Raw genomic sequence first — 110,338 nt, forward strand, 5'->3', positions numbered from 1 at the left:
TCGGCAAGCAGGCCGGAGCGCTGCGCGGAGGCACGGAGGTCGTCGTGGCGACGCCCGGCCGATTGAAGGACCTCATCGACCGCGGCGACTGCCGGCTGAACCAGGTCGCGATCACCGTCCTCGACGAAGCCGACCAGATGGCCGACATGGGCTTCATGCCCCAGGTCACCGCCCTGCTCGACCAGGTGCGCCCCGAAGGTCAGCGGATGCTGTTCTCCGCCACCCTCGACCGCAACGTCGACCTGTTGGTCCGCCGCTACCTCACCGACCCTGTCGTCCACTCGGTAGACCCCTCGGCCGGTGCGGTGACGACGATGGAGCACCACGTGCTGCACGTCCACGGCCCCGACAAGCACCGGACGACGACGGAGATCGCGGCGCGCGAGGGCCGGGTGATGATGTTCCTGGACACCAAGCACGCCGTCGACCGGCTGACCCAGGACCTGCTGAACTGCGGTGTCCGGGCCGCCGCCCTGCACGGCGGGAAGTCGCAGCCCCAGCGCACTCGGACCCTCGCCCAGTTCAAGACCGGACACGTGACCGTACTGGTCGCGACGAACGTGGCGGCGCGCGGCATCCACGTCGACAACCTCGACCTCGTCGTCAACGTCGACCCGCCCACCGACCACAAGGACTACCTCCACCGCGGCGGCCGCACCGCCCGCGCCGGCGAGTCCGGCAGCGTCGTCACCCTCGTCACCCCCAACCAGCGCCGCGACATGACCCGCCTCATGCAGGCCGCCGGCATCACACCGCAGACCACCCAGGTCCGCTCCGGCGAAGAGGCCCTGACCAGGATCACCGGCGCCCAGGCCCCCTCCGGCATCCCCGTCACCATCACCGCGCCCGTCGTCGAACGCGCCAAGCGCAGCGCGGCCTCCCGCGGCAGGCGACGGCCCGCTTCGACGGTCCGGCGCGTGAGCGTGCGGCAGTCCGCCTTCGATGCGGCGGCCTGAGAACCACGTGATCAGGAAACTGACCCATCTCTGCAGGAGGCACGTTTTGACGCTGGTCCAGATGCAGCACCGCTCGACGAACGCCAACCCTGTGCACCGGACGGTGGACGACGCGATGGAGGCGGCCGGTCCACAGGTATGTGACGACATGACGGTCGAGGTGGCCCTGGCCGTCATGGCCGGCGCCCGCGCGGATCATCTGCTCGTCTGCGACGAGGACGGCCTGTGCACCGGGCTGGTCACGCAGGCCCAGCTCACCGCTGTCCACGACAGCGCGGCGTACACCGACCGGGTCCGTCTCCGCGACCTGCTGGGGGACCGCGGGCCGGTCGCCTCACCCGCAACCACGATGGCCGAAGCCGAACACGCGATGCGCTACCGCCGGCTCGATGCCCTGCCGGTCGTCGATGAGCAGGGCAGTGCTCTGGGCGTCCTCGCCCTTGCCCGCTGAACCGCCTCACCGCGGCACGGCCGTCCCCCCTTCTTCTTCCTGTGAGGCAACATGCGCTGTGTCATCGCCCGTTTCCCGTTCGACCTGACCAAGAGCGGTGTCCTGGAGTCGATGAAGGGCGTCAAGCCCGAGCAGGTCGTCGGCGAGTCCGTGATCATCGGGCGCCGTACCTACCCCGTCAAGCAGGTCGGCCAGGTCATCACCCGCCAGGACCGGCGTGACTTCAGCGCCGGTGAAGTCCTCCGGGCCATGACCCAGCTCGGGTTCACCTGCCGCGGCCTCCCCCTGGCTACCGTGCCCACGCGCATCCTCAGCCCGCTCCAGCAGGCTTCAGCGATGCTCGGCATCCCGGTGACCGTCTGACGGACAGGACCGGCACGAGCCGACACCCGAACACAGCGAGGAGGGCCCGACCGGCATACGCCGGTCGGGCCCTCCCGCGTACCCAGGGGTGTCCTACGCGATGTCGGGTCAGTGGTCGGAGTAGCTGAAGTCGCCCATGGTCCATGCGCTGACATCCGCGATCGAGACGCGATACATCCCACCCGTCTCCGGGATCCCGACCGTGCCCTGAAGGATGCGGGCTACGTGGAAGTGCAGGTGAGTGGGCGGTCCCTCGTGAGGTGTCGTGGCGGTGAAGATGGCGGCGAACTCGCCCAAGCGGGTGGAGTCAGTCAGGACCTCCGACACGCGCTGCCTCCACACCGCTTCCGGTGCCAGCCGACCGGTGATGACAGCGCCACCGGTGACCACGGTCAGGGACATCTGATTGCTCTGCCCGGACTCCACCAGGGTGGCAACGTCAACGAGCAGCTCGTCAGGGTTCGACATGAGAGCCGATTTTATGCACCAGTCGTCCCGTCCTCTCGGCCGGTAGCGCTACCGGCCGAGAAGTGCACTCACCGCCGTCCCGCCGGAGGCCCGACGGGTGACGACACCGGTTGCTCGGGCGATGCCGTGACCATGGGCCAGCCGAATCCACCGGTATGGCCACACAGGACACGGGCCCGAGCCCCTGACCTGCTGTGCAGGCTGCTCTGCGCATCCACTCCGACCGCGATGTCTAGCTCTCCTCGGCGGGCACGAAAATCTATTACGGCCGGAGTAGACATTGGGTGGTGGCGTGGCTATGGTTTCTCTCGTAGCCCAGAGAGACAGCAGGGCCTGGCAGAGACGAACTGCCAGGCAGCAGTACGTAGTTGCAGTGCGCAGGACGGTGCGGTGGTGGAGTTCCGAAGCCAGGGTTGTTGCACGACGGCGACGGGACTGACGACCGGACCGGGTGACCCGCAGTGATCAGGGGCCGCCGTGAGCAGTACCCAGCAGTGAAGTAGTGAGCAGCACCTCGGTGAAGGCGTCGGCTGCGGATGCGCGCACCGGGAAGTTCGGCAGTGGGGTTCTAAGCCAGAGCAGTCGCAGGATGGGCAACGGGGCTGGCTGCCGAAAAGTGGCGCTGCAGCAGGCCACCAGCAGTACGCAGTACCGCAGTAACCCGCAGTTGCAGTCTCTCCCGTTTGGTAAGCAGTTGATCGCCGAGGGAAGAACGGAGGAGTTGAGGCGCCATCAGGATCGCCCGGGCGGAAGTCTTGAGTCCGGGTACCGCAGGACATCGATAGTGAGGTGGTCTCCGGTCGAGCAACCGCGATCCCCGCACAGCCTGTCCCCGTTCGGACGGGTCGGCGGAGACAGTAGGCCGGCGCAGAACTAGGGCCGGCAGATGGTGTAGCAGTTCCTTCGGGGCCCCGGTGCTGAACGCACCGGGGCCCCTCCTTTCGTTCCGCCCCCTCTTGCTCTCCAGGCCTGTCTGATCACCCGCTCCGCTCGCCTGCGTCCTCCGCCACTACTTCCGCTACCCAGCTGCGCAGCGCCGCCCACGTCCGGGAGCTCGTCGGCCACGGCACTGTCGTGGAAGCGGCCCGGCTAGTCACGAACCAGGGCGATTACCCTCCGCGTTCCGCATGGAGTGGGAGGCCTCGCCGTGAAGGTTGATGCGGAGAAGGAGCCGGCTTCATCGCCCAGGACGGCAGCTGCCAGGACTAGGAGAGCACTTGCCAGACGCGATCAGGTGCGGATACGGCTGTTGGGGCCGTCGTGCTCGTCGGCGGTGTCGTCGTTGAACCAGTAGTCGTCGGCGGCCAGGTAGCGGAAGGAATGGTTGCTGCCGGTGGGCAGCTCAACGGTGACCGCGCGGTTGCCGTCCTTGCGGAGGGTAAGAGGGTGCACGCCGGGGCACCAGTCGTTGAAGTCGCCGACCACGCTCACCTCGGCCGCAGGCATGTCGGCGGGCAGAACGAAGGTGACCTTGGCGCTGTTCTTGCGCACGGCGCGTTCCAGCACGAGACACTCCTGACGGACAGGGGGAGGGACAATACGGGCCCATGGTCAGGGCAGAGCAGGAGCTGCGCACGCCGACGCCGCCGTACTGCCCACCAGGTCACCCACCCGCTGCACCCAGCAGGACGCGCAACCGGGCAAATGTGACAGTGCACGTGGGGTACGACGACGGGTTGCCCCACGCAAGCAGGACCCGGCCGGGGCCCCGTAGCCACACCGGCCGGGTCCTGCGCCATGCGGAGCAGACGTCCCGCGAGCACGCCACACTTCGGACCGCCTGGCGCCGAAGCAGTGTCACCCCCACTCCAGCCCACCCGCCCGGCTACGACCTCCTCTTCGGCCACCCCCAGCCCATCTGACCGGCGCCGATGGCCGGAACTCGAACTTTCGAAGAGAAGGGCAACCGCAGCACCATGTACGACCAGCCTCGACCGGACCGGCCCACCCCCGCCATGACGTTCGACCAGATGCTGGAACGCGTCCGCTACGAGGGCGCCTACCCCACCCGCGAACGCGCGGAAGAAGCCGTCCGCACCGTGCTTGCCGCGCTCGGCCGGCAGGTCACCGGTGACGAGCGCGTCGACCTCGCCCAGGCTTTGCCCGTCGAAGCCGCCCTCACCCTGACCGCCCAGATCCCCGACACCGAACACCTCACCGGCTGGGGCTTCGTCAAGGACCTGGCCGCACGAACCGGCGTGAGCCCGGCCATCGCCCGCTGGGACACCGGCGCCGTACTCGCCACCGTCACCGCGCTCGCCGGACCCGACCTCCTTGCCCGCGTCCTCCATCGACTCCCCGACGACTACGCACTCCTCTTCGGTCAGGCGCAACTGCACCGGCCTCAGCACGCCGCCGCCTGACCGGGGCCGATTGCGCGCGGACATGCAACGGGGCCGGGACCGCTCCTGCGGTCCCGGCCCCGTGCGCGCGAGGGGTCAGTGCTTGAAGGTGTCCTTGATCTTTTCCTTGGCCTCGCGGGCATCGCCCTTGGCCTGCTCCGCGCGGCCCTCGGCGGTCAGCCGCTCATTGCCCGTCAGGCGGCCAGCGGTCTCCTTGAGCTTGCCCTTGGCCTGCTCGCCCTTCGCCTCGGCCTTCTGCTCACCAGACACAGCTGATCACTCCCTGTTCGATGGAAAGGTCTTACAGAACCCCGTATGACCGGCGGGATCCCTCCTAAACAGACGGGCTGGCAATGGGGTGACGCTCGGGGCGAAGCGTTCGGCCATGGGCCAGCCGGCCTGGATGCCACAGCGGTCCGCGCGGCGCCTCATGAAGGTGACCGTGCCGGCGAGCCGGAGCGCGGTGTGACGAGCCGGGATCGTGTCAGGCCGGCTCGGTCAGGACGTGGCCGGCGTCGGGGAGCTCGTGGACGTGGGCGGCCGCGCCTTCCAGCGGCAGGAGAGGGCGCAGGGGACAGTCGGCCGGGGTGTGGTCGTGGTCGACTTCCCAGGTGGGCAAAGGTGCGGCGGGGGCGCAGTTGGTGGAGACGGCGTAGAGGTTGCCGAAGCACCCCCGGCACACCAGTGCAGCGTGGTTCACGTGAGTGTCTCCAGTTGAACCGACCCGGCTGCGCCGTCCACGGGGCGGGGATCCCCCGCCGGGCGGAGCTGGCGCAAGGTGCTTTCCGTCTCGCGCCTGAGGTGTTCGGAAGAGGCCAGACGCTGCCACAGCAGGTCGGGGAGGCCGGGGACGGTGGCGCCGCGGGCAGCCCACTCCTCGCAAGCTGCGTGTACAGGGGTGTGTGTGCCCTGGTCCGGGGGTTCTCCGGGAATCCGGCCACGGGCGCGTGCCGGGCTATGGGAAGGCCTTCGGCGCGCTTTTTCCGGAAGACGGCCAACCTCTCTGCGCTTGCCGCTGCCGGCCTGTGCGCCGCGGCTGGAGTCCGTCCAATGATCGTCCGTCACGTTCGTCAAAACGATTCTTCCATCCTCCAGGACACCGCTTCCGGTGTGCCGCGACGCTCTCGACCGTTGCTCCGGCCCTCGATGAGGCACACACCGTCGACCGCCCCCAGCTGCTCCCTGTGCTGCGCATCGACAGGAGCGACCGTGCGTTCGAGGTCGATTACCTCCTCACCCGCCACACGAAAATCTATGACGGCCGGAGTAGACATTGGGCTGTGGCGTGGTTATGGTTTCTCTCGTAGCCCAGAGAGACAGCAGGGCCTGGCAGAGACGAACTGCCGGGCAGCAGTACCCGTAGTTGCAGTGCGCAGGACGGTGCGGTGGTGGAGTTCCGAAGCCAGGGTTGTTGCAGGACGGCGACGGGACTGACGACCGGACCGGGTGGCCCGCAGTCATCAGGGGCCGCCGCGAGAAGTACCCGCAGTTAACGCAGTGGCATTACCTGTAAGTGCAGTTCGCAGTACCCAGCAGTGAAGTAGTGAGCAGCACCTCGGTGAAGGCGTCGGCTGCGGGCGCACGCACCGGGAAGTTCGGCAGTGGGGTTCTACGCCAGAGCAGACGCAGGATGGGCAACGGGGCTGGCTGCCGAAGAGTGGCGCTGACACAGGCCACTGAGCAGTACGAAGTCTGAGCAGTACAAGCAGTAAGCAGTTGATCACCGAGGGAAGAACGGAGGAGCCGAGCACCATCAGGATCGCCCGGGCGGAAGCCTAGAGCCCGGGTACCGCAGGACATCGATAGTGAGGTGGTCTCCGGTCAAGCAACCGCGATCCCCGCACTCCCGGCAGCGTGTCGGCCGGGTCGGCGGAAACACAGGGTCGGCGCAGTATCAGGGCCGACAGATGGTGTAGTAGTTCCTTCGGGGCCCTGGTGCCGTACGGCGCCAGGGCCCCTCCACGCGTTCCACGAGAGAGGTTCAATGACAGCAGACGACTCGTTCGGCCGGCTCGACGACGACGATTACCCCGCCTACACCATGGGCCGGGCCGCCGAAATGCTCGGCACCACCCAGGGCTTCCTCCGCGCCATCGGCGAAGCCCGCCTGATCACCCCGCTCCGCTCCGAGGGCGGCCACCGCCGCTACTCCCGCTACCAGCTGCGCATCGCCGCCCGCGCCCGGGAGCTCGTCGACCAGGGCACCCCCATCGAGGCCGCCTGCCGCATCATCATCCTCGAGGACCAGCTCGAGGAGGCGCAGCGCATCAACGCCGAGTACCGCCGCGCCGCCGAATCTTCCGCGTCGCCGTCCTCAACCTGACCCGAGTGTGCCCGTCGGGATCGGCGGGCCTCGGTCGTCGAAGGAGTGCTACTCGGGTGCGGACGCCTCCGCCAGGTCCGCCCCGGCGTCAGCGCTGCGTGTGACCTGGTGGGTACCGTGCCAGTCCAGGCACATGACCGTCGCGTCGTCCTGGAGACGGCCACCATGCGCGCGCAGAATCTCGGCGACCAGAGCGCGGGAGGCCTCGCGGGGGTGGAGATCGCCCGTGCGCACAACCAGGGAGGGCAGATCGACCTCCACAGCGCGGCGCTCCAGCATGCCATCGGTGAGCATCACGAGGCGGTCACCCGGCTGCAGGTCCAGCCGCTGCACCCGATAGTCGGTACGCGGCTGGACACCGAAGGGGAGATCGACCTCGGGGACCATCTGCTCGACCCTCTCCCGTCTGAGGCGCAGCGGCCAAGGATGCCCCGCGTTGACGAACTGAGTGGTCCCGTCGAGCAGGCTGATGCGCAGCAGCTGCCCGGTGACGAAGCCCCGCCTGCCGTGGTCGATGACGGCCCGGTTGGCCTCCGAGGCCTGTACTTCGAGCTCGGCGCCGGCACGCCTGGCCCTGCGAAGGGCGCCCACTGCGAGGGTGGCGAGTAGCGCGGCTTCCACGTCGTGGCCCATGGCATCGGTGACGGAGAGTTGCATGGTGTCGCGGTCGACGACGTAGTCGAAGGTGTCACCGCCGACGTGCGTGGCCGGTTCCAGCGCTCCGGCCACCGTGAACTGGGCTGCCTCACACGCCAGTGAGGTGGGCAGGAGTCGGTGCTGGATCTCGGCGGCCAGGTTCAGCGGCCGTGTACGGCGACCCCATTGGTAGACGTCGGTGAAGGACCGATTGGCGATCACGATGTAGGCCAGGGCGTGAGCGGTCGCGCCGATCTGCCTCATCGCGAAGTCGTCGGGGTGATCCGGCAGGAAGAGTTCGAGCAGGCCGATGGCGTCGCCGCGGTTGGTGACGGGCGCCACGACCCTGACCCGGCTGTTGCCCTCTCGCTGGAGGGCCGGCCGCTGTGTGCGCAACACGTCCGCGTAGAGGGTGCCGGGCAGAGCGACGCGTTCAGGGGGCTCGTCGGACTCGACGCTGTCCGCTGCCCCGAGCCGCACCACTGACGACCCGGTGAAGTCGACGATCAGGAACGAGACCACAGCAGCGTTCAGCCGGTCTCTGAGCATCCGTGCGACGACGTCCAGTGACTCCACAGGGGAGGCGGATTCCGCCGCCGCGAGCACGCCCGCAAGGTCCACCTCCGCCAGCTGCTCTCCGCCGGCGCGTCCCTGATGGGCGCCTGGATCTCGCTCCTCGGTTGGGGGCATGACCGCTCCTCTCCTCCTCCGACGCCGTGGGACCGGCCCTCCACGAGCACAGTTCCCTGACGCTCTTTCCGAGCGCACGAGGCCTTAGGGGCAGCCCCCTGTCTCGTCGAAGCCATCCCATCTGGGGTCGCAGCCTGTGACCACGGCCGGCACAGATCCGAGAAGCCCGCGGGGCCGACCGTCCTCAACCCTGCCCGAGGACCCGCACGTCAGGTGGCTGCTGCTGCCCGTGCAGTCCGCGCTGCCTGACTGGTTCACCCGAACAGCAGGCATCGGCCCTCTCGGGGACGCCGCCCGGCCACCGGTGTAGCGCACACGCCCGGAATCCTCAGAGGACCCGGTTGCGGGGCAAGCACCAGGGCATGGGGATGGACGAGTCAAGTCGGCGGTGTGGCTGTGGCCGTCGCCTTCGAGCCGAGCGTGAGGAGACGGGGTTGTGAGCGGTGTGTGGATGTACGCGCAGGACAGCGGCTACACGTCCCGGCAGTCACTGGTGGGGTTCACGGTTGAGGCGGCTGACGGAACCATCGGGCACGTGGACCGTCAGCAGGACCAGCCCGGCATGCAGCACCTGGTCGTCGACACCGGCGTGTGGGTGTTCGGCAAGAGCATTCTGATCCCGGCCGGCGCCGTCGCCGGCATCGACACCGAAACACGGACGGTAAGGGTGACAGGGACCCGAGACGAGATCAAAGCCGCTCCCCAGTTCACCACCGACAGCGAAACGGCTGACCACCGCTACCTGTCCGCCGTCGGCAACTACTACCTCTCCCTCCGCCGCCCCCTCGCACCCTGACCCGAAGCCAGCCGGCAACCCGCCCAGGGCGACAGCAGCCCCCGGGCAGAACATTGCCGTGCTCAGTAGACGGTGAAGGAGATGGCGATGTAGTGCGCGGTGAAGGCTGCCACGGTCAGGGCGTGGAAGACCTCGTGGAAGCCGAACCAGCGGGGCGAGGGGTCGGGGCGCTGAAGGGCGTAGACAACCGCGCCCGCACTGTAGAGAAGCCCGCCGGTCACGATCAAGGCGACTACGGGCGCCCCACCACTGTCCAGGAAGTCGGGCAGGTAACGCACCGGTGCCCAGCCCAGGGCCAGGTAGCAGGGGGTGTACAGCCAGCGGGGAGCCCCGACCCACAGGACACGGAAGGCGATGCCGGCCAGAGCGCCCGTCCACACGATCCACAGCAGGACGGACCGCTGGTCAGGGGGGAGGAGGAGCACGGCAAGCGGGGTACAGGTGCCGGCGATGATCAGGAAGATGTTGGCGTGGTCGAGGCGACGCAGAACGGCCTCACCGAGTGGTCCCCACGTGCCGAGGTGATAGACGGCGCTCGTCCCGAACAGCATCCAGGCGGTGACGGAGTACACGGTGCAGGCCAGGGTGGCGTGCGGTGTCCCCGCCAGGCAGATGAGGACGATGCCCGCGGCCAGCGATGCGGGGACCATTCCGGCGTGGAGCCAGCCTCGTAGCTTCGGCTTGATCGGCTCCACCAGATCGGCCGCTCGCTCGACCAGGTCGGCAATCGGGTGGGCGTCGGCGGCCTTGTCACGGTGCGATCCGGAGGGAGGGCCACTTGCCTCACAGCCTCCGACCGTCGGTGCGGAAGACACACCGCCGGTTTCGACGTCGTCGCGGGACACTGCTTCCCTTCCTGCCTCGGACTGCTGGGCGTCACTGGCAACCACGTGCTCATGTGAGGAGCCTGCCCGCAGGAGGATGGCCCGAGGCCTGCCTCGGACCACCGGGCCGGCACCGCCGGACATGGTCTTTTCAGCCGCCCATGGTTCCGGTCCTGGAGGCCTGCCGCCAACTGGGGCCGTGGAAGTCGTGTAAGTCGGCGGGCCACGGGAACGATCAGGGCTTCCGAACGGGCCTCTCCGCTCTCCTACGTTCAAGGACCGCCGATGCTTCCCGAGTTCCGCTCCCACGCATCCGCCCCCCTTTCCCACCAGCTGGAACAGCGACTGGGACTGGACCCACGCCTCGAAGCGGGCCGAATCGACGTCGAGCGCGTCGCCGACATCGCCGTCGTCGCATCCGCCCACTCCGATGGGTACGCGGCCACCGCGCACCTCCTCGGACTGCTGGCCGCGCTCCCCGCTCCCACCGAGGCCGGAGAACGCTTCTGGTCGGACCTGTGGAGGACCTCAGGCTCCCTCTACCTGCTGCCCGCCAACATCAAAACGTTCGTGCTGAGTTCGCTGGCCGGAGAAGGCACCGGTCTGGCCGGTCAGATCCTCTCGGCTGTCGACGAGATGACCCCACCCCAGCGCGTCGCAGCCGGAGAGGTGATCGGCCAGGCGCTCGCCGAATCCGACCACCTCCCCGACCTCAAGACGCAGGTCATCGGCGAGCTGTGGCTCCGGGATCTCGAACTCACCGCCTGGCGGGTCCTGCACGCGGACCACAAGTCAGCTGATCCGGCTGAGCGGAAAGCCTTCCTCGACGCATGGAGGCGTGCCTGAGCCCCAGGTTTCCTCTCGACACAGCACGGCCGTAGACGGGCCATCGACGAGCGCCGCCGCTGCTGTTCGGGTCCAACGGCACCCGGAGAGCCGGTGAGGGGAGGAAGGCGAGACGCCTCCCTCCCCTCACCCGCCGATCGTCAAGCGCCCTTCGCCTGCCTCTTCACCGCTCCCTTGACGCGGGCAGCGCGTACCCGGGCGTCGATGCCCCCGGCGACCTCCTGCTGGCGATCGTCGTCGGAGTGCTGGTAGATCATCGCGGCCTTCTCCGAGGACTGGCCGGCGCGGACCATCGTGTCCTTGAGGGTCGCGCCGGACTGGGTGGAGAGGGTGTGGCCGGTGTGGCGCAGGTCGTAGAAGCGGAAGTCCTTCGACAGTCCGACCTTCGCGCGGGCCTTGGCAGGTGGATGGTGCGGACGCCCGCCGCCGACTGAGCCATGGACTGGCTCGGCTAGGGACCCGCTACTGGCTCATCAGGGCAGCCTCGCCTCCGAGACTTCCGGCGTTGATGGCGCCTCGCAGGACGTGGGCGATCTCCTCGGGCTTGAGGTCGATTCCGTCGAGGCCCTCGACGGTCAGCGGGACCTCCTCCAGCGCGTACTCGCCGCGACCCTCGGCGCTGAACTCGGGGCCGGTGCGGTCCTCGAAGGACCAGGTCGCGATGTGGGCGAGGTAGAAGAGTTGGCGCTCGTCGTCGGTCTCCATGGTGTGGAGGAGGCGGACGGTGTCGGCCTTGCCCGCGATCTCTTCGTGGATCTCGCGGTGGAGGGCCGCCTCCCGGGACTCGTCGCCGGCCTCGACGCCGCCGCCGGGGAGGACCCAGTACTCGGGGATGTCGGGCTTGGTGCGGCGGATGACCAGCATCGTGTCGTCGGCGGTGACGAGGACGGCGCGGACTCGTTCCTTCATTTCGGTCTGTCTCCTTGCTTGTTGGGCCGTGACGTGGGACGGGGTGCCGAAAGACGGCCGGTAGCGAGGGGGGTGGGCTCTTGCGCGGGGCCGGCCGGCTGTCGGGCAGAGTTGGGGCGGGCATCGTGCCCACGCCGTCACGGGTGACAGGTGCGTGAGGCGAACGCACCACCGGGAAGGGGCGGGTGGGGAGCAGCGTGAGTAGAAGGCGGTACGTGGCCAGGGGCGTGCCCGGGGTTATCGCATCTGGGACACCAAGGGGCGGCGATGGTGGGGCGACCACTACGAGCTCTGCCCCGATGATCTCCTGGTGGAGTTGAACGGTGCCGCGGACCCCGTGAGGATCACTGCCCTTCTCAAGCGGTACAGGGCGCAGAAGCGCTGAAGTGCCCCGCCCCTGCGCGTCCGTGGCCGTGGCTTTGTCGCCGCGAGTCGGCAGCGCTCGTGAGGCACCTGGCCATGGTCAGGAGCGGGACGGCCGTCCGGGGTCGCGGTCGCCGAGTACGAAGGCGGCCGGCCAGCTCTCGCGCAGGATCCGGGCCAGCAGGGGGTGCTCGGAGTCGAGAACCTCGCTGGGCCGGATCGAGCCGCCCGCCTCTTCGCGCTGCCCGCCGAGGAGGACGGGGGCGTGGAGCAGCTCCTCGCCCCACGGCTCGACGGCGTTGCCCAAGCGGCCCTCGAAGCGGTGTCCCTCCAAGGTGCCGGCGTGCACCCGGCGGGTGTAGTCCTCGATCACCTCGGCGGCCAGGCGCACCCAGGCCAGGTGGACCACGGTGCGGCCGTCGTCGAGGCGGATCGGCAGGCGGACCTTGAGGAAGTTGCCGACACCTTCGGCGACCATCACCGCGCCGGTGTCGACGGTGACCCGCTCCGCCTGCTCGGCCGGCGAGAGTTCGCCGATCAGGTGGGGGAGCGGGTGGGCGAAGCCGGGGCGCTCCGGGTCCAAGGTGCCGCCGCAGTCGCACGCGCACCCGTCGCTCCCGGGGCCGTGCGCCTCCTGGTCGGAGCCGGCGGGCAGCACCAGGGTGAAGGAACGGGCGACGGTGAAGACCGTCGGCTCGGGCAGGCCGAGCGCGGCCAGCGCGGCGGAGGCGGCCTCGTGTCGCTCGCCGTTGACCCGCACCTCGGCCTCCATGGCGCCGGGGACACCGCCGTAGAAGACCCGGACACCGTTGAACCAGACCGGCTCCAGGTCGGCCGTGAAGGTGTCGGCGATCTCGCGGAGCACGTCCGCCTCCACCAGTGCCTTCTGGAGACGGAGGTTCTCCTGGTCGGAGAGCCCGTAGGCCAGCGCGCCCGAGCTGATGGACCGCCATCCCGGCACACCGTGCTCGTCGTCGGGGCCGTGGTGTTCGGCGAGCTCCTCATGCCCGTGGAGCAGCTGGAGCAGGCAGGCGCCGGCGGAACGGGCCCAGAGGCCGGCCGCGTCGCGCGCGGTGGTGACCACCACCACGCAGTCCACGAAGCAGGGCACGTCGGGCTGGATGCTCACGTCCGGGAAGGCGATCAGGTCGTAGTGCCGGTCGTCCCCGTGTCCCGGCGGTCCGACAGCGACGGCCCAACCCTCGGGGCTCTCGAGCGAGTTGCCCTGGATTCGGGCGCCCTCCGTACAGCCGGGGGCGACCTCCTCCAGGGCGTCGCGGACCAGAGCGAGGAAGTCGAGGTCGGACAGCCGACCGGCGGCGGGCTCGGTGCGGCGCGGGCGACGGCGTATCCAGGACATGCGGGGATCATACGGAGCCGGCGCCGGTGCGCCACCTGCATGAACGTCCGAGGGCACGCGCGGTGGCGGGTGTACGGGGGACGGTCGGAGGGACGACCCCTCCGATCGGCGGGGGTGGGGAGCCTCGCAATCCCTCCTCAGGCGTAGGAGGGGGCGCTTCCGGGCTGCCTAGTGTTCCCGTATGGAGCAGTTGAGCGAATATCTGATGACGCAGAAGATCACCCCGCTGGTCAATCGCTACGTGATCACGCCGCCGGACGGTGGGGAGGTGCTCGCGTTCGCCGAGCAGAAGCGGCTCGCGCTCAAGGACGAGCTGACCCTCTGGAACGGTGAGGACCGGACCCGGAAGCTCGGGGGGTTCAAGGCCCGGCAGGTCATCGACTTCGGGGCCACCTACGACGTCACGGGGCCCGACGGCGAGTCCGTCGGGGCCTTCCGCAAGGACGCCAAGGCTTCGCTCGTGCGGTCCACCTGGCACCTGACCGAGCGCGCCGGGGCCGCCGCGGTCGGCAAGGAGCGGAGTCTCGGTGTCGCCCTCGCGCGGCGCGGTTGGGAGGTCCTCGACCTCGTCGTGCCCGTGATACCCGTACCGCCCGTGCCGTTCGTCTACCACTTCGACTTCGTGCGGGAGGAACAGCCCGTCCTGTCCGTCGAACGCAAGTGGGGCCTTCGGGACCGCTACGTCATCCGCGTCCAGGATCCCTCCCTCGATCGGGTCCTCGCCCTCTGCATGGCCGTCGGGCTGGACGCCCTCCAGTCCCGCTGACCCGCGAACCGGCAGGTCCTTCCCCGCCGAACGACGGGGAAGGAAAAGGAAATTCGGCGGGTTCACCCGTCTCCTACCCATCGGTAATTTCATTTCCGGGCCGCCACCGGAACGCCTCCCGGTGTTCCGACACGGGGGGCGGCCCTCTGTATGAGATGAAAGGTGCAGTACCGATGGACGAGTTCCACATCGACGCCCGCGTGACCGTTTCCGCCGACCCGGCCGAGACGCAGCTGTCCCCGGCCGCGGGCATCGCCTCGCGCGTCGTCAGCAAGGCCGTCATCAAGCAGACGATCAAGCAGACGATCAAGATGACCGCGGCCTGCGCCGCCGTCCGCACGAACGGCAAGTGCTGACCACACCGTCCGTTCACGTCGAGTGGTAGGTCCCCCGGCCGTCGTCGGCCGGGGGACGACCCCGAAGCCGGCAGGGCCGTACATGTCCGACGCAGCACTTCTTCCGCCCGGCCTCGCCGCTCGCGCCGGCGCCGTGGCCGACCTGATCGGTGAGCGACTCGCCACACCGGAGCGCGCCGACGCCGCCGCCGTGCGCGCCGCCCGACAGACCGACATGTCCTTCTGGTCGGGCGCCTCCCTCAGCGAGGGCCACGCCGGCCTCGCCCTCCTGCACCGACACACAGGGGTCGATCGCGCCTCCGCATTCGTACGGGCCGCCTTTTCCGCCACCCGGGAAAGCCCGATGGACCATCCCGGTCTGTTCGACGGGACCGCCGGGCTCGCCTTCGCCCTGCAGGACGTTTCCCGCGACGAGTCGCGCTTCCTCCCCGGTCTCGGCAGGCTGCACGAACAGCTCGCCCGGCAGGTGATCGCCACCGACTGGCCCCGGTCGCCCGGTGCCGTCGCCGATCACCACTACGACCTCGTGTACGGAGCCGCCGGCATCGCCGTCCAGCTGTGTTCCGTCACGCCCGTGACCCCGGCCGTCGAAGAGGCCCTCGACCGGTGCCTCCGGTACCTCGTGTGGGTCGCCACCGCCGGGCACTGGGCCGTGCACGGCCGCCTCGACACCGGCATGTCCCACGGCGCCGCCGGGATCGCCGCCGCCCTCGCCGCCGCCTGGCGCCGAGGCCGTCGGGTCCCGGGGCAGCGCGCCGCCCTGGACGAGCTGACCGCGTGGCTGCTGGCCGTCGGCCGTGGCGGCGGGCACGGTCTGCGGTGGCCCCGGACCGTACCGGCCGACGACGGCGAAGCGGCCCCCGCCTGGTGCCACGGCACCGGGGGCGTCGCCGCCGGGCTGCTGGCCGTGGCCCGGGCGACCGGCGACCGGGGGCTGGAGGACCGGGCGTTCGCCGCGCTGGACGGGCTGCTCGACCGGGTCGCCGCCGGGGACGTACCGCGCTCGCCGACCGTGTGCCACGGCCTCGCCGGCCTCGTCGTACTCGCCCACGAGTTCGCCTCCCACGGAAGCCACGGAGCTGCCCGCGCCCTCCCCGGCCTCGCCCGACGGCTGGTGGACGCCGCCGACCCCGACCTGCCGCTCCTCTACCGGGACCACGAGACCACGGGGCACATCGTCGACAACCCGGGCCTCCTCACCGGCGCCGCCGGCATCGCGCTCACCCTCCGCGCGCTCGCCACCGGCCACCGGCCGGGCTGGTGGACCGTGCTGCTCCCCCAGTGACCGACCTGCGGTGACCTGGCACGGGGTGAACCTGCCGGCACCCGACCATGCGGCGAACCGACCATGCGGCGAACCGACCGTGACCGCGACCCACAAGGACCCGACCCACCCATGCCGCGATACCACGCCCTCGACTTCCACCTCCTGCGCGCGCCGGCCCTGCCCGTCGACGTCTGGCGGGACGCCCTCGACGGGGGCGACCGCGACCGCACCCGCGCCCGGCTGCGCGCCCTCGTCGACGACCCCCGGGTACGGCACGGACTGGTCGCCGCCGGGAGCGGACTGCTCGACGGGCTGGCGAAGCTCGACGCGCCCGGCAGGAACGCGGGCGCGGACACCGGTGGCAAGGAAGCCCGGCGGGTCCACTCACGTGCCCTGCGCTACCTCACCCGCATGAGCACCCGCCCCACCCCCTTCGGCGCCTTCTCCGGTGTCGCCCTCGGCACGTTCGGCGACACCACCACCGCCCGACTCGGCGACACCGCCCTCGGCGCCGCGCACGTGCGCACCGACATGGGCTGGCTCCTCGCCCTCGTCCAACGCCTGGAGGCGGACCCGGAGGTCCTGAGCCGGCTCGGCGTCTCCATGAACGCCATGGCCCACCGGGTGGGCGACCGGCTCGTCCTGCCCTCCTCCGGCGTGCACGGCGATGCCTCCGACCGCCGGGCGGTACGCGTCCGCCACACCGCTCCCGTCGCCCGGATCCGAAGCCTCGCCCCGCCCGCCGCTCCCGTCCCGTACGCCACCCTGCTCACCGAGCTGACCGCGAGTTTCCCCGACGCCGGCCCGGAGCGGATCGGCGCGCTCGTCACCGAGCTGGTCGGGCTGGGTCTGCTCGTCACCGATCTGCGGCCGCCCGTCACCGAACCCCGCCCCGAGGCGTACGTCCTGGATCGCCTCACCACCGCGGGCGCCGACCACCCCGCGGTGGCGGCCCTCCGGGAGATCACCGAGCTGACCGGCCGGGCCCCGTACGGCGACACCGCCGCCCTCCAGCGGCTGCGCACCGCGCAGCGCGCCCTCGTCCCGGGCCACAAGGCACAGCCCCTGCAGGTCGATTCGGCCCTCGATCTCCCCGCGGGCGTCCTGAACCGCCAGGTCGCGGACGAGGTCGCGGAAGCCGTCGGCTGCCTGGCCCGGCTGGGTCGGGCCGCACCCGGCGGATACGACCACCTCGCCTCGTACCACCAGGCGTTCATGGAGCGGTTCGGCACCGACGCCCTCGTCCCCGTCCTGGACCTCCTCGGCGCCGAACGCGGCCTGGACGCACCCAACAGCTACCTCACGCCGCCCCGCGCGATGGTGATGAACCAGCACGGTTCGGAGGGCGACCCGCACACGCACCGGGCACTCGTCGCCCTCGCCGCCGACGCGTGGCGGCACGGCCGCGACGAGGTCGAGCTGACCGACGAGGTGCTCCGGCGCCTGCTGCCCCAGGACGGCCAGGAGGCAGCCGCTCCCGGCCGCCCCGCCTGCCCCGGCGTCGACGCGTACGTCCAGATCGCCGCCGACAGCCCCGAGGCCATCGACCGCGGCGCATGGCGGGCCGTCCTCAACGGCGACGGCCTCGGCGAGGGCGGCCGGACCTTCGGCCGGTTCTTCCACCTCCTCGGACCGGACGCCACCGACCGCCTCCGTGCCTACGCCCGCGCCCGCGAGGCCCTGGAGCCGGACGTCGTCGTCGCCGAGCTGGCGTACCTGCCCGCCAACGGCCGCGGCGCGAACGTGGCGATCCGGCCGGCGGTCCACGCCTACGAGATCCCCGTCAACGTCGCGCCGACGGCCGCCCCGGACCATGTCATCGACCTCGCCGACATCCACGTGGGCGCCACCGACGACGGCCTGCGCCTCTACTCGGCCCGGCTCGGGCGCGAGCTGGTCGTCGTCCAGAACCACATGCTCAGCCCCTACGGCGCGCCCAACGTCTGCCGTTTCCTCCTGGAGGTCTCCCGGGCCCGGTACGCCACCCCCTCCGGCTTCACCTGGGGACCCGTCGAGGGCGCCCCGTACCTGCCGCGCGTCGTACGGGGCCGGGTCGTCGTGCGCCCCGCCGAATGGAACCTGTACCCGGCCGGTGCCCAGACCGCCCCCGCGACGGCGGGGCCGGTCCCCGTGCCGCGCTCGGCGGACGACGTGGCCCACTGGCGCCGCACCTGGGGGGTCCCCCGACACGTCTACCTCGCGGACGACGACAACCGACTGCTCCTCGACCTCGAACACCCGGTCTGCGTCGAGGAACTCCTCGCCGACCTCCGCACCGCCACCGGCCGCGTCACCCTCCAGGAGGCCCTGCCCGGCCCGGACGCGACCTGGCTGCGCGACGGCTCGGGGCACGGCCACCTGTCCGAGGTCGTCGTCCCGCTCATCGCCTCCCCTGGAGCGGAGCCCTCGCAGGACCGTGTGCGCGCCGCCGCGGAGCAGATCCGGCGCAAGGCCGCACCGGCGGCGCACCCCGCCCATCTGCCCGGCTCGGCGTGGTCGTACCTCAAGCTGTACGCGGCCCGGGACCTGCACGACGAGATCGCCGCCACCGAACTCCCCGCCCTGGTGGAGCAGATGCGTGCCGCGGACGCCGCCCCGGACCGGTGGTTCTACATCCGGTACGCCGATCCCGACGCCCACCTGCGCATCAGGACCCGTACGGGGTCCGGTGCGGCGCTGCCCGCGCTGTTCGCCTGGGGCGAGGGGCTCGTACGCCGGGGGCTCGCCGAGCGCCTCGAAGTGGCCACGTACCACCCCGAGGTCAGCCGCTACGGCGGCCCGGCCGTGTACGACCGCCTCGAAGAGCTCTTCGCCGCGAACTCGGCCGTCTCCTGCCGGCTGCTGCGCCTGCTGTGGGACAAGGAGCCCGGCCTGGAGCCGGAGGCCGTCGTCATCGCCGCCGTGGACGCGCTGTACGCGCAGTGGGGGCTCGACATCCGCGAGCGGCTGGACGCCATGCCCCGTCCGGCGCAGGACGCGGAGGCCCGCGAGCGTTACCGCAAGGACCGCGACTACCTGTGCGAGCTGCTGCGGCCCTGGGACCGCCGGCCGCACCCGCTCGGCCGCGCCCACCACGAACGGCTGGCCACGGTCCTCGACGCCCAGGCCGCGGCCGTACGGCGCGCCGCCCGGGCCGTCGCCGAGGCGGAGGCCGCCGGGACGCTGTGGGGCACGCGGGACGCCATCCTGGCCAGCCTGGCGCACATGCAGGTGAACCGGCTGCTGCCGATGGACCGGCCCGCCGAGAACCGTTGCTACCTGGTGTGGGGACACGTCCTGAACTGCCTGCGCGGGAGGCCCCAGTGATCGAGGGATCCATGTCCGGCGACGGTGACGGGGACGCCGTGCCGCAGGCGCACCGCCGGCTCTCCCGGGACCTGGGCTACTGGTGGCTGGTGCTGCGCTCCTTCTGGGGGCTCAGTCCGCGGCGGGTGACCGCCTTGGCCCTGCTCACGCTGCTGACCAGCGCCGTTCCGGCCGCCGGGATCTGGCTCACCGCCGAAGCGGTGCAGGCCGTCGCCGACGCCGTCGAGGACGTCCCGGGGGCCGGGGACCGGCTCACCGGGGCAGCCGCCGGGATGGTCGCGGTGGCGGTCGCCGAGCACGTCCTGTCGTCGGTCGCGCAGTATCTGAACTCCCTGCTCCAGCTGGAGTTCGGTGCCGAGATCGGCGAGCAGGTCATGGTCAAGGGCACCCGCATGGACCTCAGCGCCTACGAGGACCCCGAGGCGTACGACCGGCTGCAGCGCGCCCTGCGCGAGAGCGGGGGCGGCACGGCCTTCGAGGTCTTCGAGGAGATGCTGCGCACGCTCACCTCGCTGGCGTCGCTCGTGATGGTCAGCTCGGTGCTGTTCTCCTGGAACGCCTGGCTCGCGGTCGTCATCCTGCTCGCCCCGGTGCCCGCGCTCGCCGCGCACATCGTGTTCAGCAAGGAGGGCTACGCCGTCGAGTACCACCGCGCCCAGGACCGTCGCCGCGCCTTCTACTACCAGGACCTGACGACGACGGACTCGTCCTACAAGGAGGTGAAGCTGTACCAGCTCGGCCCGTACCTCGTGGACCGCTACCGGGAGCTGGTCCAGGGCTTCTTCCGCGTGGACCGGGGGTTGGCGCGGCGGCGGCACGGCTGGTCGGCGGCACTGGGACTGGTCAGCGTGGCCGGCTCGGCCGGGGCTCTGGTCTTCGCGCTCACCTCGACCGTGTCGACGGGGCGCCTCGGCGAGCTGGCCGGGTACCTGCAGGCTCTGGGCGCCGTGCACGTGGCGGCCACCGGGCTGCTGCTGGGCGTGGCCACCCTGTACCAGAACACCCTGTTCACCGGGAACCTCTTCGACTACCTGTCCCTGCCGGAGGAGCGCATCACCGGAGGTACCCGGCCCTTCCCGCGCCGCCTCACCCACGGCATCGAGTTCCAGGACGTGACCTTCCGCTACCCGGGTACCGAGACCGTCGCCCTGAACCGCTTCAGCTGCTTCGTCCCCGCCGGCACCTGCTGCGCGCTCGTCGGCGCGAACGGCGCCGGCAAGAGCACGATCGTCAAGCTGCTGACCCGGCTCTACGAGCCCACCGAGGGCCGCATCCTCATCGACGGGGTGCCCATCGAGGAGTACGACACGGCCGACCTGCAGCGCAACATCGGCGTCGTCTTCCAGGACTTCATCCGTTACGAGATGCCGGTCCGCCACAACATCGGCTTCGGGCGCGTCGCGGAGCTCGACGACACCGACCGCATTCGCGCGGCCGCCGAGGCGAGCGGCGCCGCCCCGTTCGTCGAACAGCTCGACGCCACGTACGACACCGTGCTGGGACGGCACTTCGAGGGCGGCCACCAGCTGTCCGGCGGGCAGTGGCAGAAGATCGCCCTGGCGCGGGCGTTCCTGCGGGACGCGCCGATCGCGATCCTGGACGAACCGACCGCCGCGATCGACCCGGAGGCGGAGGCCGACATCTTCGGCCGCCTGCGCACCATCTGCTCCCGGGCGACGTCCCTGGTGGTCTCCCACCGGTTCTCGACCGTCCGGATCGCCGACAAGATCCTCGTGCTGGACGGGGGCTCCCTCATCGAGGAGGGCACCCACGAGGACCTGCTGGCCCTCGGCGGAACGTACGCCCGGCTCTTCCGCCTGCAGGCCGAGGCGTACGTGACGCCCCTGGGGACCGAGCGCACGCAGGCCCCCGTATGACCGACCCGCCCGCCCCCATCCTGCCGTCCGACAGCCGACGTCCACGAAGGACACCGATGACCACGAGCACCCCGCCGGCGCTGTCCCTCATGTATCCGCTGATGGCGTCCGACCTCGACGAACTCGCCGCGTTCGGCAGGGCCGTCCTGGACCTGGAGTTGGAGCGCCTGTACCTGGGGCAGTCCTTGATCGTCGACACGCACCAGGCGTTCGCCCACCTCGCCGGGCGCGGCATCCGGGTGCCCGCGGGGACCGCTGTCGCGCTGACCGCGCTCCGCCACCCCCTGGACGCGGCCGTGCAGGCGCGGTCGCTGGCGCTGCTGACCGGGCGGCCGGTGGTCGCCGGATTCGGCGCCGGGGACCCGGACTTCGTGGCGGCGCTGCGCGGGGAGCCGTACGGGAGCCCGCTCACGGCCGTCATCGAGTATCTGACCGTGATGCGGCGGCTGCTGGACGGTGAGGCGGTCGAAGGCTTCCGGGGGCGGTACGTACGGCTCGACGACGCGGTGCTGCCGGAGCCGCACCCCACCGGGGCATGCCCGGTCGTGTCGCTCGGCGCGGGCGTGCTCCGTCCGCGCATGGCGTACGCGGCGGGGCAGGTCGCCGACGTGGCGATCACCCTGCTGACCCCGGCCTCCCATCTGGAGGAACAGATCGTGCCGGCCCTGGCACGGGGCGCCGCGTCCCGCGGGCGGGCGGTGCCCGGCGTGACGTCGATCGTGCCGTGTGCGGTGCGCAGGCCCGGCCGGGATCCCAGGAAACTGGCGTTCGCGGCGCACGAACTGCACCTGAGCGGGGAGCATTACGCGGCCATGCTGAGGTCGGCCGGGCTCGACGTGGACGTGTCCGATCCGTGGGCGGGGGCGGGCGCTCTGGTCGACGGCGGTGTCTTCGCGTACGGGACACCTGACGAGGTGGCCGACCGGCTCACCCGTTACGGTGACGCGGGGGCGACGGAGATCGCGTTGAGCTGTGCGGGGGTCCTGCTGACCGAGGGTCCCGAGGCAGCACTGGCCGACGTACGGGCCATCGCCGAGGCGGTACGCGACCGGGCCGCGGCCCGCGCCCGATGACGGCCCCGTGCGTGCGCGCACGTACGGGCGAGCGGGCCGCACCCGCACAAGCCGTCCCCGAGTCATCCGAGTTGAGGAGCTAACGATCACATGCTGCTGTTGCTGGAATTCGCGCTGCATTCCCTGATGGACCTGGTGCTGTGGATCGGCGGCAAGGGGCTCGACCGGGCCCGTTCCGCACGCCGCGTCGCCGCGTTCCGGCGCGGTGAGCCGGTCACCCTGCGCTGCCGGTACCGGACGGGCGGCGGGGCGTCCGGGATGCAACCCGGGAAGCTGACGCTGCTCCGCTCCGGAGCGGTCCTGGACGGGCCCGGAGCGAACGGGCTGCGGCTGGCCGGACCGTCCGACGCGGCGATCGGCGGCGGGCGCGGCGGAACGGCACTGACCTGCACCACCGTCGCGGGCGAGAAGGCCGAACTGCTGGTCCTCACCTGGGATTCCACCATGGTCACGCTCATCACGGAGTCGATCGACGCGGGGGCCTGAGCCCGCCGCGCGGACCGGGTGAACCGACTTCCCCAACCGGTCTCCCGGATTCCCCCCACGCCTACCCCGAGACGTCAACCCACTTTACCGAGTTGATACTTTGGTGAAGGTGCGGCCTGACGGGGTGGCCGCTCAAAGGGGGCGTGATGGTCCGCGTGATGATTGTCGACGACGAAGTCCTGCTGCGGTCGTGCATGCAGCGCATTCTGGAGAGCGAGCCGGACATCGACGTGCCGGTCGCCTGCGACGGGCCGGCGGCGCTGGAGGCGATCGAGGCCCACCGGCCGGATGTCGTACTGCTCGACCTGCGCATGCCGGAGGTGGACGGGTTCGCCGTCCTGGCAGGCATCGGCGCGCTGGAGGATCCACCGGCCGTGGCGATCCTGACGACCTTCCTGGCCGACGAGGACATCGCGGCCGCGCTGGGCTCCGGAGCCAGGGGCTTCCTGCTCAAGGACGCGACGCCGCTGGAACTCGTGCACGCGGTACGGGTGCTGGCCTCCGGCGGGACGGTGCTGTCGCCGCAGGCGGCCCGCATCGTGGTGGACGGCTACCTCGGCAGCGGTCCCGGCCGGGACGAGCTGGACCCGCGCCTGGAGACCCGCCTGGACTCGCTCACGGAGCGGGAGCACCAGGTTCTGGATCTGTTGGCGGAAGGCCTGACCAATGCCGACATCGGGCGCCGGCTCCTGCTGAGCGCGTCCACGACCAAGGAGTACGTCAGCGCCATCCTGGCCAAGCTGGGCCTGGCCAACCGCGTGCAGGCCGCTGTCGTCGCCCACCGCGCGGCGTCCGCTCCCGGCCAGTCGCGCCCGCCGGCCCTGGCCGGCACCCGCTGAGGCGCGGCCGAGGTCCACCCGGGCCGAGGCCGTGCGGCGGCGGGGACGGGACCCGACCTTTCACGGTCCCGAACAACCCTTGTCCCGACCGTGCCTCATGGCACCCCGTTTGGAGTGACACCCCGCATGACCCTCGGCAACGCGCTGTACGACCAGAAGCTGGCGAGCGTGTACGACCGCATGTACCCGATCGACCACGACACGGAGCAGGCCATCACGTTCGTGGCCGCGCTCACCCCGCCCGGCGGCAGCGTGCTCGAACTCGGCGTCGGCACGGGCCGGATCGCCGTCCCGCTGGCCGGGCAGGGCTTCACGGTGCACGGGATCGACGGCTCCGAGCCCATGCTCGCCGAGCTGCGTGCGCGCGACCCGGAAGGCACGGTGACCACGCAGACCGGCGACTTCACGGAGGAGGGCACGGGGCGCACCTTCGACACCGTGACGCTGGTGCTGAACACGTTCTTCGTGGCGATCTCCAAGGAGCAGCAGCTCGGCTGCCTGCGGCGGGTGCGGGAGCAGTTGGCGCCCGGTGGCCGGTTCGTGCTGGAGGCGTTCGATCCGGCGCCCTACCACCACATGGAGAAGACGGACCACTCGATGCGCCACCTCGACGGACGGTCCGTCATGCTCGACACCCTGACCGTGGACCGCGCGCAGCAGTTCATGCTGTCGACCCACACGATCATCGACGGTGGCGCACCGGAGACCTACGAGCACCTGCTGCGCTACGCCTTCCCCTTCGAGATCGACCTCCTGGCCGAGCTGTCCGGGTTGCGGCTGGTGGAGCGCACGGAGGACTGGGCGGGGACCCCGTACACCTCGTCCAGCCTGCGGCACGTGTCGGTGTACGAGCGGGACCCCGATTCCCCCTGGGCGAAGGTGCTCTGAGCCAGCGGAAGTTCGGCGCGTACGACGAAGCCGCCCTCCGGGGTGGCGCCCGCGTGGAAGGTGCCGTCGACGAGGACGACGCGCTCCTCCAGGCCGGTGAGGCCGAAGCCGCCGGTGGGCGCACCGGAGCCGCCGGGCACGCGGGTCTGCGGTCCGGGGCCGTTGCGGATCTCGACGAGGAGGTCGTCGCCCGCGGCGGACGGGCCCACGGTGATGTCGATGCGGGCGCCCGGGGCGTATTTGCGGACGTTGGTGAGGGCCTCCTGGACGGTCCGGTAGGCGGCCCGCTCGACGGCCGGTACGCACGTCCGGCCGTCGGGGAGGTCGAGGGCCAGGTGGAGGACCGCGTCCAGGCGGGCGTCCCGGACGAGGGTGCGCAGGTTGGCCAGGCGGGCGGGGTCGCCGTCGTCGGTCCGGACCGGGGCGTGACGCAGGACGCCGACGATGTCGCGGAGTTCCGCCAGGGCGTAGCCGCTGTGGCGGCGTACCGCCTCGGCGTCCTCGCGGACCGTGTCGTCGGGGGCGGTGGCCCACAGTGCTCCGGCCTGGGCGGCGATGATGCCGAGGTGGTACGAGACGGTGTCGTGCATCTCGCGAGCCATGCGCGTGCGCTCCTGGGCGACGGCCCGCTCGGCCTCCAGGTGGCGGCCGTGCGCCTGCGATGCGGAGAGGTCGGCGAGGCGGGCCCGTAGCTCGGATCTCGTCTGGGTCAGCAGACCCAGACCGGCGGGGCCCACGCTGAACATGAGGGCCACCTGGAGGACGACCAGGTGGTCGCCCCACGTCATCGGCGCCTCGTCGACGGTGTTGCCGGACCACATGGTCGCCCCGAAGAGGGCCGCCCCGGCGCCCAGGACGACGCGGCGGCGGGTGGTACCGGACGCCACCGTGAACATGGCGATCATGGGGGCCAGCCACAGGTGGCCGGTGGCCATGGACGGGAGGGTGACCAGCAGGACCGTCACGGGGAACCTGCGCCGCAGCAGGAGGGCGAGCAGTGCGGGTGGGCACACGAGCGCGGACGTGGCGTCGAGGGTGCCGTGGAGGGTGAGCAGTTCCAGGGCGGCCGCCGCGGTGACGAGTGCGTCGACAGCGAATTCCGCCCGGCGACCTCGGTGGGGCGGGCCGCCGGCAGCGGGCGGTGGGGCCGGAACGGGTCCGGGCATGGCTGTGCTCAAGTGGTGTTTCCCCCGTGTCTGACAGCTGCGTTGTCTCCGGCAGTATCGCCGAGCGGGCAACGCGGGCGTGTGGCAGGCGGACCTGGGTGCCTTCGTCGGCACACACGCCGCGTTCGACGCTGTGACCTGCGAGCTTCTCGGCCTCGACGAGCGAGTGAACCGTCACCGGGTCCTCCTCGCGTGCGCCTGTTCGAGAGCCGCGCGTCCCGCCCCGCGCGCCGACCCCCGGGGATGTCAGGTCTGGAGGCCCTCTCACGCAACCTTACGGAATGACGCACATGGTGCTAACTTCATTAGCATCATGCTGCTGAGACTCGACACCAACGACACGCGACCCCTCCACGAGCAGGTGGCGGGGGCGATCCGACGGGCGATCTCCGAGGGAGAGTGCGCGCCGGGGGATCGGCTGCCTCCCGCCCGGGACCTGTCCCGGGCGCTGGGCGTGAACGCGAACACCGTGCTGCGCGGCTTGCGCGCCCTGCGCGACGAGGGGGTGCTGGAGTTCCGGCGCGGCCGCGGCGTCACCGTCGCCGAGGCCGCCGATCAGCGGGCACAACTGGTCGAGAGAGCGAGGCAGTTGGTGGCCGACGCGGCACGTCTCGGGTACGGCAGGAGCGATCTCATCGAAATGATCAGGGGGCTTTCGTGACGGAACGCGTGAAGAAGAACGGCGCCCGGTGGGGGGCGCGGGTATGGGTGGTCGGGGTCGCGGTGGTGCTGGCCGCCCTGCCCTTCGCCGCGAGCGGGCGATTGCCCGACCGGCTCGCCACACACTGGGGCGGCTCGGCCCCGAACGGCTCGATGCCGTTGTGGGCGGCCGCGCTGCTCCCGGCACTGGCCTGGGCCGCGCTCGCACCGTGCGTCGCCTTCATCGGCCGGCGTGGAGGGTTCCCCGCGGGCCCGTGGGTGGGCGCCTCGCTGCTGTCCGGCGGGGTGCTCCTGGCGGGCGCCCAGGCGTCGATCGTGCGGGCCAATCTGGACGTGACCGACTGGAAGGACGCTGCCCCCGTCGGTACGGGGATCGCGATCACGGCCGCCGTCGCGGTGGCGGCGGGCGCGCTCGGCCTGCTGGCCGGTCGTCGCACAGCGCCGCCCACCACGCCGACCGGGCCCGCCGAGGGCGGCGACGTCATGGAGATCCCGGCAGGTGAGCGGCGCGTCTGGCTCTCCCGCCTGTCGAACCCCTGGCTCCACCTCATCGGGGCGCTGACGGGCCTGGTGGCCACGGCGGGCACCGCGGCGGCCGCGTGCGGGCTGATCGGTGTGCAGTGGGCGCTGGTCACGCCGTTCGCGATCGCCTCGCTCGCCATGTTCGCCTCCGCCTCGGTGCAGGCGCGCGTGACGGAGGCCGGGCTGGAGGTGGCCTTCGGACCCCTGGGGTGGCCGGCGCGCCGTTGGGCGGCCGGTGACATCGTCTCGGCGCGCGTGGAGGACCGTAGGCCGGCCCAGGTGGGCGGCTGGGGCTACCGGCTCAGCGGGCTGGGCACCACCGTCATGCTCCGGTCCGGAGAATGCCTGGTCATCCGCCCCAGCACGGGCTCGGAGTTCGCCGTGAGCGTCGACGACGCCGAACGCGGCGCCACGCTGCTCAACGCCTTCGCCTCACGGCGCCGAGCGGGCGCCTGAGCGGCTGCGCCCGTCACGGCGGCAGGGCCCGTCACGGCGGCAGGGCCCGTCACGGCGGCAGGGCCCGTCACGGCGGCAGGGCCCGTCACGGCGGCAGGGCCCGGACCGCGCGTCGCGGTCCGGGCCCTGCCCCGTACGCCGCCGTCCCGCGGCAGCGCTGCCTCAGCTCTGAGCGGCGCCGCCCTCGGTCGCAGCCGCGGCGGCGGCATCGGCCGCGGCGGCCTTCTCGCGCATCTTGCGCACCAGCTCCGCCTTCTGGTCGGCGGCGCTCTTGCGGTCGAGGTTGCGGTGCGGACCGTTGTTCTGGCGCTCGGCGCGGGACTGCCTCTTGCGCTGTCCGCCGCCCTGGCCCACGGGGTTGTTGATGTTCTTGCTGTCGGTCACGGGTTCTCCCGGTGGTGGTGTGAGTGGTCTACGGATTCGCCGATGGGGAGCGCTCTCCCACGTGATGCGGCGTCCGGAAGAACATGACAACGACGGTACCCGCTCCCGCCGACCCCGCGCACCTGACCTTCCCCGACCCTGATCCGCCGCCGTCCGCGAGCGCTCCATGGGCGCCCGCCGATGCTCGACTCCATGAGCCCTGTGATCTCCATGGATTCCATGAACGCCCGGTGTGACGTGGTGGTGGCCGGAGGCGGCCCGGTCGGACTGATGCTCGCCTGCGAGCTCCGGCTCGGTGGCGCGAGCGTGGTGGTCGTCGAACGCCGCACCGAGGTGGACCCGACCGTCAAGGCGGGGTCGATCAACACCTCGACCGCCGGGGCCTTCCACCGGCGCGGGATGCTGCCCGCGCTGGCCGAAGTGCAGCGACGCTCCGCCGAACGGTTCCAGACCTTCGTACGCGAACGACAGGCGACGACCGGGACGGCGGGCCGGCCTCCCCGCACACCCTCCCGGTTCGCCGGTCACTTCGCCGGGATCATGCTGCGCGGTGAGCTGCTGGACACGGCCGACCCGGACTTCGCGCACGCCGGCCCCGCTCACGACGTCGGCCTCGTACCGCAGCAGGAGATCGAGCGGCTGCTCGCCGAGCGCGCCCGGGAGCTCGGCGTCGAGGTGCGCCTCGGGACCGAGTTGACGTGGTTCGACGAGGACGCGGACGAGGACGCGATCGTGGTCCGGCCGGCCCGCCTGGCCGACGGGTCGGGCCAGGCCGTCCACGCGGACCGGCTCGTGGGCTGCGACGGCGGCCGCAGCACGGTCCGCAGGCTCGCCGGCTTCGCCTTCCCCGGTACGGACCCGCAGATCACCGGCCACCAGGCGCTCGTCGAGATGACCGGCTCCGAAGCCCTGCGACCCGGGTGGAACGCCACGGCCACCGGGATGTACGCGCACGGACCGGTGCCCGGCCGCATCCTCACGGTCGAGTTCGACGGGCCGCCGGCCGAGCGGGGGGCGGACGTCACCGCCGAGGAGTTGCAGACGAGCCTGCGCCGGGTCTCGGGAGCCGAGGTCACGATCACCGGGGTGCGCACCGCCACCCGCTTCACCGACCACGCGCGCCAGGCCACCGACTACCGCGCGGGCCGGGTCCTGCCGGCGGGCGACGCCGCGCACGTCCACTCGCCGTTCGGCGGCCAAGGGCTGAACCTCGGCATCGGGGACGCGATGAACCTCGGCTGGAAGCTGGCCGCGGTCGTGCGCGGCCGAGCCCCGGAAGGGCTGCTGGACTCGTACACCGCCGAACGGCATCCGATCGGGGCGTGGGTACTCGGATGGACCCGGGCACAGATCGCGTTGATGCGGCCGGAGCCACAGGCCCGCGCCTTGCGCGAGGTCGTCACCGCGCTGGCCGGGTCCGTCGCCGGCACCACCTACTTCGCCAAGAAGCTCTCCGGCGTCGCGCACCGGTACGACCTTCCCGGCCGCCATCCGCTGGTCGGCCGCAGCGCCCCGGACCTCGAACTCGCCGACGGAACGCGCCTCGCGGACCTGCTGCACGACGGGCGGGCCCTGCTGCTCGGTCTCGCCGACGACGCGGAACTCAGGGCGCGTGCCGAGGGGTACGGCGAGCGCGTACGCCTCGTCACCACCGCCTGCCCCGACCGGCCGGACCTGGCCGGGCTGCTCGTCCGCCCGGACGGGATCACCGCCTGGGCGATCGACGCCGGGGGCACCCCGGAGACCGGGGCCGGACTCGGCGACGCCCTGTCACGGTGGTTCGGAACGCCCGACCGGCCGACCTGTTGACCGGGCTTCCTGCTGATCTACGCCACCGCGCCCGTGAACCCCGCGCCCCGCCTGGCCGAGGCGTCTCCCGACATCACCCTCGCCTGCACCACCGCCGGTGGGGGCCTGGCGGTGGCCGGTTGCCTGGTGCTGGGTGTCGCCGCCCTCCGAGGCGCGCGCCGCACCCCGGCCGCGGCGGCGGCGAGCAGCTCGGCGCACACGGGCAGGAAACGGTCCAGGAAGTAGGCGAGGGGCCGCTGCCGCCGCACATTCCTGTGAGAAAGGTGTTATCGCCGGGGCTCCGGTGAGTCTCCTTCAGTGTCAGGCCAGGTGGGCCGTCACCTTCGAGGAGATGCGATGCAGTTTCACGACGATGAGTTCACGTACGGCGCGGACGTGAACGCGGCCGCGGACCGTGGGGTGGACGCCACCGGTTCCCGGGCGGACCGGCGCGGTCGGGCGCGCGCCGGGGGCCGGGCGGCCGGTGGCCACCGCAAGGGCCGTCGTCGGACTCCCCTGATGGCGGCGGCCGCCGTGGTCCTGCTGGCCGGGGTCACGAGCGCCTACGCCCTCATATCCGACGAGGCTCCGCGGGGCACGGCGGCGACGGGCTCCCCCTCGGCGCTCGCCGGCCGGCCGGACACGGTCGACGGCCCGCCGACCGCCCCGGCATCTCCCACGGCCGCTGCCGATGCGACGGCGAGCCCGGAGGCCGGCGCCTCCACGTCCGCGTCGGCGTCCGCATCGGCAGCGGCGTCGGCGCCCGCGCCCGCCACGCGGTCCGAGAACGGAGAACAGCGCTCCGCGGCCCCGACGACGGAACGCGGCCCGGCGCCCAGCACCCCGCCGACCCGCGGCACCTCGGGGAACGGCCCGACGGGACCGGACCCCAAGGTGCCCGGCCCTCGCACCACGACCCAGGACCTCGCGACGGCCCAGTCGCTGTCCCTGCACCTGCTCAACAACGAACGGGCCGCAGTCGGCCGGCCTCCGCTCGCGCTCAAGCAGGACCTCAGCGCCTTCGCCCGCAAGTGGGCCGAGCACATGAGGAACAACGGATTCGCCCACTCCTCGTCGGACGACCGCGCCTACCTGAAGACGGGCTCGCGCACCTGGACCGGCGAGAACATCGTCTGGTTCAGCGATGCCTCGATGACCGCCCAGGAAGCCGCCGAGAAGTTCCAGTCGATGTGGCGGCACAGCTCCGGCCACTACAAGGCCCAGGTCAATCCGGACTTCACCGAGGTCGGCGTGGGTCTGTACCGCGACTCCACGGGCTGGTGGGGCGTGCACAACTTCTCCGACGGCAAGTGACACGCTTTCAGCGGAGCACCCCGGCGGCGCGGGCCGCCTTGAGCCAGTCCGGGAACTCCTTCATGAGGCGGTCGTAGAGCTCCGCGTCCGAACGCGCGGCCGGCTGTTGGCCGGCCGCGAAGTAGCCGGCGTTGTCGACCGTGCGTCGGTCGAGGGTGTCCAGGCTGCGGAGGAAGCGGAGGTCCCGGCTCGACCCGAAGCCGACGAACTGCCAGAAGATCGGCAACGCGCTTGCCCGGCGCAGGAGTTCCCTGGTGGCCTTGCGGTCGAAGGGCTCTCCGTCGGTCTGGAAGACCACGAAGGCCGGATCGCGGGAGCCGGTGGCCCGGTAGTGCTCGATGACGGCCAGCATGGCCGGGGTGTAGCAGGTGCCGCCCCAGTCCAGCGGAGCGTGGAGCCGCTCGATCCGGCCGCGGTAGTTCTCCAGATTGAGGTCGGCGACCAGGTCCACGCCGTTGGAGAAGAACATGAGCGGCACCGTGCCGTCGTCGTCGAGGTTGACCGACAGCCCGAGGACCTGCTCGGCCAGGTGCTGCATCGTGCCGTCGCGGTAGAACCTGCTCATGCTGCCCGAGTGGTCCAGCACCAGGTAGACGGCGGCGCGTTGGCCCATGACCCCGCTCTTGGTCAGGGAGACCTGGGCGGCCTTGTAGAGGTTGACCAACCCCGGTGCCGCCCGCCGGACCTCCTCCAGGCTCATGGCCGCCGCCGGAACCGGGACGGGGGCGGGACTCGGCACCGGGACGGGGACAGGGACAGGTGCCGCCACCGGGACCGCGACCGGAGCCGGGGCCGTGATCGGAGCCCGAGCCGGGGCCGGGATCGAAACCGGAACCGGGGCCGGGGCCGGAGGCGCGTCGTCGACCACGATGCCGAAGGCGGTCGCCAGGCCCGCCAGGCCGGTGTCCCAGCCCTGGCCGACCGCCCGTACCTTCCACGCCCCGTCGCGACGGTAGATCTCCACCAGGACGGCGGCCGTCTCCCGATGTGTGAACGGCGGCGGCTCGAACCCGATCCGTACTCCCCCGCACTCGATCACCGCCTTCGGAGTATCGGCAGCGGTGAAGTGGGCGGAGGCCGGAAGCGTCGGATCGACGCTCGCCACGATCGCGATCCGGTCCACCGACGCGGGCACCGCCGGCAGGTCCGCCACGACGGTCCGGCCGCCGAGGACCACGCCGTCCTGGGCCGGATGGTTGTAGAAGACGAGGTCGTCGTCGCCGCGCACCTTGCCGTCCTTCGCGAGGAGCACGGCGCAGACGTCGGTCGCGACTCCGGGCGCGGTGGCGGGGACGGTGACCGTACAACGCGCGGTGGGGAGCGGCGTGTTACCGCCTTTGGCGAGCATGGGTGACATGGGCGGCTTCCTTCCGGCGGGCCACTCGGACCTCAGCGGATACGTGCGCGGTCAGTCTCGCGGAGGCGGGTGCGCTCCCGTGGCCGAACCCGGGAAGCGGTTCCGGGGAACCACCGCTCACGACCGGTCCGTCTCGTCGCACGAACGGCCGCACCCACCCCACCGCCGTGAGCACCGACACGACCGGAGCCGACGAACATGCGTACACGCCTTCTGCTGGGCCTGGCCCTCCTCTCCACCGGACTCCTCGCCGGCGCGTTCGGGTACGGGGCGGCCAACCTCGTCCCCACCTTCAACGCGGTACCGCTCGACATACGGCTGTCGTTCCACACCGAACTGATGAAGATGAACGGCATCACCATGCAGGCGGCGATGGGCATCTCGATCGTCAGCTCGCTGACCCTCGCCGCCCTGACCCACGGTCGTACGCGCCTGCTCGCGGGCGGAGCCGGTCTGCTGGCCCTGACGTCCCTCCTGGTCACCCGCTTCGGCAACGTCCCGATCAACAGCCGGATCAAGGAGTGGGCGCACGCCTCGGCCCCCGCCGATCACACGGAGGTCCTGCGGCACTGGGAGACGTACAACGACATCCGCACCGTCGCCGCCGTGCTCGCGTTCGCGCTGCTGATCTCGACCGCCCTCAGACCCCCGACCCACACCTGACCGGGCGCCCGCCGAGTGACCCGGCGACCGGGTGCATCGGTCGGCGGCCCGCTCGACGGGCTCGGGGATCAGGCCGCGGGCGCCGGGCCCGGCGCGGTACGCGGATACGCGTCCGGAGCCGTCCCGACCAGCTCGGTGAACCGGACGCGGAAGATGCCCGGGGTCGCGCAGCCGACGACCCGGCCGACCTCGGTGACCGCGAGGTCGCCCGCCCGCAGCAGGGCCGTCGCGTGCTGGATGCGGCGCGCCGTCAGATAGGCGTACGGCGAGGCCCCGTAGGCGAGCCGGAACCGCCGGCCGAGATGCCCGGCCGCCATGTCCGCGGCGCGGGCGAGCTCCTCGACGTCCAGCGGACGGGCGTACTCCCGGTCGATCCGGTCCCGGACGCGGCGCAGTCGCGCCAGGTCCTTCAGGTGCGATGCCTCGATGAGTGCCTGTCTCCACGCGGGACGACACACGGTGGACCCCCTTCGTCGACGGAGCCGTTCAGCGGAGTTCCTGGATGCGGATCAGGTTGCCCGCGGGGTCGCGGAACGCGCAGTCGCGGACGCCGTACGGCTGCTCGGTCGGCTCCTGGACGACCTCGGCGTCGCCGGCCTGGATCTTCTCGAAGGTGCTGTCGAGGTTCTTGGTGGCGAGGAGGATCCAGCCGTAGGTGCCCTTCGCCATCATCTCGGCGATGGTGCGGCGCTCCGCCTCGGTGACGCCGGGGTCGACCGCCGGCGGGGCCAGCAGGATGGACGTGCCGGGCTGGTCGGCGGGGCCGACCGTGATCCAGCGCATCCTGCCCTGGCCGACGTCGCTGCGGACCTCGAAGCCGAGGACGTCGCGGTAGAAGGCCACGGCGGCGTCCGGGTCGGTCTGCGGGAGGGTGCTCATGTGAATGCTGATGTCCATGTCCGTCACCGTAACTACGCGCGGGCCAAGGGCGCTTCTCGAATCCTGACCGATCCCGGACCGATCCCGGGTCCTTCCGCGGGCCGTGCCCCGACCCCCGCCGGGGCCTCGGCGACCCGGTGCGTCGGGGATCGGTCCAGCGCCCTTGATCACCACGGGTTGCGGCCGGGCGGGGGACCTGGGAGCGGGTCCTCGGAACGCTGTCGGCGCAGCTCAGGGCGGTGCCGTCACCCGGGCGGCCCGAAGCGCGAATGATCTTCCCGATGTGCGGCGCCCACCGGCTCGGCATAGGTCTGTGCTCGTAGGCGTCGAAGGCGTGGTCGGTGTCCTGTGCCCCCGCACGGACACCCGCCGCGCCGACCCATGGTGAGGAGTCACATGTCACGCATCAAGAACCGGACCGCCCGCCGGTCGGCCGACCGAGCAGCCGACCGGACCGCCCGCCGGTCCGCCCGTCGGGCCGCGATCTCCGTCCTCGCGGCCACCGCCGCCCTGGTCGCCGCCGTTCCGGCGGCCGCGCACGACGGTTCGACCCGCCCCGAGGAGAGAGCGGCCCTCGGCGCCGAACACGCCCAGGAACATACGAAGGTCCGCGAGCAGCTGCTCAAGCTGGGCGGGTACTCCCAGCTCGCCCGGATCGACAGCCTGAACTCACTGACCCGGTCCCAGGCGGACGTGAACGCGCGCTTCCACCCCAAGGCGTTCGGGCAGTTCGCCGAGTACTTCCAGTCGCCGGACTTCGCCGCCCACATCGCCATGCTCCCGACCGGGAAGGTGCTGCTCTTCTCCTTCGAGCGCATGGAGACCGACCCGACCGAGGAGCCCGCGCCGACCAACACCCTGGGCAAGGCCAACGCCGGCCGCGCCTTCCTGTGGGACCCGCGCCGCGGCACCGGGGCGGACGCCTTCAAGAAGGTCACCCCGCCCGAGCTGGTCGTGCCGGACGGCACCGGCGAGAAGCGCCCGGCACCCTTCTTCTGCGCCGGACACGCCTTCCTGCCCAACGGCATGGTCGGCGTCTTCGGCGGCAACCTCGGCTACGGCGGAGGCGCCGGAGCCAAGCTGTCGCTGGTCTTCGACCCGTGGACCGAGGACTGGTCCGTGAACAAGGACATGGAGGTCGGCCGCTGGTACCCCTCCGTGGCCACCGCTCCCGACGGCCGCCTGCTGATCATGTCCGGCCACACCGACCAGGGCTGGGGCACCTCCACCTCCGTCATCGAGCGCTTCCCCGCCAAGAGTCACCCCGTCCCCTTCGAGAAGACGGTGATCCCGAGGGACGTCCCGACCGACACCCTGCGCGTGGACGCGCCGTTCGGCGCCGACAGCGACTACCCGCACCTGTTCACCCTGCGCGACGGCAAGGTGTACGGCCTGGGCCGCCACGCCACCCGCCAGTGGGCCTTCGACCCGGTCGCGGAGACCCGTACGGACCTGCCCGCGCGCCCCGACGGCGTCCACCGCGGCTACGGCTCCGCCGTGCCGCTGCCCGCGGGACTGCGCGGCCCCGACTCCGTCCTGGTCCTCGGCGGCGACCGGGACGACCCCAACACCTACCGGCTCACGAGCGGCGGCGCCTGGGAGAAGCAGCAGCCGCGCGCCTTCGGCCGGACGCAGGACGACACGCTGCTGCTCCCCGACGCGAGCCTGCTGACCGTCAACGGCGCCTACGGCATCCGGGACTACGGCAACGGCGACTACAACCCCAAGTCCGAGCTGAAGTACCGGCAGATCGAGACCCGCAACGCGCTGGGCGAGTGGAAGCTGGGCCCGGCGCAGCGGCTGCCGCGCGGCTACCACTCCAACGCCGTCGTCCTCCCGGACGGCCGGGTCATGGTCACCGGTGACGAACTGCAGCAGCTCGCCAACGACCCGAAGATCGACGACGACATGAACGGCAGCATCGAGATCTTCGAGCCGGCCTACCTCCACCAGGGCGGCCGCCCGGCCCTCGACCGCGCCCCCGACGGGCCGCTGCGGTACGACAGCGCCTTCACCGTGGGGACCTCCACGCCCGACAAGGTCAAGAAGGCCGTCCTGTTGGCCCCGACCACCGCCACGCACTCGCTCAACACCAGCCAGCGCCACGTGGAGCTGCGCATCGTCAAGCGCCAGGGGAACAGCCTGCGCCTGCAGGCACCGCCCTCGGCCAACGACACCCCGCCCGGCTACTACATGCTCTTCCTGCTGGACGAGAACGGGGTGCCGAGCGCGGCCAAGTGGGTCTCCTTCAGATAGCTCCACCGCGCCGCAGCACACCGCAGCCCCGGACCGTCGGTCCGGGGCCGCGGTGCGTCGCCGCCCGCGGGGGCGGCGACGGTGGTCGTCAGCGGTGGCGCAGCGCGTTCTGGGAGTCGACGTACTTCAGCATGAGGCGGGCGAAGTCGAGGCGCTCACGCTCGCTCCAGTCGGCCGTCACGTGCTCGAAGGCCGCGCGCTGGTGGCGCCGGAAGCGGTCCATCATGTCGCGGCCCTCGGGGCTGAGGTGAAGGATCGTACGGCGGCCGTCCTGCTGGGAGGCGGCGCGGACGAGGTAGCCGGCGGAGATGCTGTCGGACACCATGCGGCTGGCCACCGAGGGGTCGACGGCCAGGTACTCGGCCACGGCGCCGACGGTGATCTCACGACCGTCGCCCTGCTCGGCCTCCAGGACGATGTTGAGGACCAGGGTGCGGCTGAGGTCCTTCTGGGAGATCGGGTTCTCGACCTCCAGGAGCGAGGAGCGCCGCAGTTTCCCGAAGGCCGGGCCCACGGCGTCCAGCAGTTCCTCATCGGTCGCCGGCTCGTGCTTCGTCATGCCCCTCATCGTACATATGTGAGTCGTGGCAGGCATGTGTTGACATGAAAACGTGTGCATGTGAGCATGCATATGCTTTTACGAACGAATGGAGTTCCTCGTGACCACCCTCATCACCGGTGCCCGCGGCCGGGTCGCGCGAGCGGTCGCCGCCCGCCTGCACTCCGCCGGCCTCCCCGTCCGGGCCGCCAGTGCCCGTCCCGCCGAACTGACCGTTCCGGACGGGGTCGAGACCGCCGAGCTCGTCCTCGACCGCCCCGAGACCTTCGCCGCCGCCCTGCGCGGCGTCCGCCAGGTCTTCCTCTACCCCCAGCCCGCCGGCATCCACGACCTGATCAAGGCGGCCGAGGTCGCCGGGGTCGAGCACGTCGTCCTGCTGTCCTCGTCCTCGGTGCTCGCGCCGGGCGCCGAGAGCGACCCGCTGGCGAGCCACAGCCTGCGGGTCGAGCGCGCCCTCACCGACTCCGGCCTGACCCGCACGTTCCTGCGCCCCGACGCCTTCGCCGGCAACTCGCTGGGCTGGGCGTGGCCCATCGGCCGGTCGATGCCGGTCCAGCTCGCCTACCCGGACGCGATGATCGCGCCCATCCACCCCGAGGACATCGCGGACGTCGCCGTACGGGCCCTGACCGGGGGATCCCTCACCGGCCGCTCGCTCACCCTGACCGGCCCCGAGTCGCTGTCCTTCCGCGAGCAGCTCGCCGTCCTCGCACAGACCCTCGGCCGCGAGATCACGGTCGAGCACATCACCCGGGCCGAGGCGCGGGAGCAGATGGGCCGGCACATGCCCGCCCCGATGGCGTCCTCGCTGCTCGACCTGTGGGAGGCCGCCTGCCACGGCCCGGCCACCATCGGGGAGACCACCGAGACCCTGCTCGGCGTACCCGCCCGTACCTACCGGCAGTGGGCCGAGGAGAACGCGGACGCCTTCACCGGCCGCTGATCCGAAGGCCGCCGACCCTTGAGGAGCAGGACATGAAGCCCATCGGCTACTGGCTCAACCGCACGGACCAGGCCCTCACCGCGTCCATGGACGCCCTGTTGGCCGACTTCGGCCTCACCCGACTCGACTGGCAGGTCCTGGCTGTCGTCAAGGACGACCCGCGGGCCACCGACACCGCCGTCCTGACCGTCCTGGCCGCGGGCGCCGACGCCGCGGAACCGACCTCGTCCGTCGCCTCGGTGCTCGCCGGCGGCTGGGTGGTCCGGCCGCGCCCGGACCACCTCGCCCTGACCGACGACGGCCGGGCCCGCCTCGACGAGGTCGCCCTTCGCGTGGACGCCTTCCGCGAGCTGTCGGCGCGGGGCATCACCCGCGAGGAGTACGTCACCGCGGTCACCGTCCTGGAGCGCATGACCCGCAACCTCACCGAGCCGCGAGCGGGGTCCGCGGCTCGACCGTGATCGACCTCGGGGAGCCCTTCGGACCGCGCAGGACGGTCGCGGCGACGGCCAGGGCTACCAGGATCAGGCCCGTGCCGACCGCGAAGGCCAGGTGGTACCCGCCGGTCAGCGCCTCGGGGACGGGAGCGCCCGCCGCGGTGAGGGACTCCGTACGGGAGGCGGCCAGGGTGGAGAGGACCGCGATGCCCAGCGCCATGCCGATCTGCTGGGTGGTGTTGAAGAGCCCGGAGGCCAGGCCCGCGTCGGCCTCCCGCGCACCGGACATGCCCAGCGAGGTCAGCGCGGGGAGGGCGAGGCCGAAGCCGGCGGCGAGGAGCATCACCGGGAGCAGGTCGGTGAGGTAGTTCGCGTGGTCGGGCCGACCGGGCAGGCGCGTCAGCAGGCCGAGTACGCCGACCAGCAGGACCAGACCGGCCAGCAGGACCTTGCGCTCGCCGAAGCGGGAGTTCAGGCGGGCCGAGACGGTGAGCGAGACGAGTCCGATCACGGCGGCCGCCGGCAGCATCGCGAGACCCGTCTCGGCGGCGGAGTATCCGAGCACGTTCTGCAGGTAGAGCGCGACGAGGATCTGGAAGGAGAACAGCGCGGCGACCATGAGCATCTGGACCAGGTTGGCGCCGAGGACGCTGCGCGAGCGGAAGATCCGCAGCGGCATGAGCGGATGGCGCGCGGTGGCCTGGCGGACGAGGAACCCGGCGAGCAGGACGAGCGCGAGGGCCCCGAACCCGAGGGTGTGGGCCGAAGTCGCCCCGTACGTCTCGATCTTGACGACCGTGTAGATCCCGAGCATCAGGCCGGAGGTGACGAGCAGCGCGCCGATGCCGTCCGCGCCCGCCTTCAGGCCCAGGCCCCGGTCGCCCGGCAGGGCCCGGAGTGCGACCAGGAGCACCGCGATGCCGATGGGCAGGTTGATGAAGAAGATCCAGTTCCAGGTCAGCGCGTCGGTGAGGACACCGCCGAGGACCTGCCCGATCGAGGCACCCGCCGCGCCGGTGAAGCTGAACACCCCGATGGCACCCGCTCGTTCGCGCGGCTCGGTGAAGAGCGTGACGAGGATGCCGAGGCCGACGGCGGAGGCCATGGCACTGCCGGCGCCCTGCAGGAAGCGGGCGACGATCAGGATCTCGGGAGAGGTGGCGAGCCCGGCCACCACCGAGGCGGCGGTGAACACCGCGGTGCCCGCGAGGAACATCCGCTTGCGGCCGATCAGGTCGCCGAGGCGGCCGGCGAGCAGGAGAAGGGCGCCGAAGGCGATCAGGTAGGCGTTGACGACCCAGCTCAGCCCGACCGGGGTGAAGCCGAGGTCGCCCTGGATGGCGGGCATCGCGACCGTCACGATGCTGCCGTCGAGGATCGTCATCAGCATTCCGGTGGCCAGGACGCCCAGGGCGAGCCGGCGGGAACGCGCGGAGGGAGGAGCGGTGAGGGAAGGGGAAGGCGTGCTGGCGGGGGCGGGCATGGCGGTCTCTCCCGTTCGTCGAAAGGCAACAGGAGAGACCGTAACAGATAGTTTTGTTGCAGACTATCTATGACGGATGCAGGATGCGCGCGAACGTCGCGGGACGCCGTCGCCCGCTCCCCGACTACCCCTTCTGACGCGCCCGCCGGGCCGGCCGCGGACCCTCGACCGGGGTCTCCAGATGCCCCGTGACCAGCCGGTTCAGCGCCCGGAGCAGCACCTCACGCTCGTCCGCGGGCAGGGCACCGAGCGCGCCCTCGTGCACCCGGTCGACGATCCCCTGACTCTCCTTCGCGACCTTCGCGCCGGCCTCGGTCACCGCGATGACCCGGGCCCGCCGGTCCGCGGCGGACGGCCTGCGTTCGGCGAGGCCGGCCTTCTCCAGCGCGTCGACGGTCACCACCATCGTGGTCTTGTCCATGTCACCGATCTCGGCGAGCTGCGCCTGGGTGCGCTCCTCCTCCAGGGCGTGGACGAGCACGCAGTGCATCCGCGGGGTGAGCCCGATCTCGCCGAGCCGCGCACTCATCTGCGTACGCAGCACATGGCTGGTGTGGTCCAGGAGGAAGGACAGGTCCGGTTCGGTTCGCGTGGGCGCCATGGCTGTCATGCCTGCCAGGGTAACGAGAATCGATCCGTCGCGGATTATCGGCAACCGGAGTACAGGGGCGGCGGCGGGAACCCGCACCACACCGCCCCGCACCGTCCCGCTCAGGCCAGGATCTTGGCTTTGGCCCGGTCGAATTCCGCCTGGGTGATGTCGCCCTTGTCCTTGAGGACGGAGAGCTTGTGCAGCTCCTCCGCCGAGCCCGCCCCGGCCCCGGCCGTCTGCTGCACGTACGACCGGAAGGCCGCCTGCTGCTCCTCGACCTGCTTCCGGTCCCGTTCGTGCATGCCGCGCCCGCGGGCGATCAGGTACACGAAGACGCCGAGGAACGGCAGCACCAGCACGAAGACGATCCAGCCCGTCTTCCCCCACCCGCCGAGGGTGTGGTCACGGAAGACATCCGTGATGACCTTGAAGAGGAGGAAGAACCACATGATCCACAGGAAGAACCACATCATCGTCCAGAAGACGTTGAGCAGCGGGTAATCGTCCATGCTCGGCTCCGATCATGTACGCGGTCCTTCATTCATACCGGCCACCTCGGCCGTCCGCATTCCGGCGGCCCGCTCCGGTCGCGCGATGGACTCCCGACCGTTCTCCTGAAGCCATGGCACGCAACGCAGCCGAACGGCGCCGCCGCGTCCTGCTGGGCCACCTCCTGCGCTCGGTGCTCTCGGTCGCCCTCCTGACGGGGCTCTACTACGTGTCCCCCCTGGAGGGCGGGTTCGGCATCAACACCGTCCTGACCCTCGTACTCGGCCTCGCGGTCTTCGGGTTGCTGACGGCCTGGCAGATCAATGCCATCTCCCACGCGCAGTTCCCCCGAATGCGTGCTCTGGAGGCATTGGCCACCGGCGTACCGCTGTTCCTCATCCTGTTCTCCGCGACGTACTACCTGCTCGCGGACCAGGACCCCTCGTCGTTCTCGGAACCGCTGACCCGCACGGACGCCCTCTACTTCACGATCACCACGTTCGCCACCGTGGGATTCGGGGACATCGTCCCCACCAACCAGGGCAGCCGGGTACTGGTCACCGCCCAGATGGTCGCCGACCTGATCCTCATCGGCGTGATCGCCAAAGCGCTCGTAGGGGCGATCAAAATCGGCATGCACAGGCGCAGTTCGCAGGCCCCCGGCCTGGAGGACGACCCCTGAGCGGCGAAGTACGCCCCCGAGGTGGACCATCGAGGAAGCGGAAAGGAAGTGAGCCATGCCGCAGTCGCGCCCTCGATCGCAGCCGCCCCCCGCCGGAACGCAGCCGCAGGAGGCCGACGTCCTGAGGCAGACCCTCCGCAGCCCGGGATACCTGAAGCTGCTGTTCTTCTGCGCCCTCATCAGCATCCCGGTGTCCCTCGCGTCGTTCTGGTTCCTCGCCGCGCTGCACAACATGGAACGCGCGATGTGGACGGACCTCCCCGAGGCCCTGGGGTGGGACGTCCCGCCCTGGTGGTGGCCGCTGCCCCTGCTGCTCGTCGCCGGTGTCGTGGTCGGCCTGGTGGTCCCGCACATGCGCGGCAACGGCGGCCACCTCCCCGCGGCCGGCCTGCAGACCGGCGGCGCCTCGGCCGGGGCCCTGCCCGGCGTCATCATCGCGGCGGTCGCGAGCCTGCCGCTCGGCGCGGTGCTGGGCCCGGAGGCCCCGCTGATCGCCCTCGGTGGCGGGCTGGCCCTGCTGTTCCGCAATCTCGCGCAGGTACCGGTGACCCCGCAGGGCACCGCGCTCGTGGGCGCGGCGGGCGCCGCGGCGGCCATCGCCACGATCTTCGGGAATCCGCTGATCGCGGCGGTGCTGCTGATCGAGGTGGCGGGCGTGGGCGGGCCACAGCTGTTCGCGGTGATGCTGCCGTCACTGCTGTCCGCCGGGGTCGGCGACCTGGTCTTCACGGGCCTAGGACGCTGGACCGGCCTGAAGATCGGCAGTCTGAAGCTGGAGCTGGGCGTCCCCGTGCCCCACCTGGACGTGCCCGACGTGCTCTGGGCGGTACTGATCGCCGCGGCCCTGGCCCTCGCCCTGCACCCCGTGCTCACCGGAGCCCGGGTGATCGCCGCGTACGTCCTGGAACGGCCCCTCCTGCGGACCGTCCAGTGCGCGCTGGCCGCCGCGGCCTGCGCCAGCCTCTACGCGCTCATCACCGGCCTCTCGCCCGCCGATGTCACCGGGTCGGGCCAGGCGATGATCGGCAGACTGGCCGCCGACCCGCACTCCTGGGGCGTGGGTGCGCTGATCGGCGTACTCGTCTTCAAGGGCGCCGGCTATGCCATCTGCCTCGGCAGCCTGCGCGGCGGTCCCGTCTTCCCGGCGCTCTGCCTCGGCGCCGTGGCGGGCGTCCTGCTCGGGCCGCTGCCCGGACTCGGCATCGTGCCCGCCATGGGGGCGGGCATGGCCGCGACCGCCGCCAGTGCGCTGCGGCTGCCGGTGAGCAGCGTGGTGATGGTGGTCCTGATGCTCGGCGGCACCGCGATGATCCCGATCGTGATCATCTCGGCCGTGGTCGCCTTCGTGGTCACCGAGATGCTGCCGGTGGGCCCCCCGATCCCCGATCTGCCCGCCGTACCCGCGAAGCCCACCGCGCCTGCCACGCCCGCCACGCCCGCCGCCTGACCGGCACACGAGGACCCCGCCCGGCTCTCCGGGCGGGGTCCTCGTACGCGTCCTTCGACCGGTCAGCAGCGCAGGCCGGTGGCGGCGGCCGTGGCGGCCTGGTCCAGACTCTCGATCTGCGGCTGCAGCTGGGTGCGCGCGTCCTTGCCGGTCGTGTCGCCGGGCAGGTCCTGGTAGCTCTTCTTGAGGTCCTCGGCGGCCGACTTGACCGCCTCGCGCTCCGCGTCCTTCAGCTGGGTGGCGTTCTCCTTGACGTTCTCCCAGTCCTTCTGGACGGCCTCGTAGGCGTCCTTGACCTGGTCCTTGGTCGCGTTGGCGGGGTTCAGCGCCTTCAGCTTGGCGTTGTCGGCCTTGAGCGCGTTCAGGTCGGTGCACAGGTCCGCGGCGGCCTTGGTGGCCTCCTCCGCGGGCGAGGAGCTGTCGTCGGAGCAGGCGGAGAGACCGAGAATCGCGCCGACACAGAGCACACCGATCACCGGGAAACGCTTCATGGGGACCTTCCTCTATCTGACAAACCGGCCGTAGGGGACCTTTCGGTACACCCGCCCAAAGTATGCAGATGAAGGAACAGTCCGCATCCGGACCGCTACGCCGCCGGAGCCGCCTCCGGAGCCTTCTAGGGGTGGATGTTCTGGTTCAGGTGGAACAGGTTCCCCGGGTCGTAGGCGCGCTTGACCGCGACCAAGCGGTCGTAGTTGCCCTTGTAGTTGGTCCGGATCCGGTCCTGGTCGTCATCGGCCATGAAGTTGATGTAGCCGCCCTCCTCCGAGTGCGCGGCGGTGGCGTCGTAGTAGTCGCGCACCCAGGCCGTGGCGGTCTCGTTGTCGGCGGGGTCGGGCCACATCCCGGCGATCACCGTGGCGAACGAGGCGTCCCGGTAGGCGAAGGCAGTGGCGTCCGGTGCGACGCGGTGGCAGGCGCCGTTGATCGGGTAGATGTGGACCGTCGAGTTCACGGCGGGCAGGCCGGGCGCGTGCCGCAGGTGCGCGTCGATCACGTCGTCGGTCAGCTCGGTCACGAAATTGGCCTTCCAGTAGTGCTGGAGGCCGGGCGGTACGAGCGCGTCGAACGCGCTGTTGAGCGCCGGGTAGGGCATCGGTCCGACGTGCTCGGCGACCACCGGCGCGAAGTCGTGGAACGCCTGGAGGGCGCGTTCCCCCTCGTCGAGCGGCCCGGTCCAGCACGCCACGATCAGCGCGAAGGTGTCACCGTGCCGGTCCGCCGGGATGAACGGGAGCGGCGGGGCTATCTGGAAGGCCGGGAACCCGCCCAGTTCCTCCGGCGCGTCGGCGATGTGGTCGGCGAAGGAACGCAGCACGGTGGGAGCGTCCGCCAGCTCGAAGAGCATCGGCCCCCCCGTAGATGTCCTTGACGGGGCTCAGCCGGAACTCGAACGAGGTCACCGCACCGAAGTTGCCGCCGCCGCCACGCAGCGCCCAGAAGAGGTCGGCGTTCTCCTCCTCGCTCGCCACGACGAGCCGGCCGTCCGCGGTCACCACATCGGCCGAGATCAGGTTGTCGCAGCTCAGCCCCAGCCCACGGGCCAGGTAACCGATACCACCGCCGAGGGTGAGGCCGCCGACGCCCGTGGTGGAGATGATCCCGCCGGTCGCGGCCAGCCCGAAGGCGTACGTGGCGGCGTTGAAGTCGCCCCAGGTCGCCCCGCCCTCCGCGCGGGCCGTGCGCCCCGCGGCGTCGACGCGGACCCCGCGCATCCCGGACAGGTCGGCCACCACGCCGCCGTCACAGGTGCCGAAGCCGGGGACACTGTGCCCGCCGCCCCGCACCGCCAGGTCGAGCCCGTTCTCCCGGGCGAAGTCCACCGTGGCCATGACGTCCCCCGCGTTGGCACAGTGCACGACGGCCGCGGGCCTCCGGTCGATCATGGCGTTGTGGACCTTGCGCGCCTCGTCGTAGGACGCGTCGTCCGGGGTGACGACCGCGCCGCGTACCCGTTCTCGCAACTGGTCGATCGAGAGCTTGCCCATGGCCATCGCTCCTCGTGCATCACGTCGTTCCACGCTGCGTCGAGCTGTCGAGCTGTCGAGCCGTTGTGCTCTCGTGCTACGGCTGCAGGTGGCTGAAGCCGACCTCGAAGCGTTCGACCGAGACGATCCGCTGGCCCTCCCGCTGCGCCGTCCGCTCGCGGATCCGCGCGGCCTCTTCCTCGCTGTCCAGCATCGTCCGTTCGTCGTCCCACAAGGTCAGCGTTTTGGCCACGCCCGTGGCCCGGTCGACGAGGTAGTAGACCCCCCGGAATCCGGGAACGTCCTGGACCTGCCTGACGATCGCCTCCGAATTCGCGCTCACGTCTCCCTCCGCGGGGACCGGTGATCCCTGGTAGGTGCTCAGCCTCGCGAACATCTGCGGCAGTCCTTCCTCGCAGGGCCACCGGTCGGAGAACAGGCGGCTCCACGACCAGGGTGCTCCGGCGCGCCGTCCCCCGCATGCCGGAGCGGCGCGACAATGGTGAGGACGGACGCGAGCGCCGTCGCGCTGCCGTCGCTGTCGCTGTTGCCGGAGCCGTGGCCATGGCCACGGCCGAGAGGCGGGACGTCGAGGTGCCGTACATAGCTGTGACCGCCCTGAGTCATGTCGGGCTGGTGCGCGAGCACAACGAGGACAGCCTGGTCATCGGACCGTGGACCCTGTGCGGGACCGTGACCCAGAATCCGCAGACCCTGGTCTTCCCCTTCGGCCGACCGCTCGTCGTCGCGGTCGCCGACGGCCTCGGCGGGCAGCCCGCCGGCGAGGTCGCCAGCGAACTGGTGGTGCGCCAGCTCTCCTCGATCGGGTCCACGCTGGACAGCGCGGAGGCCGTGGGTGACGCGCTGAGCATGTGCAATCGCGCCGTGTACTCGGCCACCGAGGGGCGGCCGGAGCTGGCCACCATGGGGACGACGGTCGCGGGGGCCCTCGTCCTGGCGGATTCGCTGCTGATGTTCAACGTCGGCGACAGCAAGGTGTTCCACGCCGGGCAGGACGGGCTGCGCCAGGTCAGCGTGGACGACAGCCCGCCGCCGACCCCCGGGCACCGCACCACCTCGGCGGTCACCCAGGTCCTCGGCGGCACCCGCGGCTACAACGAGATCACCCCCCACATCGAGGCCTTCCCGGTGGCCGAGGGCGACCGCTACCTGGTGTGCAGCGACGGGCTGACCGACCCGGTGCCGACCGAGGAGATCGAGGGGCTGCTCCGGGTGCACGACGACGGCCGGGCCGCCTTCGAGCTGTGGCGGGCCGCCATCGACGCCGGCGGCCCCGACAACATCACGCTGGCCCTGCTGCGCATCGGCGCCTAGGGAGTCGTCATGCTCTTGGTGTAGGCCTCGCCCAGGTCCCGTACGTCCACCGAGGCGTGGATCTCCAGGCCGGCGGCCTTCGCCGTGTGGCGCTCCACCAGCTCCAGCACCGCACGGGTCAGGAGCGACTTGGTCTGCGCCGTGCGGCCACGGGCGATGGCCAGCTCGACGTGGACGACCACCGCTCGGGCGTCGGTGCCCTCCCCGACCACGGACTCCTCCAGCCGGTGGAAGCGCGTCTTGCAGTTGCCGACCGCGGTGTCGAGGATCTCGACCACCAGCGCGTGCAGTTCGAGCGCGAACGCCCGCCGGTCGAAGGCACCGGTCAGCGAGTCCGAGTAGTCGACGACTGCGTGGGGCACGGGGTCTCTCCCTGCTCTACGGATTCGGGGCGACGGGCCCCGGTCCCGCGCCGGTCGGCGGGTACCCGAGCGACGGTAACCGAGCCCGCCCCGCCAGGAGGGCGGTCTCGGCCATCACCCTCCGGGCCCCTCCAGCCGATCGGTGAGCCGGCCCAACGCCCTGGCGCCCAGCGGAGCCATCAGCGGGCGCAGCACCGGTTCGGCCACCCGGATGCCCGGCAGGCGCAGGCCACCGAAGAAGGCGAGTCGGGTGCCGTCCCCCTCCGCCACGGCCGCCATGCCGCCGATCAGGAACCGGCTCCGCATCAGGCACCACCCCGGCCGCAGCACGATGTCGAAGCGCGCCCGCATGCCGAGCGGGCTGCGGGCCGTGGCCTGCAGGCGCTCCCCGACGGCGGAGGTCACGGTGAAGGAGCGGATGTCGCCGATCATGAGGGGCATCTGGTGCTCCAGATCACGGACGAGCCCCCAGACCCGGTCGAAGGGGGCGTCGACCGATCGCTCCGCGAAGGTGGTGCCGGGGGTGGCGCGGGCGATCACGCGCAGCCTGCGTACGGCGTCGAGTTCGGCGACGACCGGCCAGGAGTCGTTCAACGTTCCCACGCCTTCCGGAAGGTGCGGCGGGCCCGGAAGAGCCGGGTCCGCACGGTGGGTTCGGGCACGCCGAGCAGGGCGCTGACGGAGTGCTCGTCCAGTCCTTCGAGGTCGCGCAGGACCAGGACGGCGCGGTGCCCGGGGGAGAGCCGCTCCAGCACGTCCCGCACGTCGGCGGCGAGCTGCGGATCGTCGGGAGCGGGCACGTCGTCGAGCGGGTCCGGTACGGAGCGGGCCGCGGCGCGGGCGATCCGTACCGCCTCCCGTACGGCGATGACCCGCGCCCAGCCGAACAGGGCGGCGGGTTCGCGGAGTCGACCGATGTTCCGGAAGATCACGATCAGCGCCTCCTGGGTGGCGTCCGGACCGTCCTGGAGGGCGATCGGGCCGCACAGCCGGCCGACGTACGGGGTCAGCAGGTCCAGCAGCTCTTCGGTGGCCAGGCTGTCGCCGCGTTGGGCGGCACGGACGAGCGTGGCCGGGTCGCCCCGCCCCTGCGTACCCGCTGCGCCGCTCATCGGGCCTCCTCCTTCTTGACGGACTCTCAGGAAGGAGGAGGGCGCGGACGGGTCGAACATTCCCGTGATCTGCGCCACACGGGTGCCGGGCGGGAAACGCTCCACGAAAAACGCGCTGCCGCTCATATGATTTTCCGGCTCGAATTTCCACCGCTCGGGCGCGAAACCAAAAGTGAGGCACGCCGACATTTCCATGGCCGCCGACATCCACTGTGCTACGGTGACGTTCGTTGCAGTTGTGGTTCCCAAAAAACTTACAAGTACTCTCACCGGATCTTCGGTGGGCGCACTTTTTATTTCCGGTGCATGCAGTGAAATCTACTCGTTCCGGTCGGGGCAATCATCACGGCGACACCGGTCCCGCACAGTGCGGATCCGGGCACTGCCCCAAAGGAGAATTCATATGGCATCTGGCACCGTGAAGTGGTTCAACGCGGAAAAGGGCTTCGGCTTCATCGAGCAGGAGGGTGGCGGCGCCGACGTCTTCGCCCACTACTCGAACATCGCCTCTTCCGGCTTCCGTGAGCTTCAGGAAGGCCAGAAGGTCACCTTCGACGTCACGCAGGGCCAGAAGGGCCCGCAGGCCGAGAACATCGTTCCCGCCTGACGCCTGACGTCCGAGGTCCACGCCGACGCCCGCGTCGGCGCGCAGACGCGGCCGAGGCCCGCACCCTGGGGTGCGGGCCTCGGCCGTCCGCATGTCCCGGAGCACACCGAACAGGCCACTCCCCGGAAGCCCGGCCCGTGGGCGAGCACGCTTGCTAGAGTCCGTGCCCATGTCGATCCCTGACGACCTGCTCATCGATCTCGCCACCAAGGTCGAGTCGGAGCAGACCAATCAGATGTCCCTGACCGTCGTGGTCCACGGCGCCGTCATCACAGGCCGCCTCGCCCCCGAGAGCGTCTGGCGTCAGCGGGTGGCCGAGGTCCTGCGGGACTCCGACCAGCTGGCCCCGTTCGCCGAGATCTTCAGCCCTCCCGGACGCGGCGACAGACAGCAGACCGGGGCACCCTCACACCTCCATTTCCACGTGGCACGCATCCTCCAGGGCACCCTGGGCATCCCGGAAACCGGCGGAATGTACCGGATCGCGGTCAAGGACGTGAGCGCCTGGACCGTCGGGGACTTCAGCTACTCCGACAAATAACCCACCGGCCCGACCCGACCGAGGACGGCCGCCCGTGAATTCACCCGCGGGCGCCGTCCCCGACGAACGGGTCCCCACGAACCGTCCCCGACGAACCGGTCCCGAACAACGAAATGGCGACACCGCCGGGCCTCCCCGCACAATGTCGCCATGCGGATCTCGATGCTGGGGGCCCTGGACGTACGGGGCGAGGACGGAAGCGGCGTCGGAGTCGGGGGGACCCGCCTGCGGGCGCTGCTGATCCTGCTGGCCCTCGAACCGGGGCGGGTGGTCGCCTCCGAGCTCCTCGTCGACGGCATCTGGCAGGACACCCCACCGGCCGGCGCCCCCAACGCCCTTCAGGCACTGGTGTCGCGGCTGCGCCGTGCCCTGCCCGGCATCGACGTGGAATCGCACCCGGCCGGATACCGCCTGGTCGTCGAACCCGACGCGGTCGACGTGGTCCGCTTCGAACGGCTGGCCTCCGCGGGCCGCGGGGCGCTGGCCCGGGACCCCGACACCGCGGCGCGGCTGCTGCGCGAGGCCCTGGAACTGTGGCGCGGCCCGGCCCTGTTGGACGTCGCGGCCTCCCCGTTCTTCCGGGCCCCGGTGACCCGCCTGTCGGAGCTGCGGACAGCCGTCCTGGAGGACCGGGTCGAGGCGGATCTACGGGTGGGGCGCGGCCGGGAACTGACCGCCGAGCTGACCTCCCTCGTCGCCGAACACCCCTTGCGCGAAAGGCTCGTCGGGTCGCTGATGCGGTCGCTCGTCGCGGCCGGACGGCCCGCCGAGGCCCTCACCGTCTACGGGAACGCGCGCACGGCCCTCGCCGAGGAACTCGGGGTGGACCCCTCGCCCGAGCTGTCCGCCCTGCACACCGCCGTACTGCGCGGACAGGTCGAGGTCCCCGCGGGCCCGCCGCCCGCCACCGACGCACTGACGCCCTCGGCGACGCCCTCGCCCTCACCACCTACCAACCTGCGGACCGGGCTGGCCAGTTTCGTCGGCCGGGACGAGGACCTCGACCAGGTCGACTCCCTCGTGACCCGGTTCCGGCTCACCACGCTCACCGGACCCGGCGGCGCCGGGAAGACCCGGCTGGCCGTCCAGAGCGCCCGTCCCCTCCTCGCCCGATTCCCCGACGGCGTCTGGCTGGTGGAGCTCGGACCGCTGAGCGCGGAGGCCGACATAGCGACAGCCGTCCTGAACGCGCTGGGCCTGCGGGACCAAGCGGCCACCACCGGCGATGCGCTGGACCGCCTCACCGCGGCCCTGCGCACCCGCACCGCCCTGCTGGTCCTCGACAACTGCGAGCACCTGATCGAAGCGGCCGCCACGACGGCCGACCGGCTCCTCGGCGCCTGCCCGGGACTGCGCGTCCTGGCGACCAGCCGGGAGCCCCTCGGCCTCACCGGCGAGGCCCTGTGGCCGGTGCGCCCGCTGGCTCTCCCGCCCCCGGACGCCGACGCGACGCAGGCCCTGTCGTACGCGTCGGTGCGACTGCTGAACGACCGTGCGGCGGCGGCCCGTTCCGGCTTCGCCGTCACCGAGGAGAGTGCCCGCGCCGTGACCCGGATCTGCCGGGCCCTCGACGGGATACCGCTGGCCATCGAACTGGCGGCGGCCCGGCTGCGCACGATGAGCGTCGAGCAGCTCGCGACCCGGCTCGACGACCGCTTCCGGCTGCTGACGGGCGGCGCGCGGACGGCGCAGCGCCGGCACCGGACCCTGCGGGCGGTGGTCGACTGGAGCTGGGAGCTGCTGACGGAGGCCGAGCGGGCCCTGCTGCGCAGGCTCGCCGCCTTCCCCGGCGGGGCCACGGTGGAGGCCGCCGAGGAGGTCTGCGCGGGCGGGCCGGTCGAGGCGTACGACGTGCTCGACCTGATCACCTCGCTGACCGACAAGTCCCTGCTGGTGACCGCGGGCGACGGACGCTACCGGCTGTTGGAGACGATCCGCGCGTACGGTCTGGAGCGGCTGGAGGAGGCCGGCGAAAGGGAACCGCTCCGGCGCGCGCACGCCGCGTACTTCACCGCCCTGGCCGAGGCCGCGGACCCGTACCTGCGGCGCGCGGAGCAGCTGGAGTGGCTCGGACGCCTCACCGCGGAGCACGACAACCTGGCGGCGGCACTGCGCGGCGCGATCGCGGCGGGCGACGCGCGGGCGGCCGTACGGCTGGTCGCCGCGGCCGGGTGGTACTGGTGGCTCGGCGGACACAAGGCGGACGGCGCCGAACTGGCCGCGCGGGCCCTCGCGTTGCCCGTCCCGGACAAGACGGACGGGGACGACGCCTGCGACGGCGACGACGGCGGCGGGACGGACGGGGACGACGAGGCCCGCGCCGTGGCCTGCGCGCTGGCGGCGCTCTTCGCGACCGCCGGCCTCGGCGACGACCGGCGGACCGCGGAACTGCTCGGCCAGGGGCTGCTGCTCGCCGGACGCACCGGGAGCCGGCACCCGGTGGTCCGCTTCCTGGAGCCGCTGGACCGGCTGGTGCGCGGTGCGCACACGGGCGAGGCGGCCCCCCGGGACGCCTGGGCGGGACTGCTGGCCGACGAGGACCCCTGGGTCAGGGCGCAGGCCCGGCTGGAGGGCGCCAAGACCCTGCTGGGGGCCGGCGGCCCGCCCGCCGAGGCGGAGGCCGCGATCGAGGCGGCCCTGGCCGGGTTCCGCGGGCTCGGGGAACGCTGGGGGATCTCCTTCGCGCTGACGCTGCTGGCCGATCTGGTGGCCCGGCGCGGCGACCACGGCGCGGCGATCGGCCACTACGAGGAGGCCGTGGCGGTGATCGGCGAGCTGGGCACCGTCGAGGACCGGCTGTACGCCCGGGTCCGGCAGGCGCAGTTGTTCCGGCTGGCCGGGGACCCGGCGGGCAGCGCCGCGGCCATGGCCCGGGCGGAGCGGGACGCGGTGGCGGCGGGCTGGCCCGAGGCGCTGGCCATGATGGCGCACGGCAAGGCGGACCTGGCGCGCTGGAACGGCGAGACGGCCGCCGCCCGGGCCGAACTGACACGGGCGCGGACGGCGGTCCGCGAGGTCGCCGTGCATCCGGTGTTCGAGGCGGTCGTGCTCGACTCCCTCGGGTATCTCGACGCGGCGGACGGGGAGTTGGCCGCCGCCCGCGCCCATCGCGCGCAGGCGCTGGAGCTGGCCGCGGCCTCCGGGCACGCGCCGACGCTGGCCCAGGTGCTGGTGGGCGTCGCGGACCAGGCGGTACGGCTGGACCGGCCGGGGGAGGCGGCCCGGCTGCTGGCCGCGGCCCTGGCCGTCCGCGGCGGGCCGGACCGTGCGCGCCCCGATGCGGCCCGGGTGGAGGCCGCGGCGCGCGCCGCGCTCGGCGACGCCGGGTACGAGGAGTGCGCGCGCGAGCGGTACGCGCACGGGGAGGGCACCTCGGGCCCGGCGGCCGTGCGGGAACTGGCGCGGCTCACGCTGGGCGGCTGAGTTCCTCCAGGAAGCGCCGCTGGTCGGCGAGCAGGCCGGGCGGGAAGAGCTTGCGCGGGGCGAACACGGCCGTCAGGGTCAACCGCCAGGGGGAGCGCTCGACCTCGGTGCGCAGCAGGGCGTGCGTCGCCCCCGGATAGCGGTGGACCGTGAGGGCGCCGGGTGCCGACACGCTCCGGTGCAGCGCCTCGGTCTCGGCGCCGTCCACGTTCAGGTCGTCGGCTCCGGAGATCAGCAGCACCGGGACGGGCGGCATCGCCCGCAGGTCCGCGGTCATGTCCGCGGTGTGGTTGCGACTGATGAACGCCCAGCGCTCCGCCGTGAGTTCCCGGTCGGCGCCCGGACTCGCCCGGTACTCCTCGTACGTCGCCCCGCGCCGCAGCAGCGTCAGGGTGGCCTCCCGGGTGCGTAGGGCGGCCGCCGTGCGCTCGGCGTCGGCGCCGGCCGCGCGCAGTTCGGCGCGCAGGTTGTACTCCCCCTGGCGTTCCCAGTTCACGGCGGTGCCGACCGCGATGACGAAGCGGACCCCGGGGGCGGGGGCCCGTGCCACCACCTTGGGCATGACCCAACCGGCCTGGCTGGCGCCCCACAGGCCGATGCGGGCGGGGTCGATGTCGGGCCGGGTGCGGGCTGCCCAGGTGAGGGCGTCGACGGTCTCGCGGGCCCGGTCGTCCATGGTCTGGCCGAGCCAGTCGGCGGGTTTGTCGAGGGAGAGGGAGGCATATCCGGCGCGGGCGAAGGCCTCCCAGTAGGGGCGGTAGAAGCCGTCGTGGGTGGCGTCGACCTCGCCGTCGCCGTGCACGAGGACGACGAGCGGGAAGGGGCCGGGACCTTGGCCGGTCGGGGTGGCGAGAACGCCGGGCAGGTCGTGGCCCGCGGCGGGTACGGTGACGCGCTCCTCGTGCAGGCCGTAGTCGTGCTGCCACAGGACGACTCCCGTGAGGAGCAGGGCGGTGGTGAGGGCGAGGAGGAGGACGTTCAGGAGCACCCGGCGGAGTGGGCGGGGTGCGCGGGACGTGCGGGACGTGCGGGTCTCGGTCATCTGCGGCTCCGGGTTCCTCGGCTCGTTCGTTCGTTCACTCGTTCACTCGTTCCCTTTATTCGTTCGCATCAAAAACGATCGTAGCGGCAATGAACGTATTAGGCTTGTGCGTATGACGACGGAGAGCGTGGAGGTACGGCGCGGGCTGCCCGAGGGGGCCGCCGCGCGCGTCGCCGAGCTGTACTGGGAGGCCTTCGGGGGAAAGCTGGGCCGCGCGCTCGGCCCCCCGGAGGCCGGGCGCCGGTTCATCGCCGGCCACCTGCACGCGGACCGGGCCGTCACCGCGCTGTCCGGCGGCGGGGGCGACCCGGACGGCCGGGTGGTCGGCGTGGCGGGCTACCAGCTGGCCGGGCGCGGCCTGATCGGCGGCGATGCGGCCGCGGTCCTGGCCACGTACGGGCGGGCCCGGGGCCTGTACCGGGTGTTCCTGCTGGCCCTGCTGGAGCGCACCCCGGCCCGCGGTGAGCTGGTCATGGACGGGATCGCCGTGGACCCCGCCGAGCGGAGCCGGGGCATCGGCGGGCTGCTGCTGCGGGAGATCGAGGCGATCGCCGTGGAGCAGCGGTGCCGGCGGATCCGGCTCGACGTGGTCGCGGAGAACCCCCGGGCCCAGGAGCTGTACGAGCGGCACGGGTTCCGGGCGGTCCAGGTGCGGCGCACGCCCTGGCTGCGGGACGTACTGGGATTCGGGGGCGTGACGACGATGCACAAGGAGGTGGCCGCACGATGAGCGCGATCCCCACACGGATGGTGGTGCACGCGCTGGTCCGGGAGGACGGGACGGTCGCGGGCGAGGAGCTGTACGAGGTCGCCGCGCTGCTCGGGATGACCGACCAGCAGGTGCGGCTGTGCGTGAAGCGGCTGGTGACCGAGGGCCGGTTCACGGTGGAGGGGCGCGGCCGGCGGGCCGTGCTGCGCCTGGCGGGGACGGAGCCGGGGGCCGCGCCGGCCCTCGTACCGGAGGTGGAGTTCGTCCGGCACGCCTACCGGCAGGACCGGGGGCTGGAGCCGTGGGACGGGTTCTGGCACGCCTTCGCCTTCGCCGTACCGGAATCGACGCGGGCCGCCCGGGACTCCCTGCGGGACGCGCTGACCGGGCTGGGGGCGGCGCCGGTCCAGGGCGGGCTGTACGTCACGCCGAACGCGATCGGCCCGTACATACGGGCCCACGCGGCGGATCTGGACCTCTCGGAGGCACTGACCTGCCTGAGCACCCGGGACCTCTCGGTGGGCGGGACCTGCGACCCGCGGGCCCTGGCGGAACGGCTCTGGCCGCTGCCGGAGATCGCGGAGCGGTACGGGGAGCTCCGCGCGCTCGCCGAGCGGCCCGCCGAGCCCGGACCGGCCGCCGGGCTGGCGCACGCCGTGGCCCTGGCCGCGGCCTTCTCGGCCGCGATGCTCCCCGATCCGCTGCTCCCGCCGGAGCTGCTGCCGCAGCCGTGGCCGGGTGCGACGGCCCGGGCGGCGGCGTCCGAGGCCTGGGCCCGGCTGGGGGCGGCCGCTTCCGCCGAGGGACCCCAGCTGTTCCGGCTGTACGGCGAGGCCCTGGCCTGACCCGGGGCGGCCGGCGGGGGCGGGCCGGCGGGTGCGGGACCGGGCGGCCCGGCGGGTGCGGACGGGCCGACCCCCGGCCCGTCCACATCGCGGACAACTACGCTCGTTTCATGAACGCAGAAGCCTCCGCCCTCGCCGCCGTGAAAGACGCTGACCGGAAGCACGTCTTCCACTCCTGGTCGGCGCAGGAGCTCATCGACCCGCTCGCCGTGGCCGGCGCGGAGGGCTCGTACTTCTGGGACTACCAGGGCAACCGCTTCCTCGACTTCTCCAGTGCCCTCGTCTACACGAACATCGGCTACCAGCACCCGAAGGTCACCGCGGCCATCCAGGAGCAGGCGGCCAAGCTGTGCACCGTCGCGCCCGGCTTCGCCGTCGACGTGCGCTCCGAGGCGGCCCGGCTGATCGCCGAGCGCACCCCCGGCGACCTCGACAAGATCTTCTTCACCAACGCCGGGGCCGAGGCCGTGGAGAACGCCGTCCGCATGGCCCGGCTGCACACCGGCCGACCCAAGGTGCTGTCCGCGTACCGCTCGTACCACGGCGCCACCTCCACCGCGATCAACCTCACCGGCGACGCCCGCCGTTTCGGCAACGACTCCGCGACGGCCGGCGTCGTGCACTTCTGGGGGCCGTTCGCCTACCGCTCGCCCTTCTACGCGGCCACCGAGGCCGAGGAGTGCGAGCGGGCCCTGCGCCACCTGGAGGACACCATCGTCTTCGAGGGGCCGCAGTCCATCGCCGCGATCATCCTGGAGACCGTCGGCGGCGCCCCGGGCGTGCTCGTGCACCCGGACGGCTACCTGGCCGGCGTCCGCGCGCTGTGCGACCGCTTCGGCATCGTCTTCGTCCTCGACGAGATCATGGTCGGCTTCGGGCGCACCGGAAAGTGGTTCGCCTCCGAGCACTGGGACGTGACCCCCGACCTGATCTGCTTCGCCAAGGGCGTGACCAGCGGATACCTGCCGCTCGGCGGGGTCGCCATCTCGGCCGCCATCGCCGAGACCTTCGCCCGCCGGCCCTACCCGGGCGGGCTCACGTACTCCGGGCACGTGCTGGCCTGCGCGGCCGCAGTGGCGACGATCGACGTCATGGAGGAGGAGGGCATCGTCGAGCGATCCGCCCGCACCGGCGCCGAGCTGCTGGGCCCCGGCCTGCGCGCGCTCGCCGAGCGGCACCCCTCGGTCGGCGAGGTCCGCGGGCTCGGCACCTTCTGGGCCCTGGAGCTCGTACGGAGCAAGGAGACCCGGGAGCCGCTGGTCCCGTACAACGCCTCCGGTGCGCAGAACGCCCCGATGGCCGAGTTCGGGGCCGCCTGCAAGAAGGGCGGGCTCTGGCCGCTGATCGCCGGCAACCGCATCCACATCGCGCCGCCGTGCAACATCTCGGCGGACGATGTGGCCAAGGGGCTGCGGATCCTCGACGAGGCCCTCTCCGTGGCGGACGCGCACACTGTCTGACCTGCGGTTCTGTGGGGTCGCCCAAGGCGTGGGTGCTGGTGTTCGGAGGATTTGTACGGGGATCAACCCCCCGTACACATGCTGCAATCCGTGCAGGCCGCACGACACAACAGGCCAAGCACCTACGAACCGGGATGCACGTCAGGCCCGGGGCGGTCCCTCGGCGAGGGGCCGAACGGCGGGGAGCGGGACGTCCTTGATTCGGGCGGGCGCTGGACGCCGGGCGTACGGGATCCAGACGACCGGACTCCGTGTTCCCGAGTACCCGAAGGAAGACAGCATGAGCAAGCACGTCCTGGCCCAGAACCAGTACGGCAAGGCCGAGAACCGCATCGTGACGGTGACCCGCAAGGGCAACGACGGTTCCTGGCACGAGATCCGCGACCTCAACGTCTCGGTCGCGCTCCGCGGTGAGTTCCGCGACGTCCACCTCACCGGCGACAACGCCAACTGCCTGCCGACCGACACCACCAAGAACACGGTGTACGCCTTCGGCAAGGAGCACGGCGTCGAGTCGCCGGAGGCCTTCGGCATCCTGCTCGCCAAGCACTTCGTCTCCTCGCAGCAGCCGATCCGCGAGGCCCAGATCCGCATCGAGGAATTCGCCTGGGAGCGCATCCCGGTCCCGACGCGCAAGGAGCAGCACTCCTTCGCCCTCAAGGGCCAGGAGGTGCGCACCGCGCAGATCACCTACAGCGAGACGACGGGCCTGCAGGTCATCTCGGGTCTGAAGGACCTGACGGTGATGAACTCGACGAACTCCGAGTTCCACGGCTACATCAAGGACAAGTACACGACGCTCAAGGAGGCGTACGACCGCATCCTGGCGACCAAGGTCACCGCACGCTGGGCGCACTCGGCGCTGGCCGCCGACGACGCCGGTCACGACTGGGACCAGGCGTACAAGAAGGTCCGCAAGAACATGCTGGAAGCCTTCGCGGAGACGTACTCGTACTCGCTGCAGCAGACCCTGAACCAGATGGCCGAGCGCGTGCTCGACAACTGCCCCAAGGTCAACGAGGTGCGCCTCAACCTCCCCAACAAGCACCACTTCCTCGTCGACCTGGAGCCCTTCGGCCTCAAGAACGACAACGAGGTCTACTTCGCGGCCGACCGCCCGTACGGCCTGATCGAGGGCACCATCCACCGCGACGGCGTGCAGCCGGTGATCGCGACGTCCGACTGGATCGTCGCGTAACGCACCTCGCCGTCCGTTCGGCCCGGGCCGCGTCGCGGGGTCCGGGCCGAATCGTTTCACCCACCGCGGCCACGGCTGCGGCCACGGCTGCGGCCACGGCTACGGCTGCCCGGCCGTCGGCCGCTCGTCCTGCGGCTGCCCGACCAGGAGGTTCCAGCGCCCCGCCCGCCCGGTGAGGGTGGTCACCGATTCCGGTCGGACGTCGAGCCGCCAGAAGGCCGCCGCGGGCAGCTCCAGGGCGTGCACCACGGCCGCCCGCACGACGGCCTGCTCGACCACCACCCGGTGCGTGCCTTCGGCCAGGCCCGCCAGCTCCGCCCCGACGCGGGCGATCAACGTGTCCACGGACTCCCCGCCCGGTGGCGCGTACGCCGGATCCGTCAGCCAGGCGTGCACCGCCGCCGGATCCCCGGTCGCCACCTCGTCCAGGGTCAGCCCGGCCCACTCGCCCGTGGCGAGTCCGCGCAGTCCCTCGTGACCGGGGCACGGCCGCGCGTGACCGAAGCGACCCTGACGGGCGGCCGCGTCCAGAGGGAAACTGACCAGTCGAACTCGTACCAACGGGGTCTTCATAAGGGGAGCGTAAGCGCGGTACGGTCACAAATGGTTCAATTGACTTACGACGGAACGACGGAAGCACGGTGAGAATCCGGCACGGTCGCGCCACTGTGAAACCTCCTCAAGGGGGAGGAAAGTCAGACCCGCCACCGTCGTAGCGAGCACCACTGACCGGGACGCGTGTTCCCTCTGGAGGTTCTGCCATGGCCCACCCCGCCGTGCCCACGACGAACTCGCCCGTCATCGCCCCCCTCTCGCTCTCCGCGTTGGCCCCCTGGGCCGTGTTCGTCGGCATCCTCATGCTCGTCCTGCTGTACTTCGTCGGCGCCGAGCAGGGCGCCACCTCGGTCTTAGAAGGGGAGACCATCCACGAGTGGCTGCACGACGGCCGCCACCTGCTCGGTTTCCCCTGCCACTGATTCCCCTGCCACCGACCGACGTCTCAGCAAGGGAACAGACCGACCATGACTTCCGCTGCTCCGGGTGGGGTCTCCCCCCGCACCCTGCTCGTCCGCGGCATGCTCGCCGGCCTGCTGGCCGGCGTGGCCGCCTTCCTCGTCGCCTACCTCCTCGGTGAGTCCAAGGTGGACGCGGCGATCGCCATCGAAGAGGCCGCCGCGGCCGGTCACGACCACGGCGAGGACGCCACCGTCAGCCGGGCCCTCCAGGCCACGGCCGGGCTCGGCACCGGTGTCCTGCTCTACGCGGTCGCCCTCGGCGGCATCGCCGCGCTGGTCTACTGCTTCGCCCTGGGCCGCATAGGCCGCTTCGGCCCGAGGGCCACGGCCGCCGTGGTCACCGGGGCCCTGTACGTCACCGTGACGCTGGTGCCGTTCTTCAAGTACCCCGCCAATCCCCCCGCCGTGGGCGACCCCGGGACCGCCGCCCGACGGACCGCCCTCTATCTGCTGATGATCGCCCTGAGCGTGCTGTTGGCGGCCGGCGCGCTGATCCTCGGCCGGCGGCTCGCGCCGAGGCTCGGCAACGGGAACGCGTCGATCGTCGCCGGCGCGGCCTTCGTCGTGGCCGTCGGCCTCGCGTACGCCCTGCTGCCCGGCGTCAACGAGGTCCCCGCGGACTTCCCGGCCGCGCTGATCTGGGAGTTCCGCCTCGCGTCCCTGGCCATCCAGACGGCCCTGTGGACGACTTTCGGCCTGGCTTTCGGTTTTCTAGCCGAACGAGCCCTTGTGCCCGCCCCCGCACCCAAGGAGGCTGTGCAGCCGACCGATTGAGCACGAGGGGGCCGGTAGTACATGGCGACGGCGATCAGGGAATGGCGGGGCTGGACGGGTGCCGCCCCGTTCTGGCTCAACTCGTTCCTGCTGCTCCTGGCCCCCTGCTGCGCCGTCACGCTCTTCGGTCAGATCGGCATCATCGCCGCGCTGGCCGCGCTCGGTGGCCTGGCCCGCCACCTCTGGTACGGCGACTACGGCCACCCGGCCATGCATCTGGCCGGCGCGCTGATGGGTGCGGGCACGGCCGCCGTCGTCATGTGCGGCTGAGCGCCTCCGGGCCGTCCCACGCGTTCCGGACGGGACGGCCCGGGCAGGTGCGGACCCTCACCCGTTCGGGCGCATGGGCGCCACGGCGGGGATCGGGCGGGTGGACCCTTCGCGAACTGCGAAGACTCACCGATCGGGCGACGACACGCCCGTGACGCGATGTCAGTCCACCGTGTTGCACGGGGTGCCGATGGGCAGAGGAAGTGTCCACTGCTCACATGACCCCGGCCGCCCGAGCCGGACTGGAGGGAATCCCATGCCCCGCGCCAAGTGGGCCGTCGCCGCGCTGACGGTGGTTCTGTTGTCCACCGGTATCGCGGTGTTGCAACGGACCGAGGGGGCCCGACCCACGGCCGTGACCACCGACGACGCGCTGCCCTCGCGGGCGTTGGGGCTGTCCGGCCATCGCCGTCTGGTACGGGAGCTGGAGCAGTCCGGCGAGCACACCCCCGGCACGGGGGCCCGATCGCCGAGGACCGCCCCCGGGCCGCTGCGGGAGGTCGGCGGTCCGCTGCGGGCCGCTCGGCCGCTGCGGTTGCGGATCCCGAGCCTGGGCGTGGACGTACCGCTGAACGGCGACCGGACGGAGGTCGCCTGGGACACCGGGGGGCCGGCGCCCGGTGCGGCCGGGACCGCGGTGGTGACCGTGGAAGGGCTTCCCCTCGGCGAGTTGCGGCGGGGCCGGACCATCGAGATCCCCCGCGCGGACAGCCGTACGGCCGTGTTCACCGTCGTACGGATCTCACCCGGCAGGGCCTCCGGCCACGAGGGCTCGCCCGGTCGGGCCCAACTGCGGCTGGTCGGCGGCGAGACCGCCGTGCTGGCCCGGCTGACCGGGCAGCGCCGCACCCGCTGACCCCACCGGTCCGGGGTGTTCTGTCAGCCGTGGGGGGTGTCTTCGTCCCCCGGTCGGGGGCTTCTCGGTGTCCGTCCGGGAGTCTTTCGGCGTGGCGGGGCACACCCCTCGCATGAGCGGGAGGCACCACGCGCGTTCGGCACCGGCCAGGGCTCTGACCGTGGTCTGTGTCGTGCTGCTGTGCGTCTTCGGCGCCGGACCGGCCGGCGCCGCGGCCGCCGAGTTCCGCCCCGCCTCCGCCGCGCCCGCGGTGCCGGGTGCCCCCGCCGTACCTGCCGCGCCGGGTGCCCCCGCCGAGTCCCCCGAGCCCGGCGAGGGCCCGTCCGATCCGGCCCCGGCCTCCGATCCGGAGGCACGGGCGGCCGTACGGACGATCACACGCGGACTGCCCGGCGTACGGCGGACACCGCTCGCGGTGTTTCACGTGGAACAACCGGGCGCCCCGGCGTGCGCGCCCGCCGCGGAGGCGGCCGAACCGGCCCTGTCCCGGCGGCCGGTGCGGAGTGTGGTGCTGCGCTGCTGAGCGGACCGAGGTCCGGACGCAGCCCCCACACCCCCCCTGAGCACCGTGAGGTTCCGCCATGCCCATCGACCCGTACGCCGCACTGAACGCCATGCTCCGCGCCGAGGTCACCCGGTTCTCCCCGCCGGTCCGGCAGACCGATTCGGCCGCGTCGCCCGCGTCGGCGACGACCTCGGTCACCGCCACGGCCACAGCGACGGCCACGTCCGTCGAGCCCGAGAGCGAACCGCAGCGGACCGCACCCGCGGATTCGGCCGCGTAGGAACCGCGCGGACGCGCCAGGAGCGCCGGGGGTACCGGCGCTCCTGTCCGTCCCGGCCGTACGACCGGCTCAGTCCTCGTGCGTGTAGTAGCGGTAGAACGCCGCCAGACCGACGCCCGCGGCGACGGCGAGGCCCACCACCACGGCCTTGAGGATCGACTGGTCGGTGAGGCTGTGCAGGTAGCCCACCGCGATGCCGCCGAAGGCTCCGTAGGCGGCGGCGTGGACCTCGCGCACCATTCGGGGGCCGACCCTGGCCAGGCCGAACATGATCGCCGCGAAGATCACGCCGCACAGGATCCCGTAGAAGACGTTGGCCGTGGTCACCGGACCCGCCTGGCGCTCGATGAAGGCGGCCCAGAATCCGTAGACGAGTCCGAGGAGCACGGGCCCCACGAACGCGCTCTTGTGCAGGTGGGTCTTGGTCGCGCTCTGCCGCCGCCGCCCGAGGGCGCTGGGTGCCGCATGTGCCATGACGGGCTCCTCTCTCCCATCATCCAGGGCACACCCGCCGCCCCCGACCGGCAAGTGGATCAGTGGTCAGGGCGTGCGCACGGCCACCGCGTCGATCTCGAAGAGCATGTCGGGCAGGGCCAGCGCGGCGACGCCGATCAGGGTCTGGGCGGGCAGTTCGGTCCCCCACGTGGCGTGCAGCCGCTCCAGCAGGATCTCCAGCTTCCGCTGGTCGTGTCCGACGATGTAGGTGCCGATGCGGACCACGTCCGAGGGGCCGAGGCCGACGGCGTCGAGGGCGGTACGGAGATTGGCGAAGGCCCGCTCGACCTGGTCGGCGAAGTCCTCGGAGACGACGTGGCCGTGCTCGTCGGAGCCGTACTGGCCGGCTATGAACACCTGCTCTCCGGGTGCGGAGACGATGTGGCTGTAGCCGTAGCCGGTCGGGGTGTGGAGTCCTGCCGGGTTGATGATGCTGCGCGTCATGCCGAGCTCCCTTGGTCCGTTTTCCGTGTCCGTACGTGCGGTGCGGTGCGGTGCGTCATGCCGTGCCGTGGTGCGTCGTGCCGTGGCTACCGCGCGGCGAGCCAGGCGCGGAGCCGCTCGGGGGCCTCGGGGGCCTGCCGTTCGGCCTGCTGCCGGATCTCGTCGAGGTTCTGGGCGGCGAGGGCCCTGCGCCAGGCCAGTTCGGCCCGGCTCATGGCGCGCGCGATGGCGCAGTCGGCGGCGTCCCGCTCCGGGGCGGAGTCCGCCGGTCCGCCGGCGCCGGGACCCTGCTGCCGGATCTCCGCGCACCGGAAGGCCTCCTCGGCTCCTTCGACGGCGGCGACCACGTCCATGAGCGAGATGGCGTCGAGCGGGCGGGCCAGCCGGAAGCCGCCCCGGGGGCCGGGGGTGGAGGTGACGATGCCCGCCCGGGCCAGCGCCTGGAGCTGCTTGTTGAGGTAGGCCGCAGGCAGGTCGTGCCACGCGGCGAGCCGCGCGGCCGAAACGGCCCGGTCCGGACCGCTCCAGGCCAGATTGACGCAGCTGTGCAGCGCCCACTCGACACCCTCGCTCATCTTCATATTCTGGATATTAAATATCCAGAATTATCGGCGCAAGGATGCCACGCCCGCCGACGGCCCACCACCCGCCCGCAGCAACACCGCTCGCGCCCGGCTCCGCGCCCGCATTCCCTGGTGACGTGCGCACCATCCTGTCGACGGTACTCATCGTGCTCGTGGCCCTTCTGGTGCCCGCGAGCGCCGTCGCGTACTGGGCCGACCGCGAGCTGGGCGACGCCGACCGGTACACCGCCGCCATGTCCCCGCTCGCCGAGAACCCGAAGGTGCAGGAGGTCGTGGTCACGCAGGTCACGCGCGCCCTGGCCGGACAGATCGACGCGGGCCCCTTCCAGATCGGCCTCGACACCCTGCTCGGCGAGGCCCTGCACTCCTTCGCGGGCACCTCCGCCTACCGGACCGCCTGGGACGCGGCCAACCGCGCCGCCCACGCCGCGTTCCTCGACGCCCTCACCACCGGCCGCGGCGACGCCCTCACCATCGACCTCGCGCCCGTCATCGCCCAGGTCAGGGGCGACCTCGTCGCCGACGAGGTGCCGTTCGCCGACCGCATCCCGGTGACACACCTGACCGTGAAGGTCATGGAGTACGACAACCTCGCCGCTCTCCGGAAGGGCTTCCACATGCTCGAAGTCGCGGGCGTCTGGCTCCCCGTACTGACCGTGCTCCTGGCCGCGGCGGCCATCGCCGTCGCCGTCCACCGGCGGCGCGCCGTCATGGCCACCGGAGCGGGACTGGCCGTCGGGGCCGGACTCCTGTGGCTCACGGTGGAGGTGTGCCGCCGGCTCACCCTGGACGATCTGCCCGCCGACATCGACCGACCCGCCGCCGGGGCGGTCTACGACGCCCTCACCGCGTACCTGCGCACCACCGCCTGGGTGGTGCTGGTGATCGGGCTCGCCGCCGTACTCGCCGCCTGGGTGATGGGCCGACTACGCCGCACCCCATAAGCTCGGAAGGTACCAACACGCACAGAAGCATGCAGAAGACCCCAGAAGAACCGAATCGCGAGCGGCGGGCACGGAAGCGGGAATGAGCACCGAACGCACCGAACACATATCGTCGCGCAGAGCCCGGCACCTTCCGCTGGCTCCGCCCTCCTGGCTGCTGGGCGGGCTGAAGCCCAGCACGGCACCCATCCCGTGGGCCGCCGTGGCCCGGGCCTCGGTCGCGATGTCCGTCCCGCTCGCCGTGGGTTTCGCCCTCGACGAGCCCGAGTACGGCGCGCTCGCCTCCATGGGCGCCCTCGCCGGAGTCCTCGGCGACACCGCCGACGCCTACCGGATGCGCGTCCTGAACATCGCCGTCCCCCAGCTCGTCGGCGCCGTCGGAGTGGCGCTGGGCACCCTGGTCTACGGGCACGGCTGGCTGGCCGTCGGAGCGCTCACCCTCATCGCCCTCGTCTCCGGGATGATCTCCTCCATCGGCACGGTCGCCTCCGTGTCCGGACTGCTGCTCCTGCTCAACGCCGTGATCGGCGCCGGACTGCCGCTTCCCGAGCCCTGGTGGACGGCCCCGCTGCTGCTGACCGCGGGCGGGCTGTTCGTCCTCGCGCTGACCCTGCTGGGCTGGCCGCTGCGCCGCCGTCAGCCGGAGCGCACCGCCGTGGCCGACACCTACCGGGCCCTGGCCGGCGCCCTGGAGGCCGCCGGCGGCCCCGTCGCCCGCTACGACGAACGCCGTCAGGAGGTCACCCAGGCCATCAACCACGCCTACGACCTCGTGCTCGGCCGCCGGGCCCGGGTGCACGGGCGCAGCCCCTCCCTGGTGCGGCTGCTGGCCCAGCTCAACGTGGTGATCCCGCTGGTGGAGGCCGCACCGGCCGCGCACCTGCGCGGACGGCCGCTGCCCCCCGAGATCCCGGCGGCCGTACGGGAGCTGGCAGACGCCGTCGAGGAGGGCCGCACCGAGGCCCCCGTACTGGTGCTGCCCACCGCGCACACCCCGGCCGAACGGGCCGTCGACGCCGCCCTGCGCCACGCGGCGAAGATCGTGCACATCGCCGAACCCGACCTGAACAACGTCGACGACCGCCTCGGCCGGCCCGCCGCGTTGCGGGTGCGGGCCCGACGCGCGGTCCGCGACATGATGCTGTCCCGGGCCTCCTGGCGGTACGGGCTACGGCTCGCGCTGTGCATCGGGATCGCGCAGTCCCTCGTCTCGGTGATCGAGTTCGAGCGCTCCTACTGGGTCGCGCTGACCGTCACCTTCGTCCTCAAGCCCGACTTCGGCTCGGTGTTCTCCCGGGCCGTCCTGCGCGCGCTCGGCACCGCGGGCGGGCTGCTCATCGCGGCCGCCGTGCTCTCCGAGGTGCCGCGCGGCTGGTGGGACGTCCCGGTGATGGTGGTGCTCGCCGGGCTGATCCCCGCCTTCTCCGCCAAGGGATACGCCTTCCAGACCGCCGCGATCACCCCGGTGATCCTGCTCCTCTCGGACCTGCTCAACCACCAGGGCTTCGACCTGATCCGCCCCCGGCTGGTGGACAGCCTGATCGGCTGCGCCATCACCCTCGTCTTCGGGTACCTGCTGTGGCCCGAGAGCTGGCACACCCGGATCGGGGACCGGCTCGCCGACACCGTGGACGACGCCGCCCGCTACGTGGAACGCGCCTTCGCCCCCGTCGCCGACGAGGCCGCGTTCGCCGCCGCCCGCACCGCCCGCCTCCAGGCCCGGCGGCGCATCTACCGGGACCTGTCGGGCGTACGCAGCGAGTTCCAGCGGGCGCTGACCGAGCCGCCGCCGACCGGGCCGCGGGCCGCCGCCTGGTGGCCGCTGGTGGTCGCCGTCGAACGGATCGTGGACGCGACCACCGCCGCGCGGGTCCGGGTCAACCACGGCGCGGTCCCGCCCCCCGCCGACGAGGTCGCCTCGATCGCCCGCCGGCTCCACGACCTGGCCGACCGGGTGCGCAGCAGCACCGTCCCGGTACGGGTCGACGACACGGCACCGGCGGGCGCGGAAGCCAGCGTGCTGGCCCCCGTCCACCAGGAGATCGCGGCCGCCCTGGCCATCGCCCGGCCCGAATCCTGACCCGCCGCGGGCCCGCCACGGGCCCGCCCGGGACCGGCGTCCCCCGAATGGGTCGGCTCCCGGGCCGGGCGGGAGCGGACGGGGCAGCATCGGAGCATGCGCCGCGTCCCCGCCGTGATGGTCCTCGCCGTACTCCTCGCGGGGTGCGCCGACGTGGAGGGACTGCAGAACGACGGCGACCTCGGCACGGTGCACGCCCCCAAGAGCCTGTGGAAGGACCACCGCCCCGACCCGCCCGCCCCGGACCAGAAGCCGGGCACGGCCGCCGTCGTCCCCGGCCTCCCCAAGGTGACGGACCTCAGCATGCGCGGCGTGGACGCGCTGTCCGTCGTACGCGCCGACGTCACCTCCGCCGCCGAGCAGGACGGCGGGACCGGCCGGCTCGTCGACCCGCGCGCCGTCCGGCGGCTCGCGCTCTGCACACAGGCTGTGGACGGCGGCCCCGACTGCCCGGTGCGCCCCGCGGTCCTGCACGACCTGACGGGCAACGGCCGGGAGGAGCTCATCACCGCCCTGGACATCGACGGCCGGGTCAGCGAGCTACGCGTCTACACCGTCCAGGACGACGGGAACATCGCCCGGATCCTGTCCCGCCGCGGGGTCCTGGAGGGCGTCGAGGTGGCCGCCGAGCACCTGGCGGTCCGCGAGCCCACCACGAACCCCGCCTACGTGGCCGTCTCCGACTACGTCTGGGACCCGAAGGCCGGAATCATGAACCTCTCCCAGCTCACCCTCGACGACTGCCCGGGGCTCACCCCGCACGCGGCGAGCGGGGACGGAGCCCGATGCGCGCGCTGAGCAGCCTGCGCTGGAAGATCGCGCTGACGACCACCATGGTGTGCTGCATGGTCGCCGCGGCCCTGGGCATCCTGGTGCACAACGTGGTCGCCCGGCAGATGGTCGGGGAGGTGCGCAAGGCCGCCGCCACCGAGCTGGACCACGCCCTGGGCCACTACGAGTACGGCACCGCGCACGGCGACGTGAACACCGTGTTCGACCCGCCCGACCTCCCCCGGCGACTGCGCGAGCTCGTCGCGAGCGGACAGACCGGCAGCATCGTCGGCGAGCAGGACGGCAAGCCCGTCATGTGGGCCGCCGGACCCGCCGACGGCAAGGCCCTCGCCGTCTGGCTGCCCTTCGGGAGCACGCGCGACCGGCTGCGGGACATCGACACCGCCATCCTCGCCTCCGCGATCCTCGCGGCCGGGCTGGTGGCGCTGGCGGGCCTCTTCCTCGCCGACCGGATCAGCCGACGGCTCGCGACCACGGCCGCCGTGGCACGCCGGATCACCGCCGGGGACCTGGACGCCCGGGTGAACCTCCCGGGCGAGGGGGACGATCCGGGGCCGCGCGGCTCCCGCGACGAGGTACGGGACGTGGCCCACGCGCTGGACTCGATGGCGAGCTCGCTCCAGGGCCGGTTGGAGGCCGAGAAGCGGTTCACCGCGGATGTCGCCCACGAGCTGCGGACCCCGCTCACCGGCTCACTGGCCGCGGCGGCGCTGCTCCCCGAGGGCCGACCCAAGGAGATGATCAACAACCGGTTGAGGGCTCTGCACCTGCTGACCGAGGACCTGCTGGAGATCTCCCGGCTGGACTCGGGCGTCGAACGGGCCGACCTCACCCGGGTGGAGCTCGGCCGGGCCGTGGAGCGCGCGGTCGCCGCAGCCGCCGCGGGCAGCGGGGCGGCGCCGGATGCCGGACCGGCCCCTTCGGTACGGGTGGTGCGGGACACGGTGGTGGTCACCGACCGCCGGCGCCTCGACCGGATCCTGGCCAACCTGCTGCTCAACGCCGGCAAACACGGCAGGCCACCGGTCGAGGTGACCGTGGAGGGGCCGATGGTGGTGGTCCGCGACCACGGGCCCGGCTACCCACCCGAGCTGATCGAGCGGGGACCGCAGCGCTTCCGTACCGGGGACCCGGGCCGCGGGCGCGGTCACGGCCTGGGGCTCACCATCGTCATGGGTCAGGCCGCCGTGCTGGAGATCGTGGTGGGTTTCACCAACGCGCCCGACGGGGGCGCGGTGACGACGCTCCGGCTTCCCGTCGGCAGAACGCCGGAGGGGAATTGAGCGCATGGTGCCGGTCGAGCGACGCGGACGCCCGAGGGAGTGTTTCACGTGAAACACGCCCTCGGGTCAACTGGTCCGGTCAGACACCGATGTTGCGGCCGTCCTTGCGCCACACGGACACGACCGCCGGGCGGACGATCTTGCCGGGGCCGTCGGGCCACACCGACTGCGGCTTCTCGACGGACGCGCCGTCGATCTCGCCCGGGTGCTGGACGGAGACCAGGACGCGCTTGTCCTGGATGAGCGGGCCACAGGTCTCGGCGCCGCGCGGAACGGTCAGGAACTGCTTCAGCTCACCGCGGCGCTCGCCGGCCGTCGCGACGCCGAACAGGCCGTCGTGGGACCCGAGCTGGTTGCCGTCCGTGGAGATCCACAGGTTGCCGTGCGGGTCGAAGGCCACGTTGTCGGGGCAGGAGATCGGGCTGACCTTGTCCTTCGGGAAGCCGGCGAAGTAGGTGGCCGGGTCGTTCGGGTCACCGGCGACCAGGAAGAGCCGCCAGGCGAACCCGTCGCCGGCCGGGTCGTCGAAGTTCTCGGCGAGCTCCAGGATCTGGCCGTGCTTGTTCAGGTTGCGCGGGTTCGCCTCGGTCGCGCCTTCCTTGCCCGGCTTGCCCCGGTCGGTGTTGTTGGTCAGCGCGATGTAGACGCGACCGGTGCGCGGGGAGGGCTCGACGTCCTCGGGGCGGTCCATCTTCGTGGCGCCCACCTTGTCGGCGGCCAGGCGCGTGAAGACGTACACCTCCTCGGCGGTCATGCCCTCGACGTGCGAGACGTTGCCGGTGGCCAGCTTGATCCAGACGCCGGAACCGTCGAACTCGCCGTCGTCGGGGAGCTTGCCGGTGCCGTCGAGCTCGGCGGCCGGGGAGTCACCGGTGAGCTTGGCGACGTAGAGGGTGCCCTCGTCGAGCAGCGTGAGGTTGTGCTCCTTCGCGGCGCGCGAATTGCCCTTCTTCATCTGCTTCGACGAGACGAACTTGTAGAAGTAGTCGAAGCGCTCGTCGTCGCCCATGTAGACGACCGGACGGCCGTCCTCGGTCAGGCGGGGCTGCGCGGCCTCGTGCTTGAAGCGGCCGAGCGCGGTGCGCTTGCGCGGGACCGAGTTCGGGTCGTACGGGTCCAGCTCGACGACCCAGCCGAAGCGGTGCGACTCGTTGGGCTCCTGCGCCACGTCGAAGCGCTTGTCGAACCGCTCCCACTTGCGCTCGGTGGCGCCGGAGGTCACGCCGTAGCGCTTCAGGCGGGCGGCCTGGGTGGGGTCGGTGACCTGGCCGGCGTTGGCGAAGTACTGGTTGAAGTTCTCCTCGCCGTGCAGGGTGGTGCCCCACGGGGTGGTGCCACCGGCGCAGTTGTTGAGCGTGCCCAGCACCTTCGTACCGGTGGGGTCGACCGAGGTCTTCAGGAGCGCGCCGCCGGCGGCGGGGCCGGTCAGGCGGAACTCGCTCGTCGTGTGCAGGCGGCGGTTGAGCTGGTGGCGGCTGATCGCGGTCAGCTTGCCGCTGCGGTGGTCCTCCTGGACGGCGACCACCGACAGGCCGTGCGCGGCCCAGGCGATCTCGACCTGCTCACGGGTCGGGTTGTTCGCGTCGTACGCCTTGAACATGAGGTTCTCGTCCGTGTACTCGTGGTTGGCCACGAGCAGCTGCCGGCGCTCGTAGTCACCGCCGAGCGGGAGAAGGCTCAGGAAGTCGTTGTTGTAGCCGAACTGACCGGCCTGTGCGGCGGCCGTCTGCTTGTCGGGGTTGAAGCCCGGGGCGCCCTTGACGATCGGGTCGCCCCAGCGGATCACCAGGTTCTGCTCGTGGCCCTCGGGGATCGTGACCTTGTCGTCGGTGTTCGGCGCGACGGCCTTGAAGCGCAGACCACGGGCGGCCTCGCCGCCCTTGCCCGCGCCGGCCGCGGCGGCATCGGCGGAGGGGGTGGCGTTGGCGGTCTGCCCCGGACCGCTGAACGCGACGGCGGACCCGGCGGCGGTGGCGACCGTCACGACGGCGGCGGAACGCAGCATCGCGCGGCGGGAGTAGGCGCGGGCTATGACATCGCCGACGTACTCGTTGTCGCTCGTGTTCGGCACCTCGTGGAAGCAGGCGTCGCCACAGCGGTAACGACAGGTGAGAGCGGACCGGCCGCTCCCATGCGGGTTGCCGATGAACGGCAGAAGCTTGCGCACGAGTGTCCTCCGAGTAGCTGCGTGGGCGCCGACAACCTGTCGGTACGATCCAGCCAGGACGGTAGGCCCGGGTTGCGCCGAAGCGGCGGCGCGGGGATGAACGGTCGGTGAACCCGGCACGTCGGGGCGGCAGTTCACTCAGCGTGTACGAGTGTTTGGGAGCCGGACGCCACGAAAGGCGCCCCTGCCGAAGATCCAGCCGGGCGGCCGATAACCTTACGTGTCCACTCTGGGCAGGGATCATCCGCGCAGCACGGACAAATGACGCACGCACACATGCGAAAGGCCTGGCCCATGGGTATTCGGAGCTTGTTGCGCAAGGTATTCGGACGGTCCGCGGAATCCGTTCCGGAGACTACGGACACCCCTTCGGCCGCTGTCCCGAACCAGGCGGAACGGACCCCTCTGGACGTCGCCGCCGATCTGGTGGCGGCGTCCTTCGACAACCCCACGGTTCCGCCGCAGTCCTCCCCGCGCGATCGCGAACCGGGGACGGTCCTGACGGCCCCCGCCACGGCGGCGGACCCGACGGTCCCGGAAGCGCGGCGGGCGCCTGCGGCGAAGCCCGGCGGAGAGACCCCCGCACCCCCGGCGGAGCCCGCGCCGACCGCTGCCGAACCGGCTGCCGCCGAGGTGGAGGCCGAACCGGTCACCGCCGAAGCCGAGCCGGTCGCCGCTGAGGCCGAGGCCGAGCCGGTCACCGCTGAGGCCGAGGCCGAACCCGTCACCGTTGAGGCCGAGCCCGTCGCTGCCGAGGTGGAGGCCGAGCCCGTCACCGCCGAAGCCGAGCAGCCCGAGGTCGAGCCCGTCGAGCCGGTCGCAGTCGAGGCCGAGGTCGAGCCCGTCACCGTTGAGGCCGAGCCGGTCGCCGCTGAGGCCGAGCCGGTCGCAGTCGAGGCCGAGGTCGAGCCCGTCACCGTTGAGGCCGAGCCGGTCGCCGCTGAGGCCGAGCCGGTCGCAGTCGAGGCCGAGGTCGAGCCCGTCACCGTTGAGGCCGAGCCGGTCGCCGCTGAGGCCGAGCCGGTCGCAGTCGAGGCCGAGGCCGAGCCCGTCACCGTTGAGGCCGAGCCGGTCGCCGCTGAGGCCGAGCCGGTCGCGGTCGTGGCCGAGGCCGAGCCCGTCACCGCCGAAGCCGAGCAGCCCGAGGCCGAGGTCGAGCCCGAGCCCGTCACCGTCGAGGCCGAGGCCGCGCCGGAGGCGCCCGCTCACGGGGCCGCCGTCGTGCGGCGCCGGGCGCCCGAGGTCGCCGGGGCGTACAAGGCCGCCGGGCAGGTGCTGCGGGGCAAGGGGAAGGCCGGGGCGCGGGCCAAGGTCTACCTCGTGCTGGACCGCTCCGGGTCGATGCGCGGGTTCTACAAGGACGGCAGCGCCCAGTACCTCGCCGACCACGCGCTCGCCCTCGCCGCGCACCTCGACGACGCGGCGACCGTGCACACCGTGTTCTTCTCCACGGAGGTGGACGGCACCGCCGACCTGGCCCTCGACGGCTATGACGCCGCCTGGGTCGAGGCCCGCCACGCCGAGCTCGGCCGGATGGGCCGCACCAGCTACCACGTGGCCGTCGAGGCCGTCCTGGAGCGCTACCAGAAGGACGGCGGCGAGGGCCCGGCCCTGGTCGTCTTCCAGACCGACGGCGCCCCCGACAACCGTCAGCCCGCCCGGCAGGCCCTGGCCGACGCCGCCACCGCCGCCCCGGACGTGCACTGGCAGTTCGTCGCCTTCGGCGACCACGACAACAAGGCCTTCGACTTCCTGCGCAAGCTGGACGCCGAGAACGCCGGCTTCTTCCACGCCGGCCCGGCCCCCACCGAGCTGACCTCCACCGCCCTGGTCAAGGGCATCCTGGAGCGGTTCTAGTACGGGCGCAGCAGCGGTACGACGAAGGCGGCGCCCCCCTCCTTGCCGGAGGGGGGCGCCGCCTTCGTCGTATCAGCGGGCCGGAAGTCAGCCCCGCGGGGACCCGGCGTCCGGGGTGACCGCGTCGGAGACCGGCCGCTCCGCCGCCTTCGTCTCGACCGGCTTGCGCAGCGCGATGTTCAGCTCACGCAGACGGGCCTCCTCCAGCACCGTCGGCGCGCCCATCATCAGGTCCTGCGCGTTGCCGTTCAGCGGGAAGGCGATGGTCTCGCGGATGTTCGGCTCGTCGGCCAGCAGCATCACGATGCGGTCCACGCCCGGGGCGATGCCACCGTGCGGCGGGGCGCCCAGGCGGAACGCGCGCAGCATGCCCGCGAACTCGCGCTCGACCGTCTCGGCCTCGTAACCGGCGATCTCGAAGGCCTTCAGCATGACCTCGGGCTCGTGGTTGCGGATGGCGCCGGAGGACAGCTCGATGCCGTTGCAGACGATGTCGTACTGCCAGGCCAGGATGTCCAGCGGGTCCTTCTCCTCCAGGTCCTTCATCCCGCCCTGCGGCATGGAGAAGGGGTTGTGGGAGAAGTCGATCTTGCCGGTGTCCTCGTCCTTCTCGTACATCGGGAAGTCGACGATCCAGCAGAACCGGAAGACGTTCTCCTCGAAGTGGCCCGCGCGCTTGGCCGCCTCGACGCGGACGCCGGACATGATCTTGGAGACCTCGTCGAACTCACCCGCGCCGAAGAACACGGCGTGGCCGGGGACCAGGCCCAGACGCTCGGTGAGGACCTTGACGTTCTCCTCGGTGAGGAACTTGGCGATCGGGCCGGTGAGCCCGCCGTCCTCGCCCACGCGCACCCAGGCCAGGCCCTTGGCGCCGAGCGAGATCGCGTACTCGCCGAGGCCGTCGAAGAACTTGCGCGGCTGCGCGGCGGTGTCCGGGACGGCCAGGGCACGCACGTGCTTGCCGGCGAACGCCTTGAACTCCGAGCCCTCGAACACGTCGGTGATGTCGACGAGCTCCAGCTTGGCGCGCAGGTCGGGCTTGTCGTTGCCGTACTTCAGCATCGACTCGCGGAACGGGATCCGCGGGAACGGCGAGGTGACCTCGCGGCCGTTGCCGAACTCGGTGAAGAGCTCGGTCATCAGGCGCTCGATCGGCTGGAAGACGTCCTCCTGCTCGACGAAGGACATCTCCACGTCGAGCTGGTAGAACTCGCCCGGCGAACGGTCGGCGCGGGCGTCCTCGTCGCGGAAGCACGGCGCGATCTGGAAGTACCGGTCGAAGCCGGAGATCATCAGCAGCTGCTTGAACTGCTGCGGCGCCTGCGGCAGGGCGTAGAACTTGCCCGGGTTCAGGCGGGACGGCACGACGAAGTCACGGGCGCCCTCGGGGGAGGTCGCGGTGAGGATCGGCGTCGCCATCTCGTTGAAGCCGAGGGCCACCATCTTCGAGCGGATCGACGCGATGACGGCCGAGCGCAGCATGATGTTGCGGTGCATGCGCTCGCGGCGCAGGTCGAGGAAGCGGTATTCCAGGCGCCGCTCCTCGTTCACACCGTCGTCGGTGTTGATCGTGAACGGCAGCGGGGCGGCCGCGCCGAGGACCTCGACCGCGGAGACCTCGATCTCGATCTCGCCGGTCGGCAGCTCCGGGTTGACGTTGTCGGCGCCACGGGAGACGACCTTGCCGTCGATCCGGACGACGGTCTCCTTGGTGACGCTGCTCAGCGCCTCGTTCGCCGCGGTGCCGGGCCGGGCGACCAGCTGCGTGATGCCGTAGTGGTCGCGCAGATCGATGAAGAGGATGCCGCCCAGGTCTCGACGGTTGTGCAGCCAGCCGCTCAGTCGGACGTCGGCGGCGACGTCAGAGGCGCGGAGCTCGCCGCAGGTGTGGGACCTGTACCGATGCATCAGTCATCCAGTTCTACGCGATACCAGGGTGGATTCAACCGTCCCAAGGTTACCGTCCGGGAAGGAGGCGGGTCGGGCACTCCCGCCGGCCTGCGCAAACGCGTCCGCTGCCGGCGGGCGGACGCGTCCCGAGGGGCGGGCGAACAGGCACGTGACGGATATGACCTGTAAAGATGGCCGAGTGCGCACCGAGGACGTTCTGGCCGCCATCGCGACCGGCCTGTGGCGATGGGACAACGCCTCCGGGACGGTCACCCTCGACGGCGAGGCCGCCCGGCTCCTGGGGCTGCCCGCCGAACCGGTGGTGCTGCCGGAGGTGGCCGTACGGTCCCGTTTCCACCCGGTGGACTGGAACGAGATCAACGGGATCGTGAACCTGGCCGTCGCCGAGGGCACCCTTGCCGAGGCCCGGCTGCGGATCATGGACGTGGACGGCCGGGTGCTGCGGACCGTACGCAGCCGCTCCAAACCGGTGGAGAACCGGGCGCCAGGGGGGTCCCCCCGGACGGAGTCTGGGGGAGGGACCACGGACTACGAGCTGATCGGCACCATCCAGGAGATCGCCGAGCCGCAGCCCGGCACCACGGCCGCCCACACGCCCATCACGGGCGACTGGCGGCGCTCCCGCGAGGCCTTCCTGCTGGACGCGGGGCGGGCGCTGGCGGAGGCGAGGTCCACGGCCGAGGTGCTGCGGGTCGCCGCCTCGCTGTCCATGCCCGGTTTCAGCCCGGACGGGCTGGCCGTCTTCGGCGTGGCCGGGGACCGGCTGTCGATCATCGGGCACCACGGGCACGATCCGGGGGACGAGGGCCCGTTCTCCGACATGCCGCTGGAGACGAAGTACCCGGCCGCGGAGGTCGTCCGGACCGGCCGGGCGATCTATCTGCCCACCCCCGAGGACTACAAGCGGCGCTTCCCGGCGGCATGGCCGCTCGCGCGGCGCTTCGACCGGGTCTCCTGGGCCTTCCTGCCGCTGATCGTGGCCGGGCGGACCATGGGCGCCTGGATGGCCGCGTTCAAGCACCCGGCATCCTTCTCGCCCGACGAGCGGTCCGTCCTGACGACGGTGGCCCGGATGCTGGCGCAGGCGCTCCAGCGCGCCGTGGTGGCCGAATCCGAGCGGGAGCTCACCACCGGCCTGCAGCGGTCGATGATGCCGCAGCTCGGCCCGGAGATCCCCGGCATGCGGATCGCGGCCCGCTACGTCCCGACGGGCGGCGGGCTCCAGGTCGGCGGCGACTGGTACGACATGATCCCGCTGCCGTCGGGCAGGTTCGCGCTGGTCATCGGCGACGTGCAGGGCCACGACGTCCGGGCGGCCGGGCTGATGGGGCAGCTGCGGATCGCCGTCCGGGCGTACGCCTCCGAGGGCCACCGGCCGGACGCGGTGCTCTCGCGCGCCTCCCGCTTCCTGGCCGGGCTGTGCTCCTCGCCGGAGTCCGACCCGTACGCGGACGACGGCGGCCGGGGCTCCGACGCCTACTTCCTGAGCCCGCGGTTCGCGACCTGCCTGTACGTGGAGTGCGATCCGAGGACCGGCATGCTGGAGGTCGCCCGGGCCGGCCACCCCGATCCGGCGATCCGGATGGCCGACGGCACCGTCCTGATGCGCCCCACCGCGGGCGGGTTGCCACTGGGCATCGATCCCGAGTCCGACTACCCCACCACCCGGTTCACCCTGGAACCCGGCGAGACGATGATGCTCTGCACCGACGGGCTCATCGAGACCGGCGGGCACGACCTGGACACCGGCTGGGCGCGGCTGCGGGCGGTCCTGGAGTCCGACGCGCACGAGTACGCGCACGAGAACGCCTACGAGCCCGCCTACGACGCGCAGGTCCCGGGAGCGGGCGCCGACACGGTCGGGCCGCTCGCGCCGCCGCACCTCGAACGGCTGGCCGACCTGCTGGTCCAGGCCGTGCACGGGCCGTCCTCGCACCACACCACCGGCCCGCTCGCCGACCGCCGCGAGGACGACATAGCGGTGGTGCTGCTGTGCCGCGAGAGCGCGGAGCGTCTCCCGGGCGCGGCGCCGGCGCACCCGGCCCGGCCCGTGCGCCGCACCGTGCTGACCGTGGGGCAGGTGGAGCCCGAACGGATCGCGGGCGTACGCCAGCAGATCCGCGAGCTGCTGCACGACTGGGCCGACCCCGACCAGGTGGACTCGGCGGTGCTGATGGTCTCCGAGATGGTGACGAACGTGCTGACGCACACCGACGGCGACGCCCTGCTGGTCGCGGAGGCGATCGGCGAGCTGGGCGCGCGCCGGCTGCGCGTCGAGGTCGCGGACGGCAGCGACGAACTCCCGCACAAGCGGCAGCCGGGGGAGATGTCCTCCAGTGGCCGCGGGGTGCTGCTGATGGAGATGCTGGCCGACGCGTGGGGCGTGGACCCGCGGGGCGAGGGCAAGTCGATCTGGTTCGCGCTGCACGAGCAGTCCAAGACGGACGCCGACCCGATGTTCTGACCCGCCGGCCCGCCGGCCCGCCCGCCGACCCGGTGGCGGGGTGCGGCGGGGCGCGGCGGGGTGTGATGGGATGCAGCGGTGTCCGATCCCCTCCTGCCCGCGCCCGTACGACGACTCGCCGCCTGGTGCGGCGTCGTCCTGCTCGTCACCGCCGTCCTCGCCGTCGGTGTATGGCTGTGCACCGTCTTCGACGACGTCGTGACGCCCGTGCTGCTGGCCGTGCTCGGTACGGCCCTGCTCGGGCCGATGCACCGGCGCCTGGTCCGCATGGGGATGAACCGCTCGCTGGCCGCGGCCCTGACCTGCCTCGCCGTGGTCGCCGTCGTCGGCGGGGCCACGTACATCGTCGTGCTCGCGCTGATCGAGACCGGCGGCGAGATCGTCGACGCGCTGCGGCGGGCCGGCGAGAGCGTCGCCGAGCACTTCGGGGCGGTGGGCACCTCGCTGCAGGACATCGCCGCGAACTCCAAGGACCTGCTCGCGAAGTTCGGCGGAACGGCCGCCTCGGGCGTGGTCGCCGGGCTCAGCGTGGTGGGCTCGATGATCGCGATGGTGCTGCTGGCGCTGGTGCTGATCTTCTTCTTCCTGCGCGACTCCGACCGGGCCGTGGGAACCCTGCGCTCCGTCGTCCCGAGCCGCTCGGGCGACCTGATGGAGGCCATGGGGCGGCGGGCCTTCGAGGCCGTCGAGGGGTTCATGCGCGGGACCACGTTCGTGGCCCTGGTGGACGCCGTGCTGATCGGCGCGGGCCTGCTGATCCTCGATGTGCCGGGCGCACTGGGGCTGGCCGCCCTGGTCTTCGTGACCGCCTACATCCCGTACCTGGGGGCGATCCTGTCGGGCGCCGTGGCCGTTCTCGTCGCCTTCGCCGACCGGGGCTGGGTCATCGGCCTGTGGGCGCTGGGCCTGGTGCTGCTGGTCCAGATGATCGAGGGCTACGTACTGCAGCCGGTGGTGCAGAGCCGCACGGTGCAGATGCACCCGGCGGTGGTGATGCTGGCCATCACCGCGGGCGCGAGCGTCGCCGGGATCCTCGGCATGCTGCTGGCGGTGCCGATGACCGCCGCCGTCTTCGGGGTGATCTCGGAACTGCGGGCCCGGTACGCCGAGGACCCGGCACCCGGGCCGGTGGACGCCCCTAAGCCGGGTCCGGGTAGTAGCTGAGGACCACCAGGATCGCCGTGCACTCCGCGAGGAGCTGGACGGCGAGCGCCCACTGGCGGACCCGCAGTCGGGGCGCGGCCAGCGCGACGACGAACGCCACGGCCGCGGCGCCGGCGCTCCACAGGAGCAGCCACCCGGGCAGCCCCCGGGTGCACTCCACCCCGTAGGTCACGCAGCCCGACACCCGCACGGACGACAGGAGCAGCACGATCGCGCCCACGAAGACCCCGGGGAAGAGCGCCGCGGACAGCCCGGCCCAGAAGCGGGTGCGGTCCTTGGTGCCCGCAGCAGCGGGCACCGCAGGCGTGGGAATCGCAGGCGTGGGGATCGCAGGCGTGGGGATCGCAGGGGAAGAGGCGGTGTCCATGCCCCGATCCAATGCGGTTCCCGGGTCCGGCACAGGCGTCCGGATACTCATCCGCGCGTGCGCGGGTACTCAGGACCTCGCGTCGGGACCGGGACCGCTCCGTGCCAGAGCGGTCCCGTCGGGCCGCGCGGTCAGTCCTGGTCCACCGCGCCCGTGCCGCGGTGGCCGAGGCCGGTGCGCGCGGTGGTGGGGATGCGGCCCAGCCGGCCCGCCTGGAAGTCGTCGAAGGCCTGCTGCAGTTCGTGCTGGCTGTTCATCACGAACGGCCCGTAGTGCGCCATCGGCTCCCGGATGGGACGTCCGCCGAGCAGCACGATCTCCAGGTCCGGGGCGTTGGAGTCCTGCGACGCGTCCGCCCGCACGGTGAGCGAGCCGCCCTCGCCGAAGACGGCCGTCTGCCCGGTCCGTACCGGCCTGCGGTCCTCACCGACCGACCCGCGCCCGGCCATGACGTACGCCAGGGCGTTGAAGTCCTCGCGCCACGGCAGGGTGATCTGCGCGCCCGGCGAGACGGTCGCGTGGATCATCGTGATCGGGGTGTGGGTGATGCCCGGGCCCTGGTGACCGTCCAGCTCACCGGCGATGACGCGGAGCAGGGAGCCGCCGTCCGGGGTGGTCAGCAGCTGGACCTGGCCGCCGCCGATGTCCTGGTAGCGCGGGGGCATCATCTTGTCGGAGGCCGGGAGGTTCACCCACAGCTGGAGGCCGTGGAACAGCCCGCCGGACACGACGAGGGACTCCGGCGGGGCCTCGATGTGCAGGAGGCCCGAACCGGCGGTCATCCACTGGGTGTCACCGCCGTTGATGATCCCGCCGCCGCCGTTGCTGTCCTGGTGGACGAAGGTTCCGTCGATCAGGTACGTGACGGTCTCGAAGCCGCGGTGCGGGTGCCAGGGGGTTCCCTTCGGCTCGCCCGGCGCGTACTCCACCTCGCCCATCTGGTCCATCATGATGAACGGGTCGAGGTACTGGTAGTTGATCCCGGCGAACGCGCGGCGCACCGGGAATCCCTCACCCTCGAACCCACCGGGAGCGGAGACGACGGCCAGCACCTTGCGCGGGACGGCGGCCTGCGGCTCGGCCACGCGGGGAAGGGTCAACGGGTTCTCAACAGTCACTGCGGGCATGGTCAGGACCTCCTTCTGCGTCGAGTTTAGTTGAAACTCGAACTTTCTGCCACACCGGCACAACAGAAGGACCCCGGAGGAAATTTCCTCCGGGGCCCCAGCGGTCCTGACCTGCGGTTACGGCGAGACGACGACCGAGTTGATCGGCGAGAGGTTCACCGCCACCCACCGGTCGACCGGGATGTCGGTGCAGGTCCCCCCGCCGCCCCAGCCCGTGCACAGCTTGAACTTCCAGTTCTGCGTCTGGTTGTTGAGGACCCAGTGCCAGTTCTCCTGGTTGCTGAGGTTGTAGGTCCCCGCCCTGCTGAACCGCAGCGACGGCTGGACGCCCGCCGCCGGCGAGCCCTCCGGCCAGATGCACGCCTCACCCGAACGGCACCCCTCGACCGTGTGGTCGGACGCCTGTGCCTGCCCTGCCGCCAGCACCCCCGTGCCCAGCGCCAGCGTCGCGGCGGCCGCCACCGTGGCGAGCTTCGTGCGGATCGTCGTACGGGCCATCTCTGCCTCCTCGTGGATGGGGCGGGGGGTCCCCCGTGAATCCCCCCGCGGCACCGATACTCCGGGCGGACCGGGGCCGGCCGCGATCCTTTCGGGCAGGCCCGAAAGGAGGGTCAGCCGCCGCTGTGGAGCAGGTCCACGCCCAGGCCCGTCACCGAGTGCAGGACCGCCTTGCCGTCGCGCTCCGTGGTGATCAGACCGGCCGCCCGCAGGGTGCGGGTGTGTTCGGAGGCCGAGGGCAGGCTGATGTCGAGGTCCCGGGCCAGCTCACTGGTCGTGCGCTGCTCGATCAACGACTGGAGCACGGCCGCCCGGGTCCGGCCCAGCAGGGCGTCCAGCGCCCCGTGCGCCGGGCCCGGGCCGACCAGCGGCAGCGGCGTCAGCGCCGGGTAGAGCAGCACGTACCTGCCGTCCGGGCCGTCCGGCCCCTCGGCGAGCAGCGGCCGGCCCGTCCAGAACGGCGAGGGCATCAGCAGCAGCCCGCGCCCGCCGAGGTGGACCTCGTAGTGCGGCGGCCCGTCCACCTCCAGCACGGTCCCCGACCATGCGGCCAGCGGATGCGTGCCGGCCAGGCAGGCCTTGATGCCGTGCGCGGCCAGCAGCCGGGCGCGCCAGGCCACGTCCGCCCGGAAGGACTGCCGGATCCGCGACCAGTGCGGGGCGACGACCACCTCGTAGGCGGATCGGAGCGCGCCACCGAGCTGGTCCCACGCCTCGCGGTCCTGGGCCCACAGGGCCCGCACCCAGGAGGGGGAGCCGGGGGCCCGGGAGGCGACGCGGCGCAGCTCGTCGGGGGTCAGGAGCGGGCCGGCGTCCCGTACGACGGCCAGCCCCTCCTCCAGGGTGCGCGCGTACGGCTCGACGAACTGCGGGTTGTCGCCGTCGGGGCGCAGGAGGTCCAGGAGCGGGCGGGCGCGGCCGGGCAGCTCCCGGCCGACGCGGCCGCGCCAGCGGCCGAAAACCGCCGGTTGGTCGGTGCGCTGCCAGGCGACGATCGCCATGCCCAGTTCCACGAGCGGCAGCGGCTCGCTCGCGAAGGTGATGTCGAGCAGGTCCTCCGCCGTGAAATGCACCCGCAGCACGGTCCCCGCCCCTCCGTCAGGCCACGGCTGAGGTCAGCCGTCTACGCAGTCATGGCGTCTAGCCATACATCCGCCGCATCGCGAAGTCGACCATCTGCTCGACCGCCTTGGCGTCGAAGACCATCCGGTGGTCGCCCTCCATGTCGAGGACGAAGCCGTAGCCGGTCGGCAGCAGATCGATGACCTCGGCGCCGGTGATCACGAAGTACTTGGACTCCTTGCCGGCGTACCGGCGCAGCTCCTTGAGCGTGGTGAACATGGGGATGACCGGGTGCTGCGTGTTGTGCAGCGCCAGGAATCCGGGGGTGTCGCCGCGCGGGCAGTAGACCTTCGAGGTGGCGAAGATCTGCTGGAAGTCCTCGGCGGAGAGGGACCCCGTGGTGAAGGCCCGCACCGCGTCCGTGAGCGAGGGCGGGGACGGCTCCGGGTACAGCGGCGGCGCCTGTTGCGCGTAGCCCTGCGGGGGCTGCTGCGCATACTGCTGCTGGGCACCCGGGTTCTGGTCGTAGCCGTACATGCGGCACACCCTATCGAGCACCTGACCCCATACCGGCCGGTACCGGCCAGTCCCCTTCCGGGGCGGGCGCGGGGGGACCGCCTCAGCCGGATAGCTCCCCCGCCTTCAGCGCCCGCACGAACGGCCCCCACGCACCGGCGGCGATGACCACGGTGGGGCCGTGGGGCCTCTTGGAATCCCTGACGGGGACGAACCCTGCTACGCCGTCAGCCACCTCGACACAGGTACCTCCGTCGCTGTTGGTGTAGCTGCTCGTACGCCACCGCGCTGCGTTCAAGTCAGTTCGGCTGCTTGCCATTTCGGTAGTCCTCCACGGCCGCCTCGATCATGGCGAGGGACGCCTTCGGCGGTAGCGCGGCAGCCCTCAGCAGATCGTACGACCTTCGGTACCGCTTCACGAGGGCCGGATCGTCGATGGTGACACCACTGTGCAGGGACTCCGTGTACACCAGCGGGGGTGCGTTCCCAAAGGTCAGGATGAGGACGGTTCCCGCTGCCATGAACGGGTGCGCTCCGGCGTTCCACGGGACGATCTGTGGAACGATCCGCTTGCGCCGCGCGAGGGCCGCAACGTGGTCGAGTTGCTCCGCCATCTGTTGGAGCGGGAGGATCGGCAGCCGCAGCAACGACTCGTGCATGATCACCCAGTACTCGGGCACCCCTTGGATGCCCTCGAAGAGGTTGGCCCGCGCCAGTCGGGCCCTGATCTTGACGTCGGTCTCCTCGCGGGGTTCAAACGGGCGTTCCGCCCCTGCGAGGGCCCGCGCGTACGCTTCCGTCTGCAACAGGCCGGGGAGCGCCGCCGGGCTCCATTCCTCGATGGTTTCCGCGAGCTTCTCAGCTTCCAGAACCCTCTCGGCGTACCTGGCCTGGCCGATGCTCCGGGCCTTCCGGACGTCCTCGCAGCGCCGCTCGAAGAACCCGTCGGCGTGGAGCACGCGGTCGACATGACAGGCCAGGTCCACCGGCATCCGCCTCTGGCCGCGCTCGATCTCGCTCAGGTACGTGGCCCCGTAGAAGCTCCCCTCCACCGTCTGCTGAAGCGTGAAGCCCGCTTCTTCCCGCCTCCATCGCAGTTCTTTGCCGTAGAAAGCGGGAACGCTCTCGGAGCCGTCGATGTCCTTACGAGCAGCCACGATCGGACCGCCTTGCACACTTCGCTCTGTGGACCCGAAACCCTTCCCACGGTACGCAGCACCGCACCACCCTGTGAGGACTTCGTCACACTCCGCACAGGAACGGACGGCCCCATGAGCGACCACCCCCACGACCGCGAGGCAATCGCGGCCCTCGACGCGCTACGCACCGCGCTCACCGCGCACGGGATCACCCTGCCCTCGCTGGACCTGCACCTCCTCTCCTACGCAGGTCGGTACGACTCGCCGCCCCTCATCGACCTCGGCAACTGCAACACCGCCACCGCGCAGCGACTGGCCGCCGCCCTGGCCGAGCGGTGAACGCCCTCACGATCCGGCTGCTCGCCGCCCCCCGAGGCGGCCCGGCTGCTGCGGCACGCCGTGCGCGAGCACCTCGGGCCCGACGGCCACCCCGACGCGGAGCTGTGCGTGACCGAGCTGCTGGCCAACGTCATCCGCCACCTCGGCGAAGGCACCCCCGTCACCCTGCGCGTCACCGGAGGCACCGGAAGGGCAACCCGTACGCGGGTCGAGCTCACCGATCCCGCCCCGCGCGCCCGGCCCGTACCCCGGCAGGCGACCGACTCCGACGAGTCGGGGCGCGGCCTCGCCCTGCTGGAGGCCGTGGCGCTGCGATGGGGAGTCACCGAGGGGTATCGAACGAAGACGGTCTGGTGCGAGCTTTGACCCTGGTCACAGTCCACGCGGAAGGGTTGCCGTTATTACCGGCGGGTAGCATCATGTTGTTACCGATTGGTATGTACGAGGAACCCTGTCTCCCCGAGCCTTAACGGAGCCGTCGCCATGGGGCACTACAAGTCGAATCTCCGCGACATCGAGTTCAACCTCTTCGAGGTGCTCGGCCGCGACAAGCAGTACGGCACCGGTCCGTTCGAGGAGATGGACACCGAGACCGCCAAGAGCGTCCTGTCCGAGCTCGCCCGCCTCGCCGAGAACGAGCTGGCCGCCTCCTTCGAGGACGCCGACCGCAACCCGCCGGTCTTCGACCCGGCCACCAACACCGCGCCCGTCCCGGCCTCCTTCAAGAAGAGCTACGAAGCCTTCATGGACTCGGAGTACTGGCGCCTGGGCCTGCCCGAGGAGATCGGCGGCACCACCTCGCCCCGCTCCCTCATCTGGGCCTACGCGGAGCTGCTGCTCGGCTCGAACCCGGCCATCTGGATGTACTCCTCCGGCCCGGCGTTCGCCGGCATCCTCTTCGAAGAGGGCAACGAGGCGCAGAAGAAGGTCGCGCAGATAGCCGTCGAGAAGCGCTGGGGCTCCACCATGGTCCTCACCGAGCCGGACGCCGGCTCGGACGTCGGCGCCGGCCGCACCAAGGCGATCCAGCAGGCCGACGGCTCCTGGCACATCGAGGGCGTGAAGCGCTTCATCACGTCCGGTGAGCACGACATGGAGGAGAACATCCTCCACTACGTCCTCGCGCGCCCCGAGGGCCACGGCCCCGGCACCAAGGGCCTGTCCCTCTTCCTCGTCCCGAAGTTCCACTTCGACTGGGAGACCGGCGAGCTGGGCGAGCGCAACGGCGTCTACGCCACCAACGTCGAGCACAAGATGGGCCTCAAGGCCTCCAACACGTGCGAGATGACCTTCGGCGACCAGCACCCCGCCAAGGGCTGGCTGATCGGCGACAAGCACGACGGCATCCGCCAGATGTTCATGATCATCGAGTTCGCCCGGATGATGGTCGGCACGAAGGCCATCGCCACCCTCTCCACCGGCTACCTGAACGCGCTGGAGTACGCCAAGGAGCGCGTGCAGGGCCCGGACCTCGCGAACTTCATGGACAAGACCGCGCCCAAGGTCACCATCACGCACCACCCCGACGTGCGCCGCTCGCTCATGACGCAGAAGGCCTACGCCGAGGGCATGCGCGCCCTGGTCCTCTACACGGCCTCCGTGCAGGACGAGATCCAGATCAAGCAGGCCGCCGGCCAGGACGCCTCCGCCGAGATCGGCCTCAACGACCTGCTCCTGCCGATCGTGAAGGGCTACGGCTCGGAGAAGTCCTACGAGCAGCTCGCCCAGTCCCTGCAGACCTTCGGTGGCTCCGGCTACCTGCAGGAGTACCCGATCGAGCAGTACATCCGCGACGCCAAGATCGACACCCTCTACGAGGGCACCACGGCCATCCAGGGCCAGGACTTCTTCTTCCGGAAGATCGTCCGCGACCAGGGCGCCTCGCTGAACATCCTCAGCGAGACGATCAAGAAGTTCCTGGCCGAGGCCGTCGGCGGCGAGGAGCTGGCCGGCGCCCGCGACGCGCTCGCCAAGGCCGCCGTCGACCTGGAGGCCATCGTCGGCCAGATGATCGTCGACCTCACCGCCACCGGCGAGGACGTCAAGAACATCTACAAGGTCGGCCAGAACACCACCCGCCTGCTGATGGCCTCGGGTGACGTGGTCGTCGGTTACCTGCTGCTCAAGGGCGCCGCCGTGGCCGCCGAGAAGCTGGCGACCGCCGCCCCGAAGGACGTCCCCTTCTACACCGGCAAGATCGCCGCCGCGAAGTTCTTCGCGTCGCAGGTCCTGCCGAACGTCTCGGTCCAGCGCCGACTGGCCGAGGTCGTCGACAACTCCCTCATGGAGCTCGACGAGGCCGCCTTCTAGTCGGTCGCACCCCGCTCACACCCACCGGCGGCCGGGCCCCCCGCACAGGGGCCCGGCCGCCGGCGCGTACCCGGCCCCAGGCCCCTGCCCTGCGGCTTTCCCCTATGTCAGTCGTTCATGGGACGCTCGTAGACATGAGTCCACAGGATCAGCACGGCAGCAGGGGGTACTCGGTCCCCACCGGGCGGCCGTACGCCCTCAAGGAGCTGCAGGCGAGCCTGGGCAGCCTCGGCGACCACCTCCGCGAGCTCTACGACGGCGCCCACCCCGCCGAGTACGACACCATCGCCGACGCGCTGTACGTGGCCTTCCGGACGGCCACCGGACTGGCACCCGCCAAGAGCTACACCGGCTGCCCCGAGCACCCCAACGGCGCCCTCGACCCCGAAGCGCCCGAAGGCTGGGGCCGCTGCCTGATCTGCAACGACCGCCGACGCCTCGGAGAGCGCCACCGCGGCGGCCCGTCCGCCGCCCCCGCCGGAGAACAGCGACGCCTCGGCTACCCCGTACCGGACCCCCCGTACACGCTCCAGCGGCTGCGCACGTACGTGCGCGCCGTCGAGGACCAACGGTTCCACCTGGGCCTGTCCTCACCCGCCGAGGACTTCGTCCGCATCGCCGACGACCTGCACCGCGCCTTCATCGTCGCCCGCGAACTCTCCCGGCCGCGCAACGCCTCGGGATGCTCCGAACATCCCGGCGCGCCGATCGACCCCGACGCTCCTCCCGGTGAGGCCTGTATCTTCTGCGCCGGACGCAAGAGACGCGCGCAGCGCTCCCCGCAGACCCCGGAGATGCTCCCGCGCATCCGCCGGGGCGAGCGCAGGCAACTGCAGCGCCGATTCGAGCGTCCGCCGGGCTGAAAACCGACGGGACCGCAGATCACCCACCCTGTGGACCCCGACCTCCGGCCATCCCTCGCAGTCCGGCCATGGCGAACACGACCGTCGTTAAGGTGAACAACATGAGCTCTCCCGCCCGCTTCGACCGCGGCCACACCGACGATCTGATGACCTTCCTGACGGCCAGTCCGTCGCCGTACCACGCCGTGGCGAACGCGGCGGAGCGGCTGGAGAAGGCGGGCTTCAGGCAGTTGTCGGAAACGGACGCCTGGGATGCGGGCACCGGGGGCAAGTTCGTGCTCCGCGGCGGTGCGCTCATCGCCTGGTTCGTTCCCGAAGGCGCCGCCGCGCACACGCCGTTCAGGATCGTCGGCGCGCACACCGACTCCCCGAACCTGCGGGTCAAGCCGCTGCCGGACACCGGCTCCCAGGGCTGGCGGCAGATCGCCGTCGAGATCTACGGCGGCACCCTGCTCAACACCTGGCTGGACCGCGACCTGGGCCTGGCCGGGCGGCTGACCCTGCGCGACGGCACCGAGCGCCTGGTGAACGTGGACCGCGCACTGCTGCGCGTACCCCAACTCGCCGTGCACCTGGACCGGTCGGTGAACAGCGACGGCCTCAAGCTCGACAAGCAGCGTCACATGCAGCCGATCTGGGGTCTGGGCGATGTGCAGGAGGGCGACCTGATCTCCTTCCTGGAGGAGGAAGAGGACCTGGAGCAGGGCTCGGTGGCCGGCTGGGACCTGATGGTCCACTCCATCGAACCGCCCTCCTACCTCGGCCGTGACCGCGAGCTGGTCGCCGGCCCGCGCATGGACAACCTCCTGTCGGTGCACGCGGGCGTCGCGGCGCTGGCCGCCGTCTCCACCTCCGACAAGCTCGACCACATCCCGGTGCTGGCCGCCTTCGACCACGAGGAGAACGGCTCCCAGTCCGACACGGGCGCGGACGGCCCGCTGCTGGGCAACGTGCTGGAACGTTCAGTCTTCGCCCGTGGCGGCTCGTACGAGGACCGGGCGCGGGCCTTCGCCGGCACCATCTGCCTGTCCTCGGACACCGGACACGCCGTGCACCCCAACTACGGTGAGCGGCACGACCCGACGCACCACCCGCGCGCCAACGGCGGACCGATCCTGAAGGTCAACGTCAACCAGCGGTACGCCACCGACGGCAGCGGGCGCGCGGTGTTCGCCGCCGCCTGCGAGCGGGCCGGTATCCCGTGGCAGACCTTCGTCTCCAACAACTCGATGCCGTGCGGCACCACCATCGGCCCGATCACCGCCGCCCGGCACGGCATTCAGACCGTGGACATCGGCGTCGCGATCCTCTCGATGCACAGCGCCCGCGAACTGTGCGGCGCGGACGACCCGTTCCTCCTCGCGAACGCCCTGGTGGCCTTCCTGGAGGGCTGAGCCCCCAGGAAGGCCGGTGTCGGCTACCCCTCGGCGTCCATCCCGGCGAGGACGAGGGGCAGCCGGGAGGTGCCCTCGGCGGTGACGCGGACGGGCACACCCCAGTCCTGCTGGTGGACGTGGCAGGCCGGGTACTCGTTGGCGGGGTCGTCGTCGCAGGACGCCGCCATCGCCGAGACGTGCAGGACGCCCTCGGTGACCTCCGGGTTCAACGCCAGCTCCCGGAACAGGTCCGTCCCGGCCCCCTCGCCGGCCGCCAGCAGCTCGGACGGGGTCGAGGAGACGAGCAGCCGCGTGGAGGGCCCGTAGCGGGTGTCGAGCTTCTGCCCGCTCGGCGCCTGGAAGACCACGTCGAGGCGGAGCGTGCCGGGGGCCACCTCGGTGGCGGCCCGCTGCGTACGGTGGGCGACCGCGTCCACGCGGACCGCCTCCTCCGGCAGGCGCAGCCGCGTCAGCCGGTGCGCGGCCGACTCGACGACCACGATGTCCTCACCGACCAGCACGGCGTCGCTGGGCTCGCGCAGATCGGTCGCCAGCGTCGAGACCTGGCCGGTGGCCGGATCGTAGCGGCGCAGCGCGTGGTTGTACGTGTCGCACACCGCGACCGAACCGTCGGGCAGGGCGGTCACCCCGAGCGGGTGCTGGAGCAGCGCCTGGGCGGCGTCCCCGTCGCGGTGGCCGAAGTCGAACAGCCCGGTACCGACGGCCGAGGTGATCACGTACCCGTCGTCACCCGCTTCGACGTACCGCAGGGCGCTGGTCTCGGAGTCCGCGATCCACAGCCGGTCCCCGGCGGCCGCGAGCCCCGAGGGCTGGGCGAACCAGGCCTCGGCGGCCGGCCCGTCGAGCAGCCCCTCGTTGGTCGTACCGGCCGCGACCTCGACCGTCCCGGCCTCCGGGTCCCAGGTCCACAGCTGGTGCACACCGGCCATGGCGATCCAGACCCGGCCCTGCCACCAGGCCACGTCCCACGGCGAGGACAGGTCCACATCCAGCGCCGGCCCGGAGGTCGGGGAGCCCTGCCACCACTGCCGGCCGGTCCCGGCGACGGTCTCCACGTGCCCCGTGGCCGGGTCGTAGGTGCGCAGGGCGTGGTTGACGGTGTCGGCGACGACGACCCTGCCGTCGGGCAGCAGCGCCAGGCCCTGGGGCTCGCTGAAGCTGTCCCCGCCGAAGCCGCGCTCGCCGCTGCCGACGCGGCGTACGACGCTCTCGCCGTCGGCGGCCAGCTCCACGAGCTGGTGCCGGGTGGAGTCGGAGACCAGCAGGTTCCCGGACGGCAGCGGCAGCGCCTTCCCGGGGAACCGCAGGGCGCCGGCCACCGGCTCGGGCGCCACGTACGGCCCGTCGCCGCGCCGCAGCGTGCCCTTGGCCTCGTGCTCGGCCTCCAGCTCCTCGACCAGGCGGGCGAGGGCGTGCGCGTGCCCCTCACCGGCGTGCTGGGCGACGATGTACCCCTCGGGGTCGATCACGACGAGCGTGGGCCAGGCGCGTACGGCGTACTGCTTCCAGGTCGCGAGCTCGGGATCGTCCAGCACGGGGTGGTGCACCTGGTACCGCTCGACGGCATCGACGACGGCGGCGTGCTCGGCCTCGTGCACGAACTTCGGGGAGTGCACACCGATGATCACGACGGTGTCGCGGTGCTTCTCCTCCAGCTCGCGCAGCTCGTCGAGGACGTGCAGGCAGTTGATGCAGCAGAAGGTCCAAAAATCCAAGATCAATGTGCGACCTCGGAAGTCGGCGAGCTTCAGGTCCTTCCCGCCGGTGTTGATCCAACCACCCTTGCCGATCAGCTCGGGGGCACGGACTCGGGCACGGCGGGGCGCGGGCGCGGGGGTGGGCGCCGGGGCAGCATCGTTCATCCTTCAAGCTTGCCATCCGGGTATGAACACCGGATCACGCGTATGCGGCAGGCCACGATCCGGTCGCCGGTGGACGGTGCCGGCTCGGCGACCGACGGGCCATGTACACCCGCCGGGGTGACGACGAGTGGCGGGACCCCGTGGGAGCCTGGTCCCAGGAAGCTAGGGAGGCGTCCGGAATGACCACCGCGCACGACTACAGCGAGGGCATCGATCCCGAGCGGGCCCTGAAGTACGCCATCCAGCACCACAGTGGGGACCGCACCGAGATCCTCGAAGGGGTCATCACCAACGTGACGCCGAGCTGGGACCACGAACGGGCCGCGAAGATCGTGCGCCGTCAGATCGAAGGCCGGGTGGACGAGCTCGACTGCGTGGAAGGTTCGGGGAACCTGGATCTGCCGGGATCGTCGAACTGGTACGTGCCGGACATCGCGGTCGTGCCCGAGCAGCTCGCACTCGGCGGCGGGGCGCTGGTCCCCGACCAGACATTGCTGATCGTCGAGATCACGTCCGAGTCCGATGCCGAGACGGATCGTGTCGTCAAGCGCAAGAGGTACGCCGAGTACGGGGCACCGCTGTATCTGCTGGTCGACCGGGTGGAGGCGACCGTGACGCTGTTCGCGCTGCCCGGGCGGCTCGGGTACACCAAGGTGGACGGGCCGCATCCCTTCGGGACGCCGGTGCGGTTGCCCGAGCCGTTCGGGATCGACCTGGACACCGGCGGGCTCTGACCGGCGCCCGGTAGCGTGCCGGGGGTGACAGTCAGCACGCCGCCGAGCGGGCGGATATTCGATGCCTTGGACGCCACCGCCGTGCGGAGCAGCGACGGGTTGAGGGAACTGTACGAGGATCCCGGGGAGATGGCCCGGCGGAAGGCCGTGGACCGGATCCACGAGGCGGCGCGGGTGCTCATCGGCCGGTCGTCGTTGGTGTTCGTCGCCAGTGCCGGGGCCGACGGGAGCTGTGACGTGACACCCCGGGGCGGGCCGCCCGGCTTCGTGTCCGTGCTCGACGAGTTCACGCTCGCGCTGCCCGACGCCACCGGGAACAAGCGGCTCGACACCGCGCACAACATCGTGGAGACGGGCCGGGCCGGGCTGATCTTCGTCGTTCCCGGGCGGGCCACCACCCTGCGGGTGAACGGGCGGGCCTGCGTGTCCGCCGATCCGCGGTTGCTGGAGCGGTTGACCGCCGTCGGCAAGCCGCCGCGGAGCGCGATCGTGGTGGAGGTCGAGGAGGCCTACCAGCACTGCCCGAAGGCGTTCCTGCGCAGCAACGCGTGGAAGCCGGAGCAGTGGCTCGCGGAGGACGCCGCGCCCAGTTCCGCCGAGATCACCCTCTCCCACCTGGATCTCCCCGGTCTGACGATCGAGGAGATCCTGCGGCAGGAGCGCGAGAGCCTCCTCCACCGCTACGAGTAGGCGAACAGGGCGCTCAGCCGGGGCAGTCGGGCCGCGATCTCCTCGCTGTCGTCGAAGTCGAAGTCCCAGGAGGGGTCCAGGGCCGGGTAGCTGATCGTGAAGGAGTCCGCCGGAAGCTCGCGGCCGGTGCCGGTCTCGTAGGCGGTCCAGGCGATCGAGAGGGCGCTCTCGTCCTCCAGGTCCAGGCCCTCGGCCGCGGCCCCGGCGACCGCCGGGTGCGCGGCCAGGGAGTCGGGGTCGGTCAGGGCCGTCTCGAAGGTCTCCCGGCCCTGGGTGAGGAGCCAGCCGCGGAAGTAGTCGAAGCCGTCGTCCGAGCAGCCGCCGTTGATCACGTAGGCCGCGGCCCAGAGCGGCGCCCGGTAGGACTCCGCCAGCAGGTCCCACAGGACCTGCTGGGCCGCCGCTATCTCCGACTCCGGCCGGCCCGCGAGGAGTTCGGCCGCGCGGGCGGACACCTCCTGCGGTTCCGCCTCCGCGCGGGCCGTCTCGATCAGCTTCCAGAACGTCTGCTTGTCCATGGGGAAAGCCTGGCAGCCGGGTCTGACATCAGGCGGGGGTGCTGAGGAAGGTCTGGAGGGATCTTGTGAGTGCCGTGACGAACGCGTCCTGTACCGGCGCCGGGACGAGGTCCAGGGAGAGGTACGGGTTCAGGTCCTCCAGCTCGACGAGGAGCAGTTCGCCCGACGGGGCCCGGCAGGCGTCGACCCGCTGGATGCCGTGGTCGAGGGTGTTCCACTCGACGAAGGAGCGGGCGAAGGCCAGGTCCGCCTCGGTCGGGGTGTAGAGCTCCAGCTCCCAGCGGCGGGCCGGATCGGGGGCGTGGAGCGCGTACTGGAAGGCGTCGTCGACGAAGTAGAAGGACACCTCGTACGTGAAGTCGATGCGCGGCTGGATCAGCACGGCCCCGGCCGGCCCGTCCGGTGTCGCGGTGAAGGTGAGGCCGATGGAGTCGGCGCCCTGCTTCGGCTTGACCGCGTACGTGGGGACCTGCGGCAGCTCGGCGAGGCGCGCCGGGTCGTCGATCGTCGGGATGACCGGGTGGCCGGAGGCCGTCAGGTCGAGGAGGTACTGCTTGCCCGCCATGTCGCCGCGGCCGGTGAGCGGGTTGTAGACGCGGGCGCCGGTGGCGAGGGCGGCCGCGCGGAAGGAGTCGTAGGCGTCCTGGTAGTGCAGGACGGGACCGCTGTTGCGGACGATCACCGCGTCGAAGCCCAGCGGCAGCATGGCCTCCGCGTCCGCTGGATGGCACAGGGCCAGGTCGAACGCGGCGCGGAGCCGGGACGTGAGGAATATGTCCTCGTCGCAGTAGCGGCGGCCGCGTGCGGGGTACGCCAGGTCGGTCACGTAGAGCAGGGGCATGAGGGCAACCTATCGCGGGCACTGATCAGCGCATGAAATACCTCGTACGGGACAAAATGCTGACCATCGGGGACGACTACTGGATCGAGGACGAGGACGGTCGGCACGCCTTCCTCGTCGACGGGAAGGCGCTGCGCTTCCGGGACACCCTGGAGCTGAAGGATCCGGACGGGCAGATCCTGATCACCTTGCGGGAGAAGCTGTTCACGCTGCGGGACGCGATGACGCTGGAGCGCGGGGGCACCTCCCAGCGGTAGCTGGGGGAGAGCGGCGGCTCGCCGTGATCCGCCGCAAGCGGCTCTCGCTGCTGCGGGGCCACTTCCGCGTGACCCTGGCCGAGGGCACCGAGCTCGATGTGAGCGGGCGGATCCTGGAGCGCGAGTTCAAGGTCGAGTACGACGGTGAGCTGCTCGCGCTGGTCTCACGGCAGTGGTACCGGGTGCGCGAGACGTACGCGGTGGACGTGGTCCGGGAGGACGCGGACGCGGCGCTGCTGATCGCGGTCGCGGTGTGCGTGATCCGGTTGGCGGAGAAGGAGCGGGAGGACGGGGTCAGTCCCGATGGTGTTCCCGGGCGGTGAGCTGGCCCTGGACGTAGGCGTCGGTCTCCGGTGCGTAGGGGCCGCCGTGGTCGAACAGCAGGTCGCCGATGCGCTGCCACTCCGCGGCCTCGGCGCGGACGGACGCGTCGGCGAACTCCAGGTCGCCCGCTTCCGCCAGCACCGCCTCCAAGGCGGCGTGCGCCTCGTGGTGGGTCAGGCCGGTGGCCCGTTCCCGGACGCGCCGGCGGGCCTCGATCTCCGCGTGGGCGGGCTCGTGGGGCTCCAGGGCGGCTTCCAGCACGGCCTCCGCGTCTTCCGTCACGGCGTACCCGCCTCCTCCTCGTGGCTGCGGCGGCCCGCGCCGCCCGTCCTCCTCGTCTGCCCGCGCACGCGGGCGCCAACCGGGGTCCCGGGGGCGCCGGGACCCCGGCACCCCCGGGGTCCCGTCAGCGACCCAGGCGGCGGTCCTTCAGTGCCGGGAACTGGGAGCGGGTGTCGGCGACCTTGGCCGGGTCCAGGTCCACGGTGAGGACCTCCTCGCCGGGGCCCGCCTCCGCCAGGACCTCGCCCCAGGGGTCCACCACCAGGCTGTGCCCGGCCTGCTCCACGCCCGCGTGGGTGCCGGCCAGCCCGCACGCCAGGACGTAGGACTGGTCCTCCACGGCGCGCGCCCGGCTCAGCAGGGTCCAGTGCGAGCGGCGGCGGGCGGGCCAGCCCGCCGCGACGACCATCGTGGTGGCCCCGGCGTCGACCAGGCCCCGGAACAGCTCGGGGAAGCGCAGGTCGTAGCAGGTGGCGATGCCGAGGGTCTGCTCCGGCAGGGCCACGGTGGTCAGGGAGTCCCCGGCCGACATGAGCACCGCCTCGCCCTGGTCGAAGCCGAAGCGGTGGATCTTCCGGTAGGTGGCGGCCAGCTCGCCGGCCGGGGAGAGGACGAGGGCGGTGTTGTAGAGGGAGCCGTCGCCCGCGCGCTCCACGACCGAGCCCGCGTGCAGCCAGACGCCGGCGTCGCGCGCCGCCTTGGACATGGCTTCGTAGGTCGGTCCGTCCAGCGGTTCGGCCTCGGTCTCGAACTGTTCGTAGGCGAATGCGCCGACCGGCCACAGCTCGGGCAGGACGACGAGATCGGAGCCCGCCTGCTCCCGTACGAGTTCGGCCACCCGGACACGTCGGGAAGACACCGACTCGCCCTCGTTCACTGCGATTTGGATCAACGAGGCGCGCACATTACCACCGTCCTGGCGTTCAAGCCGTCAACTCGGGCCTACGATCGTCACACGAAAGCACTGCCGGGGTGCTCACCGGCAGCGTAGTTTTGGAAACTGAGTCCACTGCTTCCGAAACGCGCCATTGAACAGCACCGCGAGGGGTCCCGTTGACCGTCCAGCCGCATCCCGCCCTCCAACCCTATGCCGACGCGTGGACACACTCCATCGAGGCGATATCCGAGTTGGTCCTCCCGTTGCCGGAGGGGGAGTGGAACCGGGCGACACCGTGTCCGGGCTGGTCGGTCCGTGATGTCGTGTCACACATCATCGGCATCGAATGCGAGCAGCTCGGGGACCCGCGGCCGATCCACACCGTGGCGCGGGACCTGCGGCACGTGGTGGACGAGTTCAGCCGGTACATGGAGGTACAGGTCGACGTACGGCGTCACCACACGGCGCCGGAGATGACCTCGGAGCTGGAGTACACCGTGATCCGGCGCTCCCGGCAGCTGCGGAACGAGAAGCGGGATCCGGCCACGATGGTGCGGGGGCCGCTCGGTGACCAGGTGACGCTGGAGCAGGCGCTGCGGCTGCGGGCCTTCGACGTGTGGATCCACGAGCAGGACCTGCGGGCGGCGCTGGGGGTACCGGGGAACTGGGACTCGCCGGGCGCGTACGTGGCCCGGGACCTGCTGCTGGCCGGGCTGCCGAAGGTGGTGGCCAAGCGGGCGGGCGCCCCGGCGAACTCGGCGGTGGTGATCGACGTGCACGGACAGCTGGAGTTCATGCGGACGGTACGGGTGGACGCGGACGGCCGCGGCACCGTGGACAAGTCGCCGTCGCTGGGCCCGGCGGTGACCCTGACGATGGACTGGGAGACCTACGTCCGCCTGGCGGCCGGCCGGGTGCGGGCGCACACGGTCGCCGACCGGGTGAAGGTGGAGGGCGACGTGGAGCTGGCGGACGCCATCCTCACCCGGTTCGCCGTGACCCCGTAGGGCCAGGGCTCCTTCACGGCCGGCCGGGTGGCGACCCGGTCAGGCCGGTGCGCGGCCCGGTTCCGTCGGGACGGGGCCGGGGGGCGCGGCGGGGCCCGGGACCGTGGCGTGGGCGTGGGCGCGTTCGCGTTCGCGTTCGCGTTCGCGGGCCAGGGCGAGGGGGCGCAGGCGCAGGATGCTGAGGACGCCCACCGCCTGCAGCACGAAGACCGTCGAGAAGGCGATGCGGTAGTTGTCGCCGGTGGCGTCGAGCAGGATGCCCACCGCCAGCAGCGTGGTCATGGACGCGAGGAAGCCGCCCATGTTCGTGATGCCGGAGGCGGTGCCCTGGCGCTCCGCGGGATTCGCCGGGCGGGCGAAGTCGAAGCCGATCATCGATGCCGGTCCGCAGCCGCCGAGCACCAGGCACAGTGCGACCAGCAGCCACATCGGTGCCCGGTCGCCCGGGTGTCCGAGCACCGCCGCCCACAGCAGGGCGGTGAGCCCGACCGTGCCCAGGGCGAGCGGGATCCGCGCGGACTGGCGGCGTGCGACGATCTGGCCGTAGACCAGCCCGAGCGCCATGTTCGAGGCGACGACCAGCGTCAGCAGTCCGCCCGCGGTGGTCCGTGACAGCCCCTGCGCCTCGACCAGGAACGGCATCCCCCACAACAGCAGGAACACCATCGCGGGGAACTGCGTGGTGAAGTGCACCCACAGGCCGAGCCGGGTGCCGGGCTCGGCCCAGGACTCGCGGATCTGCCGGCGTACGAACCCCCCCGAGGCCCCGGCGGTGCGGGGTGCGGGCCCGTGACCCTCCGGGTGGTCCCGCAGGAACAGCACCAGCGGGACCAGGACCACCAGCCCCGCCACCGCGCTGCCCGCGAACGCGGCCGTCCAGCCGACCCCGTGCAGGACCGGGGCGAGGACGAGGGTGGAGACGAGGTTGCCCGCCATGCCCACCAGCCCGGCCAGCTGCGCCATCAGCGGCCCGCGCCGGGCCGGGAACCACCGGGTGCCGAGGCGCAGCACCGAGATGAAGGTCATCGCGTCACCGCAGCCCAGCAACGCCCGCGCCGCGAGCGCCATCCCGTAGGAGGGCGACAGCGCGAAGCCGAGCTGGCCGACGGTGAAGAGCACCGCGCCCAGGGTCAGGACCTTCTTGGTGCCGAGCCGGTCGACCATCAGGCCCACCGGTATCTGCATGCCCGCGTAGACGAGCAGCTGCAGCAGGGAGAAGGTGGCCAGCGCCGAGGCGCCCACGTGGAAGCGGTCCGCGGCGTCCAGGCCGGCCACGCCCAGGCTGGTACGGAAGATCACCGCCACGAAGTAGACGGCGACGCCGATACCCCACACGGCGACGGCCTTGCGGCCGCCCGGCGGGTCGGCGGGTACACCGGGGGAGGCGTGCGCCGGGCCGTTCACCGGGGCGGTCACAGGGCCGTTCACCGGGGCGGTCACCGGCCCGGCCCGCGCACCAGGGCCTCGACCCGGCCGATGTGCCCGCGGACCGCCGCGGACGCCGCCTCCACGTCCCCGGCCCGCAGCGCGTCCAGGATCTCGGCGTGCTCGGCGAGGGTGCGGTCGAGTCGTTCGGGGTGGGCGTGCAGCAGGGCCACGCCCATCCGCAGCTGCCGGTCGCGGAGTTGGTCGTAGAGCCGGCACAGGATCTGGTTCCCGGCGTGGCGCACGATCTCGGCGTGGAAGCCGCGGTCGGCGGCCATCATCGCGCCGAGGTCGCCCGCCTCGGCGTGCCGGCGCTGTTCGTCGAGCAGGGTGGTGAGCCGGTCCAGCAGGCCCGGTGGCGCCGGCACCGCTCTGCGTACGGTGAACTCCTCGACCAGGATCCGGGTTTCGAGGACGTCGGTGATCTCCTGCGCGGAGACCTGGAGGACCAGGGCGCCCTTCTTCGGGTACAGCTTGAGCAGCCCCTCGGTCTCCAGCCGCAGCAGCGCCTCGCGGACGGGCGTACGGGAGACCCCGACGGCCGCGGCCAGTTCGCCCTCGGTCAGGAGGGTGCCGCCTTCGTAACGGCGGTCGAGCACCCCCTGCTTGACGTGCTGGTACACGCGGTCGGCGGCGGTCGCGGCGGTGGCTGAGGCGGGCATGCGCACAGGATAGATACAACAGAGGTGCAAGCCGTGCCGGGTCCAGGATGTGGACCGGGGGCCGCCCGCTGCATCGAAGGATGTACCGCGCCTTCGTCCGCCCGCAGGACGTACGGGGCCCCGCGCGCCGGGACGCTGAAGTCATGGCCGACACCCTGCTCGCCCCGGCGGCACAGAAGACCGCCAGGCTCCCGCTCCTGGACGTCCTGCGCGGCGCCGCGATCCTCGGCACGCTCATGACCAACGTCTGGATCTTCACCTCGCCCGGCTCGGAGTGGGGCGTGCTCCAGGGCGGTCTGGAGCTGCCCGACCCGATCGCCGACCCCTCCGCCGCCCACCTCGCCGAGAGCGTCTTCCGCTTCCTCGCCGACGGCAAGTTCCTGGCCCTGCTGACGGTTCTGTTCGGGGTGGGCCTGGCCATCCAGTTCGACTCCGCCGCCCGCCGCGGCGACCCCTGGCCCGGCCGCTACCCGCGCCGCGCCGCCTTCCTCTTCGTCGAGGGCACCGTCCACTTCGTGCTCGTCTTCGCCTGGGACGTGCTCATGGGGTACGCCGTCACCGCGCTCCTCGTCGCCTGGCTGCTGGCCCGCTCCGAGAAGGTCCGCAGGCGGGCCATGTGGACCGCCGGTGGAGTGCACCTGGCGCTGATCTCCCTGCTGACCGCCGACGCGCTGAGCCGGCCCTCCGGAACCCCGAAGAGCCCGGATCCGGCCGCCGTCGAGCTGTACGCCCACGGCGGCCACCCCGCCCAGATCGCCTTCCGCCTGGAACACTTCCTCGCGCTGCGCATCGAGCCGGTCTTCTCCTTCGGGCTGCTCGTGTTCCTCTTCCTCCTCGGCGTGCGGTTGCACCGCGCGGGCGCCTTCACCGCCACCGCCGAAGGCCACCGCATCCGCACCCGGCTGGCAGCCTGGGGCCTGGGCCTCGGGCTGCCGCTGAACGCCGCGACCACCCTCGGCGGCTCCGACTGCTACCTCCTGGGCCGCTACGGCGCCGCCCCGCTGCTCGCCCTCGGTTACATCGGCCTGATCGGCCTCGCCCTCGACCGGCGGTGGATCCCGGCCCCGGTGAGCCGTGCCCTCGGCTCCGTCGGCCGCACCGCCCTGTCCTGCTACGTCGCCCAGAACCTGCTCTGCATGCTGCTCTGCTACGGCATCGGGCTGGGCCTCGCGGAACGGTTCGGCGGCAGCGGCCCCTGGTGGGTGATGGGCCTGTGGGCGGGCGTGAGCCTGACCTTGGCCGCCGGATCGTGGCTGTGGCTGCGCCGCTTCGACCACGGACCCCTGGAGGCCGTGCAGCGCACGGTCCTCAGGCCCCGCCGGTGACGGCCACCACCTCCACGTCCAGCACGAACTCGTCGTACGGGGCCTCGTCCGGGTAGGGCGGCCGGATCTGTGCGAAGCGGATCCGGGCGCGGCCCCCGCCCGGGGGCCGGGCCCGGATCAGGTAGGTCCGCTCCACCGGCGCGCCGGGCGCCGGGGCCGCCCCGGGGGTGGCCGCGGGGGCCTCCGCCACGCTCACCACGTCCGCGTCGCCGGTGACCTGCCAGGTCCACACGTACCCGCGCGCCCCGCGCCCGACGAGCCGCAGCTCGTACGGCTCGTCCGGGCCCAGCACGATGCTCCGTACCTCCACGCCCGCCCGGTCCTCTCAGACGGGGCCGATCACCGACCCCTCGTGCCAGCCCGCGCCGTCACGCCAGTAGTGCTGGAGGCGGCGGTCGGTGCGCAGGACGATGACTTCCAGGTTGAACCCGAAACTGCCCTGGAGCATCCCGGTGACCGAGGCGACGTCGTGCCCGAAGACCGCACCGCGCCGCCACGGCGAGCCGCCCGCGTTGCCGCGCCACCAGTGCTCGACCTGCCCGCCGGCGACGGCCACGCAGAGCTCGTAGTTCCCGGCGGTGTCCTCGTCGGCGGCCCCGAACTGCCCCTCGATCAGGCAGGGCGCGGAGACGGCCGCCGTGCCGCTGCCGAAGATCTCCCCGGCCCGCCAGGTGAAGCCGTCGGGATCGTCGCGCCACCACAGCTGCATGCGGCCGTCGGTGCGGGTGGCGACGAGGTCGAGGTGGCGGGCGCGGGTCTGGACGAGGGCGGGCCCGTAGTGGGCGATGCCGGAGCCGAAGCGGCCGCCGTCGTTCCAGGTCCAGGGGGCGCCGTTGATCCGCCACCAGTGGCTCAGGCGGCCGTCGGCGGTCCGGACGACCACCTCGAAGTTGCCCGGCTTGCCGTAGTCGCTCTGGATGAACGCGGGGGTCGAACCGACCGCCGCGTCGCCCGGCCCGAAGACCCCGCCGTCGCGCCAGACGGCCGCGGACTGCTCGTAGTACCAGTGGCGCAGCCGGCCGCCGGTGGTCACGTGCAGGGACTCCATGTTGCGGTTGTAGGTGGTGCCGGTGAAGGCGGGCTGCCCGGAGGCGTCGGTGGCGAAGGTGCCGGCGCGGGCCCACGCGAACGGCGGGTCGCCCTCGCGCCACCAGTGCTGGAGGCGGCCGCCGGGGGCGGTCGCGAGGAGCTCGAAGTTGCGGTGGGCGCGGCCGTTGCCGCTCTCGTAGACGTTGCCGGTGTGCAGCCGACGCTTGGTCCACGGATCGGGGTTGGTGCCGCGCAGGCCGCACTTGGCCCAGTGGTCGATGTTGACCTCGCCGTAGGCGATCCGACCGTAGCCGCCGACGTGGTAGCCCGTCCCCCAGGAGTTCTTGAACAGCCAGCACCCGGCCGCGTCGTCGTAGCCGACCACCAACACGCAGTGTCCGCCCGCGAGATGGTCGCTCGTACGGTGGTACACGCCGGAGCCGAGCGCGAAGAAGTCGTCGTAGACGTCGAAGCAGGCGGTCAGCGGGCCGACCGTGTCCAGCCAGACCTTCTGCTGCTCCACGTCGCCGAGCCGGACGTAGTCGGTGATCCGGACGGTCCGGCCGGACCGGTCCCAACTGGGCGTGTACTCGGCGCGCCAGGCGTCACGGCGGGCGGCCGGCAGCCCGGCGGGCGGGGTGCTGTACGGCCAGCAGTCCGGGTCGGCGAGCCCGCCGTTCGCCTTGATCCAGTCGAGGGCGGTCTCCGGGTTGCTGCCCTGGCCGCAGCTGAAGCGCAGGCCGTCGTGGACGTCCCCCTCGGAGCGCTCCGCCCATACGTCGTGCTCGATCCGGGCCATGGACTCCACCAGCCCGGTGGCGCCGAAGGCCCAGCAGGAACCGCACGGGTTCTGGTCCTTGACCTTGGTGATCCACGGCCGACCCCAGCGCTCGCGCCAGTCCACGGCGGCGGGCCGGGCCGCGACCGACGGCCCCGCGACCCCTGGCAGCAGCCCGTGGGCGGCGCGGCGGCGGGTCAGGTGCGGATTGCCGCTCGGGTGCCCGATGATCCCCGGCAGATCGATCGTCCCCGCCTCCTCGGCGGTGGTCAGGTTCGCCCCGGGCTCCAGACCGAGCGAGGGCCGCGGCACGGGCTCCTCGTCGGCGAGGTGCTCCAGCACCGTCCAGCGCGCCCCCCGCGCGACGAGTCGCGCGCGCAACTCCCCCACCGATGGCACAGACTCCTCCGGCATGGCGGCCCCCCAGCTGCAACCGTTCGGATCCAAGACCCGGGAGCGTCTCCCCGGCGCCCGGGGGCGTCAAGGGGGTCCGCACGGTCGCGCGGTGGCACGAGGGGGCGTGCCGCGTCGCCGCCGCCGTGGTCCGGCCCTCCACCCGGGCCGAAGCTCAGTCGTCCAGCGTGATCGCGTTCTTGGCGCGGGTCACGGATTCCTCGGAGGCGGGTCCGCCCGGGTTCTCCGTCGCCAGCGCCTGGTTGAGGTCGACGAAGGGCCGCATCCGCTCCTCGTAGCGGGCGTACGCGGCGCGGTGGTCTCCGCGGGAGCCCGCGAGGGAGTCGGCCAGTACGTGGGCGCCCACCAGGGCCAGGCCGGTGCCCTGCCCCGAGAGGGGGGAGGGGCAGTAGCCGGCGTCCCCGAGCAGCACGACCCGGCCGCGGGACCACCGGTCCATGCGGATCTGGGCCATGGCGTCGCAGTAGAAGTCGGGGGCCTCGCGGGCGGCCTCGGCCAGGCGGGGCCCTTCCCACCGCAGGGATTCCAGCCGGTCGACGACGGTCCGCCGCAGTGCCTCGGCGGTGCGCAGCTCCGGGGCGAGCGGGGCGGACCCGAAGCCGAAGGCGACGCGCAGTTCGGTGTTGTCGCGCACGGGCATGATGCCGAAGCCCATGTCCGCGTCCCGCAGCCACATCTGCCAGTCCCGCAGGTCGAGGAAGTTGTCGGTGCCGAACACCGAGAGGTAGCTGCCCAGGTGATGGGTGTAGGGCTCCTCGGGTCCGAAGGACAGGCGGCGCACGGTGGAGTGCAGGCCGTCGGCCCCGACGACGAGGTCGAAGGTGCGCGGCGCCGCGTGCGCGAACTCCACCCGCACCCCGTCCTCGTCCTCCTCCAGCCCGGTGACGGTGTCGCCGAAGAGGTACTCGACGTCTGCGCGGGTGTGTTCGTGGACGATCCGCACCAGGTCCTCGCGCAGCACCTCGATGTCCTCGCCGTCGAGCCGGCCGCTGCTGAAGGTCGCCTCGGTGGAGCGGCCGACCTCGCTGCCGTCGGGGCCGAGGATCGACATGCCACGCATCCGGGTGCGTACCCGGCTCGCCCGCTCCAGCAGGCCCATGCGCCGCATCACGTCGAGCGCGACGCCACGGATGTCCACGGCCTGCCCGCCGCCGCGCACACCCGGGGCGCGTTCGACGACGGTGGGCTCGAAGCCGTGGCCGTGCAGGAGGTGGGCGAGAACGGGACCCGCGATGCCGCCGCCGGAGATGAGTACGGTCCGCATGAGAAGCTCCTTCGGTGATCTGTACGCTGTACGCATTCTGAATGTACGACGTACGCTCAGGCCTCTCAACTGGCAAAACACCTCTGCTGTACTAGCTCAGAACGGCCTCGACGGAGATCGCCGCCGGTAGGCTCTGCACTAGTACAGGACGGAAAGGCGGCAGAACGTGACGCAGACCACAGGCACGGCGGGCGCGGCGGGCGATCCGCCCTACCTGCGCATCGTCGCCACGATCCGGCGACGCATCGCGGACGGGGAACTCGCACCCGGGGACCGGGTGCCCTCCACCCGGCGGATCGCCGCGGAATGGGGCGTCGCGCTCGCCACCGCCACCAAGGCCCTGACCACCCTGCGTCTGGAGGGCCTGGTCGAGGCCCGTCCCCGGATCGGCACGGTCGTCGCCGGGAGCGCCCCCGCCGCACCGGCCCGCCGGCGCCCCTCGCCCGCCCCGGACACCGAGCCGGAGCTGACCCTCGACCGGATCGTCCGCGCCGCCGTCGAGATCGCCGACGCCGAGGGACTCGCGGCGCTCTCCATGCGCGGTGTCGCGGCCCGGCTCGGCGTCGCGCCGATGTCGACCTACCGGTACGTCCCCGGCAAGGAGGAGCTGATCCTCCTCATGGCCGACGCCGCCTACGGCGAGGAGTCCCCCGCCGACGCAACCGCCGACGACGCCGCCGACGACGCCGCCGCCGGGGACTGGCGGGCGCGCGTCGAGGTGGGCGCCCGGACCCTGTGGCGGCTCTACCGCAAGCACCCGTGGCTGTCCCGGATCGGCTCCCTGACGCGACCGCTGCTGGTGCCCAACCTGCTGGTCCACGGCGAGTGGATGCTGGACGCCCTCGACGGCCACGGACTCGACCCGACCGCGCTCTTCGACATCCACGTCCTGCTCTACAGCCATGTGCACGGCCTGGCGGTGCACCTGGAGCTGGAGGCCGACGCCGAAGCCACCACGGGCCAGTCGGAGGACCAGTGGATGGACAGCCGCGCCCCCGTCCTGCGGGAGCTGGTGGACTCCGGCCGCTTCCCGACCTTCGCCAAGGTCGTCGGCTCCTTCGAGGACGGCTACGACCTGCGGCTCGACGCGCTGTTCGAGCTCGGTCTGCGAGCCCTCCTCGACGGCCTGACCCCCGTCGTCGAAGGCCCCGGACGCTCCCGCGGCCCCGGGCCGGCGCCCGTATAGGGTCGGGCCGTATGGGGACGTGGATCGCGCCGAGCGCCATCGAGAGAGAGCTGTACGAGGCCAAGTCCGCCGGTGACTGGTCCGCCTACTTCGACGTACTGGCCCGCACTCCGCTGTACGTGGCGCAGTCCCGCGAGCGGTCCGACGAGCACCCCGACTCGGTGTTCTTCCACGCCACCCCGGACCGGACGCTCGTCGTCCACACCCCCGGCATGCTGCCCGCCCCCACCCCCGAGACGGTCTACGAGTCCCGGAGCCTGCGCTGGTTCTCCGAGGTCTGGGCCGCCGACGACCCCGCCTTCCTCGCCGTGAACCCGCGGTCCCCCGTCGAGGCCTACCTCACCACCACCCCCGCCGACCTGGCCCGCTGGCGCGCCCACGCACAGGCTGCCCCGCACTACGGCCTGCCCGAGGGCAGGATCCACGCCCTGTTCACCGGCGGCCCGCTGCACGGGCCCGTCGCCCACGGCCTCGCCGTCGGCTGCCATCTCGCCGTGACGAACGGCGAGTTCTGGAACTCCCTCGCCCACCACGGCAGCGGCTACCAGTACGAGCGCCACCGCGTCGCGAAGAGCTGGAGCATCACCGACCGACCCGACTGGCTCGCCACCCTGGACACCCTGCTGGACCGCGGGATGGTCAGCCCCGTCTGGGAGTACGCGCTCCGCGTCCGGCGTGCCCTCGCCTCCGACTTCGCCGGACCGGTGGACATCGAACACTGGCGGCACACCGCCGAGGCGAGCCTGCGCCGCGGCGCCGAACGCGCCGCCGAACCGCAGCTCACCCCCGACGGCGTCACCGCCGCCCGACCGCGACCGGCCGCCGAGGTCGAGGGGGAGATAGCCGGCGTCAAACGCCTCATCGGACGGATCACCCGCTACGAACAGCGCTTCCGGGCCGACGGACTGCTCCCCGAGGACGGCTGGGTCCGCTCCGTGGAGGGCTGGGACATCGGCCGGGCCTCGCAGATGGCCCGCTGGGGCGTCAGCTGCCGCTACGGGACCGTCGCCGAGGCCGAGAAGGCCGTACTGCGCGCCGGGGAGGCCGCGCGTGACACGTACCGCTCGTGGGCGGAGTTCTCCGCCGGGTACGTCCTCGGCCGGTGTCTGCACTTCGACGAGGAGGAGTTCGGCACCTGGTACACGACCGCGCTGGCCGCCCACCTCGCGCTGACGACCGACCCGGCCAGCCCCTGGCTCAACATCCCCTGGAAATGAGCCGGGTTGCTTCCGCACCGTCGCCGACCTCGGGTAGTCGATGTCCCCGGCCGCGATCCGGCGGCGGGTCACCGGTCTCCCGACTAGCCTCGCCACCATGACTGTTGAGCTGAACGAGACCGTGCGGGGGCTGCTCGACGCGCCGCACCCCGCAGTCCTGTCGACCATCAACCCCGACGGAAGTCCCCAGAGTTCGGTGATCTGGGTGACCCGCGACGGCGGCGACCTGCTGGTCTCCACCGAGCAGGGCCGCCGCAAGGAGCGCAACATCGTCCGGGACGGTCGGGTCGGCCTGACCGTCTTCGACCTGGCCAACCCCTTCCTCTACGTGGAGATCCGCGGCACGGCCACCGTGACCGAGGACGTGGGCCGGGCGGTGGCCGTGCGCATCGCCGAGGAATACATGGGCCCGGGCGCCGGCAAGGAGTACGCGGACGCCCCGGCGGAGGACGTCCGCGTGGTCGTCCGCATCACCCCGACCAAGGTCCTCGGCAACGCGGCCCGGTAGGCCCGCCCGGGCCGACCGGCGCCGACCGGGCACCTCAGGGGAGTTCGGGTCGGACCTCGGCCCAGGCGTCGACCGCCCGCGCCGACGGGTCGGTGTCCGCGAGGTGGGGCCGGACGAGCACCAGCCACGGGATCAGGCTCTTGATCCGACGCAGATGCCGGATCCGGTGGTACGGGAGGTCCCGCCAGGCCCGGCCCTGCGCCGCGGCCTGCCCCGGTTCCAGGTCCATCAGCGCCAGCAGCTCCCGGCACAGGGCGGTCGGGTCACCGCCCCGGTCCGGGCCGAACTGCTCGATCAAGTAGACCTGTACGGAGGCCAGTTCGGGCGCCCGCAGCAGCTCGGGCCCGCCCTCGGCCCGCGCGCAGCGGTGGGTGGCGGCCAGCGCGACCCGGCCCCAACGCAGCCGGATCGCGTCCGGCAGCCGCTCGTCGCGCATCCGCACCCCGGCCAGGACGCGCAAGGTCCGCGGGTGCGGTTCGTCGCGCAACGGCGGGTCGGTGGCCAGCCAGGCCTCCAGTTCCTCCAGCGCGTGCCCGTCGGGCGGCACCGAGGTCAGCACCTGCCCCCGGGTGAGGAGGGCGACCATGGCGCCCGCGAGGTGGACCTTCGCGATGTGCCCGGCCTCGAAGGAGCCGACGGCCCGCCCGTGCCGCTCGATCCGGCGCAGGCCGATCCGGGACTCCCCGACGGCGTAGACCTGTCCGGCCCGGGCCACCCCGCCGACGCACCGGACCACGCACACGCCGCCCGTGACGTCGGCCTCCTCGACGGAGTACACCTGCAGTTCGGCGATGGACACCCGCGCCCCCTTCCCCGGGCGGAGGTTACCTCGCGAGCCGTGCGGACGCGCTCATGGGGAGCCCTGGACCCGCTCCAGCAGGGGCGCCGCCCAGTCCGGCAGGTCGGCGGCCCGCGGGCGGGGCGGGCGGGGGTCCGCGGTGATGCCGATGCCGCCCGCCGGGTCGCCGTGGACGAACTGCCACGACCACGCCAGCCAGGAGCGCACGAACAGGTTCGCGCTCCACGCAAGGGCCAGGGCGCCGCGCCGCTCGGGCACCTCGTACCAGTAACTGGTGAGCACCACGGCCCGGGAGACCGCCTCGTCCGGGTCCCGCGGCCGGGAATCGGCGGTGAGCCCGGCGGCCAGCACCGATGCCGCGAACCGGTTGTCCGCGAGCAGTCCGCCGCTGTCGCAGACGATCGCGTCCAGCAGGTCCGCCGGGAGGTCCACGGCGGCCCGCTCCAGCCGCGTCAGCAGCTCCGGCAGCCGCGGATCGCCGGCCGTGTCCGGGCCGGGAACCACCCGCAGGTCGGCCGGCAGCCGCTCGTCGCCCTTGCGGGCGGCCAGCAGGTGCAGGTAAGCCAGCGCGCGCAGGGTCTGCCAACGGCAGAGCGTGTCGAGCAACTCGACGCGGGAGGCGCGGAAGGCGAGCCGTACCGGCCAGTCGGCGGCCCGGACCTCGTCGCCGAGCGCCCGCAGCTCCGCCGGCACCGGGGCCGGGAAGACCAGGCTCCGGCCCGGGTCGAAGGACGGCTCGGCGTGGTGGCCCGGCCGGCCGGGCGCGGGCTCGCGGGGGGAACCGCTGCGGCTGCTCATCGACTTCTCCCGCGAGGGCGTCAGGCGATCCGTTCGACGAGGGCCGCGGGAAGCGGGTAGACGCGTTCCTCGGGCAGCAGGGCTGCGGCCGCGTCGAGGTTCCCGGACGTCACCGCGGCATGGATCTCGTGCGCCGTGGCGGTGACGTCGCGGATTCCGCTGATCCAGTTCTCCACGTACCGCTCGACCGCGGGTCCCGAGAGGCCGATCTGGATCGCGCGGTGCGGCAGCGGATTCAGGTGCAGATCCCGCTCGGGGTCCCATTGGACGCGCACCGGGCTGTCCCGGACGGCGGCACGCCACTCCTCGACCCCCGGGAAGCGTGCCCTGTCGAAGTGGCTGAGGCAGGACCGGGAAAGCGCCTCCTCGAATCCGTCCCGCGTGATGTCGATCGCCAGGACGCGCTCCTGATCGCTCTTCGTGGCCCATCCGCAGCGGTACATCATCCACAGGAACGACGGCTTGATCCACGTCATCCTGGCGCGCTTGAACGGATCCACGAAGGTGCCGGCCTCCAGGGCCGGTTCGGCGATGCGTGCCGGGTACGCCTGGTAGACGGTGATGGTCGCGTCGTCGAACCGCGCCCTGACCTCGTGCGTCGCGCCGGTCATACGGAAGGCTCGCCGGCCCAGACCTGCGGCTTGGCGATGACCGGGTCGGCCACCGTGCGCGCGCCGCAGGCGTGCAGGAGCCAGCGCAGGTCCTCCCAGGCGAAGAAGGGCTCGCCCCAGGTGTCCGCCCACAGCCGCAGCCGGTCCGTCCCGTCGGCCGGCCGCGTCAGGTCCCACCAGGCCCAGCCCCGTACCTCAAGGTCCGGATCGAAGCGCGAGAGCCAGTTCTGCAGGTCCCAGGGCTCGCCGCCGGTGCGCTCGCGGTAGCGGTCGCGCCCCTCGGCCGCGAAGGGTTCCGGGAAGGAGCCGCCCCGGCAGACGGCGGGGAACCATGCGGGAATGCCGTCGACGGGCAGATCGTCGTCGTCGAAGGACTCCGAGGCCGCGATCCCCAGCACGGCGTGCATGACGGCGCGCAGCCTGCCGGCGTACCGCTCGGAGTCCCCGTCCACCGCCACTTCGAAAAAGGCCAGGACCGGGGGTGCGGATTCGGTGTCCGGACGGCCGGACACACGGGCCCTCTCCCTTTCGAGGTCTTCGATTTCGTGCAGCATTCCGTAATCCTCACTAATGATCTTGTACGATCCTACCAGAGCCGGGAATGATGGCTTCTCGCATTTTCTCGATCACCTCACCCGGCAGGCCGTACAGGTCCGTCCCCCTGGTGGGGTCGGAGATTTCCGGATAGATCTGCTTCACCTGTTTCCATTCCTGTTTGGTGAAGCCGAGCCCGTCCGGCTGTTCCTGCGGAACCGCGTGCGTGCGGATGTCGTCCACGAAACTCTTCGGTACGTCGAACGCGACGATCTGGCCGCTGTCCCCACGGAACTCGACGGTGTGCCGCAGGTCTCCGCTCATGTTCACGTAGAGGTGGTTGTTGCCGTCGATCGTGACGTTGCCGTTCCCGTCGATGTGCACCCGCTGGCTGAGCGGATGGTCGGTCTGCTTGCGGTAGACGGTGACCGTGCACTCGTCCGGCGCCAGGCCGAGGTGGTCCGACCAGGTGTGGGGGTTGGGAACGTACGCCGCCGGGTTGGGCGCCGGGGCGAGACCCAGCGGGTCCTGGCTGAGGTACCGCGCCGTCATCGGGTCGTAGGTGCGGAAGACGTTGTGGTGCAGACCCGATTCGGGGTCGAAGTACTGGCCCGGGAAACGCAGCGGCGTGTACGTCGACGCGCCGCGGTTCCAGGTCGTCGCGCCCCACAGGGTGGACCGGGTGTGCCAGGCGATGTCGCCCCGCTCGTCCACGAGTTCGGTGGGCGTGCCCACCAGGTCCGTGACGATCGAGAAGAAACGGCTGTCGATCTCCTCGCTGGAGGCCCCGAGGATGCGTTCCGTCTGCGTCAGCGGGTGCAGTCCGCGGTGCTCCCAGGTCAGGACGACCGGATGGGGAAGACCGGGCGACCGCGTGACCTGCTCGCAGAGGGTCGCGCCCTCCCAGGTGAAGAGGACCTCCTCCACGACCTCACCGGCCGCCGACAGCCGTTGCTTGGCGGCTCGCCGGCCCAGCGGGTCGTACAGGTAGCGCCACACCGTGCCGTCCGGGGTCGTGACCCCCACCAGCCGGTCCTCCGCGTCCCAGGCGTAGTGCCAGGTGTCCGGCTTGCGGGACGGACGGGTCTTGCGGCGCAGTACGACACGCCCTTGCGCGTCGTACTCGTAGCGGACGCCTCCCGCGCCCGTGAGGCGGTTGCCCGTGTAGGTGCGCGGCCCCGTCGCCACGTCGGCGTCCGGATGGGTGGCGGGCCAGGACGCGGACGTCTGGTTGCCCGCCTCGTCGTAGGCGTAGCGCTCGGACCAGGCGTCCGCCTCCACCGCGGTCACACGGGCGGCGGCGTCCAGGGTGAAGGAGCGGGAGCCGCCCAGCGCGTCGTCCACCGCGGTCAGGTGGCCGTCGGGCCGGTAGGTGTAGCCCCGGCGCTGGAGGGTCCGGCCGTCGTGGCCCGTCAGGTACTGGTCGGTGAGGCGGCCGACCTCGTCGAAGCCGTGCCGGAGCGTGAGGCCCCCGCCGATCCGGCGGACCGTCTCACGGCCCGTCGCGTCGTGTTCGAAGGCCAGGGTCCGGCCGGAGGTCGTCAGACCCGCGCGGCGGCCGGCGGCGTCGTAGGACCACTCGCTGACCGCACCGGTCGGCGTGGTGCGCCGCGTCGTCCGCCCCAGCGCGTCGTAGGCGAAGCCGAGCGTCCGGCCGTCGACCGTCTCCGAGTGCAGCAGGCCCTCGCGGTTACGAATCCGGCTCAGGGTCACGTCCGGCCCGACGGCCCGCGCCAACTGGTCCGCGTAGTCGTACTCGTACGTGGTCACCGCGCCGGCGGCGTCCTTGCGGACGGTCTGGCCGAGCTCGTTGTACTCGTACCGGACCGTCTCGCCGAGCGCGTTGGTCCGCTCGGTCAACCGGCCCGCCGCGTCGTACGCGTAGCCCAGGGTCCGGCCGTCGAAGTCCGTCTCCGCGGTCAGCCGGCCCGCCGGGTCGTAGTCGTACGTCCAGGTCAGCCCCTGCGGGCCGGTGACCTCCGTGAGCCGCAGTTCCAGGTCGTGCGCGAACGAGTAGCGGGCCCCGTCGGGACCGGTCCGCGCGACCAGGGAGTCGAAGTCGCCGTACTCGTAGACCGACCGGCCGCCGGCCGCGTCGGTGTGGCTGAGGCAGTTCCCCTCGCCGTCGTACACCCACGACTGCTCGCTGCCGTCGGGTTCCACCCGGCGCAGCAGGCGGCCCTCCACGCTCCACGTCAGCCGGGTGACCGCGCCGAGCGGGTCGGTGACGGTGGCAGCGCGGCCGAAGGAGTCGTACGTGTACCGGGTGACCGCGCCCAGCGGGTCGGCCGATTCGACGACGAGGCCCGCCGCGTTGCAGCGGAACGAGGCGGTTTCGCCCAGCGCGTTCGTCACCGAGGCGAGGTGGCCCCGGTCGTCGTACGTGAACCGGGACGTCGCACCGGAGGCGTCCCGCACGGCGACGGGGTTGCCGCGCTCGTCGTAGGTCCGGCGCACGGAGGTGCCGTCCGGCCGCGTGATGCGTTCGGGCAGGCCGAGGCCGTTGTACTCGATGGCCGTGCGGCGTCCGTCGGTGCGTTCGACGGAGGTGACGAGCCCGTTGTCGTCGTATGCGATCCGGGTCGTCAGCCCCAGCGGATCGGTGCGCGTCAGCAGCCGGTTGAAGGAGTCCCGCACGAAGCGGGTGGTGGAGCCGTTCGCGTCGGTCTCGGCGACGATCCGGGCCTTCTCGTCGACGTGGTAGCGGCGCTGGTGCCCGAGCGCGCCGGTGACCGTGGTGACGCCGTCCTCGTACGTGAAGCGCGAGTCCACGTGCCCGTTCGTGCCGGACTGGGCGACGCAGCGGTCCCGTTCGTCGTACGCGTAGTCGAAGTGGCGGCCGTTGCTGTCGGTCCACGAGACGATCCGGGCGCGGTCGTCGTACCCGAACCGCAGGGGCACGCCCGAGGAGTTGACGACCTCGGTCAGATTTCCCTCGGTGTAGCGGTAGTCGAGGACCTTGGTTCCGTCCGCGAGGGACAGCGAGGTGATCCGGCCGTCGGCGGTGGTGAGCCGCACGCGGTAGCCGCCGCTGTGGCTGATGCCCGTCGGAGCGCCGTCCGCGTCGTACTCGTAGGCGATCCAGCCCCCGTTGCGGTCGTCCAGCTGGACCAGGGCGCCCTCGGCGGTGAAGTGCCAGACGCGGCCCGATTCCGGGTCGGCCACCGTGTACCCGCCGTCCGGTGTGGCGGACAGGGGCCATCGTCGGCCGTGCGTGGGCAGCACCGGCAGACCCGGTGCCGGGTGCGGATAGGCGAGCACACTGCCGTCCTCGCCCAGGAGGAGGACACCGGCGGCGTCGATCTCCAGGCGCTGGTCGACGGTGCTCGCCCAGCTCGGACCGAACCAGCGGCCCGCCCGGTACGAGGACTCGAAGGAGCGGGTGAAGACCAGCGGCAGCGATCCCGGCAGGACGAGGTCGGTCTGCGGCAGGACCATCCGCCCGGTCGCCACGTCGACCGGGTCGTCGACGCACGTCTTGTCGGCCGGGGTGCGCGACGGACTGTCGGGGCCGTCGTTGTCGAGGTGGGTGCGACCCGGGCCCTTGAGGTCGTCGGCGTGCTTGGCGATGGACGCCGTCTTCTTCAGGGCGCCGAGGCCCTTGGAGCCGATGAGCTCGGGGAGCATCTTGCCGATGCCCTCGCTGGGGTCCTTCATGAACTCGTCGAGCATCTGCTTGCCCGCGCCCATGGGGTCGTTGACCGCCACGGCCAGGCCGGCGACCGTCGAGTTGAGGCTGGTCATGTACTCGGCGGGGTGGGTCAGGTTGTACGGGTCCATCGGGTTGACCGAGCGGACGAAGTTGACGAGACCCGCCGTGCCCTTGATCACGCCGCCCGCGAGGTGGGTCTGCGCGAGGTCCAGGTAGTCCATCCCGTCCTTGAGCTGCTCGGTGTACGAGGGCTTGGGCGGGGCGGCGTCGCGAGCCGCGCGGACCGCCGTACGGGCCGTCTCGGCCACTTCGTTGCGCTGGGTACGCGCCTCGTCGAGCTTGTCCTGGGCGGCCTTGACGAGGGGCTCGCCGGG

General features: G+C 72.0%; 112 protein-coding genes and 4 pseudogenes (2 of these 116 only partly in view). 62 read left to right on the forward strand and 54 right to left on the reverse strand.

Going from position 1 to position 110,338, the window contains the following annotated elements:
* The 3 genes in view from ACWG52_RS17965 to ACWG52_RS17975 are tightly spaced (at most 51 nt apart) and all read left to right on the forward strand, a layout consistent with a single transcriptional unit that may run on beyond the window.
* Positions 1-956, forward strand: partial view of a DEAD/DEAH box helicase gene (locus ACWG52_RS17965; protein WP_453128995.1) — the 3' portion only. The gene continues 556 nt to the left of window position 1, outside the view; 956 of the gene's 1,512 nt are visible here — the last part of the coding sequence; its start codon lies beyond the left edge, outside the window; its stop codon occupies positions 954-956.
* Between the two features lie 46 nt (positions 957-1,002).
* Positions 1,003-1,407, forward strand: a complete 405-nt coding sequence (locus tag ACWG52_RS17970; protein WP_266594576.1) for a CBS domain-containing protein — start codon at positions 1,003-1,005, stop codon at positions 1,405-1,407.
* A 51-nt stretch (positions 1,408-1,458) separates the two neighbouring features.
* Positions 1,459-1,770, forward strand: coding sequence for an SCO5918 family protein (locus ACWG52_RS17975; RefSeq protein ID WP_266594577.1), 312 nt, complete (start codon positions 1,459-1,461; stop codon positions 1,768-1,770).
* A 108-nt stretch (positions 1,771-1,878) separates the two neighbouring features.
* Here the strand turns inward: ACWG52_RS17975 and ACWG52_RS17980 are convergent, their stop codons facing one another.
* Positions 1,879-2,238 (reverse strand): hypothetical protein, encoded by a 360-nt coding sequence (locus tag ACWG52_RS17980; RefSeq protein ID WP_385130257.1) that lies wholly within the window; start codon positions 2,236-2,238, stop codon positions 1,879-1,881.
* 1,230 nt (positions 2,239-3,468) lie between these two features.
* Complete coding sequence (locus tag ACWG52_RS17985) at positions 3,469-3,744, reverse strand: isoamylase early set domain-containing protein (protein ID WP_453128996.1); 276 nt, start codon at positions 3,742-3,744, stop codon at positions 3,469-3,471.
* 410 nt (positions 3,745-4,154) lie between these two features.
* Between ACWG52_RS17985 and ACWG52_RS17990 the strand changes: the two genes are divergently transcribed.
* Entirely contained in the window at positions 4,155-4,601 is a 447-nt protein-coding gene (locus ACWG52_RS17990) for a DUF2267 domain-containing protein (RefSeq protein WP_453128997.1), read from the forward strand.
* Between the two features lie 75 nt (positions 4,602-4,676).
* Here the strand turns inward: ACWG52_RS17990 and ACWG52_RS17995 are convergent, their stop codons facing one another.
* Both ACWG52_RS17995 and ACWG52_RS18000 read right to left on the reverse strand, forming a co-directional pair.
* Positions 4,677-4,850: a CsbD family protein gene (locus ACWG52_RS17995; RefSeq protein WP_109779112.1), complete on the reverse strand. Its 174-nt coding sequence runs from the start codon at positions 4,848-4,850 to the stop codon at positions 4,677-4,679.
* A gap of 214 nt (positions 4,851-5,064) precedes the next feature.
* Complete coding sequence (locus tag ACWG52_RS18000) at positions 5,065-5,280, reverse strand: hypothetical protein (RefSeq protein ID WP_327384162.1); 216 nt, start codon at positions 5,278-5,280, stop codon at positions 5,065-5,067.
* Positions 5,281-6,564: 1,284 nt separating this feature from the next.
* Between ACWG52_RS18000 and ACWG52_RS18005 the strand changes: the two genes are divergently transcribed.
* Entirely contained in the window at positions 6,565-6,903 is a 339-nt protein-coding gene (locus tag ACWG52_RS18005; RefSeq protein WP_384580330.1) for a MerR family transcriptional regulator, read from the forward strand.
* Between the two features lie 48 nt (positions 6,904-6,951).
* On the opposite strand, the gene ACWG52_RS18010 is transcribed toward ACWG52_RS18005, so the two are convergent.
* On the reverse strand, positions 6,952-8,229 hold the full coding sequence (locus ACWG52_RS18010; RefSeq protein WP_389803914.1) for a PP2C family protein-serine/threonine phosphatase: 1,278 nt from the start codon (positions 8,227-8,229) through the stop codon (positions 6,952-6,954).
* 436 nt (positions 8,230-8,665) lie between these two features.
* Between ACWG52_RS18010 and ACWG52_RS18015 the strand changes: the two genes are divergently transcribed.
* The gene (locus tag ACWG52_RS18015) at positions 8,666-9,025 is read left to right on the forward strand and encodes a PRC-barrel domain-containing protein (protein ID WP_389803916.1); all 360 of its coding nucleotides are present in this window, start codon (positions 8,666-8,668) and stop codon (positions 9,023-9,025) included.
* A 62-nt stretch (positions 9,026-9,087) separates the two neighbouring features.
* Here ACWG52_RS18015 and trhA read toward each other — a convergent pair whose 3' ends face one another.
* Positions 9,088-9,840, reverse strand: coding sequence for a PAQR family membrane homeostasis protein TrhA (gene trhA, locus ACWG52_RS18020; RefSeq protein WP_389803919.1), 753 nt, complete (start codon positions 9,838-9,840; stop codon positions 9,088-9,090).
* A 294-nt stretch (positions 9,841-10,134) separates the two neighbouring features.
* Here trhA and ACWG52_RS18025 point away from each other — a divergent pair, with 294 nt between their 5' ends.
* On the forward strand, positions 10,135-10,695 hold the full coding sequence (locus ACWG52_RS18025; RefSeq protein WP_327384165.1) for a hypothetical protein: 561 nt from the start codon (positions 10,135-10,137) through the stop codon (positions 10,693-10,695).
* A gap of 140 nt (positions 10,696-10,835) precedes the next feature.
* On the opposite strand, the pseudogene ACWG52_RS18030 reads toward ACWG52_RS18025, so the two are convergent.
* Together ACWG52_RS18030 and ACWG52_RS18035 are read right to left on the reverse strand one after the other, a co-directional pair.
* Positions 10,836-11,093 (reverse strand): annotated as a pseudogene (locus ACWG52_RS18030) (tyrosine-type recombinase/integrase); the annotation flags it as partial.
* A gap of 64 nt (positions 11,094-11,157) precedes the next feature.
* A complete protein-coding gene (locus ACWG52_RS18035) occupies positions 11,158-11,604 on the reverse strand; it encodes an NUDIX hydrolase (RefSeq protein ID WP_389803923.1) in 447 nt (148 codons plus the stop codon).
* Between the two features lie 197 nt (positions 11,605-11,801).
* On the opposite strand from ACWG52_RS18035, the pseudogene ACWG52_RS18040 reads away from it, so the two are divergent.
* Positions 11,802-11,989 (forward strand): annotated as a pseudogene (locus ACWG52_RS18040) (hypothetical protein).
* A 78-nt stretch (positions 11,990-12,067) separates the two neighbouring features.
* Here the strand turns inward: ACWG52_RS18040 and ACWG52_RS18045 are convergent.
* On the reverse strand, positions 12,068-13,327 hold the full coding sequence (locus ACWG52_RS18045; protein ID WP_453128998.1) for a DUF6348 family protein: 1,260 nt from the start codon (positions 13,325-13,327) through the stop codon (positions 12,068-12,070).
* 181 nt (positions 13,328-13,508) lie between these two features.
* Here ACWG52_RS18045 and ACWG52_RS18050 point away from each other — a divergent pair, with 181 nt between their 5' ends.
* The 9 genes from ACWG52_RS18050 to ACWG52_RS18090 all read left to right on the forward strand — a co-directional run bounded on the left by ACWG52_RS18050 (position 13,509) and on the right by ACWG52_RS18090 (position 24,185).
* Positions 13,509-14,093 carry an LURP-one-related/scramblase family protein gene (locus ACWG52_RS18050; protein ID WP_389803929.1) on the forward strand — a complete coding sequence of 195 codons (585 nt, stop codon included), beginning with the start codon at positions 13,509-13,511 and terminating at the stop codon, positions 14,091-14,093.
* Positions 14,094-14,266: 173 nt separating this feature from the next.
* The gene (locus ACWG52_RS18055) at positions 14,267-14,449 is read left to right on the forward strand and encodes a hypothetical protein (RefSeq protein WP_389803931.1); all 183 of its coding nucleotides are present in this window, start codon (positions 14,267-14,269) and stop codon (positions 14,447-14,449) included.
* Between the two features lie 82 nt (positions 14,450-14,531).
* Complete coding sequence (locus tag ACWG52_RS18060) at positions 14,532-15,734, forward strand: lanthionine synthetase LanC family protein (RefSeq protein ID WP_389803934.1); 1,203 nt, start codon at positions 14,532-14,534, stop codon at positions 15,732-15,734.
* Positions 15,735-15,845: 111 nt separating this feature from the next.
* Positions 15,846-19,022, forward strand: a complete 3,177-nt coding sequence (locus ACWG52_RS18065) for a lantibiotic dehydratase (RefSeq protein ID WP_389803937.1) — start codon at positions 15,846-15,848, stop codon at positions 19,020-19,022.
* A complete protein-coding gene (locus ACWG52_RS18070; RefSeq protein ID WP_389803940.1) occupies positions 19,019-20,899 on the forward strand; it encodes an ABC transporter ATP-binding protein in 1,881 nt (626 codons plus the stop codon). Before ACWG52_RS18065 ends, ACWG52_RS18070 begins: the two co-directional genes overlap by 4 nt.
* Positions 20,900-20,955: 56 nt before the next feature.
* Positions 20,956-21,972: an LLM class flavin-dependent oxidoreductase gene (locus ACWG52_RS18075; protein WP_389803942.1), complete on the forward strand. Its 1,017-nt coding sequence runs from the start codon at positions 20,956-20,958 to the stop codon at positions 21,970-21,972.
* 90 nt (positions 21,973-22,062) lie between these two features.
* Positions 22,063-22,458: a hypothetical protein gene (locus ACWG52_RS18080; RefSeq protein WP_389803944.1), complete on the forward strand. Its 396-nt coding sequence runs from the start codon at positions 22,063-22,065 to the stop codon at positions 22,456-22,458.
* Between the two features lie 158 nt (positions 22,459-22,616).
* On the forward strand, positions 22,617-23,297 hold the full coding sequence (locus tag ACWG52_RS18085; protein WP_389803946.1) for a response regulator: 681 nt from the start codon (positions 22,617-22,619) through the stop codon (positions 23,295-23,297).
* A 126-nt stretch (positions 23,298-23,423) separates the two neighbouring features.
* Positions 23,424-24,185, forward strand: coding sequence for a class I SAM-dependent methyltransferase (locus ACWG52_RS18090; protein WP_389803949.1), 762 nt, complete (start codon positions 23,424-23,426; stop codon positions 24,183-24,185).
* Positions 24,186-24,196: 11 nt separating this feature from the next.
* On the opposite strand, the pseudogene ACWG52_RS18095 reads toward ACWG52_RS18090, so the two are convergent.
* Positions 24,197-25,351, reverse strand: a pseudogene (locus ACWG52_RS18095) (sensor histidine kinase); the annotation flags it as partial.
* A 313-nt stretch (positions 25,352-25,664) separates the two neighbouring features.
* Between ACWG52_RS18095 and ACWG52_RS18100 the strand changes: the two are divergent.
* Positions 25,665-26,012, forward strand: a complete 348-nt coding sequence (locus ACWG52_RS18100; protein ID WP_389803951.1) for a GntR family transcriptional regulator — start codon at positions 25,665-25,667, stop codon at positions 26,010-26,012.
* Entirely contained in the window at positions 26,009-26,989 is a 981-nt protein-coding gene (locus ACWG52_RS18105) for a DUF1648 domain-containing protein (protein ID WP_390139240.1), read from the forward strand. The genes ACWG52_RS18100 and ACWG52_RS18105 overlap by 4 nt, the downstream gene beginning before the upstream one ends.
* A gap of 162 nt (positions 26,990-27,151) precedes the next feature.
* Here ACWG52_RS18105 and ACWG52_RS18110 read toward each other — a convergent pair whose 3' ends face one another.
* On the reverse strand, positions 27,152-27,373 hold the full coding sequence (locus tag ACWG52_RS18110; RefSeq protein WP_389803956.1) for a DUF6243 family protein: 222 nt from the start codon (positions 27,371-27,373) through the stop codon (positions 27,152-27,154).
* A gap of 192 nt (positions 27,374-27,565) precedes the next feature.
* Between ACWG52_RS18110 and ACWG52_RS18115 the strand changes: the two genes are divergently transcribed.
* The 3 genes from ACWG52_RS18115 to ACWG52_RS18125 all read left to right on the forward strand — a co-directional run bounded on the left by ACWG52_RS18115 (position 27,566) and on the right by ACWG52_RS18125 (position 30,475).
* Positions 27,566-29,182 carry an FAD-dependent oxidoreductase gene (locus tag ACWG52_RS18115; protein ID WP_453128999.1) on the forward strand — a complete coding sequence of 539 codons (1,617 nt, stop codon included), beginning with the start codon at positions 27,566-27,568 and terminating at the stop codon, positions 29,180-29,182.
* Between the two features lie 33 nt (positions 29,183-29,215).
* Complete coding sequence (locus ACWG52_RS18120) at positions 29,216-29,407, forward strand: hypothetical protein (RefSeq protein WP_389803962.1); 192 nt, start codon at positions 29,216-29,218, stop codon at positions 29,405-29,407.
* Between the two features lie 111 nt (positions 29,408-29,518).
* Positions 29,519-30,475 carry a CAP domain-containing protein gene (locus ACWG52_RS18125; protein WP_389803965.1) on the forward strand — a complete coding sequence of 319 codons (957 nt, stop codon included), beginning with the start codon at positions 29,519-29,521 and terminating at the stop codon, positions 30,473-30,475.
* 7 nt (positions 30,476-30,482) lie between these two features.
* On the opposite strand, the gene ACWG52_RS18130 is transcribed toward ACWG52_RS18125, so the two are convergent.
* Positions 30,483-31,832: a VWA domain-containing protein gene (locus tag ACWG52_RS18130; protein WP_453129000.1), complete on the reverse strand. Its 1,350-nt coding sequence runs from the start codon at positions 31,830-31,832 to the stop codon at positions 30,483-30,485.
* 198 nt (positions 31,833-32,030) lie between these two features.
* Here ACWG52_RS18130 and ACWG52_RS18135 point away from each other — a divergent pair, with 198 nt between their 5' ends.
* Positions 32,031-32,495, forward strand: coding sequence for an anthrone oxygenase family protein (locus ACWG52_RS18135; protein WP_389803969.1), 465 nt, complete (start codon positions 32,031-32,033; stop codon positions 32,493-32,495).
* 68 nt (positions 32,496-32,563) lie between these two features.
* On the opposite strand, the gene ACWG52_RS18140 is transcribed toward ACWG52_RS18135, so the two are convergent.
* Complete coding sequence (locus tag ACWG52_RS18140; protein WP_389803972.1) at positions 32,564-32,953, reverse strand: helix-turn-helix transcriptional regulator; 390 nt, start codon at positions 32,951-32,953, stop codon at positions 32,564-32,566.
* 28 nt (positions 32,954-32,981) lie between these two features.
* Positions 32,982-33,392, reverse strand: a complete 411-nt coding sequence (locus ACWG52_RS18145; protein ID WP_389803974.1) for a VOC family protein — start codon at positions 33,390-33,392, stop codon at positions 32,982-32,984.
* A 378-nt stretch (positions 33,393-33,770) separates the two neighbouring features.
* On the opposite strand from ACWG52_RS18145, the gene ACWG52_RS18150 reads away from it, so the two are divergent.
* Positions 33,771-35,630: a galactose oxidase-like domain-containing protein gene (locus tag ACWG52_RS18150; protein WP_453129001.1), complete on the forward strand. Its 1,860-nt coding sequence runs from the start codon at positions 33,771-33,773 to the stop codon at positions 35,628-35,630.
* An 88-nt stretch (positions 35,631-35,718) separates the two neighbouring features.
* Here the strand turns inward: ACWG52_RS18150 and ACWG52_RS18155 are convergent, their stop codons facing one another.
* The gene (locus ACWG52_RS18155; RefSeq protein WP_389803979.1) at positions 35,719-36,189 is read right to left on the reverse strand and encodes a MarR family winged helix-turn-helix transcriptional regulator; all 471 of its coding nucleotides are present in this window, start codon (positions 36,187-36,189) and stop codon (positions 35,719-35,721) included.
* A gap of 100 nt (positions 36,190-36,289) precedes the next feature.
* Between ACWG52_RS18155 and ACWG52_RS18160 the strand changes: the two genes are divergently transcribed.
* On the forward strand, positions 36,290-37,132 hold the full coding sequence (locus ACWG52_RS18160; RefSeq protein WP_453129002.1) for an NAD(P)H-binding protein: 843 nt from the start codon (positions 36,290-36,292) through the stop codon (positions 37,130-37,132).
* A gap of 32 nt (positions 37,133-37,164) precedes the next feature.
* A complete protein-coding gene (locus ACWG52_RS18165) occupies positions 37,165-37,593 on the forward strand; it encodes a MarR family winged helix-turn-helix transcriptional regulator (protein WP_389803985.1) in 429 nt (142 codons plus the stop codon).
* Here ACWG52_RS18165 and ACWG52_RS18170 read toward each other — a convergent pair.
* The 3 genes from ACWG52_RS18170 to ACWG52_RS18180 form a co-directional block, all read right to left on the reverse strand.
* Positions 37,556-39,052, reverse strand: coding sequence for a DHA2 family efflux MFS transporter permease subunit (locus ACWG52_RS18170; RefSeq protein ID WP_453129003.1), 1,497 nt, complete (start codon positions 39,050-39,052; stop codon positions 37,556-37,558). The genes ACWG52_RS18165 and ACWG52_RS18170 overlap by 38 nt on opposite strands.
* A gap of 124 nt (positions 39,053-39,176) precedes the next feature.
* Positions 39,177-39,662, reverse strand: a complete 486-nt coding sequence (locus ACWG52_RS18175) for a MarR family winged helix-turn-helix transcriptional regulator (RefSeq protein ID WP_389803990.1) — start codon at positions 39,660-39,662, stop codon at positions 39,177-39,179.
* 101 nt (positions 39,663-39,763) lie between these two features.
* Positions 39,764-40,153 carry an SHOCT domain-containing protein gene (locus ACWG52_RS18180; protein ID WP_389803993.1) on the reverse strand — a complete coding sequence of 130 codons (390 nt, stop codon included), beginning with the start codon at positions 40,151-40,153 and terminating at the stop codon, positions 39,764-39,766.
* A 113-nt stretch (positions 40,154-40,266) separates the two neighbouring features.
* Between ACWG52_RS18180 and ACWG52_RS18185 the strand changes: the two genes are divergently transcribed.
* Both ACWG52_RS18185 and ACWG52_RS18190 read left to right on the forward strand, forming a co-directional pair.
* Positions 40,267-40,815: a potassium channel family protein gene (locus ACWG52_RS18185; protein WP_389803996.1), complete on the forward strand. Its 549-nt coding sequence runs from the start codon at positions 40,267-40,269 to the stop codon at positions 40,813-40,815.
* Between the two features lie 55 nt (positions 40,816-40,870).
* Positions 40,871-42,262, forward strand: a complete 1,392-nt coding sequence (locus ACWG52_RS18190; protein ID WP_389803999.1) for a chloride channel protein — start codon at positions 40,871-40,873, stop codon at positions 42,260-42,262.
* Between the two features lie 62 nt (positions 42,263-42,324).
* Here ACWG52_RS18190 and ACWG52_RS18195 read toward each other — a convergent pair whose 3' ends face one another.
* From ACWG52_RS18195 to ACWG52_RS18210, 4 genes are all read right to left on the reverse strand, one after another.
* Complete coding sequence (locus tag ACWG52_RS18195; RefSeq protein ID WP_389804001.1) at positions 42,325-42,753, reverse strand: hypothetical protein; 429 nt, start codon at positions 42,751-42,753, stop codon at positions 42,325-42,327.
* Positions 42,754-42,878: 125 nt separating this feature from the next.
* Positions 42,879-43,580, reverse strand: coding sequence for a BBE domain-containing protein (locus ACWG52_RS18200; RefSeq protein ID WP_453129004.1), 702 nt, complete (start codon positions 43,578-43,580; stop codon positions 42,879-42,881).
* Entirely contained in the window at positions 43,468-44,250 is a 783-nt protein-coding gene (locus ACWG52_RS18205; RefSeq protein WP_453129005.1) for an FAD-binding oxidoreductase, read from the reverse strand. The genes ACWG52_RS18200 and ACWG52_RS18205 overlap by 113 nt, the downstream gene beginning before the upstream one ends.
* 76 nt (positions 44,251-44,326) lie before the next feature.
* On the reverse strand, positions 44,327-44,572 hold the full coding sequence (locus ACWG52_RS18210) for a hypothetical protein (RefSeq protein ID WP_244290627.1): 246 nt from the start codon (positions 44,570-44,572) through the stop codon (positions 44,327-44,329).
* Positions 44,573-44,823: 251 nt separating this feature from the next.
* Between ACWG52_RS18210 and ACWG52_RS18215 the strand changes: the two genes are divergently transcribed.
* Positions 44,824-45,564, forward strand: coding sequence for a PP2C family protein-serine/threonine phosphatase (locus ACWG52_RS18215; protein WP_266353413.1), 741 nt, complete (start codon positions 44,824-44,826; stop codon positions 45,562-45,564).
* Here ACWG52_RS18215 and ACWG52_RS18220 read toward each other — a convergent pair.
* The 3 genes from ACWG52_RS18220 to ACWG52_RS18230 all read right to left on the reverse strand — a co-directional run bounded on the left by ACWG52_RS18220 (position 45,561) and on the right by ACWG52_RS18230 (position 47,038).
* Positions 45,561-45,926, reverse strand: coding sequence for a 5-carboxymethyl-2-hydroxymuconate Delta-isomerase (locus ACWG52_RS18220; RefSeq protein WP_389804007.1), 366 nt, complete (start codon positions 45,924-45,926; stop codon positions 45,561-45,563). The two genes, ACWG52_RS18215 and ACWG52_RS18220, sit on opposite strands and share 4 nt — an antisense overlap.
* Positions 45,927-46,040: 114 nt before the next feature.
* Positions 46,041-46,529 carry a hypothetical protein gene (locus tag ACWG52_RS18225; protein WP_453129006.1) on the reverse strand — a complete coding sequence of 163 codons (489 nt, stop codon included), beginning with the start codon at positions 46,527-46,529 and terminating at the stop codon, positions 46,041-46,043.
* Entirely contained in the window at positions 46,517-47,038 is a 522-nt protein-coding gene (locus ACWG52_RS18230) for an RNA polymerase sigma factor (protein WP_389804013.1), read from the reverse strand. The genes ACWG52_RS18225 and ACWG52_RS18230 overlap by 13 nt, the downstream gene beginning before the upstream one ends.
* Before the next feature lie 403 nt (positions 47,039-47,441).
* On the opposite strand from ACWG52_RS18230, the gene ACWG52_RS18235 reads away from it, so the two are divergent.
* From ACWG52_RS18235 to ACWG52_RS18245, 3 genes are all read left to right on the forward strand, one after another.
* Positions 47,442-47,645, forward strand: a complete 204-nt coding sequence (locus ACWG52_RS18235; protein WP_030011983.1) for a cold-shock protein — start codon at positions 47,442-47,444, stop codon at positions 47,643-47,645.
* A 169-nt stretch (positions 47,646-47,814) separates the two neighbouring features.
* Positions 47,815-48,186 carry a hypothetical protein gene (locus ACWG52_RS18240; RefSeq protein WP_389804017.1) on the forward strand — a complete coding sequence of 124 codons (372 nt, stop codon included), beginning with the start codon at positions 47,815-47,817 and terminating at the stop codon, positions 48,184-48,186.
* A 150-nt stretch (positions 48,187-48,336) separates the two neighbouring features.
* Positions 48,337-51,609 carry a BTAD domain-containing putative transcriptional regulator gene (locus ACWG52_RS18245; RefSeq protein WP_453129007.1) on the forward strand — a complete coding sequence of 1,091 codons (3,273 nt, stop codon included), beginning with the start codon at positions 48,337-48,339 and terminating at the stop codon, positions 51,607-51,609.
* Here ACWG52_RS18245 and ACWG52_RS18250 read toward each other — a convergent pair.
* Positions 51,593-52,651, reverse strand: coding sequence for an alpha/beta hydrolase family protein (locus ACWG52_RS18250; protein WP_390166566.1), 1,059 nt, complete (start codon positions 52,649-52,651; stop codon positions 51,593-51,595). The genes ACWG52_RS18245 and ACWG52_RS18250 overlap by 17 nt on opposite strands.
* A 112-nt stretch (positions 52,652-52,763) precedes the next feature.
* Here ACWG52_RS18250 and ACWG52_RS18255 point away from each other — a divergent pair, with 112 nt between their 5' ends.
* The 4 genes from ACWG52_RS18255 to pucL all read left to right on the forward strand — a co-directional run bounded on the left by ACWG52_RS18255 (position 52,764) and on the right by pucL (position 56,863).
* Positions 52,764-53,381 (forward strand): GNAT family N-acetyltransferase, encoded by a 618-nt coding sequence (locus ACWG52_RS18255; RefSeq protein WP_389804025.1) that lies wholly within the window; start codon positions 52,764-52,766, stop codon positions 53,379-53,381.
* Positions 53,378-54,205 carry a PaaX family transcriptional regulator C-terminal domain-containing protein gene (locus ACWG52_RS18260; protein WP_453129008.1) on the forward strand — a complete coding sequence of 276 codons (828 nt, stop codon included), beginning with the start codon at positions 53,378-53,380 and terminating at the stop codon, positions 54,203-54,205. Before ACWG52_RS18255 ends, ACWG52_RS18260 begins: the two co-directional genes overlap by 4 nt.
* A 110-nt stretch (positions 54,206-54,315) precedes the next feature.
* Complete coding sequence (locus tag ACWG52_RS18265; RefSeq protein WP_389804030.1) at positions 54,316-55,665, forward strand: aspartate aminotransferase family protein; 1,350 nt, start codon at positions 54,316-54,318, stop codon at positions 55,663-55,665.
* A gap of 280 nt (positions 55,666-55,945) precedes the next feature.
* Positions 55,946-56,863, forward strand: a complete 918-nt coding sequence (gene pucL, locus ACWG52_RS18270) for a factor-independent urate hydroxylase (RefSeq protein WP_453129009.1) — start codon at positions 55,946-55,948, stop codon at positions 56,861-56,863.
* 99 nt (positions 56,864-56,962) lie between these two features.
* Here pucL and ACWG52_RS18275 read toward each other — a convergent pair whose 3' ends face one another.
* Entirely contained in the window at positions 56,963-57,436 is a 474-nt protein-coding gene (locus tag ACWG52_RS18275; RefSeq protein WP_389804032.1) for a histidine phosphatase family protein, read from the reverse strand.
* Positions 57,437-57,624: 188 nt separating this feature from the next.
* Here ACWG52_RS18275 and ACWG52_RS18280 point away from each other — a divergent pair, with 188 nt between their 5' ends.
* From ACWG52_RS18280 to ACWG52_RS18305, 6 genes are all read left to right on the forward strand, one after another.
* A complete protein-coding gene (locus tag ACWG52_RS18280) occupies positions 57,625-57,840 on the forward strand; it encodes a CbtB domain-containing protein (RefSeq protein WP_453129010.1) in 216 nt (71 codons plus the stop codon).
* Positions 57,841-57,885: 45 nt separating this feature from the next.
* Positions 57,886-58,653 (forward strand): CbtA family protein, encoded by a 768-nt coding sequence (locus ACWG52_RS18285; protein ID WP_389804034.1) that lies wholly within the window; start codon positions 57,886-57,888, stop codon positions 58,651-58,653.
* A gap of 21 nt (positions 58,654-58,674) precedes the next feature.
* Positions 58,675-58,923: a hypothetical protein gene (locus ACWG52_RS18290; RefSeq protein ID WP_030714370.1), complete on the forward strand. Its 249-nt coding sequence runs from the start codon at positions 58,675-58,677 to the stop codon at positions 58,921-58,923.
* Positions 58,924-59,179: 256 nt separating this feature from the next.
* Positions 59,180-59,779, forward strand: coding sequence for a class F sortase (locus ACWG52_RS18295; protein WP_389804038.1), 600 nt, complete (start codon positions 59,180-59,182; stop codon positions 59,777-59,779).
* 112 nt (positions 59,780-59,891) lie between these two features.
* Positions 59,892-60,302: a hypothetical protein gene (locus ACWG52_RS18300; protein WP_389804040.1), complete on the forward strand. Its 411-nt coding sequence runs from the start codon at positions 59,892-59,894 to the stop codon at positions 60,300-60,302.
* A gap of 58 nt (positions 60,303-60,360) precedes the next feature.
* Entirely contained in the window at positions 60,361-60,564 is a 204-nt protein-coding gene (locus ACWG52_RS18305) for a hypothetical protein (protein ID WP_389804043.1), read from the forward strand.
* A 69-nt stretch (positions 60,565-60,633) separates the two neighbouring features.
* Here the strand turns inward: ACWG52_RS18305 and ACWG52_RS18310 are convergent, their stop codons facing one another.
* The 3 genes from ACWG52_RS18310 to ACWG52_RS18320 form a co-directional block, all read right to left on the reverse strand.
* On the reverse strand, positions 60,634-61,038 hold the full coding sequence (locus tag ACWG52_RS18310; RefSeq protein ID WP_389804046.1) for a hypothetical protein: 405 nt from the start codon (positions 61,036-61,038) through the stop codon (positions 60,634-60,636).
* 66 nt (positions 61,039-61,104) lie between these two features.
* Positions 61,105-61,503: a RidA family protein gene (locus ACWG52_RS18315; protein ID WP_033214728.1), complete on the reverse strand. Its 399-nt coding sequence runs from the start codon at positions 61,501-61,503 to the stop codon at positions 61,105-61,107.
* 86 nt (positions 61,504-61,589) lie between these two features.
* Positions 61,590-62,078, reverse strand: a complete 489-nt coding sequence (locus ACWG52_RS18320) for an RrF2 family transcriptional regulator (RefSeq protein ID WP_161291766.1) — start codon at positions 62,076-62,078, stop codon at positions 61,590-61,592.
* 125 nt (positions 62,079-62,203) lie between these two features.
* Here ACWG52_RS18320 and ACWG52_RS18325 point away from each other — a divergent pair, with 125 nt between their 5' ends.
* From ACWG52_RS18325 to ACWG52_RS18340, 4 genes are all read left to right on the forward strand, one after another.
* Positions 62,204-63,031, forward strand: a complete 828-nt coding sequence (locus ACWG52_RS18325; protein ID WP_390166572.1) for a hypothetical protein — start codon at positions 62,204-62,206, stop codon at positions 63,029-63,031.
* Between the two features lie 82 nt (positions 63,032-63,113).
* On the forward strand, positions 63,114-65,111 hold the full coding sequence (locus ACWG52_RS18330; RefSeq protein WP_389804052.1) for an FUSC family protein: 1,998 nt from the start codon (positions 63,114-63,116) through the stop codon (positions 65,109-65,111).
* Positions 65,112-65,207: 96 nt separating this feature from the next.
* Entirely contained in the window at positions 65,208-65,909 is a 702-nt protein-coding gene (locus ACWG52_RS18335; RefSeq protein ID WP_375942901.1) for a hypothetical protein, read from the forward strand.
* On the forward strand, positions 65,897-67,186 hold the full coding sequence (locus ACWG52_RS18340; protein ID WP_389804056.1) for an ATP-binding protein: 1,290 nt from the start codon (positions 65,897-65,899) through the stop codon (positions 67,184-67,186). Before ACWG52_RS18335 ends, ACWG52_RS18340 begins: the two co-directional genes overlap by 13 nt.
* Positions 67,187-67,265: 79 nt before the next feature.
* On the opposite strand, the gene ACWG52_RS18345 is transcribed toward ACWG52_RS18340, so the two are convergent.
* A complete protein-coding gene (locus ACWG52_RS18345) occupies positions 67,266-69,353 on the reverse strand; it encodes a PhoX family protein (protein ID WP_390166576.1) in 2,088 nt (695 codons plus the stop codon).
* A 312-nt stretch (positions 69,354-69,665) separates the two neighbouring features.
* Here ACWG52_RS18345 and ACWG52_RS18350 point away from each other — a divergent pair, with 312 nt between their 5' ends.
* Positions 69,666-71,210: a VWA domain-containing protein gene (locus tag ACWG52_RS18350; protein WP_453129011.1), complete on the forward strand. Its 1,545-nt coding sequence runs from the start codon at positions 69,666-69,668 to the stop codon at positions 71,208-71,210.
* A gap of 87 nt (positions 71,211-71,297) precedes the next feature.
* On the opposite strand, the gene aspS is transcribed toward ACWG52_RS18350, so the two are convergent.
* A complete protein-coding gene (gene aspS, locus ACWG52_RS18355) occupies positions 71,298-73,121 on the reverse strand; it encodes an aspartate--tRNA ligase (RefSeq protein ID WP_266352624.1) in 1,824 nt (607 codons plus the stop codon).
* A 181-nt stretch (positions 73,122-73,302) separates the two neighbouring features.
* Here aspS and ACWG52_RS18360 point away from each other — a divergent pair, with 181 nt between their 5' ends.
* A complete protein-coding gene (locus ACWG52_RS18360; protein ID WP_453129012.1) occupies positions 73,303-75,588 on the forward strand; it encodes an ATP-binding SpoIIE family protein phosphatase in 2,286 nt (761 codons plus the stop codon).
* A gap of 78 nt (positions 75,589-75,666) precedes the next feature.
* On the forward strand, positions 75,667-76,752 hold the full coding sequence (locus ACWG52_RS18365; RefSeq protein WP_389804068.1) for an AI-2E family transporter: 1,086 nt from the start codon (positions 75,667-75,669) through the stop codon (positions 76,750-76,752).
* Here the strand turns inward: ACWG52_RS18365 and ACWG52_RS18370 are convergent.
* From ACWG52_RS18370 to ACWG52_RS18400, 7 genes are all read right to left on the reverse strand, one after another.
* Complete coding sequence (locus tag ACWG52_RS18370; RefSeq protein ID WP_389804071.1) at positions 76,727-77,050, reverse strand: hypothetical protein; 324 nt, start codon at positions 77,048-77,050, stop codon at positions 76,727-76,729. The genes ACWG52_RS18365 and ACWG52_RS18370 overlap by 26 nt on opposite strands.
* 200 nt (positions 77,051-77,250) lie before the next feature.
* The gene (locus tag ACWG52_RS18375; protein WP_389804074.1) at positions 77,251-78,246 is read right to left on the reverse strand and encodes a pirin family protein; all 996 of its coding nucleotides are present in this window, start codon (positions 78,244-78,246) and stop codon (positions 77,251-77,253) included.
* Positions 78,247-78,363: 117 nt separating this feature from the next.
* Complete coding sequence (locus ACWG52_RS18380; RefSeq protein ID WP_389804077.1) at positions 78,364-78,744, reverse strand: hypothetical protein; 381 nt, start codon at positions 78,742-78,744, stop codon at positions 78,364-78,366.
* A 113-nt stretch (positions 78,745-78,857) separates the two neighbouring features.
* Positions 78,858-79,826 carry a helix-turn-helix domain-containing protein gene (locus tag ACWG52_RS18385; protein WP_453129013.1) on the reverse strand — a complete coding sequence of 323 codons (969 nt, stop codon included), beginning with the start codon at positions 79,824-79,826 and terminating at the stop codon, positions 78,858-78,860.
* 58 nt (positions 79,827-79,884) lie between these two features.
* Positions 79,885-80,343, reverse strand: coding sequence for an SseB family protein (locus tag ACWG52_RS18390; RefSeq protein WP_033215170.1), 459 nt, complete (start codon positions 80,341-80,343; stop codon positions 79,885-79,887).
* A gap of 82 nt (positions 80,344-80,425) precedes the next feature.
* The gene (locus ACWG52_RS18395) at positions 80,426-80,641 is read right to left on the reverse strand and encodes a DUF397 domain-containing protein (protein ID WP_389804083.1); all 216 of its coding nucleotides are present in this window, start codon (positions 80,639-80,641) and stop codon (positions 80,426-80,428) included.
* A complete protein-coding gene (locus tag ACWG52_RS18400) occupies positions 80,622-81,479 on the reverse strand; it encodes a helix-turn-helix domain-containing protein (protein WP_453129014.1) in 858 nt (285 codons plus the stop codon). The genes ACWG52_RS18395 and ACWG52_RS18400 overlap by 20 nt, the downstream gene beginning before the upstream one ends.
* A 114-nt stretch (positions 81,480-81,593) precedes the next feature.
* On the opposite strand from ACWG52_RS18400, the gene ACWG52_RS18405 reads away from it, so the two are divergent.
* The 5 genes from ACWG52_RS18405 (at position 81,594) to ACWG52_RS18425 (ending at position 86,367) form a co-directional block, all read left to right on the forward strand.
* Complete coding sequence (locus ACWG52_RS18405) at positions 81,594-81,800, forward strand: hypothetical protein (protein WP_390139297.1); 207 nt, start codon at positions 81,594-81,596, stop codon at positions 81,798-81,800.
* 60 nt (positions 81,801-81,860) lie between these two features.
* On the forward strand, positions 81,861-82,166 hold the full coding sequence (locus ACWG52_RS18410; RefSeq protein WP_390139299.1) for an ATP-binding protein: 306 nt from the start codon (positions 81,861-81,863) through the stop codon (positions 82,164-82,166).
* Between the two features lie 117 nt (positions 82,167-82,283).
* The gene (locus ACWG52_RS18415; protein WP_389804095.1) at positions 82,284-84,110 is read left to right on the forward strand and encodes an acyl-CoA dehydrogenase; all 1,827 of its coding nucleotides are present in this window, start codon (positions 82,284-82,286) and stop codon (positions 84,108-84,110) included.
* A 134-nt stretch (positions 84,111-84,244) separates the two neighbouring features.
* Positions 84,245-84,973 carry a hypothetical protein gene (locus ACWG52_RS18420; protein ID WP_389804098.1) on the forward strand — a complete coding sequence of 243 codons (729 nt, stop codon included), beginning with the start codon at positions 84,245-84,247 and terminating at the stop codon, positions 84,971-84,973.
* A gap of 101 nt (positions 84,974-85,074) precedes the next feature.
* Positions 85,075-86,367 (forward strand): M18 family aminopeptidase, encoded by a 1,293-nt coding sequence (locus tag ACWG52_RS18425; protein ID WP_033214757.1) that lies wholly within the window; start codon positions 85,075-85,077, stop codon positions 86,365-86,367.
* A gap of 23 nt (positions 86,368-86,390) precedes the next feature.
* Here the strand turns inward: ACWG52_RS18425 and ACWG52_RS18430 are convergent, their stop codons facing one another.
* On the reverse strand, positions 86,391-88,232 hold the full coding sequence (locus ACWG52_RS18430; protein ID WP_389804101.1) for an NHL domain-containing thioredoxin family protein: 1,842 nt from the start codon (positions 88,230-88,232) through the stop codon (positions 86,391-86,393).
* A 179-nt stretch (positions 88,233-88,411) separates the two neighbouring features.
* On the opposite strand from ACWG52_RS18430, the gene ACWG52_RS18435 reads away from it, so the two are divergent.
* Entirely contained in the window at positions 88,412-88,966 is a 555-nt protein-coding gene (locus ACWG52_RS18435; RefSeq protein WP_453129015.1) for a Uma2 family endonuclease, read from the forward strand.
* A gap of 24 nt (positions 88,967-88,990) precedes the next feature.
* Positions 88,991-89,656, forward strand: coding sequence for an MSMEG_1061 family FMN-dependent PPOX-type flavoprotein (locus ACWG52_RS18440; protein ID WP_453129016.1), 666 nt, complete (start codon positions 88,991-88,993; stop codon positions 89,654-89,656).
* Here the strand turns inward: ACWG52_RS18440 and ACWG52_RS18445 are convergent.
* Together ACWG52_RS18445 and ACWG52_RS18450 are read right to left on the reverse strand one after the other, a co-directional pair.
* Positions 89,647-90,174 carry a DUF4240 domain-containing protein gene (locus ACWG52_RS18445; protein ID WP_389804109.1) on the reverse strand — a complete coding sequence of 176 codons (528 nt, stop codon included), beginning with the start codon at positions 90,172-90,174 and terminating at the stop codon, positions 89,647-89,649. The genes ACWG52_RS18440 and ACWG52_RS18445 overlap by 10 nt on opposite strands.
* A gap of 28 nt (positions 90,175-90,202) precedes the next feature.
* Positions 90,203-91,015: a hypothetical protein gene (locus ACWG52_RS18450; RefSeq protein ID WP_389804113.1), complete on the reverse strand. Its 813-nt coding sequence runs from the start codon at positions 91,013-91,015 to the stop codon at positions 90,203-90,205.
* Positions 91,016-91,047: 32 nt separating this feature from the next.
* Between ACWG52_RS18450 and ACWG52_RS18455 the strand changes: the two are divergent.
* Positions 91,048-91,595, forward strand: a pseudogene (locus ACWG52_RS18455) (LURP-one-related/scramblase family protein).
* Here the strand turns inward: ACWG52_RS18455 and ACWG52_RS18460 are convergent.
* Entirely contained in the window at positions 91,567-91,878 is a 312-nt protein-coding gene (locus ACWG52_RS18460; RefSeq protein ID WP_389804116.1) for a hypothetical protein, read from the reverse strand. The pseudogene ACWG52_RS18455 and the gene ACWG52_RS18460 overlap by 29 nt on opposite strands.
* Positions 91,879-92,002: 124 nt before the next feature.
* Complete coding sequence (locus ACWG52_RS18465; protein WP_389804119.1) at positions 92,003-92,782, reverse strand: carbon-nitrogen family hydrolase; 780 nt, start codon at positions 92,780-92,782, stop codon at positions 92,003-92,005.
* Between the two features lie 149 nt (positions 92,783-92,931).
* On the opposite strand from ACWG52_RS18465, the gene ACWG52_RS18470 reads away from it, so the two are divergent.
* On the forward strand, positions 92,932-93,762 hold the full coding sequence (locus ACWG52_RS18470) for a maleylpyruvate isomerase family mycothiol-dependent enzyme (RefSeq protein ID WP_389804122.1): 831 nt from the start codon (positions 92,932-92,934) through the stop codon (positions 93,760-93,762).
* A gap of 39 nt (positions 93,763-93,801) precedes the next feature.
* On the opposite strand, the gene ACWG52_RS18475 is transcribed toward ACWG52_RS18470, so the two are convergent.
* Both ACWG52_RS18475 and ACWG52_RS18480 read right to left on the reverse strand, forming a co-directional pair.
* Positions 93,802-95,190 carry an MFS transporter gene (locus ACWG52_RS18475; RefSeq protein WP_453129017.1) on the reverse strand — a complete coding sequence of 463 codons (1,389 nt, stop codon included), beginning with the start codon at positions 95,188-95,190 and terminating at the stop codon, positions 93,802-93,804.
* Positions 95,191-95,198: 8 nt separating this feature from the next.
* Entirely contained in the window at positions 95,199-95,849 is a 651-nt protein-coding gene (locus ACWG52_RS18480; RefSeq protein ID WP_389804128.1) for a GntR family transcriptional regulator, read from the reverse strand.
* A 143-nt stretch (positions 95,850-95,992) separates the two neighbouring features.
* Here ACWG52_RS18480 and ACWG52_RS18485 point away from each other — a divergent pair, with 143 nt between their 5' ends.
* Positions 95,993-97,174 carry a DUF418 domain-containing protein gene (locus ACWG52_RS18485; protein WP_389804131.1) on the forward strand — a complete coding sequence of 394 codons (1,182 nt, stop codon included), beginning with the start codon at positions 95,993-95,995 and terminating at the stop codon, positions 97,172-97,174.
* Here the strand turns inward: ACWG52_RS18485 and ACWG52_RS18490 are convergent.
* The 3 genes from ACWG52_RS18490 to ACWG52_RS18500 all read right to left on the reverse strand — a co-directional run bounded on the left by ACWG52_RS18490 (position 97,158) and on the right by ACWG52_RS18500 (position 100,659).
* A complete protein-coding gene (locus tag ACWG52_RS18490; RefSeq protein ID WP_389804134.1) occupies positions 97,158-97,484 on the reverse strand; it encodes a protease inhibitor I42 family protein in 327 nt (108 codons plus the stop codon). The two genes, ACWG52_RS18485 and ACWG52_RS18490, sit on opposite strands and share 17 nt — an antisense overlap.
* A 15-nt stretch (positions 97,485-97,499) precedes the next feature.
* Positions 97,500-99,371 (reverse strand): C1 family peptidase, encoded by a 1,872-nt coding sequence (locus tag ACWG52_RS18495; RefSeq protein ID WP_389804137.1) that lies wholly within the window; start codon positions 99,369-99,371, stop codon positions 97,500-97,502.
* Positions 99,372-99,549: 178 nt separating this feature from the next.
* Positions 99,550-100,659, reverse strand: coding sequence for an FAD-dependent monooxygenase (locus ACWG52_RS18500; RefSeq protein WP_389804140.1), 1,110 nt, complete (start codon positions 100,657-100,659; stop codon positions 99,550-99,552).
* A 166-nt stretch (positions 100,660-100,825) separates the two neighbouring features.
* On the opposite strand from ACWG52_RS18500, the gene ACWG52_RS18505 reads away from it, so the two are divergent.
* The 3 genes from ACWG52_RS18505 to ACWG52_RS18515 all read left to right on the forward strand — a co-directional run bounded on the left by ACWG52_RS18505 (position 100,826) and on the right by ACWG52_RS18515 (position 103,570).
* On the forward strand, positions 100,826-101,845 hold the full coding sequence (locus ACWG52_RS18505; RefSeq protein ID WP_390166596.1) for a TetR/AcrR family transcriptional regulator C-terminal domain-containing protein: 1,020 nt from the start codon (positions 100,826-100,828) through the stop codon (positions 101,843-101,845).
* An 11-nt stretch (positions 101,846-101,856) separates the two neighbouring features.
* Positions 101,857-103,062 (forward strand): DUF1266 domain-containing protein, encoded by a 1,206-nt coding sequence (locus tag ACWG52_RS18510; RefSeq protein WP_389804146.1) that lies wholly within the window; start codon positions 101,857-101,859, stop codon positions 103,060-103,062.
* A gap of 97 nt (positions 103,063-103,159) precedes the next feature.
* Positions 103,160-103,570, forward strand: a complete 411-nt coding sequence (locus ACWG52_RS18515; RefSeq protein ID WP_389804149.1) for a PPOX class F420-dependent oxidoreductase — start codon at positions 103,160-103,162, stop codon at positions 103,568-103,570.
* 34 nt (positions 103,571-103,604) lie between these two features.
* Here ACWG52_RS18515 and ACWG52_RS18520 read toward each other — a convergent pair whose 3' ends face one another.
* The 5 genes in view from ACWG52_RS18520 to ACWG52_RS18540 are tightly spaced (at most 51 nt apart) and all read right to left on the reverse strand, a layout consistent with a single transcriptional unit that may run on beyond the window.
* Positions 103,605-104,369: a hypothetical protein gene (locus tag ACWG52_RS18520; RefSeq protein ID WP_389804152.1), complete on the reverse strand. Its 765-nt coding sequence runs from the start codon at positions 104,367-104,369 to the stop codon at positions 103,605-103,607.
* 51 nt (positions 104,370-104,420) lie between these two features.
* Positions 104,421-105,167 carry a hypothetical protein gene (locus ACWG52_RS18525; protein WP_389804155.1) on the reverse strand — a complete coding sequence of 249 codons (747 nt, stop codon included), beginning with the start codon at positions 105,165-105,167 and terminating at the stop codon, positions 104,421-104,423.
* 20 nt (positions 105,168-105,187) lie between these two features.
* Positions 105,188-105,778, reverse strand: a complete 591-nt coding sequence (locus tag ACWG52_RS18530; RefSeq protein WP_389804158.1) for a DUF4291 domain-containing protein — start codon at positions 105,776-105,778, stop codon at positions 105,188-105,190.
* Positions 105,775-106,332, reverse strand: coding sequence for a hypothetical protein (locus tag ACWG52_RS18535; RefSeq protein ID WP_389804161.1), 558 nt, complete (start codon positions 106,330-106,332; stop codon positions 105,775-105,777). Before ACWG52_RS18535 ends, ACWG52_RS18530 begins: the two co-directional genes overlap by 4 nt.
* A 13-nt stretch (positions 106,333-106,345) precedes the next feature.
* Positions 106,346-110,338 carry the 3' portion of a putative T7SS-secreted protein gene (locus ACWG52_RS18540; RefSeq protein WP_390166602.1) on the reverse strand. The gene runs 633 nt beyond the window's last position, so only the last 3,993 of its 4,626 coding nucleotides appear in the window; its start codon lies beyond the right edge, outside the window; it ends in the stop codon at positions 106,346-106,348.

It is taken from the genome of Streptomyces sp. CLCI03, assembly GCF_053615355.1.

What these genes read in the sequence shown, in the direction of transcription:
- ACWG52_RS18060 (WP_389803934.1), top strand. Translation starts at nt 14,532, where the DNA reads ATGTCCGACGCAGCACTTCTTCCGCCCGGCCTCGCCGCTCGCGCCGGC.
- ACWG52_RS18310 (WP_389804046.1), bottom strand. Translation starts at nt 61,038, where the DNA reads ATGGCACATGCGGCACCCAGCGCCCTCGGGCGGCGGCGGCAGAGCGCG.
- pucL (WP_453129009.1), top strand. Translation starts at nt 55,946, where the DNA reads ATGAGCAAGCACGTCCTGGCCCAGAACCAGTACGGCAAGGCCGAGAAC.
- ACWG52_RS18135 (WP_389803969.1), top strand. Translation starts at nt 32,031, where the DNA reads ATGCGTACACGCCTTCTGCTGGGCCTGGCCCTCCTCTCCACCGGACTC.
- ACWG52_RS18510 (WP_389804146.1), top strand. Translation starts at nt 101,857, where the DNA reads ATGGGGACGTGGATCGCGCCGAGCGCCATCGAGAGAGAGCTGTACGAG.
- ACWG52_RS18335 (WP_375942901.1), top strand. Translation starts at nt 65,208, where the DNA reads ATGCGCCGCGTCCCCGCCGTGATGGTCCTCGCCGTACTCCTCGCGGGG.
- ACWG52_RS18170 (WP_453129003.1), bottom strand. Translation starts at nt 39,052, where the DNA reads ATGCCCGCCCCCGCCAGCACGCCTTCCCCTTCCCTCACCGCTCCTCCC.
- ACWG52_RS18050 (WP_389803929.1), top strand. Translation starts at nt 13,509, where the DNA reads ATGGAGCAGTTGAGCGAATATCTGATGACGCAGAAGATCACCCCGCTG.
- ACWG52_RS18340 (WP_389804056.1), top strand. Translation starts at nt 65,897, where the DNA reads ATGCGCGCGCTGAGCAGCCTGCGCTGGAAGATCGCGCTGACGACCACC.
- ACWG52_RS17980 (WP_385130257.1), bottom strand. Translation starts at nt 2,238, where the DNA reads ATGTCGAACCCTGACGAGCTGCTCGTTGACGTTGCCACCCTGGTGGAG.
- ACWG52_RS18315 (WP_033214728.1), bottom strand. Translation starts at nt 61,503, where the DNA reads ATGACGCGCAGCATCATCAACCCGGCAGGACTCCACACCCCGACCGGC.
- ACWG52_RS17975 (WP_266594577.1), top strand. Translation starts at nt 1,459, where the DNA reads ATGCGCTGTGTCATCGCCCGTTTCCCGTTCGACCTGACCAAGAGCGGT.
- ACWG52_RS18450 (WP_389804113.1), bottom strand. Translation starts at nt 91,015, where the DNA reads ATGCCCCTGCTCTACGTGACCGACCTGGCGTACCCCGCACGCGGCCGC.
- ACWG52_RS18405 (WP_390139297.1), top strand. Translation starts at nt 81,594, where the DNA reads ATGAGCGACCACCCCCACGACCGCGAGGCAATCGCGGCCCTCGACGCG.
- ACWG52_RS18415 (WP_389804095.1), top strand. Translation starts at nt 82,284, where the DNA reads ATGGGGCACTACAAGTCGAATCTCCGCGACATCGAGTTCAACCTCTTC.
- ACWG52_RS18195 (WP_389804001.1), bottom strand. Translation starts at nt 42,753, where the DNA reads ATGAAGCGTTTCCCGGTGATCGGTGTGCTCTGTGTCGGCGCGATTCTC.
- ACWG52_RS18280 (WP_453129010.1), top strand. Translation starts at nt 57,625, where the DNA reads ATGGCCCACCCCGCCGTGCCCACGACGAACTCGCCCGTCATCGCCCCC.
- ACWG52_RS18230 (WP_389804013.1), bottom strand. Translation starts at nt 47,038, where the DNA reads ATGAGCGGCGCAGCGGGTACGCAGGGGCGGGGCGACCCGGCCACGCTC.
- ACWG52_RS18430 (WP_389804101.1), bottom strand. Translation starts at nt 88,232, where the DNA reads ATGAACGATGCTGCCCCGGCGCCCACCCCCGCGCCCGCGCCCCGCCGT.
- ACWG52_RS18175 (WP_389803990.1), bottom strand. Translation starts at nt 39,662, where the DNA reads ATGACAGCCATGGCGCCCACGCGAACCGAACCGGACCTGTCCTTCCTC.
- ACWG52_RS18530 (WP_389804158.1), bottom strand. Translation starts at nt 105,778, where the DNA reads ATGACCGGCGCGACGCACGAGGTCAGGGCGCGGTTCGACGACGCGACC.
- ACWG52_RS18285 (WP_389804034.1), top strand. Translation starts at nt 57,886, where the DNA reads ATGACTTCCGCTGCTCCGGGTGGGGTCTCCCCCCGCACCCTGCTCGTC.
- ACWG52_RS18535 (WP_389804161.1), bottom strand. Translation starts at nt 106,332, where the DNA reads ATGCTGCACGAAATCGAAGACCTCGAAAGGGAGAGGGCCCGTGTGTCC.
- ACWG52_RS18275 (WP_389804032.1), bottom strand. Translation starts at nt 57,436, where the DNA reads ATGAAGACCCCGTTGGTACGAGTTCGACTGGTCAGTTTCCCTCTGGAC.
- ACWG52_RS18500 (WP_389804140.1), bottom strand. Translation starts at nt 100,659, where the DNA reads ATGCGGACCGTACTCATCTCCGGCGGCGGCATCGCGGGTCCCGTTCTC.
- ACWG52_RS18155 (WP_389803979.1), bottom strand. Translation starts at nt 36,189, where the DNA reads ATGACGAAGCACGAGCCGGCGACCGATGAGGAACTGCTGGACGCCGTG.
- ACWG52_RS18075 (WP_389803942.1), top strand. Translation starts at nt 20,956, where the DNA reads ATGACCACGAGCACCCCGCCGGCGCTGTCCCTCATGTATCCGCTGATG.
- ACWG52_RS18515 (WP_389804149.1), top strand. Translation starts at nt 103,160, where the DNA reads ATGACTGTTGAGCTGAACGAGACCGTGCGGGGGCTGCTCGACGCGCCG.
- ACWG52_RS18090 (WP_389803949.1), top strand. Translation starts at nt 23,424, where the DNA reads ATGACCCTCGGCAACGCGCTGTACGACCAGAAGCTGGCGAGCGTGTAC.
- ACWG52_RS18265 (WP_389804030.1), top strand. Translation starts at nt 54,316, where the DNA reads ATGAACGCAGAAGCCTCCGCCCTCGCCGCCGTGAAAGACGCTGACCGG.
- ACWG52_RS18025 (WP_327384165.1), top strand. Translation starts at nt 10,135, where the DNA reads ATGCTTCCCGAGTTCCGCTCCCACGCATCCGCCCCCCTTTCCCACCAG.
- ACWG52_RS18085 (WP_389803946.1), top strand. Translation starts at nt 22,617, where the DNA reads ATGATTGTCGACGACGAAGTCCTGCTGCGGTCGTGCATGCAGCGCATT.
- ACWG52_RS18395 (WP_389804083.1), bottom strand. Translation starts at nt 80,641, where the DNA reads ATGGCAAGCAGCCGAACTGACTTGAACGCAGCGCGGTGGCGTACGAGC.
- ACWG52_RS18330 (WP_389804052.1), top strand. Translation starts at nt 63,114, where the DNA reads ATGAGCACCGAACGCACCGAACACATATCGTCGCGCAGAGCCCGGCAC.
- ACWG52_RS18180 (WP_389803993.1), bottom strand. Translation starts at nt 40,153, where the DNA reads ATGGACGATTACCCGCTGCTCAACGTCTTCTGGACGATGATGTGGTTC.
- ACWG52_RS18190 (WP_389803999.1), top strand. Translation starts at nt 40,871, where the DNA reads ATGCCGCAGTCGCGCCCTCGATCGCAGCCGCCCCCCGCCGGAACGCAG.
- ACWG52_RS18010 (WP_389803914.1), bottom strand. Translation starts at nt 8,229, where the DNA reads ATGCCCCCAACCGAGGAGCGAGATCCAGGCGCCCATCAGGGACGCGCC.
- ACWG52_RS18445 (WP_389804109.1), bottom strand. Translation starts at nt 90,174, where the DNA reads ATGGACAAGCAGACGTTCTGGAAGCTGATCGAGACGGCCCGCGCGGAG.
- aspS (WP_266352624.1), bottom strand. Translation starts at nt 73,121, where the DNA reads ATGCATCGGTACAGGTCCCACACCTGCGGCGAGCTCCGCGCCTCTGAC.
- ACWG52_RS18100 (WP_389803951.1), top strand. Translation starts at nt 25,665, where the DNA reads ATGCTGCTGAGACTCGACACCAACGACACGCGACCCCTCCACGAGCAG.
- ACWG52_RS18250 (WP_390166566.1), bottom strand. Translation starts at nt 52,651, where the DNA reads ATGACCGAGACCCGCACGTCCCGCACGTCCCGCGCACCCCGCCCACTC.
- ACWG52_RS18115 (WP_453128999.1), top strand. Translation starts at nt 27,566, where the DNA reads ATGAGCCCTGTGATCTCCATGGATTCCATGAACGCCCGGTGTGACGTG.
- ACWG52_RS18150 (WP_453129001.1), top strand. Translation starts at nt 33,771, where the DNA reads ATGTCACGCATCAAGAACCGGACCGCCCGCCGGTCGGCCGACCGAGCA.
- ACWG52_RS18065 (WP_389803937.1), top strand. Translation starts at nt 15,846, where the DNA reads ATGCCGCGATACCACGCCCTCGACTTCCACCTCCTGCGCGCGCCGGCC.
- ACWG52_RS18295 (WP_389804038.1), top strand. Translation starts at nt 59,180, where the DNA reads ATGCCCCGCGCCAAGTGGGCCGTCGCCGCGCTGACGGTGGTTCTGTTG.
- ACWG52_RS18165 (WP_389803985.1), top strand. Translation starts at nt 37,165, where the DNA reads ATGAAGCCCATCGGCTACTGGCTCAACCGCACGGACCAGGCCCTCACC.
- ACWG52_RS18425 (WP_033214757.1), top strand. Translation starts at nt 85,075, where the DNA reads ATGAGCTCTCCCGCCCGCTTCGACCGCGGCCACACCGACGATCTGATG.
- ACWG52_RS18260 (WP_453129008.1), top strand. Translation starts at nt 53,378, where the DNA reads ATGAGCGCGATCCCCACACGGATGGTGGTGCACGCGCTGGTCCGGGAG.
- ACWG52_RS18240 (WP_389804017.1), top strand. Translation starts at nt 47,815, where the DNA reads ATGTCGATCCCTGACGACCTGCTCATCGATCTCGCCACCAAGGTCGAG.
- ACWG52_RS18485 (WP_389804131.1), top strand. Translation starts at nt 95,993, where the DNA reads ATGGCCGACACCCTGCTCGCCCCGGCGGCACAGAAGACCGCCAGGCTC.
- ACWG52_RS18305 (WP_389804043.1), top strand. Translation starts at nt 60,361, where the DNA reads ATGCCCATCGACCCGTACGCCGCACTGAACGCCATGCTCCGCGCCGAG.
- ACWG52_RS18125 (WP_389803965.1), top strand. Translation starts at nt 29,519, where the DNA reads ATGCAGTTTCACGACGATGAGTTCACGTACGGCGCGGACGTGAACGCG.
- ACWG52_RS18035 (WP_389803923.1), bottom strand. Translation starts at nt 11,604, where the DNA reads ATGAAGGAACGAGTCCGCGCCGTCCTCGTCACCGCCGACGACACGATG.
- ACWG52_RS18045 (WP_453128998.1), bottom strand. Translation starts at nt 13,327, where the DNA reads ATGTCCTGGATACGCCGTCGCCCGCGCCGCACCGAGCCCGCCGCCGGT.
- ACWG52_RS18300 (WP_389804040.1), top strand. Translation starts at nt 59,892, where the DNA reads ATGAGCGGGAGGCACCACGCGCGTTCGGCACCGGCCAGGGCTCTGACC.
- ACWG52_RS18130 (WP_453129000.1), bottom strand. Translation starts at nt 31,832, where the DNA reads ATGTCACCCATGCTCGCCAAAGGCGGTAACACGCCGCTCCCCACCGCG.
- ACWG52_RS18375 (WP_389804074.1), bottom strand. Translation starts at nt 78,246, where the DNA reads ATGCCCGCAGTGACTGTTGAGAACCCGTTGACCCTTCCCCGCGTGGCC.
- ACWG52_RS18435 (WP_453129015.1), top strand. Translation starts at nt 88,412, where the DNA reads ATGACCACCGCGCACGACTACAGCGAGGGCATCGATCCCGAGCGGGCC.
- ACWG52_RS18055 (WP_389803931.1), top strand. Translation starts at nt 14,267, where the DNA reads ATGGACGAGTTCCACATCGACGCCCGCGTGACCGTTTCCGCCGACCCG.
- ACWG52_RS18235 (WP_030011983.1), top strand. Translation starts at nt 47,442, where the DNA reads ATGGCATCTGGCACCGTGAAGTGGTTCAACGCGGAAAAGGGCTTCGGC.
- ACWG52_RS17990 (WP_453128997.1), top strand. Translation starts at nt 4,155, where the DNA reads ATGTACGACCAGCCTCGACCGGACCGGCCCACCCCCGCCATGACGTTC.
- ACWG52_RS18205 (WP_453129005.1), bottom strand. Translation starts at nt 44,250, where the DNA reads ATGGGCAAGCTCTCGATCGACCAGTTGCGAGAACGGGTACGCGGCGCG.
- ACWG52_RS18420 (WP_389804098.1), top strand. Translation starts at nt 84,245, where the DNA reads ATGAGTCCACAGGATCAGCACGGCAGCAGGGGGTACTCGGTCCCCACC.
- ACWG52_RS18080 (WP_389803944.1), top strand. Translation starts at nt 22,063, where the DNA reads ATGCTGCTGTTGCTGGAATTCGCGCTGCATTCCCTGATGGACCTGGTG.
- ACWG52_RS18005 (WP_384580330.1), top strand. Translation starts at nt 6,565, where the DNA reads ATGACAGCAGACGACTCGTTCGGCCGGCTCGACGACGACGATTACCCC.
- ACWG52_RS18255 (WP_389804025.1), top strand. Translation starts at nt 52,764, where the DNA reads ATGACGACGGAGAGCGTGGAGGTACGGCGCGGGCTGCCCGAGGGGGCC.
- ACWG52_RS18380 (WP_389804077.1), bottom strand. Translation starts at nt 78,744, where the DNA reads ATGGCCCGTACGACGATCCGCACGAAGCTCGCCACGGTGGCGGCCGCC.
- ACWG52_RS18145 (WP_389803974.1), bottom strand. Translation starts at nt 33,392, where the DNA reads ATGGACATCAGCATTCACATGAGCACCCTCCCGCAGACCGACCCGGAC.
- ACWG52_RS18390 (WP_033215170.1), bottom strand. Translation starts at nt 80,343, where the DNA reads ATGTACGGCTACGACCAGAACCCGGGTGCCCAGCAGCAGTATGCGCAG.
- ACWG52_RS18525 (WP_389804155.1), bottom strand. Translation starts at nt 105,167, where the DNA reads ATGAGCAGCCGCAGCGGTTCCCCCCGCGAGCCCGCGCCCGGCCGGCCG.
- ACWG52_RS18320 (WP_161291766.1), bottom strand. Translation starts at nt 62,078, where the DNA reads ATGAGCGAGGGTGTCGAGTGGGCGCTGCACAGCTGCGTCAATCTGGCC.
- ACWG52_RS18245 (WP_453129007.1), top strand. Translation starts at nt 48,337, where the DNA reads ATGCGGATCTCGATGCTGGGGGCCCTGGACGTACGGGGCGAGGACGGA.
- ACWG52_RS18185 (WP_389803996.1), top strand. Translation starts at nt 40,267, where the DNA reads ATGGCACGCAACGCAGCCGAACGGCGCCGCCGCGTCCTGCTGGGCCAC.
- ACWG52_RS18480 (WP_389804128.1), bottom strand. Translation starts at nt 95,849, where the DNA reads ATGCCCGCCTCAGCCACCGCCGCGACCGCCGCCGACCGCGTGTACCAG.
- ACWG52_RS18290 (WP_030714370.1), top strand. Translation starts at nt 58,675, where the DNA reads ATGGCGACGGCGATCAGGGAATGGCGGGGCTGGACGGGTGCCGCCCCG.